The organism is Paraburkholderia unamae (assembly GCF_003096875.1).
Lineage (GTDB): Bacteria > Pseudomonadota > Gammaproteobacteria > Burkholderiales > Burkholderiaceae > Paraburkholderia > Paraburkholderia unamae.
In genome coordinates, this window is record NZ_QEOB01000007.1 from 115,734 (window position 1) to 231,076 (window position 115,343).

At 60.5% G+C, this 115,343-nt stretch carries 103 protein-coding genes and 1 pseudogene (2 of these 104 cut by a window edge); 39 read left to right on the forward strand and 65 right to left on the reverse strand.

Features of this window, described 5'->3' with window-relative positions; translation table 11 throughout:
* The 5 genes from C7402_RS16260 to C7402_RS46305 form a co-directional block, all read left to right on the forward strand.
* A protein-coding gene (locus C7402_RS16260; RefSeq protein ID WP_165841905.1) for a hypothetical protein crosses the window boundary here: on the forward strand, nt 1–361 show its 3' portion. The gene continues 215 nt to the left of window position 1, outside the view; only the last 361 of its 576 coding nucleotides appear in the window; its start codon lies off the left edge, out of view; the stop codon is at nt 359–361.
* The gene (locus tag C7402_RS16265; protein ID WP_011488750.1) at nt 358–1,734 is read left to right on the forward strand and encodes a 7-cyano-7-deazaguanine synthase; all 1,377 of its coding nucleotides are present in this window, start codon (nt 358–360) and stop codon (nt 1,732–1,734) included. Before C7402_RS16260 ends, C7402_RS16265 begins: the two co-directional genes overlap by 4 nt.
* Complete coding sequence (locus C7402_RS16270; protein WP_011488751.1) at nt 1,727–2,917, forward strand: XRE family transcriptional regulator; 1,191 nt, start codon at nt 1,727–1,729, stop codon at nt 2,915–2,917. The genes C7402_RS16265 and C7402_RS16270 overlap by 8 nt, the downstream gene beginning before the upstream one ends.
* 4 nt (nt 2,918–2,921) lie before the next feature.
* The gene (locus tag C7402_RS16275; RefSeq protein ID WP_116611440.1) at nt 2,922–3,548 is read left to right on the forward strand and encodes a PIN domain-containing protein; all 627 of its coding nucleotides are present in this window, start codon (nt 2,922–2,924) and stop codon (nt 3,546–3,548) included.
* A gap of 366 nt (nt 3,549–3,914) precedes the next feature.
* Complete coding sequence (locus tag C7402_RS46305) at nt 3,915–5,609, forward strand: hypothetical protein (RefSeq protein WP_133254496.1); 1,695 nt, start codon at nt 3,915–3,917, stop codon at nt 5,607–5,609.
* A 380-nt stretch (nt 5,610–5,989) separates the two neighbouring features.
* Here C7402_RS46305 and C7402_RS16290 read toward each other — a convergent pair whose 3' ends face one another.
* Together C7402_RS16290 and C7402_RS16295 are read right to left on the reverse strand one after the other, a co-directional pair.
* Nucleotides 5,990–7,867, reverse strand: a complete 1,878-nt coding sequence (locus tag C7402_RS16290; RefSeq protein ID WP_116611313.1) for a UvrD-helicase domain-containing protein — start codon at nt 7,865–7,867, stop codon at nt 5,990–5,992.
* Nucleotides 7,864–10,206, reverse strand: a complete 2,343-nt coding sequence (locus C7402_RS16295; protein WP_116611441.1) for an ATP-dependent nuclease — start codon at nt 10,204–10,206, stop codon at nt 7,864–7,866. The genes C7402_RS16290 and C7402_RS16295 overlap by 4 nt, the downstream gene beginning before the upstream one ends.
* A 547-nt stretch (nt 10,207–10,753) precedes the next feature.
* Here C7402_RS16295 and C7402_RS16300 point away from each other — a divergent pair.
* From C7402_RS16300 to C7402_RS16310, 3 genes are read left to right on the forward strand one after another with little or no spacing between them, the layout of a single operon-like run.
* The gene (locus tag C7402_RS16300) at nt 10,754–11,623 is read left to right on the forward strand and encodes a restriction endonuclease (RefSeq protein WP_116611314.1); all 870 of its coding nucleotides are present in this window, start codon (nt 10,754–10,756) and stop codon (nt 11,621–11,623) included.
* Nucleotides 11,624–11,641: 18 nt separating this feature from the next.
* Entirely contained in the window at nt 11,642–12,418 is a 777-nt protein-coding gene (locus C7402_RS16305) for a Hachiman antiphage defense system protein HamA (RefSeq protein WP_011488759.1), read from the forward strand.
* A complete protein-coding gene (locus C7402_RS16310) occupies nt 12,402–15,923 on the forward strand; it encodes a DEAD/DEAH box helicase (RefSeq protein ID WP_116611315.1) in 3,522 nt (1,173 codons plus the stop codon). The genes C7402_RS16305 and C7402_RS16310 overlap by 17 nt, the downstream gene beginning before the upstream one ends.
* Before the next feature lie 364 nt (nt 15,924–16,287).
* Here the strand turns inward: C7402_RS16310 and C7402_RS16315 are convergent, their stop codons facing one another.
* On the reverse strand, nt 16,288–17,172 hold the full coding sequence (locus C7402_RS16315) for a hypothetical protein (protein WP_011488766.1): 885 nt from the start codon (nt 17,170–17,172) through the stop codon (nt 16,288–16,290).
* A gap of 724 nt (nt 17,173–17,896) precedes the next feature.
* On the opposite strand from C7402_RS16315, the gene C7402_RS16320 reads away from it, so the two are divergent.
* The 4 genes from C7402_RS16320 to C7402_RS47410 all read left to right on the forward strand — a co-directional run bounded on the left by C7402_RS16320 (nt 17,897) and on the right by C7402_RS47410 (nt 20,752).
* Nucleotides 17,897–18,778 carry a hypothetical protein gene (locus C7402_RS16320; RefSeq protein WP_133254497.1) on the forward strand — a complete coding sequence of 294 codons (882 nt, stop codon included), beginning with the start codon at nt 17,897–17,899 and terminating at the stop codon, nt 18,776–18,778.
* Between the two features lie 224 nt (nt 18,779–19,002).
* Nucleotides 19,003–19,881: a hypothetical protein gene (locus tag C7402_RS16325; RefSeq protein WP_116611317.1), complete on the forward strand. Its 879-nt coding sequence runs from the start codon at nt 19,003–19,005 to the stop codon at nt 19,879–19,881.
* Between the two features lie 323 nt (nt 19,882–20,204).
* Nucleotides 20,205–20,570: a hypothetical protein gene (locus tag C7402_RS47405; RefSeq protein ID WP_208948948.1), complete on the forward strand. Its 366-nt coding sequence runs from the start codon at nt 20,205–20,207 to the stop codon at nt 20,568–20,570.
* Nucleotides 20,570–20,752: a hypothetical protein gene (locus tag C7402_RS47410; protein ID WP_049782174.1), complete on the forward strand. Its 183-nt coding sequence runs from the start codon at nt 20,570–20,572 to the stop codon at nt 20,750–20,752. Before C7402_RS47405 ends, C7402_RS47410 begins: the two co-directional genes overlap by 1 nt.
* A gap of 205 nt (nt 20,753–20,957) precedes the next feature.
* On the opposite strand, the gene C7402_RS16335 is transcribed toward C7402_RS47410, so the two are convergent.
* Nucleotides 20,958–21,656 (reverse strand): hypothetical protein, encoded by a 699-nt coding sequence (locus tag C7402_RS16335; protein ID WP_116611318.1) that lies wholly within the window; start codon nt 21,654–21,656, stop codon nt 20,958–20,960.
* An 834-nt stretch (nt 21,657–22,490) separates the two neighbouring features.
* Here C7402_RS16335 and C7402_RS16340 point away from each other — a divergent pair.
* Both C7402_RS16340 and C7402_RS16345 read left to right on the forward strand, forming a co-directional pair.
* On the forward strand, nt 22,491–23,324 hold the full coding sequence (locus tag C7402_RS16340) for a DUF932 domain-containing protein (protein ID WP_116611319.1): 834 nt from the start codon (nt 22,491–22,493) through the stop codon (nt 23,322–23,324).
* 128 nt (nt 23,325–23,452) lie between these two features.
* Nucleotides 23,453–25,636: a ParB/RepB/Spo0J family partition protein gene (locus tag C7402_RS16345; protein ID WP_116611320.1), complete on the forward strand. Its 2,184-nt coding sequence runs from the start codon at nt 23,453–23,455 to the stop codon at nt 25,634–25,636.
* Between the two features lie 45 nt (nt 25,637–25,681).
* Here C7402_RS16345 and C7402_RS16350 read toward each other — a convergent pair whose 3' ends face one another.
* From C7402_RS16350 to C7402_RS16370, 4 genes are all read right to left on the reverse strand, one after another.
* On the reverse strand, nt 25,682–26,356 hold the full coding sequence (locus C7402_RS16350) for a hypothetical protein (protein WP_116611321.1): 675 nt from the start codon (nt 26,354–26,356) through the stop codon (nt 25,682–25,684).
* Nucleotides 26,349–27,041, reverse strand: a complete 693-nt coding sequence (locus tag C7402_RS16355; RefSeq protein ID WP_116611322.1) for a nucleotide-binding protein — start codon at nt 27,039–27,041, stop codon at nt 26,349–26,351. Before C7402_RS16355 ends, C7402_RS16350 begins: the two co-directional genes overlap by 8 nt.
* 9 nt (nt 27,042–27,050) lie before the next feature.
* Nucleotides 27,051–27,512: a hypothetical protein gene (locus C7402_RS16360; protein ID WP_116611323.1), complete on the reverse strand. Its 462-nt coding sequence runs from the start codon at nt 27,510–27,512 to the stop codon at nt 27,051–27,053.
* Between the two features lie 937 nt (nt 27,513–28,449).
* Entirely contained in the window at nt 28,450–28,854 is a 405-nt protein-coding gene (locus C7402_RS16370) for a winged helix-turn-helix transcriptional regulator (RefSeq protein WP_011488778.1), read from the reverse strand.
* A gap of 27 nt (nt 28,855–28,881) precedes the next feature.
* On the opposite strand from C7402_RS16370, the gene C7402_RS16375 reads away from it, so the two are divergent.
* A complete protein-coding gene (locus C7402_RS16375) occupies nt 28,882–29,538 on the forward strand; it encodes an FMN-dependent NADH-azoreductase (RefSeq protein WP_425273786.1) in 657 nt (218 codons plus the stop codon).
* A gap of 140 nt (nt 29,539–29,678) precedes the next feature.
* The gene (locus C7402_RS16380; RefSeq protein WP_116611325.1) at nt 29,679–30,194 is read left to right on the forward strand and encodes a DUF2867 domain-containing protein; all 516 of its coding nucleotides are present in this window, start codon (nt 29,679–29,681) and stop codon (nt 30,192–30,194) included.
* A gap of 39 nt (nt 30,195–30,233) precedes the next feature.
* Here C7402_RS16380 and C7402_RS16385 read toward each other — a convergent pair whose 3' ends face one another.
* The 4 genes from C7402_RS16385 to C7402_RS16400 form a co-directional block, all read right to left on the reverse strand.
* Entirely contained in the window at nt 30,234–30,794 is a 561-nt protein-coding gene (locus tag C7402_RS16385; protein WP_116611326.1) for an SAM-dependent methyltransferase, read from the reverse strand.
* A 2-nt stretch (nt 30,795–30,796) separates the two neighbouring features.
* Complete coding sequence (locus C7402_RS16390) at nt 30,797–32,593, reverse strand: CocE/NonD family hydrolase (RefSeq protein ID WP_116611327.1); 1,797 nt, start codon at nt 32,591–32,593, stop codon at nt 30,797–30,799.
* 81 nt (nt 32,594–32,674) lie between these two features.
* A complete protein-coding gene (locus C7402_RS16395) occupies nt 32,675–33,640 on the reverse strand; it encodes an SDR family oxidoreductase (RefSeq protein ID WP_116611328.1) in 966 nt (321 codons plus the stop codon).
* A 22-nt stretch (nt 33,641–33,662) separates the two neighbouring features.
* Nucleotides 33,663–34,574 (reverse strand): SDR family oxidoreductase, encoded by a 912-nt coding sequence (locus C7402_RS16400; RefSeq protein WP_116611329.1) that lies wholly within the window; start codon nt 34,572–34,574, stop codon nt 33,663–33,665.
* A 101-nt stretch (nt 34,575–34,675) separates the two neighbouring features.
* Between C7402_RS16400 and C7402_RS16405 the strand changes: the two genes are divergently transcribed.
* Complete coding sequence (locus C7402_RS16405; RefSeq protein WP_110329400.1) at nt 34,676–35,593, forward strand: AraC family transcriptional regulator; 918 nt, start codon at nt 34,676–34,678, stop codon at nt 35,591–35,593.
* A 229-nt stretch (nt 35,594–35,822) separates the two neighbouring features.
* Here the strand turns inward: C7402_RS16405 and C7402_RS16410 are convergent, their stop codons facing one another.
* The 21 genes from C7402_RS16410 to C7402_RS16510 form a co-directional block, all read right to left on the reverse strand.
* Nucleotides 35,823–36,836 (reverse strand): relaxase/mobilization nuclease domain-containing protein, encoded by a 1,014-nt coding sequence (locus tag C7402_RS16410; RefSeq protein WP_116611330.1) that lies wholly within the window; start codon nt 36,834–36,836, stop codon nt 35,823–35,825.
* A gap of 1 nt (nt 36,837) precedes the next feature.
* Nucleotides 36,838–37,377 carry a plasmid stabilization protein gene (locus tag C7402_RS16415; RefSeq protein WP_116611331.1) on the reverse strand — a complete coding sequence of 180 codons (540 nt, stop codon included), beginning with the start codon at nt 37,375–37,377 and terminating at the stop codon, nt 36,838–36,840.
* An 8-nt stretch (nt 37,378–37,385) separates the two neighbouring features.
* The gene (locus C7402_RS16420; RefSeq protein ID WP_116611332.1) at nt 37,386–38,924 is read right to left on the reverse strand and encodes an LPD7 domain-containing protein; all 1,539 of its coding nucleotides are present in this window, start codon (nt 38,922–38,924) and stop codon (nt 37,386–37,388) included.
* 56 nt (nt 38,925–38,980) lie between these two features.
* A complete protein-coding gene (locus tag C7402_RS16425; protein ID WP_116611333.1) occupies nt 38,981–40,843 on the reverse strand; it encodes a PriCT-2 domain-containing protein in 1,863 nt (620 codons plus the stop codon).
* Entirely contained in the window at nt 40,840–42,567 is a 1,728-nt protein-coding gene (locus tag C7402_RS16430) for a type IV secretory system conjugative DNA transfer family protein (protein WP_116611334.1), read from the reverse strand. Before C7402_RS16430 ends, C7402_RS16425 begins: the two co-directional genes overlap by 4 nt.
* Nucleotides 42,564–42,938, reverse strand: coding sequence for a hypothetical protein (locus C7402_RS16435; protein ID WP_116611335.1), 375 nt, complete (start codon nt 42,936–42,938; stop codon nt 42,564–42,566). Before C7402_RS16435 ends, C7402_RS16430 begins: the two co-directional genes overlap by 4 nt.
* A gap of 9 nt (nt 42,939–42,947) precedes the next feature.
* A complete protein-coding gene (gene virB11 / locus C7402_RS16440; protein WP_116611336.1) occupies nt 42,948–44,066 on the reverse strand; it encodes a P-type DNA transfer ATPase VirB11 in 1,119 nt (372 codons plus the stop codon).
* Entirely contained in the window at nt 44,063–45,292 is a 1,230-nt protein-coding gene (virB10, locus tag C7402_RS16445; protein WP_116611337.1) for a type IV secretion system protein VirB10, read from the reverse strand. Before virB10 ends, virB11 begins: the two co-directional genes overlap by 4 nt.
* Nucleotides 45,285–46,109 (reverse strand): TrbG/VirB9 family P-type conjugative transfer protein, encoded by an 825-nt coding sequence (locus C7402_RS16450; protein WP_116611338.1) that lies wholly within the window; start codon nt 46,107–46,109, stop codon nt 45,285–45,287. Before C7402_RS16450 ends, virB10 begins: the two co-directional genes overlap by 8 nt.
* Nucleotides 46,106–46,810: a VirB8 family type IV secretion system protein gene (locus tag C7402_RS16455; protein ID WP_116611339.1), complete on the reverse strand. Its 705-nt coding sequence runs from the start codon at nt 46,808–46,810 to the stop codon at nt 46,106–46,108. The genes C7402_RS16450 and C7402_RS16455 overlap by 4 nt, the downstream gene beginning before the upstream one ends.
* Before the next feature lie 180 nt (nt 46,811–46,990).
* Nucleotides 46,991–47,686, reverse strand: a complete 696-nt coding sequence (gene virB5, locus C7402_RS16460) for a P-type DNA transfer protein VirB5 (RefSeq protein WP_116611442.1) — start codon at nt 47,684–47,686, stop codon at nt 46,991–46,993.
* A 23-nt stretch (nt 47,687–47,709) separates the two neighbouring features.
* Nucleotides 47,710–48,864: a TrbL/VirB6 family protein gene (locus C7402_RS16465; protein ID WP_116611340.1), complete on the reverse strand. Its 1,155-nt coding sequence runs from the start codon at nt 48,862–48,864 to the stop codon at nt 47,710–47,712.
* Entirely contained in the window at nt 48,861–51,353 is a 2,493-nt protein-coding gene (locus C7402_RS16470; protein ID WP_116611341.1) for a VirB4 family type IV secretion/conjugal transfer ATPase, read from the reverse strand. Before C7402_RS16470 ends, C7402_RS16465 begins: the two co-directional genes overlap by 4 nt.
* A 1-nt stretch (nt 51,354) precedes the next feature.
* Nucleotides 51,355–51,675: a VirB3 family type IV secretion system protein gene (locus tag C7402_RS16475; protein ID WP_116611342.1), complete on the reverse strand. Its 321-nt coding sequence runs from the start codon at nt 51,673–51,675 to the stop codon at nt 51,355–51,357.
* A 16-nt stretch (nt 51,676–51,691) separates the two neighbouring features.
* Nucleotides 51,692–52,033, reverse strand: a complete 342-nt coding sequence (locus tag C7402_RS16480) for a TrbC/VirB2 family protein (protein WP_110329414.1) — start codon at nt 52,031–52,033, stop codon at nt 51,692–51,694.
* Nucleotides 52,034–52,085: 52 nt separating this feature from the next.
* The gene (locus C7402_RS16485) at nt 52,086–52,739 is read right to left on the reverse strand and encodes a lytic transglycosylase domain-containing protein (RefSeq protein WP_116611343.1); all 654 of its coding nucleotides are present in this window, start codon (nt 52,737–52,739) and stop codon (nt 52,086–52,088) included.
* Nucleotides 52,739–53,233, reverse strand: a complete 495-nt coding sequence (locus C7402_RS16490; protein WP_244314865.1) for a hypothetical protein — start codon at nt 53,231–53,233, stop codon at nt 52,739–52,741. The genes C7402_RS16485 and C7402_RS16490 overlap by 1 nt, the downstream gene beginning before the upstream one ends.
* 443 nt (nt 53,234–53,676) lie before the next feature.
* Nucleotides 53,677–53,961, reverse strand: coding sequence for a hypothetical protein (locus tag C7402_RS16495; protein WP_110329417.1), 285 nt, complete (start codon nt 53,959–53,961; stop codon nt 53,677–53,679).
* Nucleotides 53,954–54,193, reverse strand: a complete 240-nt coding sequence (locus C7402_RS16500; protein ID WP_110329418.1) for a helix-turn-helix transcriptional regulator — start codon at nt 54,191–54,193, stop codon at nt 53,954–53,956. Before C7402_RS16500 ends, C7402_RS16495 begins: the two co-directional genes overlap by 8 nt.
* A gap of 115 nt (nt 54,194–54,308) precedes the next feature.
* Complete coding sequence (locus C7402_RS16505; RefSeq protein WP_224042243.1) at nt 54,309–54,851, reverse strand: hypothetical protein; 543 nt, start codon at nt 54,849–54,851, stop codon at nt 54,309–54,311.
* A 201-nt stretch (nt 54,852–55,052) separates the two neighbouring features.
* Nucleotides 55,053–55,451, reverse strand: coding sequence for an ACT domain-containing protein (locus C7402_RS16510; protein ID WP_309147651.1), 399 nt, complete (start codon nt 55,449–55,451; stop codon nt 55,053–55,055).
* Nucleotides 55,452–55,660: 209 nt separating this feature from the next.
* On the opposite strand from C7402_RS16510, the gene C7402_RS16515 reads away from it, so the two are divergent.
* Together C7402_RS16515 and C7402_RS16520 are read left to right on the forward strand one after the other, a co-directional pair.
* Nucleotides 55,661–56,602: a fatty acid desaturase gene (locus C7402_RS16515; protein ID WP_116611344.1), complete on the forward strand. Its 942-nt coding sequence runs from the start codon at nt 55,661–55,663 to the stop codon at nt 56,600–56,602.
* A complete protein-coding gene (locus C7402_RS16520) occupies nt 56,595–57,875 on the forward strand; it encodes an SLC5/6 family protein (RefSeq protein ID WP_116611345.1) in 1,281 nt (426 codons plus the stop codon). Before C7402_RS16515 ends, C7402_RS16520 begins: the two co-directional genes overlap by 8 nt.
* Before the next feature lie 439 nt (nt 57,876–58,314).
* Here C7402_RS16520 and C7402_RS16525 read toward each other — a convergent pair whose 3' ends face one another.
* The 6 genes from C7402_RS16525 to C7402_RS16550 form a co-directional block, all read right to left on the reverse strand.
* A complete protein-coding gene (locus tag C7402_RS16525) occupies nt 58,315–59,268 on the reverse strand; it encodes an HTH-type transcriptional regulator ArgP (RefSeq protein ID WP_116611346.1) in 954 nt (317 codons plus the stop codon).
* Between the two features lie 20 nt (nt 59,269–59,288).
* On the reverse strand, nt 59,289–60,116 hold the full coding sequence (locus C7402_RS16530) for an SDR family oxidoreductase (RefSeq protein ID WP_116611347.1): 828 nt from the start codon (nt 60,114–60,116) through the stop codon (nt 59,289–59,291).
* 154 nt (nt 60,117–60,270) lie between these two features.
* Complete coding sequence (locus C7402_RS16535; RefSeq protein ID WP_110329425.1) at nt 60,271–63,525, reverse strand: efflux RND transporter permease subunit; 3,255 nt, start codon at nt 63,523–63,525, stop codon at nt 60,271–60,273.
* A 12-nt stretch (nt 63,526–63,537) separates the two neighbouring features.
* Nucleotides 63,538–64,749: an efflux RND transporter periplasmic adaptor subunit gene (locus tag C7402_RS16540; protein ID WP_116611348.1), complete on the reverse strand. Its 1,212-nt coding sequence runs from the start codon at nt 64,747–64,749 to the stop codon at nt 63,538–63,540.
* Nucleotides 64,750–64,841: 92 nt separating this feature from the next.
* A complete protein-coding gene (locus tag C7402_RS16545) occupies nt 64,842–66,386 on the reverse strand; it encodes an efflux transporter outer membrane subunit (protein WP_116611349.1) in 1,545 nt (514 codons plus the stop codon).
* A 46-nt stretch (nt 66,387–66,432) separates the two neighbouring features.
* Entirely contained in the window at nt 66,433–66,774 is a 342-nt protein-coding gene (locus C7402_RS16550) for a hypothetical protein (RefSeq protein ID WP_116611350.1), read from the reverse strand.
* Between the two features lie 325 nt (nt 66,775–67,099).
* Between C7402_RS16550 and C7402_RS16555 the strand changes: the two genes are divergently transcribed.
* The 3 genes from C7402_RS16555 (at nt 67,100) to C7402_RS16565 (ending at nt 70,157) form a co-directional block, all read left to right on the forward strand.
* A complete protein-coding gene (locus C7402_RS16555; protein ID WP_116611351.1) occupies nt 67,100–67,621 on the forward strand; it encodes a response regulator in 522 nt (173 codons plus the stop codon).
* A 479-nt stretch (nt 67,622–68,100) separates the two neighbouring features.
* Complete coding sequence (locus C7402_RS16560; protein ID WP_116611443.1) at nt 68,101–68,868, forward strand: response regulator; 768 nt, start codon at nt 68,101–68,103, stop codon at nt 68,866–68,868.
* The gene (locus C7402_RS16565) at nt 68,865–70,157 is read left to right on the forward strand and encodes an ATP-binding protein (RefSeq protein WP_116611352.1); all 1,293 of its coding nucleotides are present in this window, start codon (nt 68,865–68,867) and stop codon (nt 70,155–70,157) included. The genes C7402_RS16560 and C7402_RS16565 overlap by 4 nt, the downstream gene beginning before the upstream one ends.
* A 172-nt stretch (nt 70,158–70,329) precedes the next feature.
* Here C7402_RS16565 and C7402_RS16570 read toward each other — a convergent pair whose 3' ends face one another.
* A complete protein-coding gene (locus C7402_RS16570) occupies nt 70,330–71,217 on the reverse strand; it encodes an alpha/beta fold hydrolase (protein WP_116611353.1) in 888 nt (295 codons plus the stop codon).
* Nucleotides 71,218–71,249: 32 nt separating this feature from the next.
* The gene (locus C7402_RS16575; RefSeq protein ID WP_110329432.1) at nt 71,250–72,023 is read right to left on the reverse strand and encodes an SDR family oxidoreductase; all 774 of its coding nucleotides are present in this window, start codon (nt 72,021–72,023) and stop codon (nt 71,250–71,252) included.
* 106 nt (nt 72,024–72,129) lie between these two features.
* On the opposite strand from C7402_RS16575, the gene C7402_RS16580 reads away from it, so the two are divergent.
* Nucleotides 72,130–72,564 (forward strand): winged helix-turn-helix transcriptional regulator, encoded by a 435-nt coding sequence (locus tag C7402_RS16580; protein WP_011488822.1) that lies wholly within the window; start codon nt 72,130–72,132, stop codon nt 72,562–72,564.
* Nucleotides 72,565–72,703: 139 nt separating this feature from the next.
* Here the strand turns inward: C7402_RS16580 and C7402_RS16585 are convergent, their stop codons facing one another.
* The 7 genes from C7402_RS16585 to C7402_RS16620 all read right to left on the reverse strand — a co-directional run bounded on the left by C7402_RS16585 (nt 72,704) and on the right by C7402_RS16620 (nt 81,551).
* Nucleotides 72,704–73,804: an alcohol dehydrogenase catalytic domain-containing protein gene (locus tag C7402_RS16585; RefSeq protein WP_116611354.1), complete on the reverse strand. Its 1,101-nt coding sequence runs from the start codon at nt 73,802–73,804 to the stop codon at nt 72,704–72,706.
* Between the two features lie 503 nt (nt 73,805–74,307).
* Nucleotides 74,308–75,663 carry a sensor histidine kinase gene (locus tag C7402_RS16595; RefSeq protein WP_116611356.1) on the reverse strand — a complete coding sequence of 452 codons (1,356 nt, stop codon included), beginning with the start codon at nt 75,661–75,663 and terminating at the stop codon, nt 74,308–74,310.
* 120 nt (nt 75,664–75,783) lie between these two features.
* Nucleotides 75,784–76,497 (reverse strand): response regulator transcription factor, encoded by a 714-nt coding sequence (locus C7402_RS16600; protein ID WP_011488827.1) that lies wholly within the window; start codon nt 76,495–76,497, stop codon nt 75,784–75,786.
* A gap of 10 nt (nt 76,498–76,507) precedes the next feature.
* Nucleotides 76,508–77,326 carry a MipA/OmpV family protein gene (locus C7402_RS16605; RefSeq protein ID WP_049782187.1) on the reverse strand — a complete coding sequence of 273 codons (819 nt, stop codon included), beginning with the start codon at nt 77,324–77,326 and terminating at the stop codon, nt 76,508–76,510.
* Nucleotides 77,327–77,550: 224 nt separating this feature from the next.
* A complete protein-coding gene (locus C7402_RS16610; RefSeq protein WP_116611357.1) occupies nt 77,551–78,441 on the reverse strand; it encodes an IS3 family transposase in 891 nt (296 codons plus the stop codon).
* Nucleotides 78,442–79,220: 779 nt separating this feature from the next.
* Nucleotides 79,221–80,249 carry a cyclase family protein gene (locus C7402_RS16615; protein WP_116611358.1) on the reverse strand — a complete coding sequence of 343 codons (1,029 nt, stop codon included), beginning with the start codon at nt 80,247–80,249 and terminating at the stop codon, nt 79,221–79,223.
* An 87-nt stretch (nt 80,250–80,336) separates the two neighbouring features.
* Nucleotides 80,337–81,551, reverse strand: a complete 1,215-nt coding sequence (locus C7402_RS16620; protein ID WP_165841908.1) for a citrate synthase family protein — start codon at nt 81,549–81,551, stop codon at nt 80,337–80,339.
* 114 nt (nt 81,552–81,665) lie between these two features.
* Between C7402_RS16620 and C7402_RS16630 the strand changes: the two genes are divergently transcribed.
* From C7402_RS16630 to C7402_RS48310, 5 genes are all read left to right on the forward strand, one after another.
* Nucleotides 81,666–83,060, forward strand: a complete 1,395-nt coding sequence (locus C7402_RS16630) for an acyclic terpene utilization AtuA family protein (RefSeq protein ID WP_116611359.1) — start codon at nt 81,666–81,668, stop codon at nt 83,058–83,060.
* Complete coding sequence (locus tag C7402_RS16635; RefSeq protein ID WP_116611360.1) at nt 83,047–83,352, forward strand: DUF4387 domain-containing protein; 306 nt, start codon at nt 83,047–83,049, stop codon at nt 83,350–83,352. The genes C7402_RS16630 and C7402_RS16635 overlap by 14 nt, the downstream gene beginning before the upstream one ends.
* Nucleotides 83,353–83,377: 25 nt before the next feature.
* Nucleotides 83,378–84,814, forward strand: a complete 1,437-nt coding sequence (locus C7402_RS16640) for an MFS transporter (protein WP_237182017.1) — start codon at nt 83,378–83,380, stop codon at nt 84,812–84,814.
* A gap of 478 nt (nt 84,815–85,292) precedes the next feature.
* Entirely contained in the window at nt 85,293–86,351 is a 1,059-nt protein-coding gene (locus tag C7402_RS16645) for a porin (protein ID WP_116611361.1), read from the forward strand.
* Between the two features lie 75 nt (nt 86,352–86,426).
* A complete protein-coding gene (locus C7402_RS48310) occupies nt 86,427–86,792 on the forward strand; it encodes a BON domain-containing protein (RefSeq protein WP_116611362.1) in 366 nt (121 codons plus the stop codon).
* Between the two features lie 822 nt (nt 86,793–87,614).
* Here C7402_RS48310 and C7402_RS48170 read toward each other — a convergent pair.
* Nucleotides 87,615–87,737, reverse strand: coding sequence for a hypothetical protein (locus C7402_RS48170; RefSeq protein ID WP_341869246.1), 123 nt, complete (start codon nt 87,735–87,737; stop codon nt 87,615–87,617).
* Nucleotides 87,738–88,137: 400 nt separating this feature from the next.
* Between C7402_RS48170 and C7402_RS16665 the strand changes: the two genes are divergently transcribed.
* Entirely contained in the window at nt 88,138–88,851 is a 714-nt protein-coding gene (locus C7402_RS16665) for an alpha/beta fold hydrolase (protein ID WP_183040752.1), read from the forward strand.
* Nucleotides 88,852–88,994: 143 nt separating this feature from the next.
* Nucleotides 88,995–90,095: an NADH:flavin oxidoreductase/NADH oxidase gene (locus C7402_RS16670; protein WP_116611364.1), complete on the forward strand. Its 1,101-nt coding sequence runs from the start codon at nt 88,995–88,997 to the stop codon at nt 90,093–90,095.
* A gap of 133 nt (nt 90,096–90,228) precedes the next feature.
* Here C7402_RS16670 and C7402_RS16675 read toward each other — a convergent pair whose 3' ends face one another.
* Entirely contained in the window at nt 90,229–91,137 is a 909-nt protein-coding gene (locus C7402_RS16675) for a polysaccharide deacetylase family protein (RefSeq protein WP_110329451.1), read from the reverse strand.
* Nucleotides 91,138–91,347: 210 nt separating this feature from the next.
* Between C7402_RS16675 and C7402_RS16680 the strand changes: the two genes are divergently transcribed.
* The 3 genes from C7402_RS16680 (at nt 91,348) to C7402_RS16690 (ending at nt 93,839) form a co-directional block, all read left to right on the forward strand.
* A complete protein-coding gene (locus C7402_RS16680) occupies nt 91,348–92,352 on the forward strand; it encodes an AraC family transcriptional regulator (RefSeq protein ID WP_110329443.1) in 1,005 nt (334 codons plus the stop codon).
* 201 nt (nt 92,353–92,553) lie between these two features.
* Entirely contained in the window at nt 92,554–92,940 is a 387-nt protein-coding gene (locus tag C7402_RS16685) for a carboxymuconolactone decarboxylase family protein (protein WP_055139657.1), read from the forward strand.
* The gene (locus C7402_RS16690) at nt 92,940–93,839 is read left to right on the forward strand and encodes an NAD(P)-dependent oxidoreductase (protein ID WP_110329444.1); all 900 of its coding nucleotides are present in this window, start codon (nt 92,940–92,942) and stop codon (nt 93,837–93,839) included. The genes C7402_RS16685 and C7402_RS16690 overlap by 1 nt, the downstream gene beginning before the upstream one ends.
* Nucleotides 93,840–93,926: 87 nt before the next feature.
* Here the strand turns inward: C7402_RS16690 and C7402_RS16695 are convergent, their stop codons facing one another.
* The 6 genes and pseudogenes from C7402_RS16695 to C7402_RS46310 all read right to left on the reverse strand — a co-directional run bounded on the left by C7402_RS16695 (nt 93,927) and on the right by C7402_RS46310 (nt 100,987).
* The gene (locus C7402_RS16695) at nt 93,927–95,423 is read right to left on the reverse strand and encodes a M81 family metallopeptidase (protein WP_116611365.1); all 1,497 of its coding nucleotides are present in this window, start codon (nt 95,421–95,423) and stop codon (nt 93,927–93,929) included.
* Between the two features lie 72 nt (nt 95,424–95,495).
* On the reverse strand, nt 95,496–96,653 hold the full coding sequence (locus C7402_RS16700; RefSeq protein WP_116611366.1) for a porin: 1,158 nt from the start codon (nt 96,651–96,653) through the stop codon (nt 95,496–95,498).
* Nucleotides 96,654–96,690: 37 nt separating this feature from the next.
* Complete coding sequence (locus C7402_RS16705; protein ID WP_110328450.1) at nt 96,691–98,037, reverse strand: MFS transporter; 1,347 nt, start codon at nt 98,035–98,037, stop codon at nt 96,691–96,693.
* A gap of 394 nt (nt 98,038–98,431) precedes the next feature.
* Nucleotides 98,432–99,622, reverse strand: coding sequence for a M20 aminoacylase family protein (locus tag C7402_RS16710; protein WP_116611367.1), 1,191 nt, complete (start codon nt 99,620–99,622; stop codon nt 98,432–98,434).
* A 341-nt stretch (nt 99,623–99,963) separates the two neighbouring features.
* Nucleotides 99,964–100,391, reverse strand: a pseudogene (locus tag C7402_RS47710) (integrase core domain-containing protein); the annotation flags it as partial.
* Nucleotides 100,392–100,717: 326 nt separating this feature from the next.
* Nucleotides 100,718–100,987 carry a hypothetical protein gene (locus tag C7402_RS46310; protein ID WP_133254499.1) on the reverse strand — a complete coding sequence of 90 codons (270 nt, stop codon included), beginning with the start codon at nt 100,985–100,987 and terminating at the stop codon, nt 100,718–100,720.
* Between the two features lie 16 nt (nt 100,988–101,003).
* Here C7402_RS46310 and C7402_RS16715 point away from each other — a divergent pair, with 16 nt between their 5' ends.
* From C7402_RS16715 to C7402_RS16730, 4 genes are all read left to right on the forward strand, one after another.
* Nucleotides 101,004–101,435 carry a MarR family winged helix-turn-helix transcriptional regulator gene (locus tag C7402_RS16715; protein WP_038458717.1) on the forward strand — a complete coding sequence of 144 codons (432 nt, stop codon included), beginning with the start codon at nt 101,004–101,006 and terminating at the stop codon, nt 101,433–101,435.
* Between the two features lie 67 nt (nt 101,436–101,502).
* Nucleotides 101,503–102,066 (forward strand): isochorismatase family protein, encoded by a 564-nt coding sequence (locus C7402_RS16720; protein ID WP_011488839.1) that lies wholly within the window; start codon nt 101,503–101,505, stop codon nt 102,064–102,066.
* Nucleotide 102,067: 1 nt separating this feature from the next.
* Entirely contained in the window at nt 102,068–102,397 is a 330-nt protein-coding gene (locus C7402_RS16725) for a hypothetical protein (RefSeq protein WP_116611368.1), read from the forward strand.
* Entirely contained in the window at nt 102,369–103,811 is a 1,443-nt protein-coding gene (locus tag C7402_RS16730) for a DHA2 family efflux MFS transporter permease subunit (protein ID WP_420874562.1), read from the forward strand. Before C7402_RS16725 ends, C7402_RS16730 begins: the two co-directional genes overlap by 29 nt.
* Nucleotides 103,812–104,109: 298 nt before the next feature.
* On the opposite strand, the gene C7402_RS16735 is transcribed toward C7402_RS16730, so the two are convergent.
* From C7402_RS16735 to guaB, 4 genes are all read right to left on the reverse strand, one after another.
* Nucleotides 104,110–105,450, reverse strand: coding sequence for a tyrosine-type recombinase/integrase (locus C7402_RS16735; protein WP_116611369.1), 1,341 nt, complete (start codon nt 105,448–105,450; stop codon nt 104,110–104,112).
* A gap of 222 nt (nt 105,451–105,672) precedes the next feature.
* The gene (gene guaA / locus C7402_RS16740; protein WP_112172783.1) at nt 105,673–107,256 is read right to left on the reverse strand and encodes a glutamine-hydrolyzing GMP synthase; all 1,584 of its coding nucleotides are present in this window, start codon (nt 107,254–107,256) and stop codon (nt 105,673–105,675) included.
* A 191-nt stretch (nt 107,257–107,447) separates the two neighbouring features.
* The gene (locus C7402_RS16745; protein WP_116611370.1) at nt 107,448–108,191 is read right to left on the reverse strand and encodes a hypothetical protein; all 744 of its coding nucleotides are present in this window, start codon (nt 108,189–108,191) and stop codon (nt 107,448–107,450) included.
* A 6-nt stretch (nt 108,192–108,197) separates the two neighbouring features.
* Nucleotides 108,198–109,658 (reverse strand): IMP dehydrogenase, encoded by a 1,461-nt coding sequence (gene guaB / locus C7402_RS16750; RefSeq protein ID WP_112172785.1) that lies wholly within the window; start codon nt 109,656–109,658, stop codon nt 108,198–108,200.
* Between the two features lie 296 nt (nt 109,659–109,954).
* Here guaB and C7402_RS16755 point away from each other — a divergent pair, with 296 nt between their 5' ends.
* Nucleotides 109,955–111,001: a DMT family transporter gene (locus C7402_RS16755; protein WP_116611371.1), complete on the forward strand. Its 1,047-nt coding sequence runs from the start codon at nt 109,955–109,957 to the stop codon at nt 110,999–111,001.
* A gap of 146 nt (nt 111,002–111,147) precedes the next feature.
* Here C7402_RS16755 and C7402_RS16760 read toward each other — a convergent pair whose 3' ends face one another.
* Together C7402_RS16760 and C7402_RS16765 are read right to left on the reverse strand one after the other, a co-directional pair.
* Nucleotides 111,148–111,480, reverse strand: coding sequence for an RnfH family protein (locus C7402_RS16760; RefSeq protein WP_112172787.1), 333 nt, complete (start codon nt 111,478–111,480; stop codon nt 111,148–111,150).
* On the reverse strand, nt 111,477–111,914 hold the full coding sequence (locus C7402_RS16765; RefSeq protein ID WP_112172788.1) for a type II toxin-antitoxin system RatA family toxin: 438 nt from the start codon (nt 111,912–111,914) through the stop codon (nt 111,477–111,479). The genes C7402_RS16760 and C7402_RS16765 overlap by 4 nt, the downstream gene beginning before the upstream one ends.
* Nucleotides 111,915–112,016: 102 nt before the next feature.
* Between C7402_RS16765 and smpB the strand changes: the two genes are divergently transcribed.
* Nucleotides 112,017–112,463 carry an SsrA-binding protein SmpB gene (smpB, locus tag C7402_RS16770; RefSeq protein WP_112172789.1) on the forward strand — a complete coding sequence of 149 codons (447 nt, stop codon included), beginning with the start codon at nt 112,017–112,019 and terminating at the stop codon, nt 112,461–112,463.
* Nucleotides 112,464–112,543: 80 nt separating this feature from the next.
* On the opposite strand, the gene C7402_RS16775 is transcribed toward smpB, so the two are convergent.
* From C7402_RS16775 to ppsA, 3 genes are all read right to left on the reverse strand, one after another.
* Entirely contained in the window at nt 112,544–113,503 is a 960-nt protein-coding gene (locus tag C7402_RS16775) for an SPFH domain-containing protein (RefSeq protein ID WP_112172790.1), read from the reverse strand.
* 58 nt (nt 113,504–113,561) lie between these two features.
* Nucleotides 113,562–114,044, reverse strand: coding sequence for an NfeD family protein (locus tag C7402_RS16780; RefSeq protein WP_116611372.1), 483 nt, complete (start codon nt 114,042–114,044; stop codon nt 113,562–113,564).
* Between the two features lie 142 nt (nt 114,045–114,186).
* Nucleotides 114,187–115,343, reverse strand: the end of a protein-coding gene (gene ppsA, locus C7402_RS16785) for a phosphoenolpyruvate synthase (protein ID WP_112172792.1). It continues 1,243 nt past the right edge of the window; 1,157 of the gene's 2,400 nt are visible here — the last part of the coding sequence; the start codon falls outside the window, past its right edge — the gene reads right to left on this strand; its stop codon occupies nt 114,187–114,189.

Here is a 115,343-nt window from a genome sequence, read left to right on the forward strand (position 1 = left end):
GATTGAGACGATCTTTGACAGCCATCCAATACTGCCTCTGGCCGATTTTCTGCGCAGGCATTTGGTCGCCAATCTCAGGGATCAAATCTCTCCAGAGAAAGCACTTGACCGAGCACTGGAAAGCACGACCAAAGAGTGGATTGGCACCACCAAGAACCTCCTCGACGAACAATGCATCCGCGCCCGCGACCTTGGAGACATGAAACTTGAGGATTATCGCAAAGGGCTTGAACGAAACCACGAGACGTTTTCCTCCATCAAGGTCGAGGAACTCTGCGCTGCTTTGGCCTCAGGCAATAAGCGCGCATTTAGTGAGGCGCTTCAGAAAAAACTCGGCGTAGATGAGGGCCCCGAAGAATGAGCACTATTCCCAAAAAGCCGGCTAGATCTGACAAGCGCCTCGTTGTTCTCGAGAATGGGCAGAAGCGGGGCCGCGCTGTCCCTAAAGACGCTGTGATCGCCGAAGTTGGCCAGCATATTTGCTTTAATGCATCAGCTCTGGACAGCTTCGACGTCGAGGGCTGCAAACCAATTCACTTCAATATGCTGGTTCTCTGCGCCGCAGTTGAGTTCGCTGATCGCTATTGGAAACGTCCGATGGGCTGGCGCCGCATCTTGCATGTGACCCTTCCGGTTGCCGATCCAAGGAATTGGCAAAAATCTGAGGTTCTGCAGAGCCTCCATGATGTCCTCAACCACCTGACCGGCGACACTTGGCAGTTTACCTTTGTCCAGGCGAAGGCCCCTTCGCCTATTGGCACGCGGCAGTTGCCTCTGGACTTCGGCAAAACCAAGACCTTTGCCGTTGCCTACAGCAATGGTTTGGACTCGCGTGCCGTGTCTGCTTTGAGCGGCGACGAGGGCGAGGCCCTTTGTATCCGGGTTGCTGGAAATCGCCAACCCCGCAAGGACGGCGATAGTTACTTCACTCACATCCCATTCAATATCAGTGGATACCGCGGCAATGAGAGTAGCTTCCGTTCGCGCGGCTTTCAATTTGCAGCAGTAACAGCGATTGCCGCACAACTCTCAAACGTGACGCGAATTGTGGTTCCAGAGAGCGGCCAAGGCGCGCTTGGACCGGTGCTGCTTCCGCTCTACGGCGTTTACGCCGACTATCGCAACTATCCAACTTTCTTCCGGAAGATGGAACGGTTCATCAAGGCTCTGCAAGGCTATCAGGTAAGGTTTGAGCAGCCGCGCCTGTGGTTCACGAAAGGCCAAACATTAAGCGCATTTTTGCGCATACCCGGAAAGTCCGGAGAGCATCTTAAGAGTACTCGGTCCTGTTGGCAAACACGCCGCGTCGTAAATGTCGGCAGCAGGAAGCAGTGCGGGCTGTGTGCGGCCTGCTTACTGAGACGCTTGAGTCTGCATGCCGCTGGCGTCAGCGAGGCGCCCGACACCTATGTTGTATCCGACCTCGCTGCTTCTAATGTGGATGACGCTTTGTCGGTCATTCCTCAAAAAGCTGATCGGGACATCATGGTCGAATATGGAAGCGTCGGTATGCGTCATCTGCAGCACCTCGCGGACATGGCCGATCTATCTGATGACGTTCTACGCGCGTACGCCTCGCAAATTGCGGCCGCGACCGAGAACACCTACGAGGAAACGTTGAAAAAACTGAAGTTGATGTTGGCATCGCATGCCAAGGAATGGCGAGCATTTCTGTCCGCTCAAGGGCAACAAAGCTTCCTGAACAACTGGATGGATGGAGGACGCTATGGCTGATTTGAATGAGCTGACCGCACAGGAAATAGGACGCCGCCTGCGAATAGCGCGAGAGAACGCTGCCATTCGACAAGAGGATGCGGCCCAGATCATCGGCGTTTCCCGACCCACGCTCGTATCCATCGAGAAGGGCGTACGCCGCGTGCGTATTCAGGAAATCCAGTTACTCGGCCGCCACTACGGCGTATCGGTGAACGCCCTGCTCCGCCGGGAAGCCGTCCACGTCGACTTAGTGCCTCGCTTTCGCAAATTGCGTGAGACAGAGGACGCGCAAACCGCTGAAGCCATTCGGCTATTCAACGACTTGATTAAGGCGGATGTAGAAATGGAGAACATACTCGGCATCCAGCGCCGACGAAATTACCCACCGGAGCGCGGCCTCAATGAGGGCGACGTCACGGCACTCGCCGAAAAGCATGCAAAGGAATTGCGCGACTGGCTTGGTCTTGGCCCGGGACCGATCGCCGACATTTTTTCGGTAATCGAGCTGGATCTCGGCATACGCTTGTATCAACGTCGCCTTGCTTCCAACTCGAAGATTGCGGGCCTCTTTAGCTACGATGAAAACATTGGTGCCTGCATTCTTCTCAACGCTAGCCATCCACTACCCCGGCGCATCCAGTCCGCGGCGCATGAGCTCGGTCACTTCTATGGCACGCGTCAGACTCCGGAGGTGCTCGAAGAAGATGAGAAATTTCTGTCACGCGACGAACGCTACGCCAATGCTTTTGGTCGTGCCTTCCTGACGCCGGCCGAAAGTTTCTCGGAAAGCTTCGGCCAATTGAAGCAAATTACCGGCAAGACGACCCGGCGTCTAATAATTCTCCTGGCCCAACAGTACAACATATCGCGGCAGGCGTGCTGCCTCCGGCTCGAGGAATTAGGACTTGCCAAGAAAGGTACCTGGGTCTGGTTCGAAAACAATGGCGGCATCACCGATGAGCACGCTCGGGAGGTTCTCGGCGAAATGACTGAACGCCGAGATCCTGCGAAAAGCGATGCCGACCGCCCCATCTCCCACCGCCTGAGCCTGATGGCACATGCTGCCTGGAAACGCGAATTGATGTCGGAAGGACAATTGGCGGAGCTACTGAAGTTAGGCCGAGTGGAGGTACGCGGCATTATCGATCAAATCGAGCTTGAGGAAAGGGATACGGATGAACTGCTCAAGCTCCCGGATTGATATCGTGAACCAATGGGTTCTCGACACCAGCGTACTAATTAACCTTCACGCGTGCAAATATGGTGAACGAATCCTCTCGGCAATCCCGAACGACATTCTCGTTCCAGAAATTGTCGCAGGAGAACTGGAACATGAGAGAAGCCGTAAAAATGGCGAGTACAGCTTTCTGCGAGCGCTTGTGGCAGATCGAATCGTTACGGTCGTCAGCCTGACCGATGCCGAGTATCCAATGTTTCACGAACTTACATCGACATCTCCGTCGCTGGACGATGGTGAGGCCGCGACGATTGCGATCGCCGCCTCCAGACAACTTCGGCCGGTTATTGATGAACGAAGGGGGCGAACACGCGCCAGCACACTGCTGCCAGCGTTAGTGCCGCACTGGTCGCTAGACCTCCTTCGGCATCCGACGGTCATCGCCACACTTGGTGTCCAACATGCTGTAGACGCGCTATATCACGCCCTACGCGACGGTCGCATGCGGATTCCCTCGGAAAGTGCGGATGACGTTATCGCACTCATAGGCGTGGAGCGGTCGCGCGACTGCACGTGCCTCCCTGGGTACCGCGAACGATTTTTTGACAGTCAGAACCATAAAGATGGTGACTTCACCGCGTTGACGGCGCGCTAAAAATGACTATCACGTCAGCTTTTCACCCACGTCGATCGGCCTTTACAAGCGCATACGGCGGGCAGGCCGATGTCGAGATGGGCGAGCGGAAAGCAAGGTGATTATCTTCGCGCTCAGGCCGTTGAAAGACGCCTCAGGAAGTACGCCGCGCACGCCTTCTCGGAGTCTTTGCTATTCCGTCCCTATGGTAGGATGAATTTATCTGAAGAATTGATTTTATCCCCAATGTCGCTCGATACACTCACCGAAACTACCGAAGCCAGTCCGTCCGTTGAGCATCGCTCTCCTAGTGGGGCAATCGTCGTGCGACCGGTCTCCGGAAATGTCAGACCTAGTGAGGATCTCCGCGCGATACAGGGGAGAGTCGTGGTTTGGTGGTTTGGCGGCGTAGTTCAGAACCGCCGCGATGAAAGCGTGCCCAAAGTCGCAGTGTTCCTCCGCACGCTCGACAAGGACAATGTACCCCGAGCATGGCAGCAAATTAACGTGGCGTTGACCCACTTGGGCATTCTGCGCGTTGGGACGGTTTGGCAAAATGGAGTTCGTATTGGCAACGTTGAACAAGAAGATCTGCGTGCCGAGATCGAGTTTAATCCCGGGGAATGGAGTTTTACCTCGCCTGATGAGTGTTCGTATAAAGGTGAACCGAGCCCCCTGTCCAGTTCCGACTACCCGCTCCGGTATCAACGCGACAGGAATTGGTTGATGAGCTTCCGCTTGCCCAACGGCAGCAACCTTCTGGTCCCATGCATCGAGTTTTTGACCAGATGCTATGGCCGCTCCCAGGAAGTGCCTCGCATACTTACAACATATCGTTGGGAAGAAGCTGCGGACCGCTTTTTCGCTCCATTCGACCCGACAGCGGTCGAGCCAGGGTACTGGCCGATCAGATTACGCAAGCGTCTGCACAACGGCGACACGGTATTCCTCGCCCATGCATTGCACGACGATTTCGCGCGCAACGCAGCAAAGAGCATCTTTACCCAGATCAGGACTGCATTCAAACGCGGCGACTCGTACACTTTCCCCAAAGTTGGCCCCTGGTTCTCGGGCACGGCAACAATCAAGGTCCGTGGCCATTGGATAAACAATGGCCAGACGTTTTTGGCTCTTCGCGTCGACGGCTTGACAGAGCCAAGCGGCATTCCACTACAGCGCGATAGGGAAAATTCGAACAAAGCGGAAAATCCGGCGACAGGCAGCGGCGTCGGAGAAGCGTGGAAAGGAGCACCGGGCCGTCACATCGTTCGCCCTCCAGAGATCGTGGACCTCACTGATGCTGATGCCCCGCAGTTCGGAGCCGCGTCGACCGACGTGGTCGAAGACGACTTCGAAGTATTGGGAGAAAAGCGGGTAGTTAAGGATTATCGCCGCTACCAAGCGGAAACATCCGCGGGGAAACGCAGCGATGGCGGCAATCCAGACTCGTTCTCAAGTGGAGAAGTCCGCGGTACCGGGACTGACACCGGCCATGCTTCCATTCACGCGCATGTGGCAATGGAATCCGAGGGTACACTACGTGACATATGGACGGCTCTCCGAAAACTACCAACGTCACATCCCGATCAGGTTCGCAGCGTTGAATGGTACACGCACGAGAACGGTTTCAGAAGCAGCGAGCCACCGCAACTCGTTGCGCTTACACCGTTTGACAAAGACGACAAGGACATTACAACAAGGAAGCGCAACTGGCTTTTCTTCGATGTCGAAAACCGCCTTCCTCGCGGCATACTTGTAGCGCGCGTTGTTAGCCCCAAAAAGGTAATTTATATCATTGAAATACAGAGGCGCCCGCGAATTGCGAAAGCAGATGATGGCACGGAAACTGATGCAGAAGAAAGTTTCCAAGGTCTGGTTTTCGAGCTTCACGATGAACTTACGTTTCTCGACTGGCTGAATCAATTGCTGTCGGAGATTAGGCATGTCATCGGTATCGTCAAAAAACTGACAGCTCTATGCCCTGGTAATGCTTTTTCGTTCAGGCACGTACGGTCCGGCGACAAGCATCCAGGTCAAGCTGCAGTGAGAAATGCTCTCGAGAAACTCGACATCAAAATCTGACAACAAGTCAATCCCCGCATTGCACAAATCAGCACAACATTGACCTGGCAAACTCCGACCACACTTTCGTGCCAAACAGAATGCAAAGGGTGCCGCACACGCCAGGCGACAGACACAGAAATCAACTTCACGCGAACTGCCGGAGCAGATAGAAACCTGAGCCCTCACCCCGTTAGATTGCGAATTGTTCGTTCTGTGCGCTACTGGATCGCACCCGGTCACTATCGTTCCCTGCGTGAACGCGCATGCCAGCCGGAAGCGGCAAGCATAGGCGATCGAGAGAAGCCGACCGGATAGCTCTCAATAACCGCCGTAATCCTGATGCCAGAGCTAGATGCGCTCCAAGTCCTCGAACTTTTTGTTTTTTGAGATCGATGACCTCAATCCAGATGCTCCACTCCCCGTATTACGGCCTCGGGAAATAGATTCTTCCCGACGATCGCGGTGCGGGCCGCCGTGACATCAGGGGCGAAAACCACGACTGCCAAATCCTTCACCGCTCGTGAGCAGCACACGTAAAAGAGGCGACGTGTTCGATCAAGTACGGATTCTTCATCTGAAGCAATCCTGGCTTCGTCGCTTTCCGAGAGCGGGACGTACCCAAAATACTTTCCATAGGAATATTGCCGGAAGCCAGCTTCATCATCGTCAATCACGACCAGAACACGCTCAAACTGCGCACCTTTCACACCATGATGGGTCGCGAACGGTGATTCCTCGGTGAAGTAGCGCCGGTAAGCCCAGAGTTCGTCGACACCGCACGCCAGGTACGCCTGAACGTTCTCGAATCCGCTGCTGCCGTCGTCTACCGGCTCGGCAACCAGATGCACGCCAAAGCGATCGTCGAGGCGCAACAGTTCGCTATCGCGCACAAGTGTCAAGACGTCTCGCACGGTCGCCTGCGATCCTTCCGCCAATAACGCCACAAGCCCGTCGAGCGCTTGTTGCAGCGCTCTAAGAACAGGTGCCGTCGCCTGTCCTCGAAGCCGCTCGGGCTCGAGTTTCGGGCTTTCGCTGCGCAAGACCGACATCACGGTGAACTGATCCCCCGCTCGCGCCGCGACGACAAGCGGGAGTATGTGCTGGGCAACCGGGCGGAGGGGCCAGGCTGTTCCATCGGTCAAACCCTCACTCAAGCTCATTGGGGCTCGGTCATTGAGCGCGGCATACAGATTGGGAAAGCCGAGCCGGGTGGCGGCCATGCGGTGCACCAGCACAAGCAGGCGCACATCGCCCTCCCGCATATCGCTTAGCCAGAGATCATCCCCGGTTTCGACCGCCAACCACCGCCGAACAGCGGCGAGGTGCGCGCTCCGTTCACCGTCCGCCGGGAGGACGAACAGATTAGAGGAGCCAGCGACGGGTTGCTGGATGCCATCAACGGTCACTGTCCGACCACGCACCTGCTCTAGGCGGTCGCCACCGGCGCGGATCGCATTGATGACCCCAAGTACTGATGTCGGGCAGCGGAAGTTCTCGGGTTTTGTGACCTCCGCCCAGCCGTCGTTCAACGGCACAGCGCCTGCTCTGCTCATATAGATCTTCTGCATGGGGTCACCGAAGAAACCAACGCAAAGATCAGGATGGTCCCCCGCGATTTGTCGTAGCGCCTCCACCACCTCCGGATTGGTGTCCTGGCTTTCATCGACGAAGATGTAGGGAAAGCGTTTAGCAACAAGAAGTCTCAGCAGTGGATGCGAAGCGACACACGCTGGAGCAAGCTTAAGGATATCGTCGTGGCCGAGAATGCCCTCGGCGTAACTGCTGCCATTGCCGTAGACGAACTTCCCGACTCCACCGATCGCATCCAACTCGGCCTCCAGATCAGCAATCTCCTGTGCAAGACGCGCCTTCGTTCTCTCCTGCGTCCGGGGCCTGTCGTAATGTTCGCGTCGCTCCGCGATCTTCTCCTCGATACGGGTAGCGACCCAGGTCGCGATATCGATATGAAACGGCCGGATGATCGACCACAAGAAACTGTGGATCGTCGAAATGTGGAATAGCGGCGAGACGCCAACGTCGGCCACAATTTCACCGACAGCGACTTCGGTATATGTGATGCAGGCAATTTGCTGCCCCGCCCGACGCAGAGCGGGACCGCGTGTCTCGGCCAGATGCGCGATAGCCTTGATCAGCGAGGTCGTCTTCCCCGACCCTGCGCCGGCGACCATGACGAACGAGCGCGGCGGCATCCGATCGAGACACGCCCGAACGTCCAGGTCGGCTTGCGTGTTGGGACTGCCAATGCGGCTCGTCACGCAACCACCCCATCGCCAGCGACAACCACCCCGTTCGCCAGCTCAAGACCGCCTCCTTCTTGCTGCTCGCCGTCTTCACCATCGTCTAGCGACGGCGGCGCGATCTCGGTCTCCAGCCAGCACAGGCCCTCGGCGATATAGGCCGGGACCGTCCAATTACCCGGATCCTCGGCGAGCAAGGCGAGCGCGAAGTCGGTCTTGCTGAAGCTCTTTGCCTGCACCCGCTTGTGGATACGCTCCGCAAGCGTAACCAGGTCCTTTTCGCCAGCCTTAGCGATGCGGAGCTGAAGCGGCTTGCGGTCTTTGTGTTGGCACCATTCCAGATTTTCGAGCGCGAATGCTTCCTCTAGCGTACGACCGGCGAGCGCCAAGGTTTCTCCGCCCCAGGTCACATCAGTCCGGCACTGATAGGCAACCCGTACCAAAGCGTCATTGTCGTTCGCCCGTGCCTGAATCTTCTGCTCAGCCGACGCAGCCCACAGGGCGGCGATCGTCGCACATTTCGGTAGCCATTGGACCAACGTCTGATTGGATGTCGCTGCGCCGGGTTGGCCGGCGACGCACGCCTTACCGGGCTTCTCCGCCACCGCAGGCGCATCCTCATCTTCATCGTCCGTGTCTTCGACGTCAGCGTCCGGAGCCACCGCATTCTCAGCTGGCGGCGCCACGTGTGCTGGCTGAACATGGGCAGCGTCCTCGCCGTCCTGCGCCAGTGGACCAAACACGCTGTCAAGGTCGGTGATAATAAGCGTCGTGAGGCCGAGAAACTCGATCAGCGTCTTGAATCGGAAGCCGAACGCCCCGCCGATCTCTAGGACGGTGAGATAGGTCGATTGCAGTCGCGGCGCCGCATTGGCGATCATCTGCGGCAACAGCAGCCGTTCAACATTGCCTTCGACCAGCACGGCGCCGTCGGCAAAAAAGAGATCGCAGTGCGCAAGCTTCAAATAGCGCTCAAGAAAGCTCCGAATGTCCGGGTCAGTGCTGTCGTAGAAGAGCGATAGGTTGAGGACATCCGAGGTCGGTACATTCTGCAAACGGCTCCGACGAAAATAGCGAATCGGCCGGAAGCCTCGTTCGTAAAGAATGTGAGTCGAGTGGGTCGTGACGACGACTTGGCTCGTATAGTGCGTGCGGTCCTCGTCCTTAAGCGCGAGGATATCCATCACTTTCCGGATGAAGGCCTGTTGAAGCTGGGCGTGAAGGTGCGCCTCGGGCTCCTCGACAAAAATCAGGTGGACCGGCGGACGGCTCCCCTCGATCGCCAGCCACTGGGCGTGAAGATCGAGCAGTTCGACAACCATGAAAATGAGGTTCTTGAAGCCCAAGCCGTTATAGTGGTCGGGCAAAGTGGGCGGGTCGGGATTCCCGTCATCCCCACCCAGTGCATAGTGGACGATCGCACCATCGCGCCCGTTCATGATCTTGACCGGGTCGAGCGCCGAGCGGATCATCATGCGCGGGTTTGAAAGACCCGGATAACCTAGCTTCGACAAGCTCTTAAGCGTCGGCTCGAACACCCGCTCAAGATGCTCATTGAGCGAGACCTCTGACGCTGCCAGGGCACGCAACGCCTCGATATCTTCGCCTTTCTGTTCGAGGTTGCGTCCATAGAAGCGACTGAGCACGTGGGAGAGATCCTCGGCGCGCGAGCCACCAGGGCCGTCCGAGAGATGGCGTTGCGCGTTCAAGAAGTCGATATGAAGAAGACCGTTCAAGATCTCACGCCCACTCCGGTCGCGACCGGTTAGCGGGGCCGGGGCATAGCCATCCTCTGGGATCATATTCGCGCTGAAACGTGCAGGATCCAGTACGAAATGACATAGCTCATATTCGTCGTGCAGCCTGTCGCGGAGGAACTCCCGCAGGTTACGTGGCGATGGGTCAAAGACTGGCGCTCCGTCTTCATTCTTTGCGACTGCATCGAGCGCGCGCTGACGCACTTCCGCATAGCGCGCCCGCGTCTCCGCAGGATTTCTGGGCGCGTAGGCGACACGCATCCCCACCAGCGTGCCCTCCCAAGCCAGGCTGGGCAGAAGATCGATGACACGGTGAACATCGTCCGGGCCGATTTCGAGCCAGATGTCGATTTCGATCTGAGGCAAGGACGATTCGCCTTCGCCTTCGCCCTCACCGAACGCGACGATGTCGGGCCAAAGCTCGGCGCTGAAGTCGTGGATGTTGAAACGACCGCCTCCGGTGAACAACTGGAGGGCGTGCCCAACTGATGTCTTGCCGCTGTTGTTCGCGCCGACGAAAATCGAGATGTCGGATGCAAGATCGATCACGACGTTGCGTAGCCGCCTGAAATTGCGGACGACCAGCTTTTTCAAATGCATCCCCATCCCCCGGTTATTGGACCACCCGCGTGCTCAAAAGGCCAGCTTTCTTAAGCAGCTTACTACACCGTTTCTCTGGAAGCGATGACCTTGACGGCCGCTAGTCGCCGCAAAAGTGAATGGACAGTTCTTCCGATTACGCGATCGTCCACGGATTTCGCTCAACGTTCCGCGATTGGGCCGGCGGGAACACGTCACACACCGCGAAACGGTCTCGGCTGCCCTGTCTCACAAATTGCCCGACAAAGCCGAAGCGTCATACGTTCGCTGCGAGCTATTCCGATATAAATGCGATTGATGGAAAATTGGGCAGACTATTGTGGCAAAAGTCCGTGCTGACCAGCCCGGAATTGTCTGCCGCGCAAAGGTGCGGACCACCGAACCGCCCTCCAGGGGATTTCCCGTCCTTCACGGCAGACAGCCTTGGGGCACCAGTTATCAGACACTATTTATAATAGGCACCGGCTTATGCTGACATCCAGCTGTCAGCCAGGGATTTAGGGATTTCAGAGGGGCAGGCGGCCAACCCTCCGGGGGAAGGGAAAGTATGGATACCATCCGCACCGTCGATATGATGTTGATCGATGATCTGTTCGACATGGGCGGCGGCTACGTCCTGAACTTTACTGATCGCACCTTCGCTCAGTTTTTCGCGAGCGAACTGGGTGTCAATATCGACGACCCACGCTACGCGCAGGGAGGGAACTCAAAGGCAAAGCGCCTTCGCTACTTCCTCCAGAATGTCGACAAACCAACCGCTATCCGGACACTCGATGCGCTCTGGCAGTATCGAGAGGCTCTTCGCGCCCGCACCAAAGAGCCGGAAAAACTTGAAGACGCTGGAAGAAAGCTACGCTCGCTCATCAATCGGTTGGAGGGACGCCCGGACAACACTCCCCCAACTCCGCCAGCCAGCCCTGCCTTCGACAAGGCAAAGATTGCCCAGATCAAGGGCAACCTGCTAAGCATTACGTCTCTGGAACCGCATGCACGCGGTTACGCATTCGAAAAATTCCTCCGGGATCTGTTCGACGCCTATGGATTGGCGCCCCAAGATCCGTTCCGCCTTCGGGGCGAACAGATCGATGGCAGCTTCCAGTTTGGCAACGAGACGTATCTGGTCGAGGCGAAATGGCACGGAAAGCCGATAGGTGTCGGCGAACTTCATGTCTTCCATGGGAAGATCGAGCAGAAGGCCGCCTGGACCCGTAGCCTGTTTGTAAGCAATAGCGGCTTCACTGAGGAGGGCCTCGCTGCCTTTGGCCGAGGCAAACGCGTGATTTGCATGGATGGCTACGATCTGTATGAAATGCTCAACCGCGAAATTTCGCTTGACGAGGTTCTAACCCGCAAGGTCCGTGGCGCGGCAGAAACCGGTGCGCCCTTCCTGCGCGTACGCGACCTCTTTCCAAACTGAGCCTGAAAGGCGGCAAACATGGTTCAGTTCAACGATTGGTGCGATTCTGCCGACACTCCCATTGGGAATCACTATGTCCGGGTCATTACCAGCAGGCCGGCAGATGTTCCCACTGGTATCCAGTTGACCGCGTCCACCGTGCCTGGTCACTACGCGGCGGAAGAGCGCGTGTCCCGCGCACTGGCGCGCCTGGGGAAGGTCGAAGCTGCGAGGATGGTGACTGACCTGTTGCCCCAAACACCACAAATCAGGTCCGGCGATCTTGGCGAAATCTATGCGACGGAATGGATCAACTCCCAAAGCGGCTATCGCGCTCCGGTAAAGCGGCTTCGCTGGAAAGATCATCGTGAAATGGCGATGCGCGGTGACGACGTTATCGGCATGATCCTCGATCCCGAGACCCAACGTCTACGCTTCTTGAAAACCGAGGCCAAAAGCCGGAATAATCTGCGCGCACAGACCCTTACAGAGGCGCGGGCCGGACTTGACAAGGATGGCGGTCTTCCGTCCGCTCACGCCCTCTCTTTCATTTCTGCGAGACTGCTCGACCTCGCGGATCTTCCGTTAGCGGACGCAATCGACGACGCGCTCCTCCGACATGGAATTCCCGTCGATAACGTACGTCATCTGTTGTTCACTTTCTCCGGTAACGCACCACAGGCGCTGTTGGAGCAGTCGCTGCAGGCGTATCCCGGTCCAATCACCCAATGGGGCGTTGGCCTCCACGTCGATGGACACGCCGCTTTTATCGGTGCGGTCTACACACAAGTGATCGCCAATGGCAACCACCCCTGACGCAATCGGACAAGCCATCACCGAAGCCGCGGCCGCTGGGTTCCGCGGTCGATTGATCGCACGCGGCCAGGCGCGTGCAATGATCTGGCGGGATGGCATCCTGCCAGCTGACGCGCCGGCCTTTTCGCCCCAGCTCAGCTTCGACCTTCACAGCTACGGCTATGCCCTCCTCAACCTCGGCCTGCGCCTCCTGGAGATGGGCGGCGATCCGGGTCAGGCCCGTCTAGCTTTTGAACAGGCGGCGACCGCCCTCGAGGCCGTCATGGCGAAAGGCAACCGCCGAGAAGTGGATCGAGACTTTCACTTCGTCATGGCGGCCGCCAGCTACCATCTCGCCCACCTGTCGGCACGCGCGTATTCGTTGCTCGCCATCGTCGCTGCAGACGAGAATTTCTCGCCGGTCGAACGAGCTCTCGCACTACTCATGCGGCGAGATATCGCTACCCTCCGGGCTCATGTCTACGCCTTTCGTCTCGATGGTCAAGGTTCCGATGCTCGGATCGCTGGCCTTTTTCAGGAACGCCTTGGACAAGAAAATGTCGCTGGCGACCTTCAGCGCGATGGTCACGACTTCCTGTTCGAAGGTCTCGATCTCGCCCTAACAGACATCTTCTTCGGCGCGCTTGCTCAGTTCCTGCTCGCGCTGGAGCGCGGTGAGCGACAACTCGTCGAGCGTGCTATTGGCATACTCCGGGAGAACCTGGGCATATGTGCGGAGCTTAATCTCCTACCGCAGTGGTGGTCACATCGCGTCGCGATCCATCTTCTATCTGATCTCTGGTCGAACAGTTTTCATGAGAAGGTGCCACTGCACCCTGCCGGGGGAGCCGCAGCCGACTGGACGAACCTCCGCGAAATGTTCATTGCGTCGCTCGGATGCCGTCCCAAAGCCGAGGTGGATCTCTGGCCATCCCAAATCCTCGCCGCTACCCGCGCCGTGGACCAGACGGACAATCTCGTCGTGTCACTAGCGACCAGTGCAGGAAAAACGCGAATCGCTGAACTCTGCATTCTTCGCTGCCTGGCAGCGAACCGCCGGGTCATTTTTGTCACCCCGCTGCGCGCCCTGTCAGCTCAGACCGAAAGCACCCTCCAGCGCACTTTCTGCCCGCTCGGGAAAACCATCTCTGCTCTCTACGGCAGTATCGGAGTTTCTGGATTCGATGAGGACGCGATACGCGGACGGAACATTGTCGTCGCAACGCCTGAGAAGCTTGACTTCGCCCTGCGCAACGATCCATCCCTTCTCGACGATGTTGGCCTGCTGGTATTCGACGAAGGCCATATGATCGGACCTGGCGAACGCGAAGTGCGCTATGAGGTTCAGATTCAGCGCCTTCTTCGCCGGCCAGACGCCGATCAACGTCGGATTGTGTGCCTGTCGGCCATTCTGCCCGATGGCGACCAGTTGGAGGATTTCTCCGCGTGGCTGCGTCGCGATCATCCCGGTGGCCCAATCAAGCACGACTGGCGCCCTACTCGACTACGCTTCGGCGAAGTAATCTGGAACTCCCCCACCGCACGCCTGAATCTTCGCGTCGGCGAGGAGCGCCCCTTCGTTCCTCGCTTCCTGACTGGCGTTGCGCCTCCGCTTTTTGTTCGACCCAAGAGGCGGCGCACACGCCCATTCCCGAACGATCAACAGGAATTGAGCATCGCTACAGCATGGCGACTTGTCGACGACGGTCAGACCGTTCTGATCTATTGCCCCCAACGACGCAGCGTCGAACCCTTCGCTGAGGCGATTGTCGATCTGCACGAACGAGGCGCGCTGCGATCCTTGCTCACTGACGCCCCTGCCGTCCTGCAAACGGCTATCGCGCTTGGAGAAGAATGGCTCGGAGTAGAGAGCAACATTCTCAAATGCCTCCGGCTCGGCGTCGCGCTACACCACGGAGCGTTGCCCACAGCTTATCGCAAAGAAGTTGAGCGACTCCTGCGTGATGGTGTCCTGAAGGTCACGATCTCTTCACCAACGCTCGCTCAAGGGCTCAATCTCTCCGCAACGGTCATCGTTATGCACTCGCTTTACCGCAACGGAGAGCGAATCAAGGTTTCGGAATTCAAGAACGTCATAGGCCGCGCTGGACGCGCCTATGTCGACGTCGAGGGCCTGGTGCTCTTTCCCATATTCGAAGATGTGCGAAACAAGAAGCACAATGACTGGGTCGAATTAATTGAAGACCTAGGCGCACGCGAGATGGAAAGTGGCCTTATCCAGCTCATCGTGGGTCTACTTGTGCGCATGCACGCCCGCGTCGGCGGTGACCTCAAGAATTTGATGGAGTATGTGGTCAACAACGCTGAGGCATGGACTTTCCCTGAGGTCATCGGCGAGAGGGCCGACAAGCGCGATCGCGCCTTGAAGGAATGGGAACGCAATCTCCCCACCCTCGATACCGCCATCCTCGGCCTGATCGGCGACATAGACGTCCCCGATGATGGTATCGAAGCAGCACTGGATGCAGCCCTCCAGTCATCGCTGTGGCAGAGACGGCTCGTGCGCCAGGACGCTGCCAACCAACAAGCCTTTCGAACCACACTCCTGACCCGCAGCCGCTACATTTGGGCACGCTCCACGCCGGCCGCTCGCCGAGGCTATTTCCTTGCTGGTCTTGGCCTTGAGGCGGGGCGTGCCCTTGATGCCGTAGCGCCCGAAGCTAACCTTCTACTCGTCCAGGCCAATGCCTCACTCCTTGTGTCTGATGCGGAAGCGGCCATCCAGGCGATTACAGCGCTCGCCGAGCGCGTCTTCGGCTTCTATCCCTTCACGCCTGATCCGTTTCCGGATAACTGGCGGCACATTCTGCGGTGCTGGCTCCTGGGGCAGCCGCTCGCTGACCTCGTCGCCGGACAGGAAGGCGACGCGCTGCAGTTCATCGAAGGTGGCCTCGTCTATCGCCTGCCTTGGGCGATGGAAGCGGTGCGGGTACGCGCGATTGCGAATGGTGATGTAGTCGGTGACTTTGGGCTAACGCTGAATGACTACGAAGTCGGCCTGGCTGTGCCCGCAGTAGAAACCGGAACGATGAATCGCTCCGCCTCCATCCTGATTCAGTCCGGTTTCAATTCGCGGCTCTCCGCCATTAAGGCGGTGAATGACACGGCCGCAACATTTACCACTGGCTGGGAACTCCGCGCTTGGCTGCGATCACCGCTCGTCACAGCCTTGTCCACTCAACCTGATTGGCCCACCGCGGAAACCAGAGCGTTGTGGCTCGATTTCACGCGGGATTTCGCCCCTTTCGATGGTCGGACATGGGCTGAGCGCCGGTATCGAGCACAAGTGCAATGGCATGGGGTTCCTCCGCCGCCCGGCACTCCCATGACGGTCTACCATTGGAATGGACAACCAATCGTGCTGTCAGCCGAAGGAACGCTGCGAGGCGCCCTCAACCATCCGCTCAATCCCAACCGCCGTGGCCTCGTTCGCGCCACTGTGGCGCAGGAGCACGGCCATCTCGATCTGAGCTATCGCGGCCCTGATGACCTATGGATACCTTGAGGCACGTCCGTTTTTTTGTCACAGTTTCCCAGCTGTGAGATGTGAGATGTGAGATGTGAGATGTGCACGCTATCGTTTGAACTACAGAGCCACGAAGTATTGCGCGCCGATTTCTGCTCATCAAGGTCATCAGATCACCGAACCTGTGGAATGTGAAGGCTACATCGTGAGTAGACTACCCGCGGCGAACATTCGCAGAATCATCCGCATTCCGGAACCCGAATTTCTGGCCCTCACCTGCTGCGCAAACTGGAGAAAACCGCTTGGCTGAGCCTGTCGCGCTGGACGCCACCGTCATATACCAGACCGCAAATCCGACTCCGCCATACGGGCCATATCAGTTCGTGCCCCCATGAGTTCGCCATCATGGCACAGCAGACGCCTGACCTGAAGGGCCAATGCCCATGGCGTTAAGGAATTCCTCATTTGACATCACGTGAGACGATCCGATAGGTGCTTGCAATACCGTATTTAAGGCGGAAATTGTATTTCTTAGTGCCTCGATCGTTCCAGTGTCGTTCGTGACCAGCGTGTCCCCCCTACAAATGTCAAGACAGGACGCGATATAAGCATCTTCGCAGTCGTTGGTGTCAACGTTCAGGGTTACTTCGTTGATCGGCCGAGCATTGGCGTACTTATACAGTCGATGTATCAGGTAGCCTGCGTAGGGAACGGTCGCAAGAAACGCTGGTGATTGAATATCTCCATTGAAACCAGGGTTCAAATGACGTATTACGCTAATCAGGCATGCAGCCAGATTTTCGGGTAGCAGGGTATGCTGCCCGTTCAGTTCTGGATCTAGCTGTATGACGGTAGCCAGCGATTGAATGTGAGATACAAACTCTGCCTCCTCGTTAGCCAGCCCACTGGCGATCCGAGCACCGACTCCTTTGCAGGACGCAACCGCACCATCCGGAAAGGTCACAGTCTTTTGATCCAGTTCCGCCAAGGTATTGGATTGCCGAACCGCCTCAAGCAACTGATCAAGGACAATTTGATCTTCGCGCCTGGACGGGTTGGCTTGCGTCCCGGTCCGTTGCGACAAAAGCACGAACGGGTCCTCGAGCATGCTGGGTATTGCGCACTTGAGAAAATTTCCCCGAGCCCGTAGATAGCGGGCCTCCTCATGGAGATGGCTCCCGAGTTCAAGCACAGAAAAAGTTGAGACCGAAATATCTGCCTTAGCTGCGACGAGCTCCAGCTTGGCCCTCGCAATTCCCTGAATTGCCGAGGTATCGAGAATGTACATTGCGGATTCCTATTCGGATAGTACAGGTATCGCTAAATCAGCCAATTGTTCCGTGCGGTATTCTAGCAAGCGCATCCGGACGCCCCTCACATATGTTGCGGGCCGGGCTTTCGTGCTGCGCGAGCCACTTGAATTAGCTAACTCCGACGAAGCTGGAAGCATGGGGCGCTTCAGTCAGCTTCCCTTGATAAGATTGTCTTCTGTTGCACATGGCAGGCGGCGTCGACAATAACATGTCCGTATGACGGCCGTTCGTGCTCACACCACACTCTACATATCGAATCGACAGTTCCGCAGAAGCGCACATTCGGCGATCAAAGGGAAACAAATCATGCAAGACATCGGTCACCTGGCTCCCTTTGATCGAGAGCAACTTTACGAAGATGTCTGGTCAACTCCCATGAAGCATCTCGGAACGAAGTACGGCCTTTCTGGATCGGATATCCGACGCGTATGCAACGACCTGCAAATCCCGGTACCCGAACAGGGACATTGGACACGCGTAGAAATGGGATATGCGATCGAGCGACCACCCCTGCCGCAGTGGATAGAACGCCCAAAGCCAACAGATATACCGCGTAAGCGGGCTCGACGGCCACGTACGACTGAGCAGCCCACACACCCACAGCCGCTGCCTGAAGCCCCGTCTCAAAAAGCTTCACTGAGCGCTGTAGCCCGGACGCCCACGCGCTGGCATGACGCCATCGAAGGGCTACGCAAGCGCATGAAAGACGACGCCGACAACGCGGGACGACTTAAGCTGAAAGACGATTGGGAACGAGCGCATCCGGGGAAGCGACCTCCGGCCCATCTGGACTCTCGCGGAAACTGGGAATATTTTTGTGACGCTGGTCAATTACTCGCCACAACGCACCGGAAATCTGTAGCCCGGCTTTCTTTGCTAAGCTATGAGCGCGGTCTCGCACTGCTCAACATCATCTGCTGGCAGGCCGAGCGTAGTGGATATTCAGTCAGAATGGAGAAAGGAGACTCCAGACTCAGACTAACGCGCGAGCAGGCATACGTTCAGCTACGCATAGTCGAAAAACTGGATGCCGGCTTGCGCCAAAGAATACGCAGTTGGGATAGAAAGACTGAGCAGGTAAAAAGACTGACGCCGTCCGGTCTTCTCACTCTATTTGTCGAGCAGCAGGGCCTTGGTGAAACCGGAATTGCAGACCACAGGGATCAATTGCTGGAGCTACAGCTTGAGCGCATCTTTGACGTGATCGAACTCCGATATAGGCGCTCGGTGGCTGCGGTAGCGGAGTGGGCTCAACGTGATCTGGATTGGAAAGCCGCCGAGCTTCGGCGGCAAGAGGAAGAACGGCAGCGCAAAGAGGCCCAGCAAAGAGCAGAACAGGAGCGGCAGCGGAAAGCCGAGCTCGTTGCGGAAGCTAAGAGCTGGGGTAAGGCGGCCGTACTGCGCTCATACCTTGACATGCTGGACGCCAGACTCGGAAACGGCGGAAAAGCGATGGAAGGCTACGCGGTTTGGCGAGAATGGGCGCAGACCGTCATCGACGAACTCGATCGCAGCGCAACTCGAGTCGAAGCCGAATCGACCCACCCGAATCCTTCTACCGGGGGATCCAGACTCGAATAATTCTGGCAATGCCCCTTGCGAGAATGCGGCACCTGGCCCTGCCCGCTCGGTGAGAACGCACAGACGAACGCCTCGAGTACTACGTCGCCCTCCTGTTCGCACGCATCGTGCGGCTCACCTACCAACCAATGACGCATCGCGAATACAAATCCGTACGGCAATCTACTGTCGCTTGGTATGATCCCACGCTCTAGTCGACTATGATTGACACCAGTGAGCGTGCGATGAATAGCTACGTCCAGATAAGGGCCTGTCCGAATCCCAACAATTTCTTCGACGAACTCATTCCTGAAAGCGGACTTGAGGTTCACGGCTGGCGACTCTTCATCCGCAGGATACCTATGCCAATCCCGGACATGGACGGGAGGATTGCCTCCGTCGATACGACCTGGAATTGGCTCTACGCAGAGAGCGACTATGAGGAAGCGCAGCTAATGCGCTTCACGCAAGACAAGCTGCCCACCTTCAGGCAGCTCATTCGAGCCTTGGCAGGCGTTCGACACACACACCTGTCTGGTGGCATGGAGTTCAGCATGTACTTCGAGGAGTTCGTGAAGGATGGCGTCTGTCGAAATATCGCCCCTTACCATGTCAACGTAGGCGTCGGTGTTCTCAACGTACGCGTCAAGGACGCTGATGGGAACGTTGTATTCGATGCCAAAGAAGCTGAGGCGGAACAGGCACGACAAGCGCTCCAAGACGCCAAGGATGAGTTGCGGATCACCAGTACCAGCTTCGTGAAGCATCTAGGTGACGATTATTTCCGCCGCGCCTGGGAAAGTTTCAGTCTCGCCTTTGGTGCGGATGAACATGCTATCAACCACCTGTACGATGTGCGTGACGCAGTCACCGAGAAATTCGGCAAGGAGGAGTTAGCCCGCCAAGCCCTTAATCTCACCAAAGCCGAATGGAGCAATTTCGGCAAAATCTTCAATGATGGCGCCGTCGAAGGCGGTCGGCACAACGGCAAGCATCCTGCCCCGTTGCGGCCGATGACCAAGGAACAGCGAACACAGGTTATAAGTTTCGCCAGGGCGATGCTGTTTGCGTATGGACGTTATCTGGAAAATCAGGAAGCTGCTGCCCGAGAGCAGGCCACTTAGACCAGGTTTACTCCGATTCCCGGCGACCTGATTATTCGCTCTTGTGAAGGACGAGCCGCGCCGGGTGCTTCGTCGCGATTTCCGTTCGCCAGCGTGGCGAACGCCAGCACAACACTTCTCGATTTCACGCGTTGTGTGTGGTGGAATTCGTGCGGCCTTACCGATGACCACATAGCATTGTGCTACTCCGAGGCCATCGTCCAGGGGGGAACGACCAGCATGCTTGGGAAACGGACCCGCCTTTCGCTCGCCCAATTTCTGGCCCTGCAAGGAGCGGCGGTCAGCGAAGTGCTGCTGAGCAAGTACGGACAGCATCTCACACTATGGTCGACGCACTGCTCGCTGACCTATCGGTCAGCCTGCAGGTGCTCGATGAAAATATTCTGATGCAGGTACTAGCCGAGGTCGTGGCGACTCAAGGCGACCTGCGTGCTCGCGTAAATCCCAAGTATCGCTTTGACGAACGCCTGCACGACCTGATGCAATGCCTGCTTCTAGATGGATACCTCGTCCGGGACAAGCGGCTTCTTCAGACCGCCCCATCGATTGCCGATGCGATGCCGATCAATGACGACCTGATTGAGCCATTGCTAAACTCAGGCGGCCTCGTCGGCAGGACATCGTCGCCAGGATCACCGCCTCAGCCGAATCATTCGGTGCGACACCACCCGATTACAACGCGTCGCTGATGAACGCGCGCGTCGCGCTGGAGACGTTAGCGGTCGATGTCGCCGCTGATGTCGCTGCACGACTGCCGAATCCGGTCACCTACGACCGTTCGGGTTGGGTCTCGGCGATTGCGTTCCTGCGCATCAGTGGCGAGGTATCTGTCGAAGCGGAAAATGGCTCGCAGGCGTGTTTCGTTTCCTGAGTCCAAATGCCCACCGCCCATCGGCATTCCCGAAGACCAGATGACGCGCCTCTGGCGTTCCTTCGCGCTCAACATGCGCTGATTTCTGCTCAAGAACCATCTTGCACGCACCGGTTGACGTTGCCATGCGCAATCGGCGTAATCCCGAGCGGCGGTTGCACCGCTGGGACGACGCCGATTCGTCCGTCAGGTTGACCGGTCCGACTTAGGGCTGATCGTCGTCACTTCCGGCGTCGCGCCAGCTATCGTCGGCCGCCGCACCTCCGCCGCTGTCGAGCATCAACAATCCCGCCCGGCCCGCCTTGAGGAAGGACAGCCACCCACGGCATTGCAGTGTGTCGCCGTTGAACATGCGATCACCATCCGGGTCATACTCCCCGGTCATCTCGCCATCGGCCTCGATCGTCCAGATTGCGGCCGCAGTCCAGAGGTCCGTGGTCAGTGGACATTCTTCGGGCAATTCCGGTTCCTCCGGGAACATGGCGTTGCTTCCTGCCATGACATCCGCCACATCGTCGGCTTCATAGATGGCCTCGGCCAACGCTTGGCGGGCGTGCGCATCGTAGAAATCTGCAATACCGACGAAGACCGGCGTGGGAGCCGCGCTGGCAACCAATGCCTCGATACATGTCGTGACCACCGCCGCCGCGACCATGCTCGACATGCCCATCCCCTCCTGACGAGCCCTTCCCTCGCCCATCGGCCGATTGAGCACAAGGATTTCAGCATCGTCCAGGTGATAGTCGAGTGCTAGATTGGCCTCGTCGACGGTCAGCGCCGCATGCGTGCCGTAACCGAGGAGAGCCGCAATTACTTCGGAAAGGTGGGAGCCTTTTACCACCAGCCCTTGCTGAGCAAGGTGCTGGGATGCCGCGTAGGCGGCCGTACGGACGAGCTGGGTCATCGGAATACTCCGTCACTGTTCGACGCTGGACGTTTTGTCGCTGTCGAACAGCCGGGTAATCCGGATGAAAGAAAGCGGAGTGTTGCAGGGTACCGCCGATGCCTTTTTCAAGCCGTCCAGAACTTGGGCGGGCGCCATACTCCTAGCTGCCCTTCGCCGCTATTCCAGTGCGTGGGATCTTGGCTCGCGCAGCTTGACAGCAAGACTCACATGCGACGCTCGCGCGATACCCGCGCATCCCATTCGCCGACCTCGTGCGTTGATCATCGGCGCCAACAAACCGGCAAGCGCCACTGACGCACGATGCCGGTCCCCTTGTTCTCAAGTCACCGACGGTATAGGTGCTGCTACCTCTTAGTGCCGATGTAGATCCTGAAGGAGTACGACCCAGATACATCAAATGACCCAGTCCTGACCCGTTTCGTGCTTGCCGCGAGACGCACCGGGAACTCCAATACCCCTCAACTACTTACGCCCCTTCGCCGGAAGTTATTCACAGCGTTGCCCCCAAAAACTGTGAATAACCAAGGCATCGCAATTCGCCCCGTCGCTCTCGACCTTGGCATCTTCTGCCAGACACCCTTTTTCCTGCCCTCTCCCGCGACCGTAGCCGGGAGCGGGACGGAATCAAGGGGCGAGGGACCGTGTTGCCCGCACCATCCCTCGCCTTATTCCTTGACACCGTCCCGCTCCCGGCTCCTTGAGTCGCACGGGCAGGAAACAGGGCGTCAGGCAAAGCAGAAGCCAACCCCGAGTTCCACCAGGAAGGTTTCGCGCGCAAGCGGCAAGGCCATCCCACCGCCCGTAACTCAACTTTTTTCTGTGGAGAGTGCCATGCAACTCGCTTCCTCATTCCGTTACGGCTCCCCGATGCTGCGCGCCGATTCCCCGCTCTCGGACGAGCAGATCCGTCGCGTCGCGCCGTCCATCTTCGCGGACGGCAAGCACGCAAGTCGCTCCGAACGCTACACCTACATTCCCACTATCGATGTGCTGCGCGGCCTGCGCTACGAAGGCTTCCAGCCGTTCATGGTCTGCCAGAGCCGCGTGCGCGATCCGGGCAAGCGCGAGTACACGAAACACATGCTCCGGCTTCGCCACGCCAGCCAGATCGTCGGGGACGAAGCCAACGAGGTCGTACTCCTGAACTCGCACGACGGCACGAGCAGCTACCAGATGCTGGCTGGCGTGCTGCGTTTCGTCTGCCAGAACGGCATGGTCGCGGGCGACAGCGTGCGCGATATCCGCATACCGCACAAAGGCAACATCGCACGGAACGTCATCGATGGCGCGTTCGACGTGCTCGACGGCTTCGACCTGATCCGCGAGCAGAAGGACAGCATGCGCGGCATCGAACTGGACCGCGATGAACAGCACGCGTTTGCCCGTTCCGCCCTCGCGCTGCGCTACGACCCGACTGACGCGGAAGCCCCCGCCCCCGTCACCGAGAGCCAGTTACTCGCCCCACGCCGTTTCGAGGATCGCCGCGACGATCTCTGGACGGTGTTCAACCGGGTGCAGGAAAACCTCACCAAAGGCGGACTGCACGGGCGCTCGCGGACCGGTCGCGCGATCTCCACGCGCCCTGTCACCGGCATCGACCAGAACGTGAAACTCAATCGCGCCCTCTGGATGCTGGCCGACGCCATGCGCAAGATGAAGGCGTAAGCGCCAGGGGCGACGCCACGTCGCCCCAATCCAACCTCACCTGTCAGGACTCCTATCCGGGTCCTGTCCTGACGGGGTTCGGAAGAAACGCGACCCGGAACTTTCCTTTCAATTTTCTGGAGTCAGTCATGCAAACCCAAACCGAAACCACCGATCGTGGTGCTGCCGAATCAACCGCCTTGCTCGAAACCCACTTTGGCAACGAACAACCCATCGTGACCGTACCGTATTCCAGCCTGCGGTGCTCACCGCTCAATGCGCGCACGCAGCCGCTGTCCGGCATTCCCGGTCTCGCCTCCAATATCCTTGCGAAGGGCCTGCTGCAAAATCTCGTCGTTCATGAAATGAAAGGATCACGCGGCAAGCAACGCCGGTATGGTGTCTGCGCGGGCCAGCGCCGCGAGGCCGCGCTTGACCTGCTATTCGAGCAGAAGCACATCGCCGCCGACTATCCGGTGCCCGTGCGGATCGTGAGTGAAGGCGAGGCGCTCGCGATTTCACTGATCGAGAACAGCGAGCGTGAAGGACTCGACCCGTTCGACGTGTTGCGCTCCTACCGGATGCTGGCTGAGGAAGGCCGCAGCATCGATTACATCGCCGCGCTCTTTTCGGCTTCACCGCTCACGGTCAGGCGGCGCATGAAGCTCGCCAGCGTGTCCCCGAAGCTGCTCGCGCTACTGCGTGAGGACGGCATTACCCTCGACCAGCTTGCTGCGCTCGCACTGGCCGATGATCACGAAACGCAGGAGCGCGTCTGGTTCGATGCGCCGAACGACTGGCAGCGCGCGTCGCAGTATCTCCGTCAGGCGATCACGCGAGCCGAGATTGACGTGAGCCGCAGCCGTCTGGTGCGCTTCGTCGGACTCGCCGCCTACGAGACGGCGGGCGGCTTTGTCCGGCGCGACCTGTTCAGCGACACTGAAAATGCCGGATTCATCGCCGACACGGAACTGTTGCAACGTCTGGCGGGCGAAAAACTCGAAACCGTGGCAGGGGAAGTCCGCGCAGAGGGGTGGAACTGGACCGAAACGCGCATCGAGCGTGACGTACTCGAACTGAACCACTACGACAGGCTCGCTCCGATCGACCGCGCGTATACCGAGGATGAGCAGCGCGAAATGGATGTCCTGACCGCACGGCAGGACGCGCTCGCGAAACAGTACGACGCACTTTCGGAGGATGATGAAAACGCCTATGAGGAAGGCGAACGGATCGAAACCGAACTGAACACCGTCACCGCCGCGATTCAGGCGCTCGAAATGCGCACGCAGGCATGGAGCACGCAGCAGATGGCCGAAGCCGGTGCGTTCATCATCCTCGACCCGCAAGGCGACCTTGTCATCGAGCGCGGGTTGGTACGCCATGACAGCAATGCCGCGCGGGGCATGGGTGCAGCGACGACCGGGCACGCCGTTGCCACACTCAAGGAGGCGAACCCGAAGTCCCCACCGGTTCACAGCGCAAAGCTCTGCCAGCGTCTGAGCGCCCATCGCACCGCCGCCATCCATGCGGAACTGATCGCGCAACCGTCCGTCGCGCTCGCGGCGCTGCTGTTCCGGCTCGCGCCGGTCGCTTTCCCCGAGCGGTATAGTGTCGTGTCGAGCCGGGAGTGTCTGGAACTCAACGCGACCAGCAACCACGATGCGCTGCTGAAGGCCGCCGACGATCTGTCCGCCAGCACCGCATGGGGCATCATCGGCGCACAGCGCCAGCAGTGGCTCGCGGCCCTCCCCAGGAATCTCGCCGATCTGCTGCCGTGGCTGATCGAGCAGGATGCTGGCACGACGCTGCTGGACCTGCTCGCCTTCTGCACCGGCACCCTGCTCGACGGCGTGACCGGCACGGAAGGCCCCCACGCCCTCAACGCTCTGAGCAACGCGCTACAGCTCGACATGACCCGATACTGGACGGCAACCCGCGCCTCGTATTTTGACCACGTCAGCAAGGCACGCATCGTGGACGTCGCCATGCAGGCGGTCTCGCCCAGGATTGCCCTTGACCTCAGCAAGATGAAAAAAGGCGATGCCGCCGCTGCTGCCGAACTGCGGCTGGCAAAGTCCGCATGGCTCCCGGATATCCTCACCGATCGGGAAGTTCCGCCGATCCGGGCCCTCGGCGCGATGAACGCCCCGGACGATGAGGCTGACGGGGATGAAGCGGAAAACGCACAGGTCGCCAACGCGGACGAAGCCAGGGCACCGGAAACTGACGCTCCGGCTGACACGGCCCATGAGAAGGAAAACCACCCGGCGTGGCCCTTCCCGACCGCCGCCAGCATAGCGAATGCCGAAACCACGCAACACACCGCGTGACAGCCCAATCTCCGCCCGTGCCCGCGCGCAGGCGGGGAGTACCGTTTATCGGGCGTGTTCACCCATCCAGAATGCCGCAGCGACCAACGTCACAAACAGGCAGGCCGCAACGACCAACAGGCGCCCCAGCGTGTGAATCAAACGCCGTTCAGTCACCAGGATGCCCGTCTGCACCCGTTTCATGGCGTCCACTATTGCGCTCTCAAACAGGGCCACCGCCTCATCCATCCGTTCGCGCTGGTCCCGCGCCGCTACTGCCGCCGCGCCGACAAGGCGGTTACCGGCGATCCTCGCGACCCGGTTGGCCAGCCCGTCCGCGAGCGCGGCAATCGATTGCTCATTGAGCGACGCCAGCGCAACCTGGTACCTCGCTTCGTGTTCCCGGGTCATGTCCTCGGCCAGCTGGATCGTCGCCTTGCAGCGCGCGAGCGCGTCGCGGTGCTGGCGCATCAAGACCCCGGTCGCCTCATCGGCTTCCCGACGCACTGCATCGAAGCCACCATCCCCGGCCCTGCGTATACGATCGGGCATCGCCTCGTAAAGCCGTGCGTAGTATTCAAGCACGACGATCATCGACCACAGGGCGTCGTTGTCCCGCAAGCGCAACGCACCGGAAACCCGCCGCATCCGCAAGAGACTGCCATCGTCGGGCAATTCACCCGTGACCTCGAGAAACAGGCGGGCGAACGCATCAGCCGACCTCGCTCGCTTCTCACGCATGAGGCGTCACTCTAGCGAACATCGTGCCGCACACTGCGCGCCAGCGCAGCAGTTCCGCCCGCTCACCCATATGCATCATTTCCGCCGCCTTGCTTACTGACAGGCGCTGGCTACGCAGTTCGTCCGCAACGCGATCCGCAAGATCGGGAAAATCCAGCGACTGGCCTTGCGCCTCAATAGCATTGCGCAATTGCGAGTCCCGATACAGGGTGAATTTATCCGGCGAACCGAAATAGCCATTGCGCACGACGTGCGTGATCGCATTCGGAAACGTCGCACCGAACCTGAGAAGCAATTCGAGGCTATCGCGCTGCCGGTTGATTACCCACAACACGACGAGACGCCGGGCCAGTTCATCGAGCGTGCTCGCAAGCGTCCCGCCGTACTGTGCGACGCCCGCCTGACTCCGCGCCGCCGTGTTGACGACAACGGTCGCATCCGGGTGCAGATCACAGAAATTGACGAAGTCAATCCAGCCGCTGACGTCGTCCAGATCACACGACCCGCATTCGATCTCGTCGTGGACCGCTTTCATCACATCGGGGTTGGAAGTATCCGTTTCTACCAGCACTACATTGACCTCCATCCGTCGCAGGTAATCGACCAGCGCCAGCGTCACGAAACTCTTGCCAACACCGCCCTTGCTGCCACCGACCATATAGATGGGGGGATTTTCCGTTGCCATGCGTAACCTCTACAAGTTCTCGGTATCCGGGCTGATCGGAAATCCGAGAAAGCCCTGTACCTGTTGCCCCGGCCTGGTTACCCCCTTGTCCCCCTTTTGCTGTAATCCGGCGCGTAGCGGGTTATCGCGTGGAGCTTCGGCTTGCGCTAACTTCCTGCCCTTAGTTGGCGCTGCCACCGGCTCTCGCGCCGCGTCCCGACTGCCCCGTCGCATTCGCCCCTTTCCGTCGGCGCGGCGCATCGCATATCTCAGGGAATTGAGACTCACGTCAATGCCTTCCTGCGCGGCCTGCTCTATCAGTTCATGCATCGTGTATCCCTTCTCCCGCGCTGCGACGATCTGTCTCCGTATGGCTTTCACGCCGTCGCCCACCTTGACCGGTTGCTCCTGTTTCGCTTTTTCCGGCAGCGCATCCAGCCTGCGCCCTAGCGCTTCCCACTGCCCTCGCGTGAAGTTCCTGACACCCGACATGACTCACTCCGACACACACCTTTCACTGCATCTTGCGCACGCCCTTACCCGTCGTCAACACCTGCCTCGTTCGGCTTTCGACGATGACGGAATACATCGGAATGCAGAGGAATATGACAGAACAACAAATATTTTTTACCATTGATCAAAGAGTTCCTTGATTCGCACAGGCCTTTCATCTGTTCGCCCGTTAGCGCACACCGGCGCGAATCGCATTGAACATCGTGTGCTTGCAGACTCGCACTGAAGAACCACCAAAGCGCATTTGGTGTCACAGGCGTGAGAACGCGATGCTCACTCGTCTCGCTCTGCCATAGCCAAGCAAACGTTGTACACGCGCGTCCGCTTCGCGCAGACCTTCATAGCCATGCGAAACAGAGGTATCACCGGCACGACACGCGCGATGCATCGAGCGCACCGTCCATTCACTGGGAACCGACAGATGCTGTTCGCCCCACTACGCCTGACGTGCCGGGGATCAATCGCTCCCCCACGTGCCGATTACTTCTTCGCACCGCTACGTCAAACGCAGCGCGCACTGCGATTACACGGATTCGAATTTCTGTTGCACATGGCTTACACATCGTGTGCACGAAAGTCACACTCGGCACCGAAAACAAAACAAAAATCGGGGATGGCGGGGATGGCAGGATAGGCTACCGCCGGCTTTTGGCGCCAAGCACGATTGAAATTGAGGAAAAGAAGCGCCAACCACCTGGTTGTCCTTGCGCTGAAGGCCTGCGTGAACGTAAACCAGTTGCACAAGTGGGTACGACTGGAAGAGCGCCGGGAGCGCGCTGCTGAGGCGAATGCTGACGTTGAGCAACCGTCGTCGGCATTTGCCGCAGTCGTCACGGTCGACGAGGCGCCTTCGATGTTGACTCCCAGGGCGCAGTGTGCTAATCACCGACGCGAGCTGCTCTTTCGCCTGCGGGCGTCAGGCCTGCCCGGTCCCGCGTCGAGTGGCGCGAGCATGTTTGTCCTGATCATAGCGTGCCTGGTTGCTCTCAATCTCGTCGAGATGCTCTCCCGCCCACGCACCCAGTGCACGAACCGGGACGGCGAGGGATTGTCCGAGCGGCGTCAGGGCATATTCGACCTGCGGAGGCACCGTCGGGTAGACCGTGCGGCTCACCATGCCGTCGCGCTCGAGTGCCTTCAGGGTACGCGTAAGCATCTGCTGCGAGATCCCGCCGATGGTCCGTTTGATCTCGTTGAAGCGGCGTGGCCGATCAATCAGTACCCTGACAATCATGACCGTCCATTTGTCGCCAACGATGGCGAGCACCTTGCCAACCTTATGGCATTGAGTACTGACGCCCGGTGAGGCAGGCATATCCATGTGACCTGGTCCTAAAAATATGCGTTCTTGGCGGATCGCCTCGACTTACATAGCATAGTGCTGGTCACAAATCCAGACCAGAGGCCAAAAGTGAACCTGCTTCATCTCGATTCCAGCATCATGGGCGCAAACTCGGCGAGCCGCGTGCTCTCCGCCGCCATTGTCGAGCGGATCGTCGAAACACACGGCGCCGTGAATGTCACCTATCGCGATCTTGCCCGCGAACCGCTCCCCCATCTCTCCTTCGACGCGTTCACGGCGCTCGACACCGGCAACGACGTGCAGCAGTTCCTCAACACCGACATCGTGGTAATCGGGGCGGGCTTCTACAATTTTTCGGTTCCCACCCAGCTCAAGGCCTGGATCGATCATATCGTCGTGCGCGGCAAGACCTTCGCACGCGGCGAGAACGGACCGATCGGTCTTGCCCAGGGCAAGCGCGTGATCGTCGCGCTGGCGCGCGGCAACGTTTACAGCGAGGGCTCCCCGTATCAGGCGTTCGAACACGCCGAGACCCTGCTTCGCTCGGTATTCACGTTCATAGGCGTCTCCGATATCCAATTCGTCGTCGCGGAAGGACTCGGGCGCGGTGAGGAGGCGCGCCGCGCCTCGATCGCGAGCGCACTTGAAGCGGCGAACAAGGTTTCTACGAACGCTGCCACCCCGGCTACCCCTGGAGCTTGACAGCGGCGGTGCCCTCGCACATTTTCGAGTGCGAGGGAACGTCCCCCGTTTATATTGATTGCATCTGGCAGGCAGTCGATAGCGGGGACGCGCTGCTCCGACCGCATGGACCTGGCTCAACTTCATTTCGGTGATCGGATATGCACACAGCCGCGGAGATCGAACAGGCCGGCTTGCCGGCATCCTCACAACTGACGTCCTGCTACCGCAGAGCCGATTTTGCTGACGCATTTTCGGTCGATCTGCCGGAGGCCGCGTCCCACGACGCGGAATCTATCGCCCGGCACATCTTCGACCATCAGCCCGAATGGATTGCGGCGCTGCTGAAATTGCGCGACCTGCTGGTACGACCGCTTGGTCTAAAGCGCGCCGCGGACCTCTCGGCCGCAGGCGGCGACAGGCTAAACATTTTCCGCATATTCGGGCGATATCCGAATGAGATCGTGCTTGGGGAGGACGACACGCATCTGAATTTCCGCGTGTCGATACTCGTGCAGCCACCATCCGATGAACACCCTCGCCGGGTAATCGTGACAACGCTCGTCTTCTACAACCGCCTGCTCGGCCGCGCTTATATCGCGTTGATTGCGCCGTTCCATCGCATGGTCGTGCGAGGCTCGCTTCGTCAAGCTCAGAAGATCGGATGGCCCGCCTGAGCGGATGCGGACATCGGTGCTGCGACGAGGCGTCGTCGCCTATTCGTAGTCGTCGGCTAGCCAGTGGAGGGCCGGCCAGAAATATAGCGCGACGAGGCCGCGCCGGCTTGCTCGACGAACCGCGAAGGCCGTGCGTTCCCGGAACAGGAATGTATTGGAGACCACGACAGTGCCCGGCTTCAGGTTCCTGTCGAGCAGATTGGTTACCGCCGGCATAACCGACGGCATCAGATAGCAAACGATCGCGTGGGCGCTGCGAAGATTACTGCGATGGAAGTTGCCCCACCTGAGCGTAACGTTCGGCAATCCAGACGCTCTGAGCCGTGAAATCAGGTACGGAAATGGCGATATCTCGATCCCTTCGACCGTAGCTTCGGGAAACGCGCGCGCGACTGCCACTACCAGTCCGCCCCACCCGCTTCCCAGATCGATGATCACGGCAGACCGGGCGAGGTTTGCCTGTTTGAGCAGTGCAATGACGTCGGAGGCTTCGACGCCCCTCGACGAAAGTGTCGGCACGCCTGTGACCGCCGCGAAAATCACGAGAGAGAGGCCCGCGAGCAGCGTCAGGGCGACGGTCACATACGACAGCAGCGTCATGATCAACGCGGAATGCGCGGCAGCAGGAGGTACGACGCATGGTCCCTGCCGGTCGCGACCGTGTTCGTTCCGCCATACAGCTTTGCGTCCCGGTTCGGATGAGCGGCGAAAAAGAGCCCTGAGTTGTGGGCGTCGGGAAGGGGGTAATCGTTAGCGTGCACAATGTTCGCATCCGGTCCGTATCCGAAATCCTTGCCCTGGATCGTTAACGCAAGTCGATAGCCCCTTGGAATGACGATGCTAGTCGGCTCGGTAAATTCGACGTCAACGGGATAGAGCCGCCCGGGCGTCATCGGCTCAGAAGCGACATGAGGGTGGAAAGGCTGGTAGAGGGTCGATTTCGTCCGGTCGACAGCGCGGTGCGACACGCGCAGATATCCGAGATCCAGTGGCACGTTCGGATCGCTGTTGCCGATAAAGGTAACGTCCCTTCCCTGCGGATCAATCAGCCTGAGGGCCGCGAAGATATCCATATCCGCCGTCGACGAACCGACCCACAACCTCACGCCGATCGGGCCGGTGAATTCCGTCTCCTTGCTGAAGGGCTTCGTCGTGAAAGTGAGTTCATCGCCAAGTCCGGCGTACGATTTCTGGGCGGACGCCAGATGCTCCAGGCCCGGCGCCATCGAAGCGTTCGCCGCATCGAGATAGTAGCGTTGCCAACGTGTGCCCGGTAGCGGCCAGGCGCCAGCATTCCTCCAGACTGTCCCGTTGGGCCGGCGGATCTGCACCGCAACGCGCGGCTCTTTCTCCCAGCCATTGTCCACGCCCTTCAGGAAATGATCGAAGAAGCGCTTTTGCAGCGCGAGCGCCTCGTCCGAATAGAAAGGCGTCAGATGGTCGCCGGTCTGAATCCGCAGCCATTTGCCCTTGCTGGCGGCGAAGCGATAGCCGGCGGTACTCCAGTCCGTCCAGTTCGCAACGTCGAGCAGCGGGACCTTGATCTGGCTGGCGTCGGGCGTGCGCTGCCGATAATAGGTGTCGTCCAACGGGTGCTGCGCAAAGGCTTCAACGGGATCGACGCGGTTTTGCTTCAAGACGTCCGGGGCAAGAGGCGCCCCCGTATCCGTGCCACCATTGATCGAATCGACCAGGGGCGTCTGCGCATTGCCGTTCTGATTGGGGACCACCTGATGGGTCCACCAGAACTCCCATGCAACGTTCAGAATGCCACCATAGTATGCGATCTCCCGATACTGATCGAACGCGCCTTCCCAAGGCAGTATCGCGGCAAGCCCTTCTGGCTGTAACGCGGCCACCTGATACTGATTGATCGCCTGGAAAGAAGTGCCGAGCAGACCGACCTTTCCCGAACTCCAGGCCTGCCGGGCCGCCCAGGTAATCAGCGTGGCGTAGTCTTCAGTCTCCCGCGGCGAGAAGGGGTCGAGCACGCCCGGAGATGCGCCGGCCCCGCGAACGTCGGCGTGGATGACGATGTAACCGTCGGCCACCCACCGCTCGGGATCGGGCGCCTCGAACCGGATGTAGCGGCACGAGGATTTCCTGCAGAGGTCTGGATATTTCGCGATCAGCTTGCCCCACGATGTCTTATAGGCTGGCGCATCCGCCATGCTCGTATCCTTCCCGTAGGGCCCCATCAACATGAGAACCGGATATCGACCGGACTTTTCGGGACGATAGATGTTAACGCGCAACTGTACGCCATCGGTCATCGTGACCGGTACGTCATGGTCGAAAATCATGCCGGGAACGCCGCTATCGACCTGCTCGGCCAGACAAGGCTGGGCAAACGCGATGAGCAAGGCAGTGACCCACAGCACGATTCGCCTGGAATGCATGATAAGAACTCCTGATTTATTGGTGTGGCAATTGCGCCGCCTCATCCCGGCGCGGTACCCGCCGCTGGGCGAAGCTGGCTTTTAGCGGCCCCGATCGCGCAAGGCGGCCGCAAGGTCGTTCATCAATGACGGGTGCTGTGGCGTCCAGCCCAGGCGTTCCCGCGTTACCTGGCTGGAAACCGGATTGTCCGCAGCGACAAACGGCGCGAGCCAGCCGAAATGCCTTGAACAGTCTTTAGCGAGCAAAGGCACCACAGGGACGTCGAGATGGCGGCCAATCGCATCGGCAATATCGCGAAACGGCATTCCTTCCTCGGCCGCGCCGTGATAGCGGTCCCCGGGCTCGCCGTTTTCGAGCGCAAGCCGAAACAGCCGCGATGCGTCCAGCCTGTGAACGGCGGCCCATCGGTTGAACCCATCACCGGGACAGGCGGACATCCGCTTTTTCCGTGCAATCTCGATCAACCGCGTAACGTGCCCGAGCTTCGTTTCATCATGTACCGTGGGCGGCAGACGAACGATGGAGGCGTTCACGCCGGCCCGCACAAGGTCAACTGCGGCCTGCTCGGAGCGCGCCCTTGCACCGCCGACGGCTGCGCGATCGGCATCGTCGGTCTCCAGCGCGTGCCGCCCTGCTGCCATCGCCATGGTCGGAAAGGCGATGACCAGCGAGGCCTTTCGTGCCCCGAGTGCCTCGCCGAACGTCTCGATGGCGCGCTGATCCACAGCGACCGCCGCGGCCGCGAAGCGTTCGACGATACGGGACGGCGGGCCGCCGAAAAGTATCCGTGCGCGAATGCCCAGGCTGGCATGCGCGAGCGCGTGGAAGAAGGCGGTATGGATCACACCGTCGGCGAGCGCAGCCTCCTGGCGCAAGATGTCGGTATCCTCGATCGTTCCGCGACATGCCCTCGCCCCCACTGCCTCGAGCGGGGCGACGGCATGCGCCGAACGCACGAGGCCTGTCACCGCGTGGCCCGCCGCGATGAGTTCGCGAACGACCGCGGAACCGATAAAGCCCGTCGCGCCAGTGATGAAGATCCGCATGGTTGTCTCTCCCGGTCCCGCTTCAATGGGACGAGCCGGCCGGTTCGACGCGGAAGTAACCGGGATCGGCAAGATCCGCGAGGAGGCACTGGTGCTGCGGCGACCAGCCCAGTATCGATTGCGTGTGACGGCTGTCCGCAGGGGCGTCGATCGCCACGAAGGGTGCGAACCATCCGAAATGCTTGGCAGCTTCTTCCGCAGAAAGGGAAACTAGCGGCAGGCCCAGGCTACGGCCTATCGCCGCGGCGATATCCCTGAGCGCCACGCCCATTTCGCCGATTGCATGGAACGGCCCCGCTGTCACGTTCTCGATAGCCAGACGGTAGACACGGGCCGCGTCGAGCCGATGAACGGCGGGCCAGCGGTTGAGCCCATCGCCCACATAGGCCGACACGCCCTTCTCCCGCGCAATGGCCGCGAGACGCGGCACAAAACCGTGGTCGCCCAGACCGTGAACCGATGGCGCGAGGCGTATCGTGGTGGCGTGTACGCCCCGCGCGGACAATTCCCTCACGGCCGCCTCCGACGCCCGGGGGAATCGCTCTGAAACCGGTGGCGCGACGTCTTGCTCCGTCGCGATTCGACCCGGGGCCAACAAGACCACGCCGGAGGTAACGAGGAAGGGGCGGTCCGATCCTTCGAGCACCGCACCGATCGCTTCGATCGCCCGGCGTTCTACGACGCTGTTCTCGGCAAAGCGGGACCAGTCGTGATTGAACGCGGTATGTATCACTGCATCGGCTTCGGAAGCGCCTTCCTGCAGGCGCCTGGTATCTTCGAGCGATCCCACGAGGGTCCGCACGCCGGCCGTACCCAAATCGGCGGCCCGCTCTACTGACCGGACCAGGCCCGTGACCTGATGCCCTGCCCCGAGCAATTCACTCACAACTGCGGAGCCGACCCAGCCGGTCGCCCCGGTTACGAATATTCTCATCGCACCTCTCCCGTTCAGTTACGGGTACAGCATAGGGCGTTGAATCGGAACGATCCATGCCTTAAAGTTCGTTTCTGGTATTCAATCGTTCGAACTTCGTCATGGATACACTATCGGATGTGTTGTCCCTCCTGAAACTGCAAAGTTACGTTTCCGGCGGCTTCGATGCGGCCGGCGACTGGGCCGTGCGTTTTGGGCCCTTCGACGGAATCAAGTTTCATGCGGTGCTGCGGGGCCGGTGCTGGCTTAGCGTTGATGGCGAACCCGAGCCCCTTGAGGTCACCGAAGGAGAATGCTTTCTGCTCGCGCGAGGCAAGTCCTTTTGCATCGCGAGCAATCTTGCGGCAGAGCCGGTCGCGTTCGGTACACTCGTCCCGCAGATCAGGGATGGCCGTATCGTGACGCACAAGGGTGGCGGCGAATTCCTCAGCGTGGGCGGATATTTCACGCTGGCCGACGGTCAGGCCGATCTGCTTTTAAACGTGCTCCCTGCGGTCATCCACATTCGGGAGGAACCGGGCCCGTCAACGCTGCGATGGTGTATCGAGCGCATGAGAGAGGAATTGCGCGAGCCCCAGCCGGGTGGTGGCATTGTCGCGCAGCAGCTGGCTACCCTTGTGCTTGTCCAGGCGTTGCGGCTGCAGTTCACAGGCGGGCGTAACGAAGCCGTCGGCTGGCTTTACGCGCTCGCGGATAAACGGATGCGCGCGGTGATCAACGCCATGCACGAGACGCCCGGCGCAAAATGGACCCTACAGACGCTGGCGGAGCAGGCTGCCATGTCGCGCACGAGTTTCGCCCTTCGGTTCAAGGAGCTCGTCGGGCTCTCGCCGATGGACTATCTGACGCGCTGGCGTATGAACCTCGCCGCTGCGAGGCTGACGCACTCGCGCGACTCGATTGCTGAAATCGGCCTGGCGCTCGGGTATGACTCGGAAAAGTCTTTCAGCGCAGCTTTCAAACGGATCATGAAGTGCGCCCCGCGACAGTACGGTCGCCGGCAAACCAACGGCGGCTAAAGCGGGACCGAGACGGCCTCCGCTCGAACCATGAACACACTTACGTCCGGCCTGGAATACGCATAACGAGCCGGCCGAGCAAAGCTGCGTTCAGTTCGATTAGCCCTCCCGGCGTTTGATCGAGCTTGGCAAGCCTGGATGGGTTAAAGCGAACACGCAGTAAATAGTTGCAAAAACCAGACTCACCGATCCACGGCACGATAGGTATAGCCACGCTGCACTCTTGCCGTCACCGATCCACGCCCGGTCCGACATCGTCTGGCCAATCTCTGGCGTCTGGAACCTTTGAATCGGACCGCTCGGACCGTGCGTCCTGCACTCGCTCCACCACGGGCCGGTCCCGCTGCACCGGCATGCCGCCGACGAAATATGCCATCTCGACGGCCATCGAGCGATCCTCGCGCGCACGCGATCTCGCCATCGCATAAGCCAATTCCCGCCAGGCAGCGAACACCCCGCCGTGCGCGACCCAGCCTGCGTCACGCTGCGTATCGGCCGGCAGCGGCTTCCAGTAACCCGGCGTCTCGCCGCGCGCGATCATGTGAACGACAGCGGGTTTCGGATAACGCTGCGTCACGCCACGCAAACGCCGGGGCGTCGCATTGGCGTCGGCGCCGTGCTCGCGCAGTTGCTCTGCAAAGTGCTCACGCCACCGCTGCAGATCCTTGCGCCGCGGATTCAGGCGCCGCCCATCTGGGCCACGAACCTGTACGCTCAGATGCACATGCGGATGGGCTTCATCGTCGTGCGCCGCAAATGCATACGCACGGCCATCGCCGAACTCCTGTGCCGCAAAGTCGCGTGCCGCATCGCGCACGGCCCGCCTGTCCGTGCCCGGCGGCATCGACAGCAGGACATTGAATACCTCGCGACGCGTGCTGCTCTCCGGGATGCCCCATCCGCCGAGCTGCCAGGCCCGCGTCAGATCACGCAATGCCTCGACGCCCGCGATTCGATCGCCGTTCTGGTCTTCCAGTTCGACCTGGCCGTTGCGCGAGATGTAGCGCAGGTGTCGGCGCACGGCCCCCATGCCCTGGGCGCTCGCGGCCTTGTTCGTGATCTTGACCATTACCTCGGGCGTGCGCCGGAGCGTGCGTGCGATCTTGGCTCGCATGCGGGCGGCTTCGTCCCGGATATCAACATGCGAGAGCCGCGCAGCTCGAGCGTGCCGCAGCGGCTCCTGAAACAGCCGGTCGCCCCAGTTCACGAGCATCGCGTCGATGTAGATTTTTGGATAGGGCATATCAGCGGCTCCATCGGTCAAGGTTTGCGCGAATGACGCTCGATGTGGCACGCAGATGGGCGTCGATCCGGTCCCGCATATCCGCCCAGTCCGGCATCCGGTCTGGAGTCGCCAGTTCAACCACGCCGGAACGGACAAGCTGACCCAGCAGACGATTGATGCCAGCCAGTTGCCGACTGGATTCCGACAGCGCGCGCATCTCGTACTCGCCGAGCTGTGGCTCACGCGTCAACTGCGCGCGGACCAGCGACACAATCCAGCGGTTTCCGCTCAGGCCTGCCGCCCAGGCCCGCTCATCTACGGCAGCCAGTTCAGACGCCGTCAGCCGGATCTCGATGCGGGTGCGAGGTTCGCCAACCACGGGTCTGATCAGATCGCGCATGACGGTGGCGGATTGGACATCGCCCTCATCATCATGGACCGCGGCCATGATCAGCTGGCGGGCGCCTTCGCCGGCCGTCAGACCACGACGCGCACACCAGTCGTCCCAGCGCAGCCTGACGGCACCGAGTTCGACGCACAGACGCTCACGCGCGGCCACGATCTGCCTCAGCGTGACGGCGACATCGGTGCGGGGGCGGCCGGCTCGCGATCGATTTCAGGCGCAAGGGTCCGCTCCGGTGCCGAACGCCTGCGCTGATCCCGGCCAGACGGCGCCTTCGGATCGAATACCTTCGGCGGCGGGACGGAGACGCCCTCCTTCCCGAAGGCAACGAGCATCCGTTCGGCACGCTGCTGCACGCGGGCGATCGAACGTTCTCCGAAACCCTGTTCCCGCATCGCCGTCGCCAGCACGGCCATCTGCATGACCCAGTCGTTTTCCGGATGTCGGGCATCATGCTGACGGCGCGGAGGTGCCTCCGTAACATGCGCGGCCAGGGAATCGGCGACGTGCGCGTCATCCGAGGGACGATCGGGTTTCGCGGGAATGGCCGACTCCAGGTCGCGCTGCACGACGTCGACCTGCCAGGTATTCCGGTAAACGTCCTTGTCTTCCTCACGAACCACATTGCCTTCGCCGTCGAAGACCGGCACGCGCACCGTCACGAGGCGCTTGCCGAGATTTTCGAGGACGACCTGCTGGCCGACGCCAGCTCCCGACTCGCGCACAGCGCGTTCGAGATCGACACCCCACACGGCCTGATCGACGCCTGCCGGATCGCGGAACACAACGTAATAGGAGTCACTGCGCGCGGGATTATGCAGATACGGCGCGCTGCTGTGCTCGCGCAGTTCACCGGCATAACGCCTCGGCGCATCGGGTTCGTCGCTGGCTGCGCTCCGATCCGCCTGCGGGGTGCGCGGTTCCCGCACAACATCGTGTCCCCGCGCAGGCGACGAGGTTCCATTGACGGTAGCTGCGGCAGCAGAAGGCGTCACCGGAGACACAGGCGACTGCGCATCCGCGCGGCTCTGTTGCCCCGTAGCTGCCGCCATCGTCGCCGTCGTCGGTGCCGCGAGCTCGATACGATTGTCGAGACGTGCCTGCCGCGCATCAGCGAGGCGTGCGAGGTCCGCCGCCTTCGGCTCGTAGCCGCTCACCTCGATCCCCAGCAATGCCGCCTGCAGCCAGACCTCGCTACGGAATACTTCGTGTCCCGACACGCGGATCCGCTGCCAGGACTTGGCATGCGCCATGTCGAGCATCGACTCGACCACGTCCGGCCGGTTGTGCTCGGTGACGAGGTACGGTCCCAGATCCTCGAAAGCGAGCTGGAACGGCGCGTCCTTCAGGAAATACTGATTGCCCGAGCGCATATAGCGTTTGGCCACGCGCTCGGGCGGCCGCTCAAGCGGCACGTAACCACGATCGACCGCAGACGCCATTCCGGCCGGTGCCGGTGCTCCTCCCTGCTGCGCCGCGTGTGCTCCCGCGCCGGGATCGTCCCGGACTGCCTGGTCGCGCAACCTTGCGCGGGCGGCGTCGAACTCACGCCGGCGCCTCGCAGAGACCGCATCCATCGCGGCCGAATCCAGCGTGTCCGGATAAATCTCGGACGGCGCCGGACCGCCATCGCCGCCCGGCACATCCTGCTCGATCACGTTGATGACCGGATCGGCCTCATGAGCCGAAGTTGTCTGCGCCATGTCGCCACCTCATATCCTTCAGGAAGGATCTGTCCGCGAGTCGCGAACCGCGTGTGCTATCGATCGGGCTCCGCGCCCGGCTCACGGGAGAAGCCTGGCTCCTTCGCTGGCTCCTTCGCTTTCTCCAGTGCTTCGGTCCGCAATTCCTGGATGCGTGCCCACGACCGCGCCTGCAACTGGTCGAGCATGCCTTCGAGATTCGGACTGAAGTTCAGCTCCTGGGCGGATTTCTTCAGTGAACGCACCGCCCGGTCGAGCAGATCACGCGCGCGGTCCCACGGATAAACCTTTGCCTCGCTGCCGTCGTAGCCGACCTGCAGCTCGGAGCCATTCAGTCGCGCGTTCTCGTTCATCCATTTCAGACGTTCGGAGACAAAGGTCATCTGATCCTTGCGATGAAACACGACGCTGCGCGTCGCCACCTCCTGGATCAGGTAGTGCTCGGTGTTGAACACCTCGCCGCGATACGGTCCGCCGTTCTCGCGCGGCGTACCCATCTTCAGCGGCGAACCGAACCGGTGTTCGGCGAGCGCCTTGATCTCGTTCGGCACATCACCCACAGCAAACAGGGGTTCGCCGACGGGCGGACGCGATGGAGGGAGGCGCGAGGGACTGGCGGCCGGCACCGTCGGCGGAACCGCATCCGGCGATGCGGTGACCTGAGAGTCTGCCGGGGCGGCCGCTGCCGGTTCAGCAGCGGCCGGCGACTCGCCTGCTGCGGGTGCATCCGGCGCAGCCGACTTCGATGTGCTTCGCTTCGACGACCGGCGGCGCGGACTGCCACCTTCGTCGGATAGCAGCTTCTCCTTGACGTTGCCCATTTCTCCGCCCTCCTCACGCTCGCCCATTTCAATCATGTTCACACCGTCCGCCTTCCCGATCGAACGGACCAACCCACGCAGATGCGTGCCGACTGCATCGAAGCCAGAGAGCACTGCCATGTCACTGAAATCGTTCGGCACCTTGTCGTCGATGCGGGCGTCGGCAGCAAACTGCGGCCAGGCCACGCGCGCCTGCGCGTCTTCTGCCGCCTGCCGGGCCTGCTCTTCGCCGCGGCCCAGTTCGCCGAGCACGATCAGATCCGCTTCGGGATAGCGCTCGCGCAGGCTCGTCGCCACCAGCGACAGGTTTCCGCTGGAGAGCGCCGCCACCGCAAACCAGCCCGTTGCACGCGAAGCGGACAACGCTGTCGCCATGCCCTCGGCGATCAGGATCAGCGACGACTCGGCGTCTGGAACCAGCGCCGGTTCCGTCATCCAGTAACCGCCCTTCTTCGCACCGCCAGCCAGCGACGACTTGAGTCCCTGTTCGTCGATCAACTCCAGCGTCGAGATAGTGCCGTTCCACACCGGCACGATCAGCACACGGCCCGCGAGCGTCTGCTCCTCGCTGGCCGGCGCATAGCCAAGCAATGCGTTCAGCTCCAGCGCGTCCAGTTCGCGCAACGTGTCCATCGGTTCCAGATGCTTGCGTGCGAGATACGGATGCGCCGGCCCGACCGGACGTGCCCAGTCCCAGATCGATGCGGCCTCGCGCGCGACGGCCGCATGGCGTGCCTGTCGCTGCGCCTCTTCGCGCTCGCGCCGCGCGAGCACTTCGGCAGACGGCGCCAGCACCGCCGTCATCTGATCGGGGTAATGCGCGCGACTGAGATCGAAACCGTGCTGGCGCGCATGCCAGAACAGCGTGGCCAGCGTCTTGCCGCCCGAGGCGCTGGCCGAGCGCCACGTGGTGCGCGCCGCGCGCTCGTTATAGTTGGCGGCCGTGCGGCTCCAGGCGTCCCAGATCTCGAAACCCTCGTCACCGAATCCGTGCTTGAGCGCAAATGCCATATCGACCCAGGTCCCGTAGTCGTCGGCCGGGATCGCAGCGAGGGCGGCACGCGCGCGCTCGGCCTCGTTCACATAGGGCGTGCTCATTGCCGCGCTCCTGTCGCTTGCGGACCATTCGACATGGCGCGCCGTGCCGGCGCAACGAAATCGAGTTCCGCCACATCGAGATCACCGGCAACCAGACGGCGGCGGGCTAGCTCGACTTTCTTCGCCGGTACGCCGAGCAGCATGAAATGCCGCTCCACATAGGCCACGGCATCGTCCTCGCTGATATCGGCCAGGTTAGGCGGCAGGTCGCGCGGGTCCCAATCCTGCAATACTTCGAGGTATTCGGGCGGCAGGTTGAGCAGCCCCGCTCCGTCCGGATCAATCTCGTCGGGATGCAGGTCGCGCAGCCGTCGTTCGGCTACCGCGCTGAAGTGCGCGAGATCCATAGCAGGCACCTCGGGTGCAGTGATCACGCGCGCGGCAAATTCGGGATCGCGCCAGTAGCAGATCTTGTCGGCCAGGATCGGCTTGGTGTTTTCGAGCACGATGATTTCCTTCTCGCGCCCCAGTTCTTTCAGTTCTTGCGGCAACAGAAGCGGCCGGCGCTGCTCGGACACGCTCTCGCTCGACCCGCCCCGCCCGCCGAAGATCGCGTTCGAGCGGCTCACGCTGCGCGACTGGTCGGTCAATGTACCGAGCATCTCTGAGTAATCATTGGCGTCTTTCTGCTCGCGCGGCGCATAGAGAATCTGCATCGCATGGTTCGTGATGAAGGTCCGCGCATCGGCCCGTCCGTAGACCGATTCGAGCTGCGCGATCGACTGGACGATCGACAGCAGGCGCAGGTTGTAGCCCGCCATGTAGGCCACCGCGCGGGCAAGAATGTGAATCTTGCCGATCGCCGTCATCTCGTCGAGCAGCAGCAGGCACTGGAACCGGAGCGTAGGATCGGCCTCGGGCAACTGCTTCGTGTTCAGGTTGATGACCTGCGAAAACAGCAGGTTCACGATCAGCGCCGCTTCGGCCAGGTGATCGGGCGTCACGCCGATATAGACGGAGATGCGGCGTCGCCGCAGATCGCGCGGATCGAAATCGTTCGCGCTCGTCGCCGCGTCCACAACGGGATTGGCCCAGATCGTCAGCGGCGCATTGAAGGTGGCAAGGACACTCGCCAGCACCTTGTCGTCGTTCGACAGGAAGCGGTTCAGCGCATCGACACACTGCCCCGACAGCAGGTCACGATGCTGGACCAGCGCACGCTGCAGATACGTCTTGACCGGCATGCCGTTGCCCGACGACTGCCGCAGCACCTCGCCCATCGTGACCCGGTAATTCGGGATCGATTTACCCTTGCCGACGCGACGCGCATCCCGCCACTCGCACAGCAGCAGCACGATCGCGAGGAACAGGTTTCGGGCCTGGTCCTTCCAGAAATCGTCGTGCCCGCCTGGCGGATACAGCGCGTAGCCGATCGCGAGGATGTCGCCGACCCGGAACAGGCCATCCGAAATCGCCGACAGCGGGTTGTAGCGATGCGTGCGACCGTCTTCGGCGAACGGATTGAACAGGTACACCTCTTGTCCGTGCGCGCGTCGGAAGCCGGCCGTGATGGCGTAGTTTTCCTGCTTCACATCGAGCACCACGACCGAATCGGGGAAACTGAGCAGGTTCGGAATCACGACGCCCACGCCCTTGCCCGAGCGCGCGGGTGCGGCCAGCAGCACGAACTGCTGCCCGGTGAAGCGCAGATAGCGGCCACGCCACACGCCCACGACAATCGCAGGCAGGGAACCGGGGTATGCGGGCGATGCGTGCGTCGTCATAGCAGTCCCGCCCGGCGGATTTCCGCCTCGCTCGCGAAACGCGCGCTGCCGTAGAGACGGCGCCGGCCCGAGCGGTCCCACAATGCGTGCAACCCGAACACCGGGCCGCCAAAGGACAGCAGCACGCCAAAGAGTGCAGCCCCCGCAAGCTTGCGGCCGGCGTTCGGCATCAGACCCTGCCGCCAGGCCAGTGCTGCGTCGAGCCAACCCGACAGGCCCGCGTGCAGGGGATTGATCCGCAGGCTTGCGTACAGGAAGAACGACGCGAGCCACAGGGACGCAGCCAGTCCGCCAAGGAGACAGGCCAGCACAACCAGCGTTATCGCTGCCGGTCGGGCATGCTGCAGCAGACGGGAAGATGGTCCAGTCATGGTCACCCCCTACACGAACGCGGTGCGCGCCTTGCGCACCGGATCGAACCAGACTTCAGTCATGCGCCAGCGCCTGCCGGTCTGCTCGCCTGCGGCATCGAATATAGGCTGCGCCTCCATGTGCGCGACGACATCGATCGTGAGGAACAGCAGGCGCTTGAGCGCGGCATCGTCCCAGGCAGCAGCCTCGGGGTGCTCCTTCGCCATCAGCGCGAAACGCTCGATCGCAACCGCGGCATTCGGTGCGTGGTAGCTCGTGATCGAGCCAGCGTGCCCCGTCGTCAGCAGCTTCAGGAAATCGTAGGCTTCGGCACCGCGCAGCTCGGCGAGCAGCACGCGGTCGGGACGCATACGCATGGTGCTGGCGATGAGATCGGCGGGCGTGACGCGCGCCTGGCCGTGGCCACCCTTGCTGTACAGCAGGTGAACGCAGTTCTCGATGTGGCGAATGAACAGCTCGCGGACATCCTCGATCGTCACGATCCGCTCGGTCGCCGGAATCGAACGGCACAGGGTTTTCATGAAACTGGTCTTGCCCGACCCCGTGTTGCCGACGACCACGAGATTGAGCCGGTCCGTCACCACACGATCGAAGAAGGCACCCCAGTCGTGCTCTTCCAGACACCGGACGAGACGGCGGTCCTCTGTGCGCAGCCCCGGCAGCGCCGCATCGAGCCCATCCGGTCGATGCCATACCGTGTCGTCGAACAGCCCCTCCTCTCGATAGGCATCGAGGCTTTTCTCGCGCGCAGACGGCCGGCGGATCGTGACGGACACCGTGCGCGGCGGAACGACCGGCGGCACCACGATCTGGATACGAGCGTCGCCCGGCAGCAGCGCCGACAGGACAGGATGCTGAGCCGAGATTTCCTGGTTCGTCAGCGTGGCAACCGCCACCGCGAACGACATCAGCCGGTCGAAATCGAGGTCCACGCAGTCGTGGCCGTGCCAGCCGCGCGAGTTCTCGGTCAGCACGCGCTGCGGCCGGTTGATGACGAGTTCGGTCACATCGGCGTCGTCGAGCAGCGGCGCGAACGGGCGCATCAGCTCACGTACGGAAGCGTCATCGGGCAGCCGGGCCGGCATCGGATCGTGGGGCGAATCCGACATGTCAGGACGGAACGTCATTGCGCACCCTCCGGCTTCAGGGAATAGACCGATCCGAAATCCAGATCGCGTGCGATGACGATCGTGAATTCCGCGCCCTGGTTCTGCGTCAGGGTCGGCGGGATGTTGATCGTGCTATCGAGCACACGCGTGGCCATGTCATTGCCCTGCTGCTGGGTGTTCTCGAACACCACCGACCCGTTGCTGTTGCCGCCGCGCGTGGCCAGATAGCCGATCGCGTCCTGCGCGATGCCGAGCAGCATCGCCGCGCCGATGCGCTGGCCCCAGTGGTTATTCACGTAACCGTCGACACCCATGCGGCCGAGCGCATCGGCGGCCGGCGAGTCGATCTCGACCGTCACGCCGTTCGGGGTCTTGATGCGCGCCGACAGCACGAAGACGCGCTTCTTCCCCGGCGCCAGGTTCGAGCGGTACTCGCTGTTGATCTGCGAACCGCGTTCGATCAGCAGCACATGCCCATCGTCCGAGTACACGTTTTTTGTGACCGTACAGGTCGAGATCCCGGCTTCGGTCGAATCGAAGGCCGTGTCGCCCACGCAGTCGATCTTGGCCCCTTGTGCCAGGATGAGACTGCGATTGCCGAGCATCGCGGCGCGCACACGCGGCGTTGCTGTCGGCGTCAGGGCCTGGGCGAGCGCGCCGCCCGCCTGGCTCACGCCCGGAGCCGCCACGCTACCGGATACGGCTGCGGCGACCGATGAAGCGGCACCGGCAACGCTTCCGGCCTCGAGCACGCCAGGCAGCCCGACCGCAGCCTCCTGCCCGCCGCCCGTCGCCAGCAGGGGCGCGTCGTAATAGCTGCGGGTTGCTATCGCGTGCGGGGTGCTAACCGGGGCGACAGTCACACCCGACGCCGACACGGGATGAACGACAACGGTACTCGCGGGTGCCGGAGCCGATGCCGCGATGACCGCAGACGCAGGTGCATCCCGGAACGTGCGGCCCTGCGTAGACGTGTCGGCCACGGAATCACGCCGCGCCTTCGCCTCGGCATCGTGACGCGCGAGGAAACCATGCACGGTCCAGACCGCACCGGCGCCGACCACCAGTACGATCGCGATCGGCGTCAGCCACCAGGCTCGCGGACGGGCGCTACGGTACTGGCCCAGCGCCGGCATGCCGCGATCGGCGGACATCGGCACGGCACCACCACTCGGGTTCCGCGCTCGCTGCTGGCCCGCGGAATCGTCAGGCTCAATCAAGTTGCGTCCGGTATCGTCATTCATCGCCGTGGCTCCGCAGGACACGCTTCACGCCGCTGACCGTGGTGCCGTCATGCGGCGGCACGCCGTCCATGTCGTAGGCGTCGTTCCAGATCCCGACGACTTCCTTGCCGAGCCGCAGCACGAACCGCTTTGCAACCTCATGCACGACAATCGTGTCGCCCTCGACGTGCCTGTCGACCACGCTCTCCGTGCCGTCGTCCGCCACCCGGAAAACCGCCGGCATGCGACGGTTGTTCGGGATGCGCAGATAGGTGAAGCGCCCGTCGTCCCATGCGGCGGTCGCTGCGATATCGTCCGAATCCCGCATGACCTGCATCGAGTACCGTGCATTGCGCACAGTCGGCGGTTGAGCCAGTCGCTTCCCGACCAGCCCGGCATCCGAATCCGCATGAGCCTGCTTCGCCAGTTCGTCCGGGTAGACGAAGGTCACGCGGTACATCACACGGTCGTTGCCGAATTTCGACTGGAGCGGCAGCACCACCAGATCGAAGCTGTAGCTGCGGCGGTCCGTGCGGATCTCGAGGTTCGAGTCGTGCGCGGCGAGCTGCGGCTTCAGGTACACGTCGTGATCGCCCCTGTTCGCAACGATCTGCCAGCCGTCCCGGTCACCGGGCGCGACCACCTGGATCTGCTCTTGCGGATCGAGCGCGATATGCGTGGCGAAACCGCGCTGCGCCTCGACGCGTACCACCTCGTCCGCGTGATAGATCACCTGGCGCACGCGCGAGTCGTCGTTCCAGCCTGGCAGATCGACCGCGTGGACCATCCCCGAAAACAGCAGGCTCGCCATCGCCATAGTGGAGAGAAGCATTCTCATGGCGTGCCTCCCACCGCCGCAGCGGAGGCTGGCGGCGTATATTCGGGATCGCGGCTGTAGGCCGTGACCTTGAAGCCGAACGGATTGGCGATGGCCACGCTCTCGCGCGTAAACACGGGTGGCCGGTAGGTATAGGCCAGCGTGATCACGAAACGCTGCGTCGGCTCGGCGTCGGCCTGGCCGTTTTTAAACGAGGTGCGCTCGACATGCACGACCGCGTGGCCCGGTTCATCGGGCGGCAGCGTGACCGAGAGAATCCGCACACGCCGCTCGGTACCCGCCCCGAGCTGCCGGTCGAGCGCATCGGGACCGCTGTAGATGCCGCGGTAGTCGCGCGCGACCACGTCATCGCTCATCGCGAGCACGCTGTCGTAGTCCATCTGCAGCAGGCCCCAGTCATAGCGTTCGCGCTCGCGCACGTAGGTCTCGACCCAGTGCTTGTCCTGGATCTCCTTCGTACGCACATGGCGCGCATCGAGTACGTCGATCACCTGGGACTCGCCCGTCAGGCGATCGACCTCGATCGGCAAAGGCACGACGCGGTAGAACGGCACCATCACCGCGAGTGCGGTCACGCTCAGCACGGCGACGCCGACTGCCGCATAGGCGACATGCCACGCGCGCCGTTCGGAGCGTTCCTGCAGCCAGGTCAGCGACGCCTCGATGTCGAGCACGCGCCCGTAGTCGTGCGGCGCGCTCATGACCGGTCTCCAGTTTCAGGTGCAGCCGGTACATCGGGAACAGGCAGCACACGATTGACCGGCACACGGTGCAGGCCATCCGGCAGAACCGGTTTCGGTGGACTACTGCTGCACGCGGCCAAGCTCCAGACGATGCAGCCGGCGAGGATCAGGGGAGTCGGCACGGACATGGCTTCCTCCTCAGTTCCCGAACGACGCGGGAACCATCTGGTCCTGCAGGCGGCTGGTCTTGCCCGCGCGACTTAGTACCAGTTCACCCTGCTGCTCGGCCACGAGCCTGTCCTCGGCGTCGGACAGCATCCGGAACAGTTGGAGCTTCGTCATCTCGTTGTTGACCGTCGTCGTCTCGGCCTGGATGCGTGCCTGCAGTTCGGCGATGCCCTTCGGATCCTGGGTCACATCGATCTGCTGCGCGAGGCTCTGGATCTGGTTCAGCTCCTGCAGCTCGGTCTGGTACGCCTGCTGCCCGAACGCCTTGTCCTGGAACGGCTTGTTCAACGCACGCTGGCAGACCTGCTGGTCGATCCCGGTCTGGTCCTCGCAGTTGTAGATCTGGCTCGCCGAACGCAGCGCCTGCGCACTGCCCGTCAGGCCCGCGTAGCCGCCGTTCTGGACCGCCGTGTAGACGCTCTGCCAGTTCGACGGCAGCGACTTCGCCACGACCGGATTGCTCATCAGCGCACCGAAACCGCGCGTGCCGACCGTCGACTGGTAGATCTGGATTTCCTGCTGCACCTGCTGCTCCAGTTGGGCGACCGTCGCGATGGCCTGCGCGACGTTCTGCGCGTCAAAGACCGGGATGCCCTGCGCGTGCGCGCCGCCGCACCACATTGCCGGTACGAACACCGCACCGATCCATCTGTTTCGTCCGCTCATCGTCATCACCTCACCGTCCGTATTCAATCGCCCTGCTGGCCCAGGTTCGCGCGCGCCGCGCGCTGATAGGCGGGCGTCGTTCCACCACCCGATCCGCCACCGGAACCTGTCCGGTCATGAATCTCGCCGCCGGAACGCGGGCCGCGTCCGTTGCCCCTGAGCGCGCGGCCGATGGCCGTCATGGCGCTGCGCGAAGCAACACCCGCCACGAACGCGCCGAAACCGGAAAGCGTTGCGCCACCTGACAGGCCCGACGCGACAGACGGCAACTGCCAGCCGACCATGGCGAGAAACACGCCGGTCGCAAACAGGCCGAGCGCCGTGGCGGCCGCCGCCGCGTCGTCGAGCGCGGCCGAGATGCCCTGCATCACGACCGACGCATCGGCGCCGGGCGAGGCAGTCGCATGAAGCGTGGTGAGATCGGAAGAAAACGCCGTGAGCGCCATGCCGAGGAAGGCAGCAACGAGCACCTGCAGCAGCGCGTAATTGACGACCTTCGCGGTCCATGCCTCGAAGAAGCGGGCGGTCGGAGAGAACGCCGCGCAGGCAATGAAGACGGGGCCCAGGCCGAGTACGAGATCGAGCAGCATCCGCGCCATCACGACCTCGAACGCGAGCACGATCAGGAAGATCGAGCCGCCGAGCGCGGCTATCAGACCGCACGTAAAGTCGCCAATGGCGGCGGCGAGGCCGCTCGGACTGAATCCCTCATGCGTCGCCTTGTCGAAGTAGGCGTCCATCACGAGATCGATCTGCTGGTCATAACAGTCGAGCGTCTGGTAGATGCTGGTCGCAGCACCCTGCCCCGTCACGCTGCTGCCGTTGACTGAGCCGCAACCCGGATTGCCGCCACCTGTGGTATTCGCCGCGTTCTGGATCGTCTGCGCTAGCCCGGACGTCGCACCATCAACAGCGGTCACGACCTGCTGCTGGTAGATGCCGGTGCTCAGCGCGAACGCGAGCGTGATCGCCACTTTAAGTCCGCGCCACGCGAACGCCGGCACGGCTTCGTGTGCTTCACCGCGCACGACCGCGAGACCATAGGCGAGCACCCAGATCGTGACGCCAGTAGTCACAACAGGCACAAGCGCGCCGGACAGCGCCGACGAGACGTTCGTGACGTAGGTCGACATGCCGTTTTCGAGGGTGCCGCCGACAGCGGTGAAGAGGCCGCTCATCGCACACCTCCCTGCCCTGACTCCGGCCCTGGCCAGTGCTTCGACTGGCGCGCACGGGCCTGTTCTGACTGCGCCGCGCGGCGCTTCGCCAGCTGCTCGTGGAAGATGGGCAACCAGTTCTGCGGCAGGTCGCCGACCTGGGCGCGGATCGTGTCGAGCAGTTCCACGTTGTCGGTCGTGCCGGACAACACGTCGAGCACGTCGCCCAGACCCGCGAGATCGAGCCGGCCAATGGCCGAGCGATGTCCCTGCTTGACGAGGAACATGCGGCTGTTCTCGCCAAGATTGCGCACGATGTTGAATTCGGCCTCGGTCAGCTTGAAGCCGCGTACGTAGTCGTCGTAATCGGCGCGCGGGTTCGGCAGGAAGAAGAACGTCGCGCTCTGCTCGATCAGCGCACTGGCAATCGGGCTGCGCAGCACATCGGCCGGCGACTGCGTGTCGAAGATCCCGAGCCCGTTCTGCTTGCGGATCGTCTTCTGCTTGTTCTGGGCAAAGTCGGTGAAGACCGGATCGCCCAGGCGCTTCCAGAATTCGGTCATGACGTACACGAAACGCCGGCCGTCGATCAGGTTTTCGGTCCGGTGCAGCAGGTACATCGTGACAGGCGTGGCGACCTCCGCGTCGTCGAGCAGCTCGGTATCGTCGAAGCCGAACAGCGTCGCGTGCGCAAGATCGATGCGGTCGGTCGGGTTGTCGAGCACCCAGCCCAGGCGGCCGCCCGCGCACCATTTGGCGAGCCGCGCATGCAGGCTGTTCTCGCCCACGTTCGGCAGGAGTTGCCGGACCATCGAGAGACGCCGCAGCGGCTTGTCCATGCGCGCGACCTCGCGCACCGCGCGCGAGATGTCGAGTTCGTCCTTCGCGGACAGTGCCACGCCGATGTCAACGAGCTTGCGGACCAGCCGCTCCCAGAAATCGATCACAGGTTCGCCCGGTTCCATCTGGAACGGGTTCAGCCCGGTCGGCTCGCCGCGACGAAACACCGTATAGGTGCCTCCCATCGCCCGGATCGCGATCTCGGTGCCGCGGTCCTTGTCGAACAGCACGGCCGTGATGCCGTACTTCGTCGCCATCGCGAGCAGGAACAGTTCGAGCACAGTCTTGCCCGCGCCGGCACGGCCGATGATCTGGGTATTGGCGAGCGCCTTCTCGTCGAGCGAATCCTGCTTGTCGGGCGTGACGTGGAAATTCAGGTAGAGCGGCTGGCCGCTCGGCGTCTTGACGATAGTGATCGCCTCGCCCCACGGATTGCCGTCGCGTTTTCCCGTCGCAAAATTGTGCAGGCTCGACAGGCCGCAGAAATTGCGCGAGGTGAGCTTCGCTTCGCGTGGGCGGTAGCGCCAGTTGCCCGGTAGCTGCGCGAACCAGGCCGCATCAGAGACGAGGTCGATCAGTGCGGTCTGGAAGCCGGCATCGGCCAGTTGCGTGCGCGCCTTCGCCACGCTGCGCGATACGTCATCCAGCGTGTCGCCGAGCACGGCCAGCGAATAGTGATGTTCGCCGAGGACGAAATCGCCGTTGACCAGTTCATCGAGCGCGCGGTCCATTGCCTCGACCTGCGACACGGCGACATCCTCGCCCGCGATCAGCTGGTTGCGCTGCCGCTCCAGCGCTTCCTTCGCGCTGGGCCGGTCGAGAATCGTAAGCGACTGCGTCTCGATGTACTCGAAGTCGCCGTACAGCAGGCCGTTGAGCATCCCTGGTTCGGTGTCTTCCGGATAGTCCTTCAGGTCGAGCATCGCGGCGAAGCGCGTTGCGGCCGGCATACGGATCTCGATCTTCTCGGCACCGACGAACAGGCGTGAGGTCGGCAGCGCCTCGCGGATCGGGCCGGACGGTACGGGCTCGCGCTCCCAGACGCCGTTCACCAGATAACCGAACAGTTCCAGTGCCGACGAATAGCGGCGCGGGTGTGGCGTGAAGGGACTTTGCCGCGTATAGACGCCGAGCGCGACCGGATCGTAGGGCTTGAGGCTCGATTCAACCTGGGCGGCCAGCTCGGCCATGACCTTCAGCGCATCGAGCTGGTCGCGCCGGATATCGTCGCGCGTGCGCCGCGCGGCGCGACTGAAAACCCGCCCGAGCCGGGTGCGGTTCGGCCGGTAGACCAGCGTCAGGTACAGCTCGTTGGCCATCATCCGGTAGCCCGCGAAGCTCGCGTAGTAGCGCGTCGCCAGTTCCTCGCAGAAGCGGTTGCGGTACTCCGTCGAGAAGCGGTCCGTCACGCGCCGGCGCAGGCGATGCGACCACAGCGCCACATGGCCGCCGGCCAGGCCCCGTACGAACTGGTTGAAGCCGTCGTGCCGCGCGAGAATATCGGCCGGGTCTGCCGCCTCGAACGCGATGCCGGCGATCTTCCAGACCTGCAGGTAGTCGCCTTCGCGTGTCTTGACGACGTAGTCGGTGACGTGCGTCGAGTACGGGATATAGCCTGCGAGCGGCACTTCCCGGTTGGCGACGGACACAAGTTGCGGTTCGGCCGGCATGTCACGTCCTCCTCTTCAGGCGGACCGGTACGTAGGCGTGCCCGCCCCAGAAGCGGCGGTTGCGCTGGCGCAGCACCATACGTAGGCGCAACAGGTACTGCGCGAGGCGCTGGTCGTCGTGGCGCGTGATCACACGCATCACGACAAACACCGGGATCATCAGGAAAAGGATCGCGACGCCGAGCGGCGGACTCGCGAGCAACGCCCAGATGGCCGGGATCAGCATGCCGCCGCCGATCATCAGGAAGGCCACCAGCGGCACGCCCCAGATCATTGCGGGGCGCGTGGCACCCTTGAAGACAGGATCCTTGAGCGGATTCATGGTTCGCGCTCCCGGATCAGCTCGTCGGAATCAGCATGCCGGCGATCACGGTCGCGCAGCCGACGAAGAGCCCGCCGATGAACACGTTGGCGATGTCGCCGAAACGGGCGTGCTGGAACATCATCCGGAAGCCGGCCCAGATGATGGAGATCGAGCAGATCACGCCGCCGACACCGAGCAGCGTCGTCTGGATCGTGGTCAGCAGCGTGTTGACCTGGGAGAGTTGGGCCCACGCGGGCGACGTAGCCAGCAGTCCCACAGATGCCGTGATTACCCATCGGGCTACCAGTCGAGCACCCCGTCCCCCATCTGGATTGGTGCGGATACGCGTCAGACAACTTAGATATCCTGATTTCATTTACGGCTCCTCTACGCACTGAATCCTTTTCCGTTACTGCCCGGCTGACGGGCTAGAACACCACGGCGCTACCGTCTGGATCGGCGCCGGAACTCGGGGATGACGTATCTGCCGGTTTCGATGCGGAATGCGGTTCGGTTTGGGATTGCTCCGGCGATCTGCGGGCACCGACATCGACCGGAATGACCGGGATCGGCGCAATGGCTGGCACGACGACGGACGTCGTGGGCGTCGACGCGGCGCTGGCGTTGCCAACCACACGCTGTACATAGCCCGTCCGGTAGCCGGTCGAGAAATCGCCGCTGGCGTAGCAGGACAGGCCTGCGCGGAGGTCCGACTGGGCATCGGCCGATGCACGCGCATGTGCCCGCCGCGCCAGTTCGAAGCAGCCCTGGAGAATCGCGGCGCCTGCGGCCAGGTTGCGGCACGTGTCGAACGCGCTGCGCTCGCCCAGGCCATAGACCGGCCAGTTGGAGCGGTTCACCTGCGCGAGCCCGACGCTGAAATTCCAGCCGCCGCGCTCCAGCGCATGTACCGTTGCAGCGGCCTCGGCCTCGTTTGCGGGCTGACGCTCAAGCCGGCCATGTACAACGCCGATCGCATACGGGTTGAAGCCCGATTCGGTTCGCACGATTGCAGCCATCGTCAACGGCGAAACCTGCGGCGCGCACTGCTGCGCGAGCGCGATGAAGTCGAGCGGCAACATCACTGGCCCCCACCGCTCGCGCCGTCCTGCTGCTCCATCTGCTGCAGGAACCTCGAGGCGGACTGCGACGGGTCATATGTGACCTGCGTGCTGCCCGCGCCGTAGAATTCGGTGAGCGTGCGATCCTGACCGCTCACGTCCCACCAGACGCGGGTGTAGAGCTGGTTGTCGATCTCGACGTTGATCGCCCCGGTGGCGCGGCACAGCAACTCGCTCTGCTCGGAGCCGCCCCAGTACAGCAGGTCTTCGCGGCAGTACCCACCGCTTGCGAAGGTGCTGGTCGCAAACGTGCCCTGGGAACCGCCGGCGCCGAAGTCGCAGGTCGGAAACGGCTCGCCGTGACGCAGTGCACTCCACAGTTTCTCGATCGGTGGTACGCACTCGCCGTACTGTTCCGGGCCACCAGGATTGGACAGGCACAGGAGCACCTGGCAGCCCCAGTCATCTGCGTGGGCCACACCGGGTGCGAAGATCGAGGTGCTGGAAAGCAGCATCAACGCCATCGACCAGCGGCGCGCGATACGTTGTATCGCACGCGGTCCGGGACACCGGGGAACAGTCCGACCCGTCTTCACGATCCACCCTCCATCCATTCCATCAAGCCGAAGTACCGAAACGGATGTGCGCGGAAAAAGGAACCCGCGGGGCCGGGGAGGCACGCCGCGGGTTCAAGGGGGATCAGCACCAGACAATAAAAAAGCCTGCGACCATCGGGTTGGCAGGCTTTATTCGCATCCCGGCCACCACACCAACGCACATACGTCGGTACATCGGGCCGCTAACGCGTACTCGGTCTTGCGTTTGTGCATCGACCGGAACAGGTTGTTGACTGCACTCTAGACTCGACTCTGCGGCGAATCAAGCGTCGAAATTGCCGGGTTTTATGGGGCGTCGTCCCGTGAGTTCCTGGGCGATCCGGCAAGATCCGAAAAAAAGTTTATGTCGTGCCTTTCTCGAGCTGGCGTGCGAGCGCGCGCCGGGCCGACGCCAGTTCCAGCTCATACCGGCTGCGCGGATGACGGGGAATCCGGAGGCGACGGCACACCACCTCGCGACCAGCGTGCCACAGGTACACCATGCGAAGCAACTCCTTGTGATGAGGCTCGAGGCATCGCCATGCAGCCTCGATCTTCGCCGCGTCGACCGCATCATGCGGACCGCGCGCGGCGTTTGCCCAGTTATCCAGCCGGGATTCGAGCGAGGTACGGGATACGTCAATCATCGCCGTTCCCCTCGCTGGGCGTGGTGGACGACACCCGGTATCCGGCCGGGTCCGCCAGAAATAACTCGATCTCCGATACACGCCACCCAACCATTCTCCCGCCGAGTGAAATCGCCCGGGGAAACGTGCCGTCCCGCATCCGCTGATAGATCGTCGAACGAGACAACCCGACAAGCTGCTCGACCTGCCTGCGACGCAAAATCGCGCCTGCCACCTGTATCGAATCCGACATGATTTCCGTCCTCCTGGCTTTGCCCGGATCTGACCGGCACAGATCCGATTCAAGCAGCAGGAGACGGAGCGGAAAATCCCGTCATGCCGGCGGAATCATCCGTCGGGGTTTGGCTTCAACGGTGACGGCCATCTGCATCGCCGAGGGAGTCGGGGCGCAGTGCAGCCGCAAACGACTGCGCGTTGCGGGAGGCCTCCCCATCGGCCTGCCCTTTGAGCCCGAGCTTCGCATCAATGGCGCGTGCAACGGTTGACGACTTGGGTGGACGCTCCGGGTCCCACTGTGCCCAGTGCTCCCACATAACCTCAAAGAGAAGAGAAAGCGTGCGCGTCAGGTGCGGCAGCCGGACGATGACGCTGCTGCCCGCATGGTCCGATGGAACCTGGAGCGACCGATCCCGCTCCGTCGTGTACTCCAGCAGTCCCGAATACTGTTCGAGGCGCTGCTCGAGACTGTCCTCAAGCGCATGATGAAGTGCAGCGGTACGCGCGAGGGCGCGCTCGAGCTGCAGAATTCGCTGGTCACGTCCGCGCAGACGGCATGCGAGACGCGATGCGTGAGCCTCGGCGTCTTCGAAACGGGTTCGCCAGTACTCGACCGATTCAGTGAGAACCTCGCTGTCTGCGGTGTGAAGATCACCACTCCTGGAATGGCACATCTGCCCTCCTTCCCCTCCGTGCATTATCAGCAGGACGGTAACGAATCCCCGATTCACAATTGCTCTTATATATGATCTTACAAAAGCAATCTAGAAAGGGAACTGCTCGGACGCAAGACAGATAAAGTGGCCGGCACGTTAACTATCCGGCCATCAGCAAAACTCACCGCATCGGCGTTAATCCCGAGCTATCCCCGGGGCTCAAACGGTAGTCCCGCGTATCTCCGTCAACACCGAAAGTGCCTCGTCCGCGCGATCAACGGGAACGAGAATGTGATCGTGGTAGTAACCGGCGATTGCGTTGCAGGGAATTGCTGCCTTGGCGAGATGTGCCGATACGACGGCCAGAAAACCAACCGCCTCCAGGCTCGAATGCACTTTGAGCGTAATGAGCCGCGCCTTGAATGTGTACGCCAATGCGTAATTGTCGGCATCCCGCAAATCCAGCACAGCGGTCAACCCTTCGACTTCCCTGAAAGTGAAAAGCGCCGACAAGCCTTCGGGCAGCGCGAAATCGGGAAAGGAGCAGTAGACGTAAACCGGCTCAGCCATCTCCGGCTCGATCGTCGCACATAGCGTCGCAAGGTTTTTCTCGCTCAATGATTCCTCCATGAGTTGAGGTGCCTCAACTGAACCTTACACCACCGCTTACCGCTTCCTGCCGCCAGAAAAATTAAATACCCCGGAAAATTATTAACCGCCCCGATGACGAGCTGAATCCTGTCTATCCTCAGGTCACCACATACATAAAATTAAATACTTCCATCAATCCGAACCGCGGGGAGTTCACGCTTCCGACGGAGGCCGACATGAGTCACGGCGTTACATCGTCGATCCTGATGGACCGAATCTCAATCAGGCAGTCCCTTTTTGCCTGCAATCCTGCCTGGCAATCGCCGAAAGCGGATACGTGGCGCGCCGTTTCCGATATCGCCGTGGACTGGATGATAATCGCCCTCTCTGTCCTCGTCGTATATCGACTCGGATGGGCGATCGCTCCAATCGCATTGGTCACTATAGGGAATCGACAGCGCGCACTGGGCAATCTTCTGCATGAAGCCAGTCACGGCAACCTGAGCCAGAATCGTCGCATCAACGATTCCCTTGCGCATCTCCTGCTTGCCCCTCCTCTATTGAACAGTCTGACTGTCTACCGCGAGCTGCACGCACGCCACCACGCATGGCTGGGTGACGTACAGCGCGACCCCGACCTGCTGCCTCCACTGGCACACGAAGGAGACTCTTGGCTTCGCGTCTACACCCGATATCTTGTCAAATTCCCGATCCTTCGTGGATCGATCATGGGTCATTTGACGAACGGCCATTGTCGCCGTCGCCAGCAGCTATATATTGCGGCGTGGTGGACGGTGACGACGTCGCCGCTGTTCGTCGTCAATGCCCATCTCGGGACGATATTCCTCGCGCTGTGGCTCGGCGCGCGTATCACCGTTTTCCATGCCATCACGACCTTCCGGGAGATGACCGACCATTACGGTCTCAAACCCGGAGGTATCTTCAGTTCTACGCGCGAAATTCCAGATAACGGGGTGTCGTCGACTTTGATCCACCCACATCACAACGGCTACCATCTCACGCACCATCTTTTCCCGGCCGTGCCGTATCACCAGTTGCCTGCATTACATGCTCAGCTGATGAGCCTGCCGGTCTTCAATGAGCACGCCATCGTATGTCCGTCGTACCTCGTCGGGCAACACTCCAGCGTCTTCGGTTGGGGAGTGAGTCATGGCTGATCGAACATTGAATGTCTGGGAAGTCGCAAGCCTGCTGGTGTCGACCAGTTGCGGAATCGGGTTCTTCCTGGGAACAGGCGAACTCGCACTGCGACAAGGCATGGCCGCCTGCCTGTACGCTGTCGCGACAGCAATCGGTCTTGTAGCACTAGCGCTTTCAGCGGCTCGCCTCCAGAGGACCGGGCAGTCCATCTGGACATATTTCGGCTCACTATATGGTCCCGCCATCAGCCAGCAGGTCGCGGCATTTTCGTTGATCTGGATGACTGGCGTGCTAAGCACCCAGATTCGCGGAGCATCATCAATACTGGCGCTGTCGGGCATGCCGCAAGCCGCCTCGATTATCTCGGTCGATTGCCTCGTGCTCGTATTTTCGTTTCTCAGGATCTCATGGCTCTCCGGCATCTTCGCGCTCTGTATGTGCGGATGCACCGCCGTGCTGGTCCTTGCGTTGGCGGAAACGCACAACTTGATCCTATGGCTTCGCGCGCCGGTGATCTTCGAGAAGTCGATACACATGCAACCGGTTGAGCACACGGCGTTGGTACTACTATCCGTTGCCGTGCTAGTCCTGTGCGGCGCTGACTATCAGCAGTTTCCTGCGATGGCGCGAACTTCGGCGCACGCTCGATCCGGCTGTCTGATTGCTGCGACAATCGTGCTGGGAATCGGATTTCTACCCGCCACTGCGGTCATCGCCGGAGCAAATCTGTGGCATCTCAGCCATCTGGCCGATCAAGCGCAAGTAGTCCCCACACTGCTCATTCGAGTGATCGGCAGTTCCAGTCATGTCATGTCGCGGGCGGTCACATGCGTCTTGATAATAACGGCCCTTGGTTCGGCCTGCTCGATTCTTCGCGCCATGAGCGACGCGACGGCCGCCGTATCTCGCGGCGTCTCCATTCCACCTGGCTTCCACCGGATGCTGCCCATCTTCGCAGCGACACTCATCGCGATCTATGGACAAAGCATTATCAACGTGATGGTGACATTGAACGTCGTCTATCTGGCGGCGGTGGTCCCGTTGCTCATATTGACGTTGCTGGGCTATCCGGTTCTGAACCGGGCTGCGAGGCGATCCATGTTTGTCGGCGCAGGCGTGTCCGCCCTGTGTGCGCTGATTGAATGGACACGTGTTATCCACCTACCGGAAGCGACACCGCTCATACTGGGATGGCCCTGCGCGCTATTTGCGGCCTTGCGATCGCGCGCCGCAATCATCCAGACCAAACCTGACCGCGTCGGTGCGCGAGAAGTCCATCAACGCTCATAGGGATGGGTGGTCCATGGATTCCCGGCCATCGGTGCATAACATCGCATGATGGCCTACGGCCGCTTGTGGAAGACCAAGTTGCGCGCTCGTGTTGACCGCCCGGGGACGACCAATGAAAACGGTCTGCGATGTTCTCGGCGTGGCGCTCTTCTTTGGCGGTGAGAAAAAAACAATCACCAGACGGGCAGGACTGTCGCCGCACCAAGCATACCGGCGACTCGGTGTTGGCCACCCGATTCAGGACCGAGCCGCAAAGCAATCGTTGCAGGTTTGCGCTTGGGTATCGGCACTACGTGTCCTGACCGAGTGGACCGACACCATCCACATGCCGGAAGCAACGCCGCTAATACCGGCATGGCCTTGCGTTCGCTGCATCCCTGCGATTTCGCGCCCCAATCAGCCAGAGAAGATTTCAGTGCCTAACTCCGGCAGAACCGCATCAACGCTCACTGGGATGATCAGTGTCAACAGACTCATCATCATCGCTGAACGACATAGCATGATCACCCGCCTGAATGAGCGCCCGGCGCGCATGACGCACCACAAGTTCGCTAATCGCCTGGGCATTCGACGGGGCAGTTTCCCAATGATGCCAATAGAGGTTGACTTCCACCTTATGCTGAGGCGCGAGGCGCACCAGCTTGCCCGCTTCGATCAGAGAGCTGGCTTGCAGACAGGGAACGAGTCCGTACCCTATCCCCTTCTCGATCGCAGCCAGCAATGCCGACGGTGACGGAAAGTAATGCGTCGCGTAGTTCCGTACCTCAAGGTCCAGAAGTCGCTCGAGAAACAGCGTGTGCAATCCATCCTTCCGGTTGTAGAGCACCGCAGGCGCGGCAAGGACGCCATGCAACCCCAGGCCTTGCGGGAAGAACTTTGCGGCGAACTCCACGTTCGCGACACACTCATACTCCATCATGCCAATGGGTTCAGCGAGAAAACCAGTCGGGGGATTGCTGGAGGTCGAAACACAGCCCATCGCCTCTCCCTTGGTCAGCAGTGGTAGGGTGTAATCCTGATCGTCAACGATCAGTTCGAGAGCTACGTTTCTTTCCGCGATTTCCCAGGCGACAGCCTCGAACCACGTTGCGAGGGAATCCGCATTCACAGCGATAGCCACGCGTGGGTGCATGCCGTCCGTTGGTTTAATCTGCTGCTGCGTTTCCGCCTCGAGCATCTTGAGCACACGGATATGCCTCAGCAGGACCTCGCCTGCTGGCGTGGGGACATTTCCATCTCGCACAACCAGTGGAGTACCGAACTCCTCCTCAAGTGCCTTGAGCCGAAGAGACACCGCACCACGAGTGATACTCAACAACTTGGCGGCACGTCCGAAATGCCGCGTCTCCACAATGGCGGAAAATGCCTCCAACTGTTGTCGATCAAAATTCATGACCAGATTCTGCGCGCTCGTTATGCGCGCTCCATCACGGAAAGCGCGACGGTCTTCTGCGGCTCCAGCACGGCGAGGCGTTTGGCCAACTCGGTGCGGACCGACTCGTAGGCGGACCTGCCGAGCGCCACCCGGAACGGCGGAGACGGACTGTCGATCGCTGCAAGCATCGCATCGACCGTTTTGCTCGCATCGGCCAATTCGAAATAACCCGCGTCGATCGTGCGCCGCAGTTCGCGCACTGGCGTGCCGTCGTACGCGTCGAGCGGCGCCGCTCGATCCAGTCCCGCACCGAAGTTGGTGCGCGTGGGCCCGGGCTCCACGATCACGAAGTCGATGCCGAACGCTGCCACCTCTTGCGTGACGGCTTCGACGAAACCCTCGATGCCCCACTTCGTCGCGTGATACACACTGAAGCCTGGATAGGAAATCTGCCCCCCTTCCGACGACACTTGTACTATGCGTCCGCCGCCCTGCAACCGCAGACGCGCGACGGCGGCGCGAATCAGCTGGATCGAGCCGGTCAGGTTGGTGGCGATTTGCCGTTCGATCTGCGCGTCGCTCAATTCCTCCGCCGCGCCGAACAAGCCGTAACCCGCATTGCTGACGACGACGTCGATCCGTTCGCGAGCCGCGAAGGCATCTGCGACCGCAGCCCGGATCGCATCGGCATCGGTCACGTCGCACGCGACGATTTTCAAGCGATCGCCGTGTTGCGTCTTCAGATCGTCAAGCGCGCCGGGTTTGCGCAGCGTCGCCACCACAGCGTCGCCGCGCGCCAGCAAGCGCTCGGTCAGTCCGCGCCCGAGCCCGCTCGAAGCACCTGTGATCAGCCAGTTTTTCGTCATTGCTCTCTCCGTTAAACGAGTCCGCGATCCATGCTAAGGCGATGTGATTGGTGTGTGAACCACTGTCAATTAGCATGAGCCGTTGAAGGAACGACAGCGGCCCACGTTCTCGCTCTTCGTTGATGCCAGCAATCGACGTTCGCCTGGCTCCAGGTCATGCGACGATGTCTGTCCGGTCGTTGCCACCGTGCGGCAACCTGTTAGGGATCTCATCGAGCTTGTCCCCGAGAATACGCCGCACCACCACGTAGAACACAGGGATCAGCAGCAAACCGAGGACGGTCGCGAACAACATTCCGCCTATTACCCCTGTACCGATTTCGTGCCGGGATGACGCTCCCGCTCCGGTAGAAATCACGAGTGGGAAAACCCCGAGGATGAAGGCCATCGATGTCATCAGGATCGGTCGCAGCCGCAACTTTCCGGCCGTCAACACAGCGTCGTATAAAGTCATGCCCCTGGCCTGTCCGTCGACGGCGAATTCGACAATGAGAATCGCATTCTTTGCTGCAAGACCAATCACGGTCACCAGACCAATCTTGAAGTAAATGTCATTTGGAATGCCACGTAGCAGACAGAAGGTCAGCATGCCGAGCATACCGAGCGGAACCACGAGCAGAACGGCCACCGGTATCGACCAGCTCTCATAGAGTGCCGCGAGGCACAGGAATACCACGACGATCGACAGAATCATCAGCAACGTCGCCGAATTGCCAGAGAGAACTTCCTGGTAGGACTGACCGGTCCAGTCCGCGGCGAAGCCCGGTGGCAGCCGAGTATCGACAATATGCTGCAGTGTCTGCATGGCCTGCCCGGTCGAATAGCCAGGCGCGGGATTGCCCACAATCTCAATGGCCGAATAGCCGTTATAACGCGGCAATGCGACGGGACCAACATCCCAATGTGTTTTCACCACGCTCGACAACGGAACCATGTTGTACGGACTCAGCGAACTATTGGTCGCCGTCGGGTTGACCTGGGTCAGGTACCCGCTGGTGTTGGTGGTTTCACCAGAAGTACTGGTGGCACCGGTTGACGCGCTGCTGATCCCGCTGGGCGTGTAGATATGCTGGAACGCGTCGATCCCCATCCGGTACGGTGCATCGGCCTGCAGATACACGCGCTTGACACGACCCGCATAGGTGAACTGGTTCACATAGTACGGAGCCAGCTCCATCTGGATGGCGTTATAGACATCGGTCAGCGAGAGCCCCATTGCTTGCGCCTGCACGCGATCGACGGACATCTCAAGTTGCTGCGCATCGGGAAGCGAATTGGGCCGAACACCATACAGCGTCGCGTTTTTTGCGGCATTACCAAGCAGAACGCGTCCGGCCTGCGCCAGTTCCGCGCGCGACTGACCCGCACGAGCCTGCAGGTACATGTCGATTCCGCCGAATTGGCTCAACCCGCGGATGGTGGGAAGATCGACGACGAAGACGCGCGCGTCCTGGAGTCCATGCAATATACGGTTCGCCTGCGGAATGAGCTGCATCGCGCTCTCGGAGCGCTTGTCCCAGTCGGTCAACTGGATAAACGCCATCCCCACGTTTTCGCTACTGCCCACGAAGCTGTAGCCTTCCACCTGGTAAACACCAGCGATGTCCCTGCCAATCGGGCTATGTTTGAGCCTGTCCGACATCGCGTCCATGACTTCTTCGGTACGCTGGAGCGTGGCGCCAGTTGGCAGATTGACGAGTGCGAGCATGAAACCCTGATCCTCATCCGGCACGAAGCTGGTCGGCAGATGCACATATAGAAACCCAGCCAGCACGGAGAGCAATACAAACACCACCATCCAGCGCGGCGCGTGACGTACCGCACCGCCGATCTGGCGCGCGTAACGCTCGTTGATCCGCGCAAGCCCCTTGTCGAACCAGCGGAAAATGAAGTTCTTTTTCTCTTCGTGCGTGGGCTTGAGAATCGCCGCGCAGAGCGCCGGCGTGAACGACATGGCAAGGAACGCCGACACCAACATCGAAACCGCAATAGTCAACGCAAACTGAGCGTAGATGATGCCGGTGGCTCCCGGCTGTAACGCCGACGGAATGAACACGGCGGCCAACACCACGGTGATTGCGAGAATGGCACCGGTAATCTGCCCCATCGCCTTGCGGGTAGCCTCTTTGGGTTCGAGATGTTCCTCGCTCATGATGCGCTCGACGTTCTCGATCACGACGATCGCATCGTCCACCACAATGCCGATTGCCAGCACCATCCCGAACAGGGTCAGTTGATTGAGTGTGAAGTGCAGCGCCGAGAGGCCGATAAAGGTACCCAGCAGCGCCACAGGGATCACGAGGGTCGGAATAATGGTGGCGCGCAGGTTCTGCAGGAAGATCAGCATCACCACAAAGACGAGCGCAATCGCCTCCAGCAGCGTGCGCACCACATCGGCGATCGAAGCCGAAATAAACGGCGTCGTGTCATAAGGCACATTCCAGGTGACGCCAGCCGGAAGATCCTTGGCGAGTGTAGCCATTTCGGCCTTCACCGCTTTGGCCACCGCAAGCGCATTGGCGCCCGGCAGCAGATAGATGCCCATGCCGCCGGCCGCTTTGCCCTGATAGACAGAGGCCGAGCCGTAGCTTTGCGCACCGAAAGTGATGCGTGCAACATCGCTTAACCTGACCACGGTGCCGTTGCTGTTGGTCAACAGGATGATGTCGCGAAACTGCTTCAGTGAAGAGAAGAGCGTGTCACCTGATACCGAAGCAGTAAACACTTGCCCCTTCACGGCCGGATCGGAACCGAGCGAGCCCGTTGCGAACTGCGCGTTCTGGGCGCTTACAGCGTGGAGCACCTGGGTGGTCGACAGGCCATACCCTTGTAGCTTGTCCGGATTCAGCCAGATGCGCACGGCGTATTCAGAGCCCAGCGAGAGCGTGTTACCAACGCCATTGACCCGTGCGATCACCGGCTGGATCTGCGACGCGATGATATCGTTCAGGCGCGCGGCGTCGATGGCCGGATTGCTCGACTGCAGGGAAAGGAACATCAAGATGTCCGGACTCGCCTTGGCGACGACCACACCCTGCTGTGTCACCTGGGCCGGCAGCAGCGGTTGGGCCAGATTGACCTTGTTCTGAACCTGCACTTCCGCAATGTCCGGATTTGTGCCGGTCTCGAAACTCAAGGTGATTGTGACGGTGCCGTTGGAGTTCGAGGTAGAACTGAAATATAGCAGGTTGTCGATGCCGGTGAGCTGCTGCTCGATCACCTGGGTCACAGTCGATTCCATGGTCGCGGCATTCGCACCAGGATACGTGGCCGTTACGGTGACCTGAGGTGGCGCGACGTCCGGATAAGAGTCGATGCCAAGATGCATCATCGAAATGACACCGATGATGCAGATCAGAATCGGGATCACCCACGCAAAGACGGGGCGATCGATAAAAAATCGAGGCATGGGGCAGCTTCCTTAGTGTTCGTTGACGGCAGTCCGGCTGCCTGCAGCCAATGCTGATCCGTCTTGCGGCGCGGCCGCCGACGGCGCATGCCATGGATGAGACTTGACAGGATCGCCCTCATGCAGACCTTGCAGACCGGAGACAATCACCTGATCGCCGGCCGTAAGGCCTGTGGTAACGATCCAGTTGGTGCCCAAGCTGTCGTTGGCGGCCACATCCTCGCGCGCCACCTTGCCGCTCGCATCGGCAACGAATACATAAGCGCCTACGGTGTCACGCTGAAGCGACTCCTGTGGCACCAGGAACACGTTGCGCTGTTGGCCCAAGGTCACGTTCAACGTCACATACATGCCCGGGAGTAGCGTGCGCTGAGGGTTCGGTACCAGTGCACGCAGATTGACCGCACCCGTAGTGGCATTCACGGAGACGTCGGAGAAGTCGAGGGTGGCCAGTTTGGCGTACGCGCTGCCGTCTGGCAGCGTGATCTGCACGGTCGTCCTGTCTGGCTCGGCGAGCGCGACGTCGCCGCGGGCACCTGCTTCTCGCAGCATCAGCAGATCCGCGGCGCTCATGGTGAAGTTCACGTAGAGCTGGTCGATGTCGTTCACGGTGGTAAGCAAGGTGCCGCCGGAGCCAGCATCGGAGGTACCGCTACCCACGAGGGCGCCGACGGTCACTAGCTGCTGACCGGCAATGCCGCGGATCGGCGAGGTCACCTTGGTATAGCCGAGGTTGACCTTCGCGCTTTCCACCATCGCCTCATCGGCCTTTACTTTAGCCGCGTCACTGCGCACTGTCGCATCGGCGTTGTCAACTGTCTGTTGCGACACGGAGCCGACCGGCAGCAGCTGGTGATAACGCGCCGCGTTGACCTTGTCGTTCATCCAGGTAGCCCGATCTTCGCCGAGGATGCCGAGGTCGTTGTTGAGCTGCGCCTGATAGTACGCAGGATCGATCTCGAAGAGCACCTGTCCGGCCTGGACGTCGCTACCTTCCTTATAGACCCGTTTGGTCAGGACACCGGACACGCGCGCCGTGACGTTGGCGCTGAGATACGGCGCAAGACGTCCGATCAGATGGCGCGTCAGGGCAACACTCTGCGGCTGGACGGTGATCACGCCGACCTGCGGCCGCGGAGCTGCCGAGCTGTGACTGGATTTTGCGCAGCCGGAAAGCGCTGACAGTATGAAAAGGACAACGCACAGCAACGGTAGTGACTTCATGAAGACTCCAGTTTTTCCCAATTCCCGACGCAACCGGCTATCGCTGGACTCGATGCTTCGCCCCCCAAAGCGGCTAAGTTCAAGGCGATCTTTCATTGCGACCTCGCCCCCGATTTTTGATCCGAGGATTGCTGCGCAGCGTTCGCACTGATGCTGACTGCCGCACCCCTGGCGTCATCCCACTGCCATCCGCCGCCAAGGTTCTTGACTAGCGTGACGCTGCTCTCAGTCAATGCCGCCTGCGTATCTCTCAGGCTCTGCCCGGCCCGCAGCAACGTGATCTGTTGGGTCAACAGGGCTTGTTCGCTTGTCGTGCCGGCCCGCATCTGGGCCTGCTGGCTAGAGAAGAGCCGCTGATTGCGCTCGTAGATGTTCGCGTACGCCTGCTCCTGCTTACACAGGTGGTTGTAAGACGATAAGCTATCCTCAACGCTCTGGAACGCCGAGAGCACGGTTCCGCGATATGTGGCGATCTGTTCGTCGTAGGTGGCCTCGGCTTCGTGGACGGCCGCCGAGCGCGCGCCGCCGTCGAAGATCGTGGCGGCGAGATCCGGTCCGAGTGTCCAGAAGCGGTTCGGCACCGAAAACAGGTTCGCCAGCGCGTTATGCTCGAAGCCGCCTTGCGCCGACAGCGTCAGGGTCGGGAAGAACGCGGCCTTTGCTACACCGATCCTGGCGTTGGCCGCGGCGGCCGTGCGCTCCGCACTCACGACGTCATAGCGCCGTTCCAGAAGTTGCGACGGGAATCCCGGTGGCACGACGGGTGTCGTGAAGACATAGCCGGGCTGCGGCGGCAGGGCGAAGCTGGCCGGTGGCGTACCGGTCAGCACTGCGATGGCATGCTCGTCCTGCTCGCGTGAAGTCTCCGTGGCTTGCAGCTCAGCGATCACGAGTTCGAGCGTGTCCTGCGCCTCGAGGACTTCGTCGTTTGACACTGTTCCCTGTACGAAGCCAGCGCGGTCCATCTCCAGAATCCGCGCGTCGATGCCCTGCTGCTGCTTCAGTGAAGCGATGTCGACATCGGCCTGACGCAGCGAGAAATAGTCCACCGCGACGCTGGCGGCGATCGAGAGGCGTTCGCCGGCGAGCTGGGCGTCGCTTGCCTGAGCGCTGGCTTTGGCCGACTCGATCTCGCGCCGAACACTGCCCCACAGGTCGACCTCCCAGCTAGCGGAAGCGCTGACACTCGCGAGATTGCTCATGTACGGCTGCCCCGTGACGCTCTCGACCGCGGCCGTGCGCGCGCGCGATCCGGAGGCGTCCAACCCGACTGTCGGGAAGAGGCTCGCGACATTTGCATCGATCGTGGCCCGGGCCAGCCGGTATGCGGCTTCCGCAGAGGCGATCGACTGGTTGGCCCTGAGCGCCTGATTCACGAGGCTCGACAGCGTGTCGTCGTGGTAGTCGAGCCACCAGGTGCTCGAAATGGCGCCCTGCGGGTTCACCTGAGCCCGCTGCCAGTCCGTGCCTTCCTTAAAGGTAGCAGGGATGTCCTGGGGTGGCTTGTGATAGTCGGGGCCGACGGCGCAGGCTGCCACGAATAGTGTGGCAGCGAACAAGCAGCCAAGCCGCAGGGTCCGTGTTGTCCACGGTACCTCCCGGCGGCTCGCCTCGGAATCGATAAACGGCATCCTCATGTCACGCTTCCTTCTCTCTTTGCAATGCAGCTTCAAGGTATCGCGCTCAGTCGATACAGTCGTAACCCATCAGTTCGAGATGCAGCTGAACGAACCACCTATGCTCGCAGTCGAGCTCGATCGATGTCCCGTCTTCGCCCGTGCCATGCAGCCTGACATGACCAACCGCATAAGCAGCCCGGAATGCCCGTAGCGCGAACAACCGTAGCGCGAGTGCGACCGCCAGCGCGAGCAGCACTAACGCGGCCCGAACGTTCGTCGGAGGCTCGCCTGCATCGAGCAGATCGAACATTACGTAGAGAGCACATCCCGGAACGGCCGCGATCAGCAGGAAAACAGCGAGCAGCACGAAATGCGCGCGCAGGCTCGTCGCAAGACTCCGCTTCATCGGGAACGCTGCAGAGACTGACGGATGGCACGGGGGATGACTCTCCGGCGCATTGTCGTCAACGCAGTCGCCAGCGCCATGCCGTGTGGCAGGGAAGGAGTTGCCTTCAAGTGGGTCCTAAGATCGGGCGAAAAGTGGCACCAGTTTAGGAGCACTCGACTTACCGCTCACTTACCAGGATGCCAGTCCGTCTGACTGAGATCAGGCCGGTAAGTATCGGGTAAGACTGTCGAACTGATAATTGAATGGCCGTCGTGGAGTTGTCCAGTTACCCGAACCGAACTGATTGGTCTATTGAAGCCGTGCTAACGGAACTGCACGTCCCATGCCCCCTCGTATACTTGTCGTCGACGCTGACGCCGGACTGCGCGATCCGGCAAACCGCTATCTCGCCAACCAGGGCTTCGAGATCTCCATATTGCGCGACGCGGGTTCTTTACAGCATCAACTCAGGCGCAATCGTCCCGACCTCATTGTGCTAGATGTGATGATGCCCGGCGCAGGCACCCTGACGGCACTGCGTAACCTGCTCGCAGCGGGCGATGAGATTCCTGTCGTTATGCTGACCGCCCGCGTGGACGTAGAGGACAGCATCGTGGGAGTCGAACCCGGTGCCGACGATTACCTCGGCAAATCCAGCAATCCCCGCGAGCTGCTGGCGCGCACGCTAAGTCACGAAGACAGGTTACTCAGACTGTCTGAGCGCGAGTTCGCGTTGGTCAAAATCTTCGCTGCCGCGTCAATGCACGTATTCACATCCGAAGCGCGCCACCGGCAACCGTCAGCAATCCGGAATGTTCCAGATCCCGGGCATTCATTCGCGGAAAGACAGCGACGAGACATCTGAGACAATTTTTAAACAGACAGGAACGCGACGCATTTTTACACTGGCTTTGTCGTGGCCAAACTACTTTGGCGCGGCTTCAACCTAGAGGACGATACCCATGAAAATCCGGCTTTTTGCCTTGTCTGCCGCAGCAACCGTACTGGTTTGTGCCGACTGTCCCGCATTTGCGGGCGTAGCCGTCGGCGTTTCCGTCGGTGCACCAGCTGCCGTGGTCCCAGCACCAGTTGCCGTGGTCCCAGCTTATGTACCACCGCCTCCCGCGGTGGTGGTGGCGGCGCCGGTGATCGCGCCAGCACGGATCGCAGTGGTGGCCGCGCCCACACGGGTAGCAGTAGTGGCCGCGCGCCCAAGAGTAGGAGTAGTAGCCGTTCACGGTGGGTACCATCACGGCGGGAACTAGCGGTAGCGGCACGCTTGGCATCCCCCCAATAAACGCTGAATCTGCGCTCTTCAATGTACCGGCCAGCAGTGCCCACATCATGCCAAATGTCGTTTCCAGGGTCACCGATACCCGGCAGGGCCGCATTATCGTTCTCGACGACGAAGCGGTCATCCGTAACATGCTCCAGCGATACCTCATCTCACATGGCTTTGAAGTGCGTGCGGTACGCAACGGCATGCAGCTCGCGACGACTCTCGAACGCCACTCGTACGATCTACTGATTCTCGACGTGATGATGCCGGACGAGGACGGGCTTTCGATATGCAGGCGACTGCGAGCAGAGGGCGAAACACTGCCGATCCTGATGCTGACTGCGCGCGGTGACCCTGTCGACTGCGTGATAGGCCTTGAGCTCGGCGCGGACGATTATCTGGCGAAGCCGTTTCTGCCGAACGAGTTGCTGGCTCGCGTACGTGCCCTACTGCGTCGCCGGGACATGCTGAGGCAGCAGCTGGACGCCACCGACGGAGCGATGCCGGGAAAAGATGTTGCCTTGTTGCGCTTTGGCCCGTTCAGGCTTGATATCGGACGGCGGATTCTGTCCCGCGATGACAACCTCCAGGTCGATATCGGCAACAGTGATATGCAACTGCTGTGCGCGCTCGCGCGCACGCCAAATCGCCCGGTGAGCCGGGCGAAGCTGATTGAACGGGCCAGGGGCGCCGGGTCCGACGCGTCTGGACGGATCGTCGATATGCAGATCTGGCGAATCCGTCAGATTGTCGAAACAGATGTTTCTTCGCCACGCAATATCCGCACGGTATGGGGCGTCGGATATATGCTTGTCGCGAGGTTCGATGTATGACCGGATTGTTGCCACGTTCGCTGCTAGGACGCAACCTCCTGCTTCTCCTGCTTCTCGTCGTCGCCAGCGACATTTCAACGTTCACGATATTTTTTGTTTTCATCGAGACTCCTCGCATCGATGAGGCCGCATCGCTGTTTGCATCTCAGACGAGACAGGTCGAGCGGTTGCTGAGGGCGCTGCCACCTCAGGTCCGATACAACGAGCTCGTAGCCATCAACGGCGGTGAACAGGCACCACCGGCAAATGCGGATACGGATACGGATACCCACAGCTTTTCAGCTCACCGGTTCTTGCAGACCCTCACGCAGCACTTGCCATCCGGTACGCTGGTTAGCCTGGAAGGCGGCAAGGACAGCCGCCGGATATGGATTCAGCTTCGGATCGGCGAGGGGCTCGAGTGGGTAATGTTGCCGGTCCCGGCCGAAATCAGTCACCAGTTGCCGTGGAGTCTGATTGCGCAACTGCTGACCATCGCCGCATTCCCCGCACTCGGCGCATGGCTCATCCAGCGGTACACAGTGGTGCGACTGCAACGCCTCGCACGTGCGGCGACAACGGTCACACATGGTGGGTGGCCCGAACCGGTGCCCGTCGACGGACCCGTCGAGTTTATTACAGTAGCGAGCACGTTCAATCAGATGGTCGCGTCGCTCGCGGAAATGGATGCAACCCGAACAGAGATGCTTGCGGGCATTTCACATGACATCCGTACTCCGCTCACGAAACTGAGGATGGCGATTTCAGCGCCCGAGGCATTCGAGGCTCCGTCTGCGAGTGCAGAGCACTTCGTCGCAGAGATTGACGTCATTGTCGAGCAATTTATTGATTTCGGACGCAGTTGGGACAGCGAGCCAGTTGCGCAAGGGGATCTTAACGCGCTGGTCGATCAACTCGCGGCTGACTATGTCGGTCTCGGATACATCTTCCAGGTATCACTGGCGCCGTTGCCATCGATCCCTTTCCCGCCCGTCGGCATGCAGCGGGTGCTGATGAATTTGATGCACAACGCGGTAATCCATGGCCGGATCGGACTCGCTGTCCGCACATGGACAGAGCCCGGTTACGTCGTGCTCAGCGTGGAAGACGAGGGGCCAGGAGTGCCGGAAGCACAACTGCCATTGCTCAAACAGCCGTTCCGGCGTATTGCCTCACCGGGCAAGGCGGGCGGTACCGGACTTGGCCTCGCGATAGCCGAGCGCATAATCCGTTGGCACGGAGGTAGGCTGGATCTGAGCCTGCGAACCGAAGGTGGCCTCGCGGCGACGCTGCGTCTTCCCCTTAAATGACCTGTGTCCGGGGCGGACTCCATTGGGCTTTGTACCCGCTGGAACGCCACCTCTTCACGGCGCACGCCAATTACCGTCATGACGCTGTCGGGACACAACGACTTAATTCGCAGGCATGCCAATCACTTAACATATCGGAGAAAAGAGTTAGATCAAAGGTAGCATCTCTTGTCTACGGAGTCTTGCCGGCCTGAGTCGTCGCAAAAAATTCAACCAGGATGCTCCCCACCAGCTTTGGTTTTCCGTTCAGATCTTCGTTCCAGGGCGACGAGTGGTCGGCTCCGGCGAGCTCGATACATTCGCAATAAGGTAATGTCGCCTTCAATGCAACGAGTGCCTTCTTAAGATAGTCCGGACTCCTGCTTCCACCGATCAGTAGCACAGGGGTACTCACTGCGCGAAGATCGTGTAGATGCTGATTCATGCTTGACACGACATTGAAGTCGTAACGCATCGCGGAAATCAACTCCCTTAACGATGCATACGAAGTCGACCGACTATCATCGACGCGCAACGCGCGTGCCGCACCGAGCCGAAGAATCCAATGAGGCACAAACTGCAAAATCCGGGGTCCCAGACCGACGATGCGCATCGCCGTGGCGAGCGCGTCGTCCAGTCGTTCGCGTTCAACCTGCGTATTAAAGCGCGCGACGAGGTGCGTTGCCATCCTGCCCAGATAGAACGGTGGCTCGTACACTGCCGCGCGTTCGATCGGCAGGCCTCTTCGGAGGCTTTCAAGAACTATCATCGCTCCGGAACTTAGCCCGAAGAGGAATTGAGCGCCCGTATGCTCGAGAAGGACCCGAATGTCGTCGACATCTTTTTGAATCGAATGTTGAGCATCGTAGGGGCGCGGGCTCAATCCACGTCCGCGCCGATCCGGCACATGGACGGTAAATTTGTGAGACATCGCGAGAGCGAGCTGATGGTAATTCCGTGTGGTCCCCATCGCACCCTGAACGAGGACAACACCAGGCCCATCACCAAATGACTCGTATCCGATTGACGTACCGTCGGACGACGTCACCCGCCCGTTTGCAATCGATGTTTCCAATATCATGGCAGTGCTGTCGCTTACTAAGTTCGCTATCTTCAGACACTGGACGATCGCGGACGACCGAGCTTCACCATCTGCCGAAACATGAATTGCGGCGCAACGCGGCTGGCGATTTTCAGCACATTGCTCAGGCCCGGACGAACTTCCTGTTTCCCGGCTTCGATACCGTCGATGGTGTGTTTAACGAGCACACTGACGTCCATGCCTTTCTCCCCTTTCATTTCCTCGGCGAACTCGCCCCTGAACAGCGGTGTCTCGGTGCCGGGAGGGGCCAATTCGACGATTGACACGAAGGAGCCTTCCAGTTGCGCCCTCAGACACCGTGTATATGCGTGGATCGCAGCTTTGGACGCGCTGTAGATCGGAGCCGCCGGAAAAGGAACAAACGCGAGGCCAGACGACACATTCACAATCAAGCTGCCCTTCTGACGCAAGAGTAGGGGGAGAAACGTTTGGACCATCCAAATGGTGCCGTTCAGATTCCCGTTGATCTCGGCTGTCAGATCGTTCAATTGATACTGCTGATCAAGCTTGATATTGCGCATCGCGCCCGCGTTGTTCACAAGGGTGTCTAACAGAGGAAAACTGGCTGACACCTTTTGATAAAGCAACTCGATGCTCGCCGGATCGCTAACGTCGCTTTGAAAAGCGTGGAGGCCTAGTACGGCTTGCCGTGCGGCTTCCAGCCTGGCGCGATTGCGCCCGGTGACTATCACGCTGTTACCCCGCGCGATCAGTTGCTTCGCCAGCTCGAGGCCTATTCCACTGCTTCCTCCCGTAATCAAAACGGTCCTTCCATTCAGTTTCACCCGTCATCTCCAGTTGAATTGAGCATTGACGTAGTTTGACGTGCATACTGTCAAAGAGGAAGAAGGCACCTGAAAGTCAGATACTTACCAAATGGAGAGTGTGACCATGAGACGAGGTCCGGCATTTACCAAGGAACAAGTTGCAGCCGCGCAGTACTACGCCAGCCTTACACCGCCGATTGACCTCGATCCGCGGATTGGCTCCCTGGTCAAAGATCTAATAGGTCGCGTTGCAGACAAATGGACGATGTTGATTCTCGACGTCCTCGCGGAAGAATCGCCGCTGCGTTTCAGCCGCCTCGGCGAACGGGTCGAAGGTATCAGTCAGAAGATGCTCACCCAGACCTTGCGCGCGATGGAGCGCGATGGGCTAATCGAGCGTACTGTGTATCCGGTCGTGCCACCGAAGGTGGAGTACAAGCTTACAGACCTGGGAATCACTTTGGGAGCGGCGTTTTGCGGCGTATGGATTTGGGCCGCCAACAATCTGGACGCGGTCGAAAGGGCACGCAACGCCTTTGACGATGGACAGACACAATGAACCAATGAACGGTACGCGTCGATGATCGATCACCGCTTCATTGCGTATGGTCCAGCCCCGGAGAAAACGCGACCGGTGCGGCAGGTAGCGGCACTCCGGCGTCCCGGGCTAACGGCGCACGGTAAGAGCGCTGATTCGACTAGCCATGAGTATATTTTCGCCTGCAGGGACTTATCACGACCAGCGAGAGCGGACCAGCGTTATCGGCTGCGAAGGCAACCGCTTCATTGGCATCGTCCAAAGCAAATTCGGTGACGTTGAACTTCGTCAGGCTGACCAGCCCGGCACGAATCATTGAAACCATTTGCGGGATCGCCACACGCGGGTACATCCATTGACCTCGAAGCGTGACTTCATTGTGCATAAGCCAGACATATGGCAGTGCAGGCTCGTCGTCTCCGGTCTTCCTGACTCCCCCCATGAGCACCAGGCGGCCACCACGCCTGAGCGCCTTCGCACCCGCCAGCACCTGCGACGCAGACGCCCCACGGGGCAATATGTCCAACGCGAGGTCTATCTCCCCTTCCGCGAGTTCGCAGATTCGTCGTGTATCGTCCACGTCTCCTGTCATGCGTACGCAACTCACTCGCGGACCGAGCAGACGAGCCAGTTCATCCAGCTTCTGCTGATTTCGACCAGCGGCCACAACTTTTGCTGCACCCATAGCGAGCGCCGCGACGACTCCGGCGCTGCCGAACCCCCCCGTTGCCCCGTTAACAAGCACAGTATCGCCAGGCTGCAGTTCTCCAGCGAGCAGTCCGCCGAACGGCACCAGCAATTGGCTCAACGCGCACCACTTCCCCGCATCGCGCTCGTCCAGATCACCAATAGGCGTAACATTCTCGGTCGGCACCAGCATCTGCGTCGCAAAGGAACCGTGGTGATAGAAGCGATGCAGAGAAAGGGCCGCTGGATTACGTGCGGTCCACCCTTGCAGAATCGTGTCCGGGTTAATGGCATTGTCACGCGCGCGAATGGTCGGGTCGCAGTAGACCCAGTCGCCAACTGCGAGCCGTGTGGAATCCGGACCCACCGCACGCACCCGGCCGATAGCGCCCGCACCCGGCACGAGCGGCGGCTCCAGCAGGTAATTCCGGGCGCCGGAGAAGACGCCGTGTGCATAGCTCGCCACTCCTGCCGCAACGACGTCAACGATGACTTCGCCTGTTCCAATAACCGGATCGGGTAATGTTTCGATGGAGAGCGGAGTACCGAATGCATTGAGAAGAGCAGCTTTCATTGGAGCCTCGCTGTATGTCAGGTGAAATTCACTAGAGTTGTTTGAGGCTGAACGTGAATTTCGGAAATACGTCTGCTCGCGCTTGCCTTCTGCACCACAGCGCGAATCAGTCGGGCCTCAAGACGCAAACTCGTGCTGGAAATGAATCCACTGCACCGATTGGTGCCCGGCGCAAACGACTCCATTTGTCATCACGATCGACTTCGACAGCACCTCAGGCAATGTGCCCGGGTATCATCTGAAACAGCGTTCTCGGGAGTTTCCTGAGTTGGCGGGACATCAATGCCTCCATCACCACTTCGTATGACTTACCCAATATCTTCGACCGTGCCACGGGGTTGCTCATATCCCCGGCTTTCACAACTATCGGAATCCCGACTGCTTCGCTCAGATCAACTGCCAACAGTCTCGCGGTTTCCTCAACGACGAGATGCGCATCGACGTTCCGCCCGTGCATATGACGAGAATCGCGCGACGAGTCAGCGGTTCGACAAAGAGGAAGGTCATAGCCAGACAGTGAAGCGCGTTCCAATCGAAAGTGAGCTCACTGTCAGGCGCCAATCGTGCACCGCTGCAATTTCCTTGCATATTGCCAATCCCAGGCCCGCGCCATCGTGCCTTGCATCGGGCGCGCGCCAGAATCGCTTGAACAGAAACGGAAGATGATCCTTCCGGATACCAGGCCCTTCGTCAGAAATCTCGATCGATATCCCGTCAATCGTCAACAACACGATGCCGTAAGCAGGGGACGCGTTGATCGCGTTTTCGACGATATTCTTGAGGAGGATGAACAACGCGCTTTTGTCCGCCCAGATCGACGGTGCCGCGTCGCGCTCATCCACACGTAACTTCACCTGCTTTGCATCGGCCTTGCGAGCCAGATAGGCAACGACATCCTGCGCCACGTCGACAATGTTGACTTCGCCGAAGTCGAAATTCTGTGCTTCGCTGACTTCGGCCAGATGTAGCAGCTGTCGCACCTGCCTCGACATCAGGTCGATTTCGCGGAACAAAAGATCTCTTTCCTTGATCTCCGGCTGCAACTCGATCTGCCCGCGGATCAACGTCAGCGGCGTTTGAAACTCATGCGCAGCGGCCGCAAGAAATTGCTGCTGAACCAGAAAGCCGTTCTCGAGCCGTCCGAGCGCGTCGTTGAAGGCATTGATCAACGGCTTGAGCTCACTTGGAACACCATGGGTCGAAAGGCGCGTTTTCAGATGACGCGGAGTTATCTGCGCCGCCGCGTCGGACGCGTCCCGCAACGGCTTGAGCATGCGGCGGATCGTAAACAACAGCACAACGCCGAATATAGCGATTGCAACAAAGAAAATGACCCTGACCGTCGACGGAATGGGCTTGACCTTTGAACTGACCAGTATGTCTATGAACCTGGCGCTCGTCGCGGTCTGCACATAGAACTCGGATTGTCCCCGCAATACCCTGCGCGTCGCGATCGAAAACCGCCGGCCGTCGACATCCGCGTGGGCTATCTTGCCAACGTCGGCAGAAAGGTCGCCCGTCAGCCACGGACCGTCTTTTTCTGCTCCCGCGGATGCAAGCAGGACGTGACCCTGCGCGTCCAGCACACGATATTTGAGCTCGGTGGGCGCAACCTGAAACAGCCAAGCCTGCCGATCGGGAAGCTCCACATCGCGGGGAAAGCCGGAGTCGTCGAACCTGATTGAATCAATTACCCTGGCGAGACTCTCCATCTCTTCACGTCGACCCAGAGTCTGCTCCGGGTAGTGATCGAGAACATGGATAACCATCCCGGCAAGCACGGTCAGGCTGGCTGCGAGCGCGACGACGGTCGTCACCCATAACCGGGCCGACAGACTTCGAATCCAGTGATTGAACATGGCGGCTCTCAGGTTAAAACGGGAGCGGAATTGCTGGGCGTCGGAATACTCATATCGGGTGGATCCGCGGGCGACACGAATCGGTCGCTCTTGCGGTCCGATGGCCGCAGAACGGGTCCCTCATGTGCCTTCGGGTCGCGAAGGCTGCTGCCGTTGCGCCGTAGCGTCCTCCAGGGCAAATCCTGCGCCGCGAAGATTCGTCAGTCGCGCCCTTGCGTTGATCGCGAGAAGTTTCTTCCGCAACCGGTGCACGGTCACGTCCAGCGCATTCGGTGTTACTGCTTCGCCAAGCCCCCACGCGGCATGCTCGAGTGCCAAATGCCGAACAGTTCGGCCACCCGCCTCGACAAGGCAAAGCATGATCTGTAGTTCGGCCGGGGCAAGCAGAACCGATAGCACGCCGCAGCGCATCTCGCGTTGGCGGGGATCTACGACCACATCCGCGTATGACGCAACCAACGTTGTCAGCGTCACCGGGCGGCGCATCAGGGTGCGCACCCGCGCGACCAGCTCGCTCATTGCAAACGGCTTGGTCACGTAGTCGTCCGCGCCGCTTTCCAAGCCGTCGACTCGATCGTGCAAGGCATCGCGGGCCGTGAGCATCAAGCATGGCGTCATCCGGCCCGCCGCACGCAACTCACGCAGGAAAGTCAGCCCATCGCCATCAGGAAGACCACGATCGACAATCAACACCGCGTAGTCGGCCCGGCTCACGCCATAGGTCGCCTCCGAGATATTGCGGAAAACGTCCGCCTCGACTCCCACCCCGGCGAGGGCCTGGCCCACCATGTCGGCAAGGCGTTCGTGATCTTCGACAATTGCAACCCGTGACATGACACTATGCTCACTTGAACTGATAGGTGTAACCGATCCTTATATCCGGGACGTATCTCTTCCCCACAAGCGGACTGTCCGTGATGCCGCCGCCAAAATGCGACACACCAACGTCCAGCAGGAGGCGTTGGTGCCGTGTGAGGTTGTAGTCGACACGGGTTCCCAGCGACGTATTCCAGCTTGCCCGTCCCGTGTACGCCGCGCGCCCGGGGCGAGCCTCCGAGGGGCGTACGCCATAATAGTAATCAACGTATTTGCCGCTCAACCATTCGACGCCAACGTGCGGTGTGATCGAAAAGGTCCCCATTTCGAAGGTCTTGCTGTAATCGACGCCGGCCCGCTCACCCTTGTTCCCGCCTAGCAGGTAGTCCCCGGAGAACGTCCCAAATGCGCTACGCCACGCGAGCGCCGGGCCGTACCAGAATGCACCGTTTCTGTCCTCCATGCCATTCAGGATCGGAGCGTCGGACTGCTTGTAACCGTCACCAAAATTAAATCTCCCACGCAACGCGACACTTACGCCGTCCCAGTTCCCGATCTTCAGGTCGATCGTTGTACCCAGCAAATGCACCCATTTGTCGTCGAAATACACCAGCGGAAACGGCTCGACCTTTGAGCCGTAACCCTTGTACGGCGACTCTCCGATGCTGACACCCCCGCCAAGCCCCCAATGGGTCACATCGGTCGCATTGTTCAGGATCGTAAAACCAGAATTCGCGGTCCCGGTTTGGTCCGTGTCCGCTCCCTGTGCCCACGCAATCTCCGAAGAGAGCCCAAGCAAGATCGTGGACAAAAATATACGGCGAACAGGCAAAGATTTTTTTCTCACAGTCGCTTCCGGAAAGTCAGTGAACAGGATGGAACTGACTTTATGGGAGTTCGACTTACCAGTTACTTACCGACCTGAGAATCGACTATAAACAACGCGGCTCTACGCAACCGTGCTGTAGCTCTTCGGTCGAGCAGATCCATACTCCACCGCTGCAACGCGCAATGGATCCGCGGGGGGCACATGCAGTTTTGGAGTTCCCAGGATTTCGTGGAAACACAGCTTCAATGTAGTTTTGTTGCTGCTTCGTACTGAACGGGGCTCATGCCGCCGAGGTAGCTGTGCCTCCTAGTCTGATTGTAGAAATTTTCAATGTAATCCGAAATGTCTTCGATTGCGATGGCGCGGTTCTTGTAGATACGCTTCTTCACACGCTCTTTTTTCAGGCTGCTGAAAAAGGATTCCGCAACGGCGTTATCCAGGCAATTGCCGCGTCGACTCATGCTGGGCTCGAGACGATTGGTTCGACAAAAACGCCGCCAGTCATCGCTTCCATATTGGCATCCCTGGTCCGAATGAATGATCGTTCCTCGCGGTCGTCTACTGCGAACAGCCATCAGCATGGCGTCGAGCACAAGCTGCCGGTCAATCGTCGCACGAGTAGCCCAGCCGATGATCTTGCGCGAGAACAGATCCATGACCACGGCCAAATACAGCCAGCCTTCCCAGGTACGGATGTACGTGATGTCCGATACCCAGATCTGGTTAGGTTTGCTGACGTCGAAATTCCGGTTGACGAGATTCGGCACCAGGACAGATGGCTTACCAACCGAATAATGCCGCGTTCGATAGCCGTGCAGCGCCACGATCTTGTTTTCCCGCATGAGGCGTTCTACCCGATGCTTGCTGCACGTCTCGCCGGCTTCCCGTAGGTCCAGAAAGATCCGGGGCGCGCCGTAAATGCCATGACTCGCTTTGAAAGATGCGCGGATCAGGCGCAAGAGGTGTGCATCTTCCTGAGCTCGATCAGAAACGGGTTTCTGCAGCCATGCGTAGTATCCGCTAGGAGCAACGCCCAGCACTTCGCACATGGCCTCTACCGGAAATCTCTTGCGATACGTTTTGATGAACTCGTAAGCCAATCGCGTATTCGGATACCGTGGCGACTTCGTCATTTTCGCCTCCTGAGAGATCACCCGTCAGTTGGTTATAGACTCTCCACAAAATCCTGGGAACTCCAGTTTTGTAGTCCGGTAGCAATCCGAGGCGAATGATTCCCTGCGCTGCGCCTCACCGTCGACAAGGCATTCCAGTCTGACTGCAACAGGGACCGGGTCGTTATCAAAGGCGAGCGCACCTCTGCCGTTTGCCATTCGCAATGAGGGGAATCTTCGACGAACACCACATCGTCAGGCATCGCGACACTTCGCAATTTTCCGTCCGAATAACTAAGGATCTCTTGTGCTGCCGTTGATTTTCACCTTCCGCCGAAGTACTACAAGTACATGGCGATCGTCCCATTTGGAACGTGCGCAGGCAATGCTTGAGGCACTACCAATGTCCGGATGCCGTCGAACTCCAGTCTGTCGGACCGGGCGAAGCATGATCGGATTGGTCACTGAGGCAGATCGTTCTGTCACTACGACTTCGTTGCCGGGAGCTCATTGACTGAGCACTTACGTCCGGGTGCACTCAGTGTGCCGTATTCGGCTGGGCTCTAGCTCCTTTGGCCGGTCGCGCTGCCGAGTCCTCATTGGTTGAATCCGTAGGTTGGACCAGACATTCAAGCTGGTTTTCTCCGACCCAGCAGATGGCCTCGCCCCTCTCCCGCGGCTCGAGATCATCTGATCCAGCCTCGCGTCAAGCGTCGGACGAAAGAAGGCGCGGCAACCGGAATTCACCCACACCCTCACGCGCTACTGCAGAGAACGACTACAGGAGCACTCATAGGCTTCTACACTGTTGCGACCGGCGTGACCGGTGAGCCAGCTGCTCCGGGCAGCCGCAGCGGCGGCGCCGTAAGCAGGAACCTGTTGCGACCACGCACGCGCAGCCACCGATTCAGGGGCGAGAGTAACCATTGCTCGCCGAGCGGCACTCCCAACTTGAAAAGGCAATGTTCATGGATGGTGCTCGCTGCGCCCGGCGGTGGCGGCAGAATCTCAACAGCACGATTGTCCGAAATGAGGGCTGCGACACCGGAGTCAGTGATCCATTGCAGCAGTCGGGAGTCGGATCCATCGAGCCCTGCGCAGCTGTTGTGCAACCGCCAGGGGTCCGGCGCCCTGTTCATCTCGAGCAGCAATTCGTCAAAGCCCGTGCATAAACACAGCATGTCTCCGGATTCGACCTCCACTCCGTCGTCATCGAAGATTCGCATGAGTTCGTCGTAGCCGACGCGATGGTGTTCGCGGCCAAAACGCTCGAACAGGTCAACCATTACGCCGCGCCCTTGCACGCAAGTCGCAGCCATCGTGTCGATGCCTAGTGGTCCGGCGCTGACGCCTTCATGACTCGCCCATTCCTCGACATCCTCTCGCGGCGGTGGCGTCACAATATGTTCGCCACCGCGCCATCCGTTGTAGTAGACGACCTCGGCGATGCCGTCACCGTCCGCATCAAACTCGGCGCCGACGTGTGCAAGGCTGTCCCATTGCGTCGAGTATTGAGTAGAGAGGAGCACGGCGTCGTCGCAGACAACCGACCGCCGCCCAGTGCCCGGCACAGGTCGCGCGTGATTGTGAAAGCACTGGCCGCCAAGCATCGCACCGAACAGCCGGGGCGGGTGTCGCCGAGGATTGGCGACATCGCCCCCGGGATAGTCAAGCGGCAGGCTCAAGCAAAACGTGATGCCTTCCCGTGCCTCTGCGAGACCTTGCCTGACCTTTTCTGGTGTCAGGAGATTCAGCCTGCCGATCTGATCCTCGTTACCGAAATCACCCCAGTTCGACCCCTCCGGCCGACGTACCCACCGCTTGTTCACGCTGTCTCCTTGAACCCCAAGTTTTCGCTGAACATACAGTTCGGGAAAGGAATGTGTCAATATCGATTGTTTGTATCGATATAAGAATCAACCGGGTAGAACACCGTTGTAATTGACCTTCCAGCGTACCAGGGGCATCTCGTTTTGCTGCTCCCACGCGTGTGCCACCCAACCGGCAATGCGCCCCAGCCGCACGAGATTCGCGTCCGGCTCGGCGCCGATGCGGCGGTTCACATAGGCAGCCAGCAGCGCAAAATCCGGTTGCTGGCCCGTAAGATCAATGGCGAGGTCGATAGCGCGCTCGAAGCGTGCAAAGTTCCGGTCGGTAGCCAGCAGAACGCGCAACGAGGCCCACAATGCTGCCGAACGTGGATCTGGCGCATTGAATGGCGAATAGCCAAACCCGGGAATGTCTTCGCTCTCCCGCATGCGAATCCTGATCGGCTCGGTCGAATCCTGGGCGTTGTCGATTTCGGCCAGAAAGCGGGAAAACGCACCAACGCGAACAGCCGGCAAGCGTTTGCCCGTGGCAGCCGACAGGCCTGCAATCACGCACCGATAGGGCGTTGCGCCGGTACTGGCCGCCGCGCGAGCGACGTAGGTTGCGGGATGCAATGCCTGATCGGCCGAAAGAACGAGCACCCTGCGTACGGCATCCTCAAGTTTAGGTCCGCATTTTGTCGTCGCACCAATGTAGCGATGCAGCGGCAGCCTGGCCGGAGATGACTGTCCGAGCATCCAGGCCGCGAACCAGCGCAACACGTCTGCCCCGGAGCGAAGAAAGCCATGCTTGCCGAGATCGTGCGCACGAGGATTCGCCGCCTCGATGGCGGGAAGCAGCATGATGGCTCGGTCCAGCGCACTAAAGTTGCCACAGGCCTTGAGCAGCGCATCACTCTGCGGCGGAAGCGCGGTCGCAGGGCATTCAAAGGGATCGAAGTCAACGGCATCCCACAGCAGCCGGGCAACGTCCTCCAGAGTGGCCTTCTCTGCCAGATCGATGGCACTCACACCGCGATAGAAGGAGCCCGCCTCCGTCATCAAGGTGATAGCCGACGAGCCCGTCAGACCGGGCGCGGTGTCGCGCGCCGAGGCAGGCGCAATCCCCGACTTGATCTGTTCAATATCCGAGCGCAGGTACCGGCTGACCCGGCTGCCGCGAGTCTTGTGCGCACGGATGTTCTTGCGGCTGACATAGGTATAGAGCGTGGGCACGCTGACATTCAACGCGCTCGCGGCTTCCTCCGCCGTCATGTAAAGGCTATCGCTGGAGCCCAGCGGTACGGGAGCTGTGTTTGTCATGGGGTGCGGAGGTGAAGTCAATATATCGACAATTATCATCGAGATTGACTGATGATGCGACATACATCGACACTTGTTCCCAGCCGGGCCATTGATCATCCGGATGGAGACAACATGAAGGAATGCAGGTTTATTGCCGCGAGCGGGATGCTCGGCATCGGCGTCCCCGAAGACAGCTTGCGCAAGGCGATGGCGTGCGAGCCACATTTCGTTGCTGCCGACGCCGGCACCACGGACGCGGGTCCGTTTGCATTGGGAATGGGCGTGTGCGCGTTTCCACGTGAAGCGATCTTGCGAGACCTCACCACCCTGCTGCGAAACACCGTGCCCGCCAAGGTTCCACTACTGATTGGCTCGGTGGGCACGGGCGGCGCAGACGTGCACGTTGACTGGTTCATGGATGTCGTGCGCGAGGTCGCAGCTTCTGAGGGACTGGAGCTCAAGGTCGCCGAGATTCGCTCGGAGCAGTCAAAGGACTTCCTGCTGGACCAACTTGGGCAGGGGCGCATCCGCGCACTCAACCCGGCTCCCCATCTCGATGAAACTACGATCCGGCACAGCGAGCGCATAGTCGGCATGATGGGCGTCGAGCCGTTGCAGGCGGCGCTCGCCGCCGGCGTTGATCTCGTTGTGGCTGGGCGGTGCAGCGACCCGGCGCTCTATGCGGCTATGCCGATCCAGATGGGCCTTCCTCATGGGCTCGCCTGGCACGCGGGCAAGGTCGTCGAATGCGGCCCCTCGGTTTGCGAAAGGCCCGCACATGGCATGATCGTCGGCTATGTGCGGCCCGACGAAGTGGTGATCCAGCCGATCGGCCCAGGTTTGCGTTGCACGACACAATCCGTCGCCGCGCATAGTCTCTACGAGAACGCCGATCCGTTTTGCTTCACTGAGGCCTCCGGCGTACTGGACATCAGCGAGACCGTTTACGAACAGATCGACGAGACAAGCGTGCGGATACGGGGAAGCAAGTTCAGACCAGCCGAGCGGACCACCATCAAGCTCGAAGGCGCCGAACTTGTGGGGTATCAAAGCATCATGGTGGGCGGCGTCCGCGATCCCTTCATCCTGAGGGAATTTGACGACTGGCTCGCCAAAGTGATTCAGCGTGTCGAGCTGTCGGTGGAAAAGGTATTCGGCAAATCATTGGAAGCGATGGGCGCGAGGATCGACTATCACGCATACGGCCGCGACGGCGTAATGGGGGCGCTTGAGCCAGATCGCGCACGAATCCCGCACGAGATCGGGCTCGTTGTCGAAGCAACCGCTGCGGACCAGCAGACCGCCAGCGCCCTGGTGCAATTGACACGGCAACCGTTGCTGCACCAGCCCACGACCAAGTGGAAAGGATCGATCACGGGCTTCGCTTGCCTGCACAACCCGGCGCACATTGAACGCGGGCCGGTGTATGCCTTCAACATGAATCACGTCGTGCTGCCGGATACGCCAGTATCCATGTTTCGGACCGCCATCACGCATATCGAGGAAGCCAGGCATGCAACTCTCTGACATCGCGGCGATGATCCGCAGCAAGAACGCAGGCCCTTTTGTCTTGACCTTTGACATCCTGTTCAGTGACGACGAGAGCTATGAACTGGTCAAGCGCTCGGGGGCACTCAACGTCGAGATGTTTTCGCGTCTGTATCACACCACACCCGACAAGGTCCGTTTTTTCGAATGCGACAGCGCTCGCGCATTCAAGTTCAGTATCCCGCATCCGTCGACGCAAGGTGCACTGGGGGCATCGGATCTGCACGGCGGGCAGCAGTTCATTCCGCTATTGAGCGTCCGGATCGACTGACCGGTCGACCCAGGAGGAGACAACATTGAACAAGATATTGATGGCTGCAAGAGCCAGGGGAAGTCGCGCGCCCGCTCGCAACGATCCCGAGAATGCCGCAGCGGTGGCTCAGATCGGTGCGCGCATTGACGCGCTGAACGGGTCGATGCGCCTTTGGGGATGGGTCGCCCTGATCGCGGTGGGCGGCTTCTTCGAAATTTACGACCTCGCTTTGACGGCTCCCCTTTCCCCAGGGCTCGTGGCAGCGGGGATTTTCAAAACAGGGAATGCTGGCCTGTTCGGATTTTCCGACCAGGCAACCTTCATAGCAGCTACCTTCCTCGGCCTGTATGTCGGTGTGATCGGATTCGCAGGATTAGGAGACCGGTTCGGTCGCAAGGCTGTGTTCGGCTACGCGCTGGCCTCCTACGCTCTTGCGACGCTTGTCATGGGGTTGCAGAACGACTCGATCTGGGTCTGCTTCTGGCGATTCCTGGCAGGTGTCGGACTGGGCGCCGAGTCTGTCGCAATCGACTGCTTCATCGTGGAAATCATGCCCAGGCACCTCCGGGGCAAGGCGTTCGGCATGGGTAAATCCATCGAATATTCTGCAATCCCCATCGCAGCCCTGCTGGCAGCCGTCTTGATCCCGCGCTCGATATTGGGCGTTACGGGGTGGAGGTGGTTGACCTTCCTTCCAGCAGCGGGGGCGGCGGCATTCTGGATATTTCGCCGGAACTTGCCGGAGTCCCCGCGTTGGCTTGCGTCGCAGGGGCGTCGGGAGGAGGCGCACGCCGTGCTCGATGTCTTTGACGCTGGAGAGCCGCCTGGTGTGCAGTCTGCGCCGGTCTCGCCAACGCCGACAGAGCCCCGCACGGCACACCGCGCTTCACCTCGCTACGTGCGGAATGCGATGTTGATGATGATCGTCTACTTCGTCTTTCAGAACATTGCCTACTACGGATTCGGCAACTGGATCCCCACCCTGCTGGAGGCGCAGGGCGTGCCGCTAAAGCACAGTCTGTTCTATACCTTCGGCGTCAGTCTTGCAGCGCCGTTGGGGCCAATATTGGTCGCTTTGCTGGCAGATCGATTCGAGCGCAAGCACCAGATCATCGTAATTGGCCTGGTCGCCATTGTATTAGCTGTCATCTTCGCACACTCCGCCTCTCCCATTGGCTGGATCAGCATGGGCATCGGATTGACATTCGCGAATGCGGCCTTGAGCTTTCACGGTCATGCTTACCAAAGCGAAATCTTCCCTACGTCCATAAGAGCCCGCGCCGTTGGCTTCGTGTACTCGTTTACTAGACTTTCGGCAGCCATCAGCGGGTACATCGTTGCCTTTGCTTTGACGCGTGGCGGCGTCGCGACAGTGTTCCTTATGATCAGCGGTTGCATGCTCGTCGCGGTGCTCACCATCGGACTGGCCGGCCCGAGAACACGTAATAGGACCTTTGAGGAAATAACGGGGCAACCATGATCGAATCAGACCGAGACGATGACCTGATCCCCACGCCCCCATGGTGAAGCGATTAGTACCCGAGCTACAAATCATGAGAATCTCAGTCCCAGATAGCCCCGCTGGACGGCACCGGGGAGCGAGATCATCGCGGTGGCAGTCATACATTCGATCGACAGATGCGCCACGATAGCCACTCCTACTGCAGGTTCATCTCTTGACCCCCACGGTATGACGGACGCACCCCGCCGCACGAAGCCATGATATTCGGCTCTCGACCGCACCGACAGGCCGCGGTCAGAGTGCCAGTCTTATCTGCCGTTTGTCGCGAAGCTGACTTCCTTGAAGCGGCAGTCCGGCAGAGATGTTTTGGCGTCGAGGAGACAGACGCCTCTGGAGACCGTTTCCGTCAACTCGCACTACTGGCCCCAAGCCGGGCACACGCGATTGTCGGCGACGTTTAGGCCATTACAATCCGATTATTTATATAGGTCTACGAATGAACAAGGGTCCGCTTGCTGCAATCCTGCTTTCCTCGGCATTCAATGTTGCGCACGCACAGTCAAGTGTGAGCATCTACGGTATTGTTGGCGGAGGCGTCAGATGGATTAATGGAACGAAGGGAGGCTCGACAGTCGAATATTCCAACATCATCGCACCGAACCGGTTCGGCCTGACCGGCTCCGAGGACATTGGCGGCGGAATGAAAGTCATTTTCCATCTGGAGAACGGCTTCAACTCCTCAAACGGCACCTTGGCGACAAATAACGTCCTTTGGTCCCGTCAGGCATATGTTGGATTCGATGGGACTTATGGTCGTCTGACGATGGGGCGCCAGTTCAGTTCCTTCGAGGATTTGGGCATTTCTCTGGATCCGTCACAGATTGGCGGCGCAGATCCGGCGATCACTCCGGGCGGTCTTCTCGGTGTGAATTTTTTCACTTTGGAGAGCCGCTTCAACAATTCCGTGAAGTACACAAACGGCTTCGCCGGAGCAAAGCTTAGTGCAAGCTATTCATTCGGCGGTCTCGCAGGAAACCAGCGCGCGGGATCCAACTATTCGGCGGCCGCTAGCTACGATACGGGACCGCTAAGAGGCGGTATTGCATATCAACGCACTTACAATGCGGATGCAAGCCAGGTGGCGCAGAACTATTACGCCGGCGGCGTGTGGCAGATTGGCCCCGTTCGCGCCTATCTGAGCTATTTGGTATTAACCGTGGGTGGATCGTCAAAAGCTCCTTCTCAGCGACGTGATGATGTGCCGCAGGGCGGCGTCGTCTGGCAAGTTACGCCGGCATTTGCGGTGACTGCAGCCTACTACGATGACATCGCCAGTAACCTGGGCAACGTTAAAGGCGCCGGTGGTCACAAGCAGACTGCGTATGTGATAGGCGAATATTTTCTTTCCAAGCGAGCCGAGGTCTACGTGGAAGCCGACCGAAATCATTTTTCGGGCGCGTACAAGAAGGATCCGACAAATATTGCTGTTCTCAACCGCAGCCCCGGGAGTTCCGGTATCACCGGCATATCGGTCGGGTTACAAACAAGATTCTAAAGATGGGGTATAGGCGGCTGCGTCAAGTTACCGCCAATTTTGCGAGCAATCTAACGTAAACTCGTCGGAGCAAATATGAATCGGACTACAGTGAGGGGCATCACATTGGTGTGCTTGCTTTTTACATTGAATGCGGGCGCGCAACCGGGACAGCCCGCAAGCGGCGATCCGAATGGCGAAGTGGTGTCAGCACCATCATCACCGAAGGCCGTGCGCTCAGCAAACCGGGCCTTGTCAAAACGCGTTTTGAAGGCGCTCTCGCACGTCAAGGGACTAGACGCTGCCGGAATATTTGTTAAGGCTTCCGACGGGAATATCATCGTGTCTGGAGTGGTTCAGGAAGCCAGTCAGATTCCTCTCGCGGTGCAGGCGGCGAGGAACGTCGACGGTGTGAGGTCCGTTCGCGAAAGCCTTCGGTTAGCTACTCAACCCACCCAGTGAGATGCCACACCATGTGATTTACGCTGGTTCGCATGTCTCGCGAACCACCGATTCAAACACCGGCGCGCGATCACTCCTCTAAGGGATCTCACACAATTCTCTTCGACAGAAAACTGTGCTGCCCGGAGATCCCGGGTGCTCGGATGCGAACTCTGCGCGCGAGCACGTCGATGACGATCATCGGTGCGGCCAATGCGGGCTGGTAAACACAGGCCGGGTCTTGATGATGGCATCGTCCGCTGACAGGCTAATCTCGAGGCGGATGTGCAGCAAGTCGGGCATCGCGAGACTTGCGCGGCGTTGATGTGCTCAACTGCCGAACCTGCGCGCCATCAGATCGATCTCGCGAAACAGCAGTTCCTGCCCTCGCTCCCCGGTTGCAACTCGATCTGACCTCGGATCAAGGTGATCGGTGTTTGCAGTTCGTACGCAGCTGAGGCAAGATACTTTTCATGCACCGTGAAGCCGTTTTCAAGTCTGCCGAGCGTCTCTTTGAATACGATGAGATACGCAGCGCGTCGCGACACGCGGCATCGCGCTCGACTACCCGAATCAGTTGTTTCATACGCCCCTCTTTCGCGTTAGAGGGTTGGTCGGGCACACCATCCAGTCCGTTTTCGTTAGCGGCGTGCAGCGCAAAACCCACGCCACGGATGTTCGCGAGCCTCGTTGCGGCACCAAGCGCCGTCAGGTTCTTGCGCAGCGGGTGCAGGTCACTTCCAGCGCGTTCGGTGTGACCGCCTCGCCTAGGCCCCAGGCTGCATGCTCGAGTGCCGCGTGCCGCACGGTCCGGCCACCGGCCTTGACACGGCACAGCATGATCTACAGTTCGGCCTGCGCGAGCGTGACCGTCTCGGCGCCGCGGCGCATCGCGCGCTGCTGCGGGTCCACGGTGATGTCGGCGAACGACACAACCAGTTCCGCCAGCATGGGCGGCCGGCGCATCAGCGTGCGCACCCGGGCGACCCAGTTCGCTCATCGCGAACGGCTTGGTCACGTACTCGCCGTCACGGGGGTGACATCGGTGATTGCATCGTGTCAAATTGACCCGGAATGCAAAATCTATGTCCCAAAATATCAATCGAAAGAAACCGGGGACGGTAGACTGACCCGCGTCCCATCAGCCGGGACAGCTATAGAACCGGAACAGCCAGGGGCAGGTGCGTCGTTGGCGGCACACCGGACTTCGCGTAGTGAAGGCGTGCGATGCCGGTTGGTCATATTCGCGAGTCTGTATCGGCGCAGATCCGCGTGGCACGCGGATCGGATGTCCGAGAAGCATGGCGCAATGTATTGCCTGCACGCCGGCGCGTTCCGAACGGTTAACGCTAGAGGTCTATCCAGCATGACAAATTTCGTCTTCGTTCACGGCGCTTTCCACGGGGGTTGGTGCTTCGATAAACTCCGCCCTTCTCTGGAGGCTGCCGGTCACCGTTTGCTGACACCCACGCTCACGGGAGTCGGGGAACGCTCTCATCTTTCGGCGTTGGGACCGATCAATCTGGACACCCACATCCTCGATATCGCCAACCTCATCACGTGGCGAGACCTAGACAATGTCGTGCTCTGCGGCCACTCGTACGGTTGTCTCGTCATTACCGGGGTGGCCGACCAGTTGCACGACCGGATTGCCTCGCTCGTTTATCTCGACGGCCCGCTCCCGGAAAAAAGCGGCGACTCGCTCTTTTCATTGTTGCCCAATCTGCTATTGCCGTTCACCGAACTCAGCGCGTCGCTCGGCGGTACGCAGGTTGCCAACTGGCCTTCGAAAGTATTCGGTGTCGGCGAGGAACATCAGGCGTGGGCCGACTCGAAACTGACATCGCACCCATTGGCTTGCTTCACGCAGCAACTGTCTCTCACGGGCAAATTCAAGCAAGTACCGAAGAAGGTATTCATCTACAACTCGAAAGACATCGGCATCCCAAGCCCTATCCCGGGTTGGTACGAGGCGCAGCGCGATCTTCCTGAAACTCACGTCTATTCATTGGACGGCGGGCACGATCTGATGATCGACAAGGCAAGCGAGGTTGCGGAGATATTGCTGAAGCATGCGTGAGGCTGTCGAGCGGCGACCGCTCTTGCAAGGAGCTCCGGTTAAACGGGATTTGTCTCACCGTCGTCCGTCCTGAAGCGCTTCCTCGAAATCAACCCCACCCCACGGATATGGACGGCGCCCAGCGGGCGCCACACGGAGCTCTTATGAGTCGCCCCCTCCTGTTTACACCGGCCCAAATCGATAACCTGAAACTAGACAACCGCATCGTGATCGCCCCAATGGCCCAATATTCGGCCGAAAACGGGCAGATGAACGAATGGCACCTGATTCATCTTGGGCAACTGGCGAGCTCGGGTGCGGGACTACTGACGATCGAGGCGACAGCGGTCACGCCCGACGGGCGCAACACCCGTGGCGACGTAGGACTCTATTCCGACGACTGCGAGGCTGCCATGGCGCGAGTGCTGCGCGGCGTCCGACGCTGGTCAGACATGCCGATCGGCATTCAGCTCAATCATGCCGGGCGAAAAGCGTCGCGGCAAAAGTCGTGGGAAGGCGGTGCACAGGTTCCGCCAGGGCAGCCGGACGGCTGGACGACCTATGGGCCGTCACCGCTCGCGTTTGCGTCCGGCGAGATGCCGCCGACTGCTCTGGACCGCGACGGTCTCGCGGCAATCCGCAACGCGTTCGCTAGCGCAGCGCGACGCGCATCCCGGCTTGGCCTCGATTTCATCCAGATTCTTGGCGCACACGGCTATCTGCTCCATGAGTTTCTCTCGCCTCTCTCGAATCAGAGAACGGACGAGTACGGCGGCTCACTGGAAAACAGAATGCGGTTTCCGCTGGAAGTCTTCGAGGCGGTGCGGGATGTGTTTGCGCATGACCGCCCCGTGACGATGCGGGTGTCCGCAACCGATTGGGTGGAAGGCGGTTGGTCCGTCGAGGATACGATCGCCTTCGTCGACGCATTACAGGCGAGAGGCTGTGCCGCTATCAATGTCTCGAGCGGCGGATCGAGCCCCGCACAGCGAATCCCGATCGGACCCGGCTATCAGGTTCCTCTTGCACGCGCGGTAAAGCAGGCGACCACACTGCCGGTTATCGCCGTTGGCCTGATCACCGACTTCGAGCACGCCGAAGCTATCCTCAGCACCGGGGACGCCGATCTGATTGCGCTCGCGAGAGCCGTGCTGTACGACCCGCGATGGCCCTGGCATGCCGCCGCTCACTTCGGGGTTCAAATCAAGGCACCGAAACAGTATCTCCGCTCTCAGCCCAACCGGTTGCGCGATCTGTTCGTCTGAGTCGCCCGGCCGGGGAGACTGCCCTGATGCAGCGACTGGCATCCTCAGTCGCATCGGCCGTCCGCTTCAGTCTTCGTGCCGCAGGCCGCCCGGCCGCGGCACGTACAACGCTACCGGAGCTCACCTCCGGTCTTCAACGAAGCTTCGCATTCTGCAGCGCGTAGTTCACTACTTCATCGTGACGGGCAAACCATACTCCGTCAGGCAAACTCTTCGCGTACCTGATCAGTTCCTCGACAATCCAGATGCGCGAGCGATTCGTGATCACGTGCGGATGCATGGTGAGCTCGAACAGTCCCCCCTCCGCATACGCGGCGTCCAGTTCCCGCCTGAAGATGTCGAATACGTCCGAAGGGGGCGTATAGGGACGCAACCCCTGAAATCGATGCATTAGAAAATAAACGGCATCGTCGCGCACCCAGTCGAACGGAATTTCGACCAGCCCGGTAGGCTCGCCATCCATCTCCAGTTCATAGCAGTCATCGTCGGCGCCCAAGGATGAGTCGTAGGAAAACCCGAGCTCCTGAAGAATCTGCAGCGTATTTTTTGAAAAATCACCCGACGGCGAGCGAAAGCCCGTCGGACGTTTGCCAGTAATCTTTTCAAGGGTGTCCATCGAGCGCCCGAGCAGATCCCGTTCGTCGGCAAACTCCAGCTTCGAGTTGAGCTCGTGGATCCAGCCGTGCACCCCGATCTCATGTCCCGCGTCCACAATGCGGCGCTGCTCGTCGGGGTACAGCAGCGCCGAGACGGCAGGCACATAGAAGCTGACAGGAACGCTGTATTTTTCGAGGAGCGACAGGATGCGCGGTACACCGACCCGATTTCCATATTGTCCCCACGAAAGACGGTTAATCGAACTGCCTCCATCACGCAGCTCATTGGTTTCGTGATCCGAATCGAATGAAAGGGCGACAGCAACCCGTGCGCCACCTTTCCATTTGTCCGGACGCAGACGGCGCCCTGCACGAACGTGGGTCACGATTCGTCGCCACTCCTGCTCGGGCCATTGCCAAGGTTGCATCCCATTTTGATCGCTCATCACGGACTCTCTATCTGCGCGTCGCGCAGTTTGTTGTTAAAAAATCCCATCAATGTCGGACGTTTCTCGACGCGAGGCGGCAATTCGCGCAAAGCTTTGAAACGCCGTCAGCCGTCACTATTGTGGAACCTGGGGATTTTGTTTAGTTGACATTCCGTGCCTCACACTTTTCAATATGAGACACACCTCCCCTTCCGAGGAACAACGGTTATGCGCAAGCGAGTTGTCAGAAGCGCCACCTTGCATGGCTATTTGCGGGCTGCCTGCGACGTCGGCATTGACGGCAAAGCGCTCATGGCTCGGGTCGGATTGAGCGGCGACATCGCTGAAAGTCCGGATAGCCTGATTCCGTTAGATGCGTGGATCAGGCTCCTGGATTTGTCCGTTGCCGCGTCGGCCCGCACCGATTTCGGCGCGCGCGTCGCGATCGCCCGTGGCGTTCCCGACTACGGACTCGTAAGTCTTATGTTGAGAGAAGAGGAAACGCTACGAGATGCGCTGCACACGTATTCGACGCAACTGCATCACCACTGCGACGGCATCTTCATTGATCTCGACGAACGCTTCGACAAACCGCTGCTGACGTTCAAAATCGAGTCCGAGATTCCTTCGATACACGTCATGGAATACTGCGCCTGCGGCATCGTCCAGATGATTCGCTGGCTCGTCGGAGCCGACTGGCAACCCGATGCGGTCTGTCAGGAACATTCGCGTCCCGCCCATACGCTGGTGCAAAGCAACTTCATGCGATGCGAGCTCCGTTATGACCAGATGGTCAGCGGGATCCTGCTCTCACGCGATGCGTTGTCTCTGAAGGTGATCGCTTCATCCGCCGTACTCCGGCGTCACGCTAAAACCCTGCTCGGGAAAACCTTCAATCATTCGCCGGAAGACTTCGAAGCACGCGTGGAGTGGCTCATGCATCAGCAGTTGCGCGACTCGCGATGCAGCGTCGAGACTCTCGCGTCCAGTCTGGGAATGAATCGACGCACCCTCCATAGACGACTCGCGGACAAGGGACTGTCCTACTCCGCGCTTTTGCAGCAAGTGCGGTGCGATACGGCCAGGCGGTTGCTCAGCATGCAAACCGTGTCATTGACAGAGGCAGCCGAAGCACTGGGGTTTGGTAGTCTGAGCGCGTTCTCCAGATGGTTCCAGACCAGCTTCGGCTGCAGCGCCTCGAGATGGAAACGCAACCTGGAAGCATCCGGTTAAGGCCTCCGTAAATTCGCGGTTCGACTTGCTGCGTAGACGGTCGCGCGTCCCGTGTTGTCAAACACCTGTCCCGTCAAGTCAAATATAACGACGTCGCTGGGCTAAAGTAGGCCGAGCTGTGTCATCGATTCGGAATCTGAAATGGGATGCCGATTCGTGCCAGCCAATACGACCTTTCTTTACCAACGAGGAACTCCAGTCATGTCAGACGACAACGCTCTTTTCGAAAAGGGCATGCCTATCCGTCGCGCCGTACTTGGGGCAGAGTACGTAGATGCTTCGATGCAGAAAGCCGACTCCTTCATGATGTCTTTTCAACGGGCCACCACCGCGTGGGCATGGGGATGGGCGTGGGGAGACGAAACGCTCGACCGCAGGACCAGAAGTCTGCTGAATCTCGCCATGCTGACGATCGCAGGCCACACGGACGAACTGAAGCTGCATGTCAAGGGCGCCCTGAACAACGGCCTCACGGTGGAGGAAATCAAGGCCACGCTGCTGCATGCCACTGCATACTCAGGAATTCCTTCTGGCCTCAGCGCGTTCAAAGCAGCTCATGAAGTCCTTGTCCGGAATGGGGCGCTGTAATGAGCAGCAGAACGTTCAGGAAAGTCGCGTTTATCGGCATCGGTCACATGGGGTGGCCTATGGCCGCCCGACTCGTCAATGCCGGCTTCCACGTCGCGGTTTTCGATCTGGACCGCGAACGCGCGGCAGCGTTCTCGAGCGGGATCGGCGGGGAATCGCCGGATACGATCGAGGCGACCGTAGAGTCGGCAGATGCGGTCATCACCATGCTCCCGAAAAGCCAACATGTGGCACAGGTCATTACGGCCGTTCGGCCCATGCTCAGGGCTGGTGCGCTGGTCATCGACATGACATCGGGAATTCCCAGAATCACGCAGGAGATCGCGGCCAGCCTCGAATCGGGCGGTATTCTGATGATCGACGCGCCTGTCTCAGGCGGCGTTTCGCGGGCTCGAACCGGCGAACTCGCCATTATGGTTGGGGGCCCCGCGACGGCTGTCGAACAGGCCAAGCCCTTGCTGCTTGCCATCGGAACTACGGTTACCGAAGTAGGCAAGATCGGGGCGGGCCAGGCGATGAAAGCGCTAAACAACCTCGTGTCAGCCGGCGGGTTTCTGATTGGTGTAGAAGCGCTGATTATCGGCCGGAAATTTGGACTCGACGCCGGAAAAATGGTCGACGTACTCAATGCTTCCACCGGCACCAATAACAGTACGCAGAAGAAGTTTCGTCAATTTGTCCTGTCCCGGACTTTCGACAGCAATTTCGGTCTCGACCTGATGGTCAAAGACCTGGGCATCGCCCTTGAAGTCGCACAGGACGAAGGCGTTACAGTTCCGTTTGCCGCGCTGTGCAGCGAACTGTGGGCGAATGCGGCGCAAGCGCTGGGGCGAGGTAAAGACCACACCGAAATGGCGCGGTTCTGCGAGGAGACCTCCGGCGTCCCGCTCGCGCATTGAATGAGGCGTTACGCGAGGGCTTGCCGGATGGTCATTTCGCCCATCCGGCAGCGTCCCTGCAAGTCCGGGCCGAAAGCGTACGTCTGCTCAAGGACGGCGCCGGATGGAATCCGGCAACTTCCGCCACGGCAGATCGCCTGGGTCAGCCGCGGCTGCGCCCCGCGCCTTCGCGATCACGACGTCGGTCTGTTCATTTTCGACAAGCGGTACGAAGTCAGCTCTGAAATGGTTACTGCTTTTGACGACGATGATTTTCATCTGCTCCGGATGCACGCCAACGAAACGAAACAGTTCACGGTCCTGCGCTCCGATCTTTCCACTTGCGACCACTACCAGCACGCCGCCAGTCTCGACGCATGCGCTTGGCCCCAATCCGGCAACGAACCCCGTCATCTTTGGGCCCTTGAAAGTGACCCGCCCATCGCTGACTGCTCTCACGGTGAATTCGGAGGTCACCGGCGGATCGGTTGGACCATCCCAAAGCTCCGTGGCATGGCCCAGACTGGCGCGAAACGTTGCACCGACGCCGGCCTGAACCGCCGCAGCCGCAAATCGAGCGTCGTACATCACACCTAGCGTCACCCGATGGGGGAAACGTTCGCCGGCTCGGGCATTCAGCAGTGCGTGCAGCATGCCGGTGGCCGATGCCGTACCTCCGGCGCCGGGGTTGTCCTGAGTGTCTGCTATCACAACCGGAGCGTTGCTTTCGACGGCGCGCGCCATCGCTTCCTGCACCGCATCGTCCGCGCAAAGTATTTCAAGCCGCCATTGAGCGGGCTCGCCCGCAAGCGATGCGAGCTCCTCGACGACAGTCGAAGCGCTCTCTCCCACGCTCCAGATCATGGGCGCGCATTCGGCAAAGTCGGCCGCCGGAAAGGCCATGCAAAAGCTCGACATCGTTCCATGCTCTGTATCCAGTGCACGCAGCCGTTCATAGATCCGCTTCGCCGGTCCCGTTGTCGTATTCTGAGAATTCAGCGGAATAAGGAATGGGAGCTGCTTCCAGACAACCGGTTCCCGACGTCCATGCGCAATACGGCGTGACAGGAGCTCACCGGCCAGTTCGCCTGTCTCTACGTAATCGACGTGCGGATAGGTGCGGAACGAAACCATGCCATCCGCACTTCGGAGCATCCTCTCGGTGACATTTGCATGCAGATCCAGACTCACCACAATCGGCATGTTTTCGCCCACCAGTTGCCGAACACGGCCGATCAGTTCCCCTTCGGTATCGTCTTCGTTCTCGGCAACGCCAGCGCCGTGGAGATCCAGGTATACGGCGTCGAACCCGCCGGCTTTCACGTCATTGCATATCTCATTGCAAATGCGCTCAAAGGCGTCCTCGGTCACATACGAAGACGGGACAGCGCCGCACCACAAACTCGGTATGATCGACCATCCCTTCGATCGCGCGTAGCGCAAAAATCCCGTAGCCGGCATCGCGACCGCGTCCATCGTTTCGAGCATCTGTTGGCCTCGAACGGGTGCGGGGAACGCTTCGCCTTTTTCGAAAGCCGTCCAGTCGGCCTTATCGAGCGCAAACGTATTGGTTTCATGTTTATAACCGGCGACCAGAACCTTCATAAGTCTCTCCTTGCTGATTTCCTGAAACGTATGTCTCTCGACTGTCGTGTGCAAACAAGACATCGGACTGCTTTAAAAGAAGTGAAAGATGCCGATGCTGGCACCGAACTGACCCGCTCCCTGCAAAGTCTGGGTCTGAAGGTCCAGCCCCATGTTGCTAAGACGGGTATTCCAGACTTTGCCGACGTTGCCGTACACGCCCGTCGATTTTGATAGCCGGTACTGCGTCTGAAGCGCGACCATCGTGGGCCGGGCATCCTCACCAGCAACCCGCTGGTGATACGCGCCGACAGTCCCCGTCCACGCAGGCGTAAACTGCTCGGTAACGCCTCCCCAGTACAGATTCGAGTTTTCGTTGCCGGCCTGCGCGACCGTCCTTAGATGGCGGTAGCCTGCGAACAGCGACGTGCCGTCCCACTTATATCTGAGGGCCGCGGCGATGCGCTCAGCCCGTTGCGGTGTACCGGAAGACGCTGCCGGGACCGCCGAAGGCACAAACAACCCCAAACCGTATTGCGCTGAAGTCATGGGGCCATGGATGTTGTCGTACACGATCCCGGCCATCAATTGCCGGGCGGTGTAGTCAGCAGACGCGGCGAATTCCTTGGAGCGAGAGCCTGATCCGGCCGTTCCGTTGATCGTGCTTTCCACGCTGGCGCTGCCAAAGCTGTATTGGACATTTTCGTGGAACGGCCCATCCGAGCGCGTGTATCTGACCGCATTGTCCATGCGCGACACCATTCCGCCATCCATGGTCCACAGGCTTACGTTGGAACCTTGCAGCGGATCGAGATAGCCGATCACGTCGTAAAGAGGCGTATAGACCCGGCCGAGAATGATCCTGTTATTGCTGTTCTGAATCCCTACCCACGCCTGTCTCCCGAAGAGACGCCCGCCTTGTATCGATGTACCGTTGTAGGGATTGAAGCCGCCTTCGAGCCTGAAAACAGCCTTGACGTCGCCACCCAGTCCTTCAGAACCCATCAAACCGAACGAATTGGAGTAAATCTCCGCAGGCCCTGACTGCACCGCCGAATGCGATGTCTTGTTCGCGTTCGTCAGATACTCGATACCTTCGTCCAGCGTTCCGAACAAGGTGACGCTGCTCTGGGCGTCCGAAACAGCCGGAACTACCAAAAAGATCGACAGGCACAGGTTAGCCAGCCATTTTTTTGACTTTTCATTGCACATCGCATATGAGTAGTTATACGAAATATACAGACTAAGCATGTCTATCGCCCTAAATCTGGACTTCCGTTCGCGTGATCTATATGTTTCCCGAGACGGACTGCTGCGGCAGAGAATCGACCGGATTCATCCGCGTCTTCCTGGTCGAAGAAAGGTAGATAGAGACCGCAGCGCCGGCCGCCGACACACCCAATACCATTACGAATGCCGTGAGCAGGCCGTGTGGGTTTTCCTTCATCCGATCGCTCAACACGCCCACCGACCACGGTCCGATACTCGCGCCCAACATGTAGTTGAAAGTCATGAACACACCGGTCGCGCGACCTCGCATACGATTGGGAACCGCGAGTTGAATGGGAGCGACCATAAAGGTCGTGACGACGGAAAAAATGATGACCTGCGACGCGTAAAACAAATAGGCAAGGCTAGCCGTGTCGACGAAAATGAACGCTACGGCCAGCGGAATCTGGACTGCCCACATCGCCGACATTCGCTTGAGCAGCGAACTCAAGAGATCGCGATTTTCGAGCTTTCGCAAGAGAAGCTGTGACGCAACACAGCCGCACAAACCGACCGCCAGAAAGATGGCGCCCAACGGGCGCCCAATCGTCGCCGCGGTCCCAAAGCCCTCGCGGATCATCAGACTTGGAAACCAGGTCAGAAGCACGAACAGTCCGGACGTGCTGAAAACAAATGCAGCGAAGTAAAACAACAGCATTGGGCTACTGAAGATGAACTGCAAAGTCGCCCGGGTTGACGTATCGATCTCCTGCCCGGACTCGTGACGTTTCGGCTCCTGCAGCGCAAGGATGAGTGCCGCCAGCAGGATACCGGGGAGTCCCAGAACGAGAAAAACCGACTGCCATGGCTCGAGATGTCCGATCAACGGCACATCCATCCCGCCAGCAGTGGTGAAATGGCGCAGTGCCATACTGCCGAGAATAAGGGCCATCCCTCCTCCCACATAAGGGCCGACGTTGTACACCGAGGTTGCTCTCAATAGCGCTCGCCCGGACAGCATGTCTGAGAGAATCGAGTACGACGCTGGCGAGCAGCCCGCTTCGCCAATCGCTGTGCTTGTGCGTGCAACGAAAAGCTGAATAAAGTTTCCTGCCAGCCCGCACGCCGCCGTCGCGAGGCCCCAGAAAGCGACGCACACGGCAGCAATCCCGACTCGGTGAAACCTGTCTACCAGCACGCCCAGGACGATACCGGAGCATGCGTAAAACGCGCCGAATGCCAGCCCCTGCAGCATGCCGATTTCTGAATCAGTTAATGAGAATGCGTGTTTTATCGGTTCGAGAAGCAACGGCAAGATCTGCCGATCCATGTAAGAGAGGGAAAAAGCCAATGCGAGCAAGATCGTCGTCAGTGCGACGCGCCGCTTCGGCGTGGGACGCGTTTCGCCCCGCTTTACTGATTCCATTGATTACCTCCTGCGTTGATATTTTTGATACGTTTGAGTTAAATGGTTTTCGCCTCGACGGAGGGTGGTCGATGCGCATGTTTCCGTTCGGTTCACGATTCGCCTGATCCGCGTTCGCCATGCAGGCCATTGGCAGAAGCGCGGTGCGCGGATTGGAAGCTAAGTTAAAAGATCAAAATAGCCGTTAGTTCACTTCAAAGGACAATCGGTTTGCATTTTGGGACACGCAGGGGAAGTACCGAGTGGGTCGCGCGGGATCACGCAAGCTCTGTCCCGGCGTTCTTTCGTGGATGTCGTCGACAGAAATTCAGTGAAACTAGGGTATTCGGGCGATGCCGGATCGCGGCCGAAGCGCAAACCCGTTGGGAGAGCGCTTCAGTCGGAATGACGAGTTCTACTGCTGTAACGGAAGAAACTGCTCGACGAGCCGCGTCCAGTAGGCCGCGCCCACGGTGAGATTGTCGTCGTTGAAATCGTAGGACGCGTTGTGCAGAGTGAGCGAGTGTTCGCCGTTACCCAATCGCAGAAAGCAGCCCGGCTTTTCCTGAAGGTAGTAGGCGAAGTCTTCGCTGCCGGCAAACGGGGCGAAGTCGCTAATAACACGGTGTTCGCCGACCAGTTCGCGTGCAACCGTGAGCGCCAGGTCGGTTTCCTTCCTGCTATTCACAAGCACTGGATAACCTGGGACGTAGTCGATTTCAACGCGCGCGCTGTGGGCATCTGCATGAGCTTGTGCAAGCGTCCGTATGCGTGCCTCTATCAGCTTGCGGGTTTGCGCATCGAAAGAGCGAACGCTGATCTGCAGATGAGCACTACCGGGAATCACATTGGCCACCGCTCCCGCGTTGAACGAACCGACCGTCACCACTGCCGCCTGCATCGGGTCTACGCTGCGCGACACTACGGTCTGCAGCGCCATCACCAGTTGCGAGCCAATCACGATCGGATCGACCGCGAGATGCGGGCGCGCAGCGTGGCCACCGTAACCATCGATCACGATGTCCACCGTGTCGCACGCCGCCATGAAGGGGCCGCTACAAAACATGAAGTTACCGGCCGGATAACCCGGCTGGTTATGTAGTCCAAAGATCGCCTCGCAGGGAAAACGCTCGAACAGGCCGTCCTCGATCATCCGCTTTGCTCCGCTGTCCGAGAGAATCTCCTCCGCCGGCTGGAAAACCAGATGCACCGTTCCGTCGAAACGACGAGTGCGAGCAAGATGGCGCGCGGCACCGAGCAGTATGGCCGTGTGGCCGTCGTGGCCGCATGCATGCATCTTTCCGGGTTCGGCACTAGCGTAGGGCAGACCGGTTTCCTCGACGATCGGGAGCGCATCCATGTCGGCGCGCAACGCGACGGCACGTGGACTGTTTCCCGCCTTCAGTGTAGCCACCATGCCCGTTCCGCCAATGCCGCGGGTTAGCCTGTAACCCCAGTGCTCCAGACACTCTGCCACGAGCTCCGACGTACCGGTTTCCTCGTATGCCAGTTCCGGATGCCGATGCAGGCGGCGGCGAATACTACTCAGTTCGTCATGCAGATCGAGCGTGTCGTCGAGAACGCAAAGGGACTGTGTCGATGCCATAAGTGAAATGTGATGTAAGTTATGCGAGGTCCGCGATGACGAAGTGACGTTACCGGTGCAAGCATTACCAGGCATGCCATCTTCACGATGGCGTTCAATCTAAACGCGTCGATGGTTTCGCAATTGACGATCGGAGACATACAGTTGTCCGTACGGGACAGCGGCGACGGAGTGTTGCCCCCTGTACGTGGGAACTTTTTGAGGTACGCGGCGTAAGCCCCCAGGATGCCTCGCACCGGGCCTACTAAAGCAATCCGGCGAGCTTCCGCGTCGCGAAGCGTGCCTATGCAGGCGTCAAGACCTGCCGCAGAGTGACCGGTCCGGCAGCGAGTCTCGGTCGAATTATCGGGCTCCAGCCAGGGTCGACGTACCGTGGCCGGAGGTTGGTAGCAATGCGCGCTGTCGAGTCGCCGCTCGTTGTAGAACTACCGGCAGCATTCGATGAGCATCCTGGCCCCGGCGCGACTGCGGAACCATTCGCGGTTTGGCAATCCGTCGCGCAGCCTGCCGTTTAAGCCTTCAATAACCCGCTTTGTCATGGACTGTCAGACGCAATGAAGGTCTGGCCGATTGCGGCGTCTCGCAACCAGCGCACGACGTTGGCAGCGGTGAATTCGGCGCCGTTGTCCGGCCGTATGAATGCGAGAATTTGTTGTACAACTGCATGATCGACAGCGTCAGGATCACATCTGCGATACAGGCAGGCACCGACCTCGATCGCTCGGCACTCATCGATTATGCATAGCATCTTCTATGCGCGGCCATCCACCGGGAGGTTCCCGGCCTCGCGATCGGTGGTGAGCGTGGCGTTTCGTGCAAGCGGCGTCGCCTGGACGACGCGCCGATCCGTGCCTGAAAAGTGGATGTCGTGCAGTTAGAGAGGCGAAGATAATGGTGTCTTCATTATCCCTCTGCCTTGACATGCATCTCAGACTCGAGCGCTGATGTCGCTGTTCCTTGACCGTCCAATGACGACCGGGCCAAACGTAGAGCGCGACAGTCCCGCGTAATGCTCGCAGGCAAACGGGCCACGCCCTGCGCTCCCGAAACAGGAATGTGTTGGTCACGATGACGGTTCCTGGCTTGAGAGTCTCGTCAGGAAAGCCACCCACCTTCGCCATAAACCCCGGCATCAGATTCATGACTACCTTGCCAGCAAACGCCAATCTGCTGTCGAGGACCTGCGGCGCTAACAGATCCATTGGTCGACCACGGCGCATCGGCCGTGCCGCTTAATCGTATGTGCACCGCGTTACCATCTCCAAACCGGGCCTCGAGGCCTTCGATGTCGCGGTCGGCATCCAGTACCACTGCAGAGCAGAGCGGCGCGGCAATGAAAGACAAACTTGCAAGTTTATCTTTCATCTAATATAGTGCGGCTATGACAGTCGATTCCTCCCTGGAGATTGTTGCGAAGGATCTCACGGCAGCGATCAGTCGATTGCTGCGGCGACTACGCGCTGAATCCAACCCGACCGAATTGGCCCTTTCCCAGATGGGCGTCCTGGCTCGTCTGGAACAAGGCGGCCCCATGACCACTGCGGATCTCGCTCGTGCAGAACTGATGAAGCCGCAGTCGATGGGCGTCATTCTGGCGAGTCTTGAGCAGGAAGGACTGATCGAGCGTCGATCTCACCCGACGAATCGTCGCCAGATCCTTTTTGCGTTGACCGAGACTGGCATGGCGGTGAGAACCAGCCACCGCGCCATGAAGCGTAACTGGTTGGTCAGTGCCCTCGGCCAACTCGATCCCGCGGACCTGAAGGCGCTTGTCGCGGCAACCGCGATCATCCGGCAGATTGGCGATTCCTGACCTTCGCTCGTACTACCGCCGTTGGCGGTGCAGAGCCAGATCGATTTCAATTTATTAGGATACCTATATGGCTGCAACTCAACTGGACCTCAAAACTGCGCTGATCGTCATCGACCTGCAGAAGATCGTTGCATCGATTCCCACTGCCCATCCCTTCACGAACGTACTGGAAAACGCCAGTAATCTGGCGGCAACTTTCCGCCAGCACGGTCTTCCCGTCGTGCTGGTAAACGTCGTCGGAATGGCGCCGGGCCGGACTGAGCAGCATCACGCGGGCGGCGCGCTCCCGCCGGACTGGTCCGAGCTGCTGCCGGAGCTGGATAGGCAACCGCAGGATCATCTCGTATCCAAGAGAACCTGGGGGGCGTTCACCAGCACCGGCCTTGAGACGCACCTCAAATCCGCCGGGGTCACCCAGGTAGTGGTCTGCGGCGTTGCGACAAGCGTGGGTGTGGAGTCAACCGCGCGGCAAGCACATGAACTCGGCTTCAACGTCACTCTCGCAGTGGACGCCGTGACGGATATTAGTGCGGAAGCGCACGCCAATAGCCTTGAGTGGATTTTTCCGCAACTCGGCGAGACGGGCACATGCAGGGAGATTGCCAATCTCCTTTCAAAAAGGAGTACCTGAAATGTCCTCGCTTTTCCTGCTTGCTTATTTCTTCGGCGGTTTCTTCGTGGCAAACGCTGTGCCGCACGTCGTGAGCGGCATGATGGGACGGCCATTTCAGAGCCCGTTCGCCAAGCCGCCCGGAGAAGGCTTGTCGTCATCGAGCATCAACGTGCTCTGGGGTTTCTTCAATATTGTTATCGGTTACCTGCTGGTCTGTCGCGTCGGCGATTTCCAGTTGAGGGATACGGCAGACATTCTCGCTTTGGGTGCCGGCGCATTCCTGATCTCATTGTTCTCGGCACGGCATTTCGGCCGTTTCAATGGCGGCCATGTCACAAACCTCTCCTAGAAAAGCCGTTGATACCGCGGACGCGCCTGCAACGGACCGGCTTGATCCCGCAGTCTGGAAAATTGCCGGCGTCGCTCTGTTCGGGGCGTTGCTCGCCCAGCTCGACGCGACGATCGTCAACGTCTCACTGTCGAACCTCGCGGTGAAACTCAACAGCAGCCTTTCGACGATCCAGTGGGTCACGAGCGGTTATTTGCTGGCACTCACTCTGGTTCTGCCGCTGAACGGATGGCTGGTCGACCGCATCGGCGCCAAGGCGCTCTACCTGTGGTGCTTCTCCGCGTTTGCGCTGTGCTCGGCGCTGTGTGGCGTTGCCTGGTCGGCGCCCTCGCTGATCGGGTTCCGCGTCCTGCAGGGCGTCAGCGGCGGGCTCCTCGCGCCTATGACGCAGATGATGATCGCTCGGGCTGCGGGCAAGCACATGGCCCGCGTAGCAGGCTATATGGCGCTTCCTGTGCTGCTGGCCCCGGTCCTGGGTCCCATCATCGCTGGCGCCATCCTGCAATATGCGTCCTGGCGCTGGCTGTTTCTGGTCAATCTGCCGGTTGGCGGCATTGCACTTCTGCTTGTGCTCCTGTTCCTCCCGAACGACCAAAGTGAGACGACGCGGCGAACGTTGGACTGGTCCGGTCTCGCGTTGCTCTCACCCGGGTTGGCAATGTTTCTATATGGCTCCGGGCGCCTCGACCACACGGCGGGGCGCGTTATTCTGGCAGTCGGCATCGCGATGATGGCAGCCTTCCTTCATGCGGCGCGGCGAAAAGGCGACGCTGCGCTGATCGATTTGCGGCTGTTCGAGGGTCACGTCTTCTCCACCGCAGCCATCACGCAATTTCTATCGAACGGCGGCATGTTCGCTGGCCAGATGCTCATCCCTGCCTTTTTGATCCAGGCGTGCGGCCGCGCGCCCGGTGAAATGGGCTGGATGCTCGCGCCGCTTGGCATCGGCATGATGCTCACCAACCCCTTCATGGGCGCGCTGACGGACAGATTCGGCATTCGGCGCGTGTCTGCGGCAGGTGCCCTCCTGACACTGGTCGCTACACTTCCCATGCTGTACCTCGCGGCCCACGGGCTGAATCTGCTGGTTCTCGTACCCGCTCTGTTTTTACGGGGACTGGGCATGAGCGGCGTAGGCCTGCCATCGCTGAGCGCCGCCTATGCTTCAGTTCGCCGGGAGCAATTGCCGATGGCGACAACTTCGCTCAACATCGTCCAGCGCCTCGGTGGACCGACGATGACGACGCTGTGCGCCACGTTTCTAGCGTGGAAGCTAAGATCCGCCGTCAATGGCCATGCAGTTTCAAGCGCGTATGCGTGGGCGTTTCTGGTTCTCTGCGGTATTCACGCCTTTGCATTTATCGCGGCGGTTCAACTGCCGCGTCGCCTAGACGACGTGTCAATCCGCGACTGAATGGTGGATTTCGTGCAGTGAGAGACGAAAAGATGACTGTGTTTTCGTATCCCCTTGGCCTTGAACGTGCATCTCAGACCCGGGCGCTGGCGTCGCCGTCCCTGACCGCCCAATGACGACCGGACCAAATATAGAGGGCGATGGTCCCCCGTATACCTCAGCCATCCGCCGGAAGCCGCCTGTCATTTGATGGTTGATTTGTAGGTCGTAAAAAAAATAAAACCCCGCAGAGCCTTGACTCTGCGGGGTTCCACGGCAATTGCTGGCGGAGACGGTGGGGTTCGAACTCGCCAGCGAATCACGCCGAGCCATTCAGACTATCTTTCAGCATATCGGTATAGCGGGTTCTAGACAGCGCAACGACATTTTTGCCTCCACGCGAATCGAATGTTGCGCGAGGCTTTTCTTTGATCCACCGATCTACCATATCCGCCCACGCCTGAAGCATCGTTCTTCGCTGATCCGCATATTCCGCTTTGTTGTAGATCGCGCGTACACCACGCTGTTCGTGCGCAAGGCATTTCTCTATCCAGTCTGTGTTAAATCCCGCTTCATGCAACAGCGTGCTCGCCGTGCGACGTAGGTCGTGCACGGTAAATGATTCAAACTCGTCGCCCCTGTCATTGATCAGCTTCACCGTGCTATCGATCACCCGATTCAGGGTCGCTGCGCTAATCGGAGAGGCGGTCTCATATCTTCCTGGGTGCAGGTACATGCTAGCCCCAAAACAAGTCTTGAAGGCCACGAGGATCTCCAACGCCTGTTCGCTCAAGTAGACTCGATGAGGCCGCCCAGCCTTCATTCGCTCCTTGGGGATGGTCCAGGTTGCAGCCTCAAAATCAACCTCGTCCCAAGTAGCGTCGATAAATTCCGATTTACGAACAAGCGTCAGCAGCATGAACTTGACTGCGAGACGTAACGTCGACATGGTGGCTACCTGCTCGAGGACATTGAAGAAGACATGAATCTCTTCCGGGTTCAGCGCCCTGTCCCGCGCTTTGAATGTGGCGATCGCACTGGGTCTGATGGACGCAGCCGGGTTGTCGACCTTGATTCCCCTCGCCTGCACGAAGCGAAATACCTGCAGCACGATTTCCCTTGCGTGGATCGCCTGAGCAGCGGCACCACGCGCCTTGATCTTCTCGCATCGCGCCATTAGTCGAGCCGGCGTGATTTCCTCCAGCTTCAGCTTGCCAAATTCCGACGCGAGGTTGCGCTCGTACACGGACTTGCGCATCGAGCGCGTTGAATCGGCCAGAGCGGCTTCTGCGAAATACTTCTCTGCCCAGTTTCCAAACGTGAAGGCGTCGTTGGCTTGCACCCGCTTTTCGACTTTCGAGCGCGAGGGACTGTTTCCTTGCTGGATCTCCCTCCGAGCTTGGGCATGCAAAAGGCGAGCTTCCGCGAGGCTGACCGACATACCAAAACTTAACTGATCCGATTCGCGCAGTTTCCGGGCCGGTGCTTGCGGATCATACCGGCCAATGACCAAGGTTTCTCGGCGGCCATTTACTCGATAGTCGTACCGGAAACTCATCCCACCAGAAGGCATTACCGCGACGTACAGCCCTTGCTGGTCAGCCACCTTGTAGATTTTTTCGCCCGGTTTCAGCGCCCGTAATTGCATATCGGTGAGCATACAGCCTCCTCGAACGTATACCGTCAACCGATACCGTCACAGCAGCTTGACGGTATCGGGCAAGGCCGTCCGAGGAGGGAATATCGATACCGTCAACAGTACCGACATCCTCGCTTGGCATTGCCCGGATCACCACGGATCAGAGCGGACAATAACCTCATGTTTTTAAAAGGGAAAACACGAAAAACCGGAGCTCCCGGAACGACTTGGGAACAGTCTAGGTCATTCCCACTCGATCGTCGCCGGCGGCTTGCCCGAGATGTCGTACACGACACGATTGATGCCGCGCACTTCATTGATGATGCGGTTCGACACATGGCCCAGCAGGTCATGCGGCAGATGCGCCCAGTGCGCCGTCATGAAGTCGAGCGTCTGTACCGCGCGCAGCGCCACCACGTACTCGTAGGTGCGGCCATCGCCCATCACGCCCACGCTCTTCACCGGCAGGAACACCGCGAACGCCTGGCTCGTGAGTTCGTACCACGACTTGCCGGTTTCCTTGTCGATCGTGTTGCGCAGCGTTTCGATGAAGATCGCATCGGCGCGACGCAGCAGGTCCGCGAAATCGCGCTTCACTTCGCCGAGAATACGCACGCCCAGGCCCGGGCCCGGGAACGGATGGCGGTACACCATTTCGTGCGGCAGGCCGAGCTTCACGCCCAGTTCGCGCACTTCGTCCTTGAAGAGTTCGCGCAGCGGTTCGAGCAGCTTGAGGTTCAGCGTTTCCGGCAGGCCGCCCACGTTGTGGTGGCTCTTGATCGTGTGCGCGGCCTTCTTGCCCTTGCCGGCCGATTCGATCACGTCCGGATAGATCGTGCCTTGCGCAAGCCACTTCGCGTCGGTGAGCTTGCCCGCTTCGGTCTGGAACACCTCGACGAACTCAGCGCCGATGATCTTGCGCTTCGCTTCCGGATCGGTCACGCCCGCGAGCTTCGACATGAACGCTTCGCTCGCGTCGACATGGATCACCTTCACGCCCAGGTTGTCCGCGAACATCGACATCACCTGCTCCGCCTCGTTCAGGCGCAGGAGGCCATGATCGACGAACACGCAGGTGAGCTGGTCGCCAATCGCGCGATGCAGCAGCGCCGCCGCCACCGACGAATCCACGCCGCCCGAAAGGCCGAGAATCACGTGCTCTTTGCCCACCTGCTTGCGGATCGTCTCGACGGCTTCGTCGATGTAGTGGCCCATTTCCCAGTCGGCCTTCGCGCCGCAGATGCCGAGCACGAAACGCTCGAGCATCGCGCGGCCCTGCACCGTGTGCGTGACTTCCGGGTGCCATTGCAGGCCGTAGAAGTGGCGCGCTTCGTCGGCCATGGCTGCGATCGGGCACGATTCCGTCGATGCCATCAACTGGAAGCCTTGCGGCATTTCCGTGACCTTGTCGCCGTGGCTCATCCACACCTTGAGCATGCCGTGGCCTTCACTCGTGCGGAAGTCTTCGATGCCTTCGAGGAAGCTCGTGTGGTTGCGCGCGCGCACTTCGGCGTAGCCGAATTCGCGCAGGTGGCCGCCGTCGACCTTGCCGCCGAGTTGCTCGGCCATCGTCTGCATGCCGTAGCAGATGCCGAGCACCGGCACGCCCAGTTCGAACACCGCTTGCGGCGCGCGCGGGGTGTCGGTGTCGGTGACCGAGTTCGGGCCGCCCGAGAGGATGATGCCCGTCGGCGCGAATTCGCGAACGAACGCGTCGTCGACGTCGTAGGGATGGATTTCCGAGTAGACGTGGGCTTCGCGCACGCGGCGTGCGATGAGCTGGGTGACTTGCGAGCCGAAGTCGAGAATCAGGATTTTGTCGTGCATGGCTGCGGACGAGACCTAAAAAAGAACGGATACAGAAAGCCGCGCTGCCGGTAATCCGCGCGCGGCGTGAATTCATCAGGACCAGGACAGCGCACTACGGCGGGACCGGGTAGCGCAAATTCGGATGTGCTGCCGCCCCAACTGCGGGCGCACTGCGTCTGGTATTTCGGAGGCCGGGTTTGCGCGCGGCATCAGCCACGCAGCGGCGGCCTCGGTGCGTCGGCCGCTTCGTCGCGAGCCGTGCGTCGAGCCTCATCGGCCGGCGCCGCACTCGCCAGCGGCGGCGTAACCGGAGGCACAGGCGCCGGAGTCACAGGCGGGACTGCCGCAGGCGTCACGGTCGGCACTTCCACGACCGGTTCGAGCGGCGCGGCGGACCGTTGCGCCTCACGTGCTTCCCGCGCCCCACCCCACGGCATCGAGCGCATGAAACCCGGCTTCGCGTACGTCACCGGCTCGTCACGGCGTTCGGGCCGCTCCTTCGCGACCTTGCGCGCTTCACGCTGCCGAGTGGAGCCTCCCGCCGCCTGCTCTTTCGCGCGCTTGCGCACCGCGCCTGCGAGGCGGACACCGCCAAGCCCGAGAACGATCAACCAGACGCCCACCGCACCGGCCACCAACTGGCCCAACCCCGTGAGGCGCGGCGCACGCAGCCCGATCATCCAGACCAGCATGAGCACGCCGGCAATCCAGTTGACGTGCCCCACCGTGCGGCCCACGGGCAAGGTCATCTCGCCGTGGAAGGCCGCACGTAGCGCGAGCCACGCGAAACCCAGCAGCACCACGCCGAACGCCTGTCCAACGAGCGCCGGCTGCGTTTGCACCAGTTGCAACGCGTTGTAGACCAGGGTCCAGGGCGTGAGAACGAACAGCACGCCGAACCCCAGCAACGTCAACGCATCGACAATCAGCAGCACGCGCAGCAGCGGCTTCATCGGGATTTAGTCCACGTGATAGTTGGGCGCTTCCTTCGTGATCTGCACGTCGTGCACGTGCGATTCGTTCAAGCCGGCGCCGGTGATCTGCACAAACTCCGCCTTCGCGTGCAGTTCGTCGATCGTGCGGCAACCGCAGTAGCCCATCGAGGCGCGCACGCCGCCGATCATCTGGAACAGGATCGCGTTGATCGGGCCCTTGTAGGCGACGCGGCCTTCGATGCCTTCCGGCACGAGCTTGTCGATGTTCGCCGAATTGTCCTGGAAGTAGCGGTCAGCGGCACCGTCCTTCATCGCGCCAACCGAACCCATGCCGCGATACGACTTGTACTGGCGGCCCTGGAACAGGAACACGTCGCCCGGCGACTCTTCGGTGCCCGCGAACATGCTGCCCATCATCACAGCGTTCGCGCCGGCTGCCAGCGCCTTCGAAACGTCGCCCGAGTAGCGCACGCCGCCGTCGGCGATGCACGGTACGCCCGTGCCCTTGAGCGCTTCCGAGACATTGGAAATCGCGCTGATCTGCGGCACGCCCACGCCTGCCACGATACGCGTCGTGCAGATCGAACCCGGGCCGATACCGACCTTCACGCCGTCCGCGCCGTACTCGACGAGCGCGCGGGCCGCGTCGGCCGTGGCGATGTTGCCGCCGATCACTTCGACCTGCGGGAAGTTCTTCTTCACCCAGCGAACGCGCTCGAGCACGCCCTTGCTGTGGCCGTGCGCCGTATCGACCACGATCACGTCCACGCCGGCCTGCACCAGCAGTTCGACGCGCTCTTCGTTGTCCGGACCGACGCCGACTGCCGCGCCCGCGCGCAGCTTGCCGTGCTCGTCCTTACAGGCGGCCGGGTGCTCGGTCTGCTTGGTGATGTCCTTGACGGTCATGAGGCCGCGCAGTTCGAACGCATCGTTCACGACCAGCACGCGCTCGAGACGGTGGCTGTGCATGAGCGACTTGGCTTCGGCGAGCGGCGTGCCTTCCTTGACGGTGACGAGGCGCTCGCGCGGCGTCATGATCGAGCGCACCGGCTCGTCCAGACGCGTTTCGAAACGCAGGTCGCGGTTCGTGACGATGCCGACGAGTTGCGCGCCTTCCACAACCGGGAAGCCCGAGATGCCATGCTGCTGCGAGAGCGCGATGACATCCGCGACCTTCATTTGTGGCGGGATCGTGATCGGATCGCGCACCACGCCGGACTCGAAGCGCTTCACCTTCGCAACTTCACGCGCCTGCTCGGCCGGCGTGAGGTTCTTGTGGACGATGCCGACGCCACCCTGCTGCGCCATGGCGATTGCCAGACGGCCTTCCGTGACGGTGTCCATTGCGGCCGACACGAGCGGAATGTTCAGGGAGATATTGCGGGTCAGCCGGGTCTTCAGGCTGGTATCGCGCGGGAGAACGTCGGAAAAGGCGGGGACGAGGAGCACGTCATCGAACGTGAGTGCTTTCTGGATCAGACGCATGGCAAATCCTATAGGCGCAAAAGCAGATTATACGCGATAGCGCCCTGGAAATCATCAGTGTGAACAGTAGCTTAGCGCCGTTTTCGGGATTATTTCCACGCTCGGGCCCTGGCGGCTGCGAAGCGGCGAGCCAGCTGCGCCTCCGACCCGAATTCCCACTCGGGCAACCCGCGCAAGCGCAGCGAGCGGCGCGGTGCAGGATTGAACAAGACGCCCCGGCATGTCGCCCGTTAAGCTTCGAGCCATCGTGTTTCATGGCCCGCGCGGGCCGCCAGTCGTCTTTGGAGGCAAATCAAATGCAGCGTGGTGTGTTGTACGGCGTGCTTGCCGGCGCGTTATGGGGCACCGTATTCGTGGTACCCCGGCAGTTGGCGGAATTCTCGCCCCTGCTCCTGAGCTCGGGCCGCTATGTGATGTACGGGCTCGTCTCGCTCGCCGCGCTCGTGCCCATGCTGCGCCGCGTGTGGCCGCGCCTCACGCGCGCCGACCTCGTTGCGCTCGTGAAGCTCGCGCTCATGGGCAACGTGCTCTATTACCTCTTTCTGGCGAGTGCGATCCATCTGGTGGGCATCGCGCCCGCTTCGCTGATCGTCGGCGTGCTGCCCGTCACGGTGACGCTGCTCGGCCGCCGCGACCACGGCGCCGTGCCGCTTTCACGGCTGGTCTGGCCGCTCGCGATGATCGCGGCCGGCATCGTCTGCATCAACGTGGACGTGTTCACCGCCGCGGGCGAGGCCGGCAGCCAGGCGAGCGTGCTCACCCGCATTACCGGTCTTGGCTGCGCCGTGGGCGCGCTCGTGTGCTGGACGTGGTTCGCGGTCGAGAACGCGCGTTACCTGCATCGCAACGCGCACTTCAGCGGCAACGAATGGTCGGTGTTGTGGGGTGTGGTGACAGGCGCGCTCGGCGGCGTGCTCTGGCTCGGCATTCTGGCCCTGCCTTCGGGCTGGGTGCAGGAAGCCGTGCCGGCCGCGCGCTGGACCACCTTCTGGCAGCTCAATCTGGTGCTCGCGATCGGCGCCTCGTGGCTTGGCAACGGGCTCTGGAACGCCGCCGCCAAGCGCCTGCCGCTTACGCTGTCCGGCCAGATGATCGTGTTCGAGACGCTGTTCGCGCTGCTTTACGGCTTCATCTACGACCATCGCCTGCCGCGCGTGCTGGAAGTCGCGGCCATCATGCTGCTGGTGGCGGGCGTGAGCTGGTCGGTGCGCCAGCATGCGGGCGGCCCGGAGGACACGGCCCACGGCGACGGGATCGTGCCGGAAGGCGACCTGCCGGGGATCGGGACCGAAAAGCGCGCCACATCCGTCGACGAGACGCAGCAACGCCGCACGACCGCGTGAGCGGCGCACAGACAACCCAAACGAAAAACCTGAGAACCTGAGAGCCTGAGAACAGGAACGCCCTGAGAGGCCGGACGGGCGGGCTAGCGCGAGCTACCCCGCCCTTTACGTTTTTGCAGCCGCTTGCGCTGCCCATCACGAAGGCGTCAGCGCGAATCCTTGTGCAGCCATTTGCGCCCCTCGATCGAGCCTTCCTTGCGGCTCTTGTCGACGCGGCGCTGGCGCGCCGCTTTCGGATCGACGATCAGCGGGCGATAGATCTCCACCCGATCATGATCGGCAAGCACCGTATCGAGCGGCTTGAGCTTGCCATACACGCCCACCTTCAGCTTCGTCAGGTCGATCTCGGGATGGCGCGCGAGAACGCCGCTTGCGTCGATAGCCTGCTGGACGGTGGCGCCCGCCGGCAGTTCGATGCTGATGAGCGTTTGCGCGTCAGGCAGCGCGTAGCAAACGTCGACGGAAAGATTCGCGCTCATGGCTTGCCGTAGCGCTGGTCGGCGCGCTTCACGAAGGAGTCGACGAAGGTGTTCGCGATGTGATGGAACACCGGCCCGATGAGCTTCTCGAGAATGATGTTTGAAAACTCGTAGTGCAGCGCGAACTCGATCTTGCAGGCGTCGGCGCGCAGCGGCGTGAAGCGCCAGTAGCCGGTGAACTTGCGGAACGGGCCGTCCGCGAACTCCATGTCGATGCGCTCGGGGCGCTTCTGGGAGTTGCGCGTGGCGAAGTGCTGCTTGATGCCCTTGAAGTTGATGTCGATTTTCGCCTCCATGCCCGCCTCGTCCTGACGGCGTATCTCGATGCCGCCGCACCACGGCAGGAAATTGGGGTAGTCGGCGACGTCGGTGACGAGGTCGAACATCTGTTCCGCCGAATGGCGAATCAACACGGTTTTCTGGACATCCGCCATAAATTGCGCAATGCGTGGCAAGGGTGAAAGCGCCACGGGCTTTCGCGAGCCCGCTTTGCTAAAATCGTGATTTTAAACGAGTTGGGCCAATCCCATTTTCCCATGAGCATCATCGACAACAGAAAAGCGTTCTTCGATTACTTCATCGAAGAGCGCCACGAGGCTGGGCTCGTGCTCGAAGGATGGGAGGTCAAGGCCATGCGCGCGGGGCGAGCCAACATCAAGGAGAGCTACGTCGTCATCAAGGACGGCGAGCTGTACCTGATCGGCACGCACATCAGCCCGCTGCCCGAGGCCTCGACGCACATCCACCCGGACCCCACGCGCATCCGCAAGCTGCTGCTGCACCGCGAAGAAATCGACAAGCTGATCGGCAAGGTCGAGCAGCGCGGCTTCACGCTCGTGCCACTGAACTTCCACTACAAGGGTGGCCGCGTGAAGTGCGAGATCGGCCTCGCCAAGGGCAAGAAGCTGCACGACAAGCGCGAAACCGAGAAGCAGCGCGACTGGCAGCGCGAAAAGGCACGCCTGATGCGCTCGCCCACCTGATCGCGCCAGGCATCGATCAGATGTTCAGATAGACAAGGGGCCGCTCGCGCGGCCCCTTGTCATTTCCAGCGACGCAGCGCTCACGCGCCCTTCGTCGCCCCGGACCCGCTGATCTGCCCCTCGCGCAAGCCCGCGCGATTCACGATCGTGAGCGCCGACGCGATCATCGTGCTCAGATCGCCCATGTTGCCCGGCACGATCAGCGTATTGCCCTGCTTCGCGAGATTGGCGAAGGCGTTGACATACTGTTCGGCCACCTTGAGGTTGACCGCGTCCATGCCGCCCTGCGCCTGGATCGAATTGCCGATCTTCTGGATGGCCTGCGCGTTCGCCTCGGCCACCGCCAGAATGGCCGCGGCCTGCCCTTGCGCCTGGTTGATGGCCGCCTGACGCTCGCCTTCCGACTTCTGGATCGCCGCCTCGCGCGCGCCGGCCGCCAGGTTGATCTGCTCCTGCTTGCGACCTTCCGACGCCGCGATCAGCGCGCGCTTCTCACGCTCTGCGGTGATCTGCGCCTGCATGGCGTGGAGGATTTCCTTCGGCGGCGTGAGATCCTTGATTTCGTAGCGCAGTACCTTCACGCCCCAGTTCGAGGCCGCCTCATCGAGCGAGGAAACGACGCTGTGATTGATGAAGTCGCGCTCCTCGAAAGTCTTGTCGAGTTCGAGCTTGCCGATGACGGAACGCAGCGTGGTCTGCGAAAGCTGTGTGATCGCGAACACGAAATTGCTCGACCCGTACGACGCTTTCATCGGATCGGTCACCTGGAAATACAGCACGCCGTCCACCTGAAGCTGCGTGTTGTCGCGCGTGATGCAGACCTGGCTCGGCACGTCGAGCGGAATCTCCTTGAGCACGTGCTTGTAGGCCACGCGATCCACGAACGGCAGCACGATCGTCAGCCCGGGCGTAAGCGTGGCGTGGTAGCGCCCGAGGCGTTCGAGCACCCAGGCATGCTGCTGCGGCACGATCTTGATGGTCTGCGCGATCAGCACGATGACGATCACGAGCAGAATCAGGCCGACGACTGGGACTTGCATACGGGACCTCCGTTCGCTTCAGTGTGGTTTTGTTGGTGCGCTGCGGGAATTCGGCGACTCAGGCATGGCGCGCGGTGTCATCGGCCTTGTGCGTGTGGGCGTCGTGCCGCTCGTGCTTCGCCGCCACGACGAGGCAACTGCCGCGCACCGCCTTGATTTCGTAGAGCGGTGCGTCTTCGGGCTCGCCGGGCGCGAGTTCGACGTCCCATTCGGCGCCGCGGTACATCGTGCGGGCGCGGCCGTCGCGCCAGGCGGCAACGGTGAGCGTCGCGCCGATATCGAGATTCACGCCCGGATCGGTCGAGGCGTCGGTCATGCGGCGCCGGCGGCCGAAGCGCGAGCGGCGCAGCGTGACCACGGCGGCGAGTCCAACCACGGCCGCGACGATCAACTGCACGTCGAGCGGCGCGCCCAGTTCATAGCTCAAGGCGCCCGCGAGAAAACCGAGCGCGATCATCAAGAGGTAGAACGTGCCCGTCATCAGCTCCGCGACGATGAGCACGCCGGCGGCAATCCACCAGAACAAACCATGCGGACCCACGGCGACCTCCCAAAGTAAAACACCCCGGCTAGACCGGGGTGTTATAGCACGAAGCTGACACTTTTTTCCGCAGCGTGCAAGCCGCCTGGGAAACTGCATCAAGCTCCGCGAGCACCGGGGACTCACGCCCCCGGCACCGTGCTTACTTCGACTGCGACTTCGCCAGTTGCTGCCAGGTCTCGACAACCGAGTCCGGGTTCAGCGAGATCGAAGCGATGCCTTCTTCCGCGAGCCACAGGGCGAAGTCCGGATGATCGGACGGGCCCTGACCGCAGATGCCGACGTACTTGTTCAGACGGCGGCAGGTATCGATCGCGCGCTTGAGCATGAACTTCACGGCCGGATCGCGCTCGTCGAAGTCGACGGCCAGCAGTTCCATGCCCGAGTCCCGGTCGAGACCGAGCGTGAGCTGCGTGAGGTCGTTCGAGCCGATCGAGAAGCCGTCGAAGTACTGAAGGAACTCTTCGGCGAGGATCGCGTTCGACGGCACTTCGCACATCATGATGAGCTTGAGGCCGTTCACGCCGCGCTTGAGGCCGAACTTCTCGAGCAGACCGACCACGCGCTCCGCCTGCTTGAGCGTACGCACGAACGGCACCATGATTTCGACGTTCGAGAGGCCCATCTCTTCACGCACGCGCTTGAGTGCCAGGCACTCCATTTCGAACGCTTGAGCAAAGTCTTCGGCGATGTAACGCGACGCGCCGCGGAAACCCAGCATCGGGTTTTCTTCATCCGGCTCGTAGCGCGAACCGCCGATCAGCTTCTTGTACTCGTTCGACTTGAAGTCCGACAGACGCACGATGACGGGCTTCGGATAGAACGCCGCTGCGATCGTGGCGATGCCTTCCGTGAGCTTGTCGACGTAGAACGCGCGCGGCGATGCGTGACCGCGTGCAACGCTTTCCACGGCCTTCTTCAGGTCCGCGTCGATGTTCGGGTACTCGAGAATCGCCTTCGGGTGCACGCCGATGTTGTTGTTGATGATGAACTCGAGACGCGCGAGGCCAACACCTGCATTCGGCAGTTGCGAGAAGTCGAACGCGAGCTGCGGGTTGCCGACGTTCATCATGATCTTGACCGGAATGGCCGGCAGCTCGCCACGTTGAACTTCGCTCACTTCCGTTTCCAGCAGACCGTCGTAGATACGGCCTTCGTCGCCTTCCGCGCACGATACCGTCACGAGCGCACCGTCCTTCAGCACGTCGGTCGCGTCGCCGCAGCCCACCACGGCCGGCACACCCAGCTCACGCGCGATGATCGCCGCGTGGCAAGTACGGCCGCCACGGTTCGTGACGA

Bases quoted from the DNA above. Each gene is read 5' to 3' on its own strand.
- guaB (WP_112172785.1), bottom strand. From the start codon at position 109,658: ATGCGTCTGATCCAGAAAGCACTCACGTTCGATGACGTGCTCCTCGTC.
- C7402_RS16500 (WP_110329418.1), bottom strand. From the start codon at position 54,193: ATGTCGGATTCGATACAGGTGGCAGGCGCGATTTTGCGTCGCAGGCAG.
- C7402_RS16580 (WP_011488822.1), top strand. From the start codon at position 72,130: ATGAGACGAGGTCCGGCATTTACCAAGGAACAAGTTGCAGCCGCGCAG.
- C7402_RS16690 (WP_110329444.1), top strand. From the start codon at position 92,940: ATGAGCAGCAGAACGTTCAGGAAAGTCGCGTTTATCGGCATCGGTCAC.
- C7402_RS16470 (WP_116611341.1), bottom strand. From the start codon at position 51,353: ATGCCGGCCGAACCGCAACTTGTGTCCGTCGCCAACCGGGAAGTGCCG.
- C7402_RS16410 (WP_116611330.1), bottom strand. From the start codon at position 36,836: ATGCCCTATCCAAAAATCTACATCGACGCGATGCTCGTGAACTGGGGC.
- C7402_RS16620 (WP_165841908.1), bottom strand. From the start codon at position 81,551: ATGACAAACACAGCTCCCGTACCGCTGGGCTCCAGCGATAGCCTTTAC.
- C7402_RS16385 (WP_116611326.1), bottom strand. From the start codon at position 30,794: ATGACGCTGCTGTCGTATGTGACCGTCGCCCTGACGCTGCTCGCGGGC.
- C7402_RS16745 (WP_116611370.1), bottom strand. From the start codon at position 108,191: ATGAAGCCGCTGCTGCGCGTGCTGCTGATTGTCGATGCGTTGACGTTG.
- C7402_RS16345 (WP_116611320.1), top strand. From the start codon at position 23,453: ATGCAAACCCAAACCGAAACCACCGATCGTGGTGCTGCCGAATCAACC.
- C7402_RS16370 (WP_011488778.1), bottom strand. From the start codon at position 28,854: ATGGATATGCCTGCCTCACCGGGCGTCAGTACTCAATGCCATAAGGTT.
- C7402_RS16760 (WP_112172787.1), bottom strand. From the start codon at position 111,480: ATGAGCGCGAATCTTTCCGTCGACGTTTGCTACGCGCTGCCTGACGCG.
- C7402_RS16520 (WP_116611345.1), top strand. From the start codon at position 56,595: ATGGCTGATCGAACATTGAATGTCTGGGAAGTCGCAAGCCTGCTGGTG.
- C7402_RS16480 (WP_110329414.1), bottom strand. From the start codon at position 52,033: ATGAAATCAGGATATCTAAGTTGTCTGACGCGTATCCGCACCAATCCA.
- virB10 (WP_116611337.1), bottom strand. From the start codon at position 45,292: ATGAATGACGATACCGGACGCAACTTGATTGAGCCTGACGATTCCGCG.
- C7402_RS16360 (WP_116611323.1), bottom strand. From the start codon at position 27,512: ATGTCGGGTGTCAGGAACTTCACGCGAGGGCAGTGGGAAGCGCTAGGG.
- C7402_RS16595 (WP_116611356.1), bottom strand. From the start codon at position 75,663: ATGTTCAATCACTGGATTCGAAGTCTGTCGGCCCGGTTATGGGTGACG.
- C7402_RS16560 (WP_116611443.1), top strand. From the start codon at position 68,101: ATGCCAAATGTCGTTTCCAGGGTCACCGATACCCGGCAGGGCCGCATT.
- C7402_RS16430 (WP_116611334.1), bottom strand. From the start codon at position 42,567: ATGACGACGCACGCATCGCCCGCATACCCCGGTTCCCTGCCTGCGATT.
- C7402_RS16295 (WP_116611441.1), bottom strand. From the start codon at position 10,206: ATGCATTTGAAAAAGCTGGTCGTCCGCAATTTCAGGCGGCTACGCAAC.
- smpB (WP_112172789.1), top strand. From the start codon at position 112,017: ATGAGCATCATCGACAACAGAAAAGCGTTCTTCGATTACTTCATCGAA.
- C7402_RS16270 (WP_011488751.1), top strand. From the start codon at position 1,727: ATGGCTGATTTGAATGAGCTGACCGCACAGGAAATAGGACGCCGCCTG.
- C7402_RS16490 (WP_244314865.1), bottom strand. From the start codon at position 53,233: ATGCTGCTTTCCAGCACCTCGATCTTCGCACCCGGTGTGGCCCACGCA.
- C7402_RS16720 (WP_011488839.1), top strand. From the start codon at position 101,503: ATGGCTGCAACTCAACTGGACCTCAAAACTGCGCTGATCGTCATCGAC.
- C7402_RS16340 (WP_116611319.1), top strand. From the start codon at position 22,491: ATGCAACTCGCTTCCTCATTCCGTTACGGCTCCCCGATGCTGCGCGCC.
- C7402_RS16325 (WP_116611317.1), top strand. From the start codon at position 19,003: ATGAATAGCTACGTCCAGATAAGGGCCTGTCCGAATCCCAACAATTTC.
- C7402_RS16320 (WP_133254497.1), top strand. From the start codon at position 17,897: ATGAAAGACGACGCCGACAACGCGGGACGACTTAAGCTGAAAGACGAT.
- C7402_RS16515 (WP_116611344.1), top strand. From the start codon at position 55,661: ATGAGTCACGGCGTTACATCGTCGATCCTGATGGACCGAATCTCAATC.
- C7402_RS16755 (WP_116611371.1), top strand. From the start codon at position 109,955: ATGCAGCGTGGTGTGTTGTACGGCGTGCTTGCCGGCGCGTTATGGGGC.
- C7402_RS16715 (WP_038458717.1), top strand. From the start codon at position 101,004: ATGACAGTCGATTCCTCCCTGGAGATTGTTGCGAAGGATCTCACGGCA.
- C7402_RS16680 (WP_110329443.1), top strand. From the start codon at position 91,348: ATGCGCAAGCGAGTTGTCAGAAGCGCCACCTTGCATGGCTATTTGCGG.
- C7402_RS16550 (WP_116611350.1), bottom strand. From the start codon at position 66,774: ATGAAGCGGAGTCTTGCGACGAGCCTGCGCGCGCATTTCGTGCTGCTC.
- C7402_RS16555 (WP_116611351.1), top strand. From the start codon at position 67,100: ATGCCCCCTCGTATACTTGTCGTCGACGCTGACGCCGGACTGCGCGAT.
- C7402_RS16545 (WP_116611349.1), bottom strand. From the start codon at position 66,386: ATGAGGATGCCGTTTATCGATTCCGAGGCGAGCCGCCGGGAGGTACCG.
- C7402_RS16335 (WP_116611318.1), bottom strand. From the start codon at position 21,656: ATGACCCAGCTCGTCCGTACGGCCGCCTACGCGGCATCCCAGCACCTT.
- C7402_RS16265 (WP_011488750.1), top strand. From the start codon at position 358: ATGAGCACTATTCCCAAAAAGCCGGCTAGATCTGACAAGCGCCTCGTT.
- C7402_RS16775 (WP_112172790.1), bottom strand. From the start codon at position 113,503: ATGCAAGTCCCAGTCGTCGGCCTGATTCTGCTCGTGATCGTCATCGTG.
- C7402_RS16540 (WP_116611348.1), bottom strand. From the start codon at position 64,749: ATGAAGTCACTACCGTTGCTGTGCGTTGTCCTTTTCATACTGTCAGCG.
- C7402_RS16530 (WP_116611347.1), bottom strand. From the start codon at position 60,116: ATGACGAAAAACTGGCTGATCACAGGTGCTTCGAGCGGGCTCGGGCGC.
- C7402_RS16730 (WP_420874562.1), top strand. From the start codon at position 102,369: ATGGCGGCCATGTCACAAACCTCTCCTAGAAAAGCCGTTGATACCGCG.
- C7402_RS16535 (WP_110329425.1), bottom strand. From the start codon at position 63,525: ATGCCTCGATTTTTTATCGATCGCCCCGTCTTTGCGTGGGTGATCCCG.
- C7402_RS16710 (WP_116611367.1), bottom strand. From the start codon at position 99,622: ATGGCATCGACACAGTCCCTTTGCGTTCTCGACGACACGCTCGATCTG.
- C7402_RS16685 (WP_055139657.1), top strand. From the start codon at position 92,554: ATGTCAGACGACAACGCTCTTTTCGAAAAGGGCATGCCTATCCGTCGC.
- C7402_RS16765 (WP_112172788.1), bottom strand. From the start codon at position 111,914: ATGGCGGATGTCCAGAAAACCGTGTTGATTCGCCATTCGGCGGAACAG.
- C7402_RS16570 (WP_116611353.1), bottom strand. From the start codon at position 71,217: ATGATATTGGAAACATCGATTGCAAACGGGCGGGTGACGTCGTCCGAC.
- C7402_RS16600 (WP_011488827.1), bottom strand. From the start codon at position 76,497: ATGTCACGGGTTGCAATTGTCGAAGATCACGAACGCCTTGCCGACATG.
- C7402_RS16355 (WP_116611322.1), bottom strand. From the start codon at position 27,041: ATGGCAACGGAAAATCCCCCCATCTATATGGTCGGTGGCAGCAAGGGC.
- C7402_RS16310 (WP_116611315.1), top strand. From the start codon at position 12,402: ATGGCAACCACCCCTGACGCAATCGGACAAGCCATCACCGAAGCCGCG.
- C7402_RS16645 (WP_116611361.1), top strand. From the start codon at position 85,293: ATGAACAAGGGTCCGCTTGCTGCAATCCTGCTTTCCTCGGCATTCAAT.
- C7402_RS16400 (WP_116611329.1), bottom strand. From the start codon at position 34,574: ATGAGAATATTCGTAACCGGGGCGACCGGCTGGGTCGGCTCCGCAGTT.
- C7402_RS16395 (WP_116611328.1), bottom strand. From the start codon at position 33,640: ATGCGGATCTTCATCACTGGCGCGACGGGCTTTATCGGTTCCGCGGTC.
- virB11 (WP_116611336.1), bottom strand. From the start codon at position 44,066: ATGACGTTCCGTCCTGACATGTCGGATTCGCCCCACGATCCGATGCCG.
- C7402_RS46310 (WP_133254499.1), bottom strand. From the start codon at position 100,987: ATGAAAGATAAACTTGCAAGTTTGTCTTTCATTGCCGCGCCGCTCTGC.
- C7402_RS16465 (WP_116611340.1), bottom strand. From the start codon at position 48,864: ATGAGCGGCCTCTTCACCGCTGTCGGCGGCACCCTCGAAAACGGCATG.
- C7402_RS16420 (WP_116611332.1), bottom strand. From the start codon at position 38,924: ATGGCGCAGACAACTTCGGCTCATGAGGCCGATCCGGTCATCAACGTG.
- C7402_RS16610 (WP_116611357.1), bottom strand. From the start codon at position 78,441: ATGACGAAGTCGCCACGGTATCCGAATACGCGATTGGCTTACGAGTTC.
- C7402_RS16475 (WP_116611342.1), bottom strand. From the start codon at position 51,675: ATGAATCCGCTCAAGGATCCTGTCTTCAAGGGTGCCACGCGCCCCGCA.
- C7402_RS16425 (WP_116611333.1), bottom strand. From the start codon at position 40,843: ATGAGCACGCCCTATGTGAACGAGGCCGAGCGCGCGCGTGCCGCCCTC.
- C7402_RS16390 (WP_116611327.1), bottom strand. From the start codon at position 32,593: ATGCATTCCAGGCGAATCGTGCTGTGGGTCACTGCCTTGCTCATCGCG.
- guaA (WP_112172783.1), bottom strand. From the start codon at position 107,256: ATGCACGACAAAATCCTGATTCTCGACTTCGGCTCGCAAGTCACCCAG.
- C7402_RS16565 (WP_116611352.1), top strand. From the start codon at position 68,865: ATGACCGGATTGTTGCCACGTTCGCTGCTAGGACGCAACCTCCTGCTT.
- C7402_RS16735 (WP_116611369.1), bottom strand. From the start codon at position 105,450: ATGCTCACCGATATGCAATTACGGGCGCTGAAACCGGGCGAAAAAATC.
- C7402_RS16350 (WP_116611321.1), bottom strand. From the start codon at position 26,356: ATGCGTGAGAAGCGAGCGAGGTCGGCTGATGCGTTCGCCCGCCTGTTT.
- C7402_RS16435 (WP_116611335.1), bottom strand. From the start codon at position 42,938: ATGACTGGACCATCTTCCCGTCTGCTGCAGCATGCCCGACCGGCAGCG.
- C7402_RS16585 (WP_116611354.1), bottom strand. From the start codon at position 73,804: ATGAAAGCTGCTCTTCTCAATGCATTCGGTACTCCGCTCTCCATCGAA.
- C7402_RS16695 (WP_116611365.1), bottom strand. From the start codon at position 95,423: ATGAAGGTTCTGGTCGCCGGTTATAAACATGAAACCAATACGTTTGCG.
- C7402_RS47405 (WP_208948948.1), top strand. From the start codon at position 20,205: ATGGTCGACGCACTGCTCGCTGACCTATCGGTCAGCCTGCAGGTGCTC.
- C7402_RS16380 (WP_116611325.1), top strand. From the start codon at position 29,679: ATGCACACAGCCGCGGAGATCGAACAGGCCGGCTTGCCGGCATCCTCA.
- C7402_RS16525 (WP_116611346.1), bottom strand. From the start codon at position 59,268: ATGAATTTTGATCGACAACAGTTGGAGGCATTTTCCGCCATTGTGGAG.
- C7402_RS16455 (WP_116611339.1), bottom strand. From the start codon at position 46,810: ATGAGCGCGCCGCACGACTACGGGCGCGTGCTCGACATCGAGGCGTCG.
- C7402_RS16305 (WP_011488759.1), top strand. From the start codon at position 11,642: ATGGTTCAGTTCAACGATTGGTGCGATTCTGCCGACACTCCCATTGGG.
- C7402_RS16665 (WP_183040752.1), top strand. From the start codon at position 88,138: ATGACAAATTTCGTCTTCGTTCACGGCGCTTTCCACGGGGGTTGGTGC.
- C7402_RS16725 (WP_116611368.1), top strand. From the start codon at position 102,068: ATGTCCTCGCTTTTCCTGCTTGCTTATTTCTTCGGCGGTTTCTTCGTG.
- C7402_RS48170 (WP_341869246.1), bottom strand. From the start codon at position 87,737: ATGCGCCGGCCGCCCATGCTGGCGGAACTGGTTGTGTCGTTCGCCGAC.
- C7402_RS16670 (WP_116611364.1), top strand. From the start codon at position 88,995: ATGAGTCGCCCCCTCCTGTTTACACCGGCCCAAATCGATAACCTGAAA.
- C7402_RS16405 (WP_110329400.1), top strand. From the start codon at position 34,676: ATGGATACACTATCGGATGTGTTGTCCCTCCTGAAACTGCAAAGTTAC.
- C7402_RS16705 (WP_110328450.1), bottom strand. From the start codon at position 98,037: ATGGAATCAGTAAAGCGGGGCGAAACGCGTCCCACGCCGAAGCGGCGC.
- C7402_RS48310 (WP_116611362.1), top strand. From the start codon at position 86,427: ATGAATCGGACTACAGTGAGGGGCATCACATTGGTGTGCTTGCTTTTT.
- C7402_RS16700 (WP_116611366.1), bottom strand. From the start codon at position 96,653: ATGCTTAGTCTGTATATTTCGTATAACTACTCATATGCGATGTGCAAT.
- C7402_RS16450 (WP_116611338.1), bottom strand. From the start codon at position 46,109: ATGAGAATGCTTCTCTCCACTATGGCGATGGCGAGCCTGCTGTTTTCG.
- C7402_RS16630 (WP_116611359.1), top strand. From the start codon at position 81,666: ATGAAGGAATGCAGGTTTATTGCCGCGAGCGGGATGCTCGGCATCGGC.
- C7402_RS16315 (WP_011488766.1), bottom strand. From the start codon at position 17,172: ATGTACATTCTCGATACCTCGGCAATTCAGGGAATTGCGAGGGCCAAG.
- C7402_RS16675 (WP_110329451.1), bottom strand. From the start codon at position 91,137: ATGAGCGATCAAAATGGGATGCAACCTTGGCAATGGCCCGAGCAGGAG.
- C7402_RS47410 (WP_049782174.1), top strand. From the start codon at position 20,570: ATGAACGCGCGCGTCGCGCTGGAGACGTTAGCGGTCGATGTCGCCGCT.
- virB5 (WP_116611442.1), bottom strand. From the start codon at position 47,686: ATGAGCGGACGAAACAGATGGATCGGTGCGGTGTTCGTACCGGCAATG.
- C7402_RS16505 (WP_224042243.1), bottom strand. From the start codon at position 54,851: ATGTGCCATTCCAGGAGTGGTGATCTTCACACCGCAGACAGCGAGGTT.
- C7402_RS16495 (WP_110329417.1), bottom strand. From the start codon at position 53,961: ATGATTGACGTATCCCGTACCTCGCTCGAATCCCGGCTGGATAACTGG.
- C7402_RS16635 (WP_116611360.1), top strand. From the start codon at position 83,047: ATGCAACTCTCTGACATCGCGGCGATGATCCGCAGCAAGAACGCAGGC.
- C7402_RS16485 (WP_116611343.1), bottom strand. From the start codon at position 52,739: ATGTTGCCGCTCGACTTCATCGCGCTCGCGCAGCAGTGCGCGCCGCAG.
- C7402_RS16300 (WP_116611314.1), top strand. From the start codon at position 10,754: ATGGATACCATCCGCACCGTCGATATGATGTTGATCGATGATCTGTTC.